This is a genomic window from uncultured Turicibacter sp., assembly GCF_938044715.1.
Lineage (GTDB): Bacteria > Bacillota_I > Bacilli_A > MOL361 > Turicibacteraceae > Turicibacter > Turicibacter sanguinis.
The window spans coordinates 1-85398 of record NZ_CALIOS010000014.1 but is presented as its reverse complement, the minus strand read 5'-3'; the positions used below and the strand labels follow the sequence as shown (position 1 = coordinate 85398).

The window sequence follows — 85398 nt, the reverse complement described above, 5'->3', positions numbered from 1 at the left end:
GGAATTAAATATACAATTGAAGGTAACTTAGAATTAATTAAAACATGTTAAAAAATCTTTCATCATTAGTGGATAGTTAGCAAAACTGATTTACTTTCACCCACACTCATTTTGATTTTACTATCTAATGATGATATTAAAAAAGCTCTAGCATTTATTAAATGCTAGAGCTTTTTATTATTTATTTTTACTCAATTTCAGCCAATTTCGGTATCCATAAATTCCATTAATTAAGTAGGCTGAGAACATGATAATCATCGTTACTGAGCCATCAGGAGTTCCAAGAAGTAGTGTCCACATCATAATAGAGAACACATTGATAATCATCCATAAAATCCATTGTTCTGTGAAGCGTCCAATTTGTAATAAGAAAGCAACAATCGATAGAATTGTTGTTGTTGAGTCAATTAGTTGTAGATTTCCACCAAGAGCGATAAGTACTCTCCAATAAGCTAAAATAGCAATCACTAGACCGATAACGAGTAGAAAAATTTGTTTAGCAGTTAAGCGACGAGCAATAACGGTCCCCTCATCATTTTTTTGTTTACGCCACATATAAAATCCAACAAGATTCATTGGAAGATAGTAAAATCCATTTAACATGACTTCTCCAAAAAGTCGATTTTGATAAGCAATAATCGCATAAAGGCCAACATTTATTGTAGCGAAAGCATAGGTTGAAATTTTTCCCTTTGCACAAAGAACAACTGAAATAATTCCTGTTACACCACTAATTAATGCCATTGGAGTATCACCCCAAACAATACTTAAAATAAGCATCGTTAACGTTGAAATAATTAACCATGAAATTTCAAAAATGCTCCAATCACTAAAATAATTTTTTGTTTTCATCACTAATGCTGACATAAAAAATCCCCCTTATTGAAATATTCTTCTTCAAATTTACTGCTTTGTAAGCTCACGACTTTGGCTGCAACTTTGTTGGCAATCTCACAGCATTGTTTTGTCTCATAACCGAGTGATCTTAGTGCAATGATTGCTCCAAGATGGCTATCACCCGCTCCGATTGTGTTAACAACTGTGGTTTTAGGTGCTTCTATAATCATTTGATTTTCCCCATCAAAATGTAGAACACCGTGTTCCCCGAGTGTGATAAATAATTCGTTATGAGTTAAAGCGTATAGTTTTCTCACAGCAAGATTTAAATCTTGCTCTTTTGTGAAGCTTAAAGCTTCAGACTGATTAATATGTAAAATAGGATGTAGCTTAAATAAACGTTCCATTGTTTCTTGTTCGATAAATGTAATACGTGGACCTGGAGCGAAGTATAGATTTTTTATTTCTTGCGTACTTAGCCATTGACTGATAATAGCCCCACTTAAGCCTTCCATCTCGTATCCAGAAATGTAGATATTATCATACTGTTCCCCACTAAAAGCATCTAACCAACGTCTTTGATAGTTAGCTTCAACACCAGGAACTGTTATAAAGGTCCGTTCTCCGTGATGTTCAACTAAACAAAGGCAATATCCGTTATCCACAGTTTGCTCCTCGATGTGAACGGGATAGCCATGTTTGATTAATTCTTCCTTAATCATTGAGGCGTAAGACCCAGAACCAACGGGAACAGCCAAATCGTGTTCTACATCAAAGTGATTTAAAATCGTTGCAACATTATACGCGCATCCACCAATTGTGACGCTCTGTTTTTGGCAAAAAATATCGTCACCCGTTTTAGGTAAGACGTCGATATTTAAAATAACATCTACAATCGCATTCCCAAGCAGTAAAGTTTTCACATTACGCCCCCCCTTTGTTTTGCTAATGCATCTACATATTCCATTAAATTGACATCATTTGCCTCATTAATAAGTTCAACCCATGATGAATCAAGTGCTGTGTATCCTTGGTAAGCACCACAAATCGCACAAGCCATCGCTCCGATTGTATCAGTGTCTCCCCCGAGATTTGCACAAAGTAAACTACAATGTTTTACATCTTTCGCATAATAAGCAATTGCAAGAGCAGCAGGAACTGATTCACTAATTGTTACACCACATCCGATGATTTGATAGATAGCCTCTAAGAACGATTCATCTTGGTCTTTATAACGTTTAGCAAATTCAATGCCAAGCTTCGTTCTTGCAACAAGAGATGGATTAATAGTATCAGCCCCAAGAGCACGTGCCTCTTGTTCAATACTATAAACAGATTGTAAAATTTCATCAAAGTCTTTGTAGATCATGGCACAACTTACAGCGTGAGCAATCATACAGGCACCAGCTATCGTGATGTCACTACTGTGCGTAACCTTTGTAATATGCGCTACATATTGAATGAGCTCTGATTTTTCATCAGGTAAGAATAAACAGCCAACAGGAGGAATCCTCATTGCAGAACCGTTTGTCCCAGATTGATTCGTAATCGATTCTATATTTTTTCCTTCTTTAAAACTAAGTAAGGCGGCTTTAGATGTGGGCCCTAAAATGTTTTTTTCAAAAGCTTGTTCTTTTTTTGCCCAAGCAAGAAGTCTAGTTGCGATATCAGTTGGCAAAACGTTGAAATGATTGGCTATTAAAGAGTCTAGGATGATTAAAGCTTGTGCAGTATCATCTGTAAATTGTCCTCTTTTATACTGATAAGCCACTTCATTTTCCGAAGGTCCATCTAAGAAATCTGTAATGCCCCTAAAAAACTGTTGGACTTTTTTTCGACTCCAAAGTTCAGAGGGCATTCCCATAGCATCACCGATTGCCATTCCATAAAGAGTTCCAGCAATTTTATTTTTCATACAGCCGCCTCCTAATAAACTTTACAGGTGACAAGACACCTGACAAGGTAATATTCTAGTTTATTTGGATAAAATAGTCAATGTTTTATGAATGATAATCTTTCATATCAATAAAAAGATGTGAATAACCCTATTAGTGGGTTATCCACATCTTTAAAATGCTTAATTACTATTTGAGAAGATGTAGTATTTTGCTTTTTACCTTCATTACACTCGCTATCTAGGCCATGACGTCGGTTAATACTTATTGCACGTTATCTTAAAATCCGATATGATTCAACAAGAGGGGGAGATAATGATGAAAAAAGAGCAAGCATTATTAGTTATTTTAACACTGACCTGTTTTATAATAGGGTGTTCAACAACTGAAACAGAGGATGAGGTTACAATCAATGGAACACCCATTGAAGAGAAAACAACGATCGGAAAAATAACCATTCCACTAGGCCAGACATTTAAGTTAATCCATGACGAAAAAGAGGTGTTAGAAATTGCTGTGACCGATGTGACGTTAACGGATGCACGTAATGAGTTCAATGAGGCGGTGGATAATGTCGCAATTGTAACTATTGAGGCAATTAATATATCAGATGAAGTCGTGTTGTTAAATGAGTCCTATTTTCATTTTTATGATGAAACAGGGAAGAGGTTAGACTTATATCCCATGTCGGGTTATGATTTAGATCTCGAATTCTCAAGTTATGCAGCCATAGCACCTGGTCGTAGACGGACGATTAAAATAAATGTTGGAATTACAACAGGGGATATTTTGAAAATTGATGTGGCTCATAATACAGAGGATGAGCCTTTTGCGACAATTGATACCGAAACAGTTGTTGAGACCATTTTTGAATCATCGCTTGTGACGGCTTCATACTTAGATGAGCTTGAACTAGGGACACCATTTACTGTGTTAGCGCAATTTAGTGAGGAACCATTTGAAATTAACATTAAATCAATCGCGCTAACAGATGAGCGTAATGAGTATATGGAAAGTGAAATGCCTGATCGAGCGGTAGAGACAGTTGCAATTATTACGATTGAAGGTAAAAATATTGGAACAAAAAGAGAAGCTTTATGTGACTCAAACTTTTTAATTTATGATGAAACAGGTAACGGTGTAACTTTATATCCACTCATCACCACAAATAAATCAGTTGAGTGGGTTGAACCTGGTCAGACCGCATTAATTGATATTGTAATTGGTATTAAAACAGGATCAAATTTTGACATAGAAGTTAGAGATAAGGTTACAAATACTAAAACATTTGCAATTTATAAATATAGAAACTAAAGAGCTAAACAGGGACATTCGTTAAGAATGTCGCTTTTTTTAATTGAAATCAATTTTTTAATAGTTATTACTAAGCTTTATTATCCTTTAAAAGGAAAATATCCTAGTATGACTTTAACAATTTTATTAATAGAATTTATTAGTGCTATCTCACAGTTCAAGAAATTAGAAATGAGAACTTACTTCATAATTATTTCTAAGTTTACGGAACATAGTTTGATATATCAGCAAAGTGTCATTTGTCCGATATGAATACATGATGAGGTATCTGAGCTATTGCATGCTTAATCGTCTCGAACCTTAGTTTATATGGGGGTTCCACGTTTTGAATGTCCTATGAAATTTTTAACGTCAAACCTTAACATAGATTTGTCAAAAAAACAAATGGTAAAATCATGCAAAACATAAGGAGATATAGTATAATAGGAGAAATACTAATTTGTTAGGTGACGATTTTAGGGGAAATAAATAATTTAAAATTAAGTTATTTTTTAAAGTCGGTAAACTAGCAAATATTCATAGTAAATTTTTCTTAATAAGGAGAGACATAAGATGAAATTTAATGATTTTAAGTATGAAAGACCAAATTATGAACAATTCAAAAATGAATTTGGTGCTTTAGTTTATAAGTTTGAGGCTGCAACGAATGCAGAGGAACAATTAGAAATTGTGAACAAAATTAATGCCATGCGTTCTCATATAGAAACAATGGCAACCTTATCTTCGATTCGCCATAGTATTGATACACGAGATGAGTTTTATGACTCTGAACAAACGTATTGGGATGAACAGGGTCCTCTTTATGAAGAAGCAACGTCTGCTTTTTATCATGCAATCGTTAAATCACCATTTCGTGCTGAACTTGAAGAGAAGTTAAGCAAACAATTCTTTACGATTGCAGAGTTTAATTTACGTTCATTCTCGCCTGAGATTATTGCGGATTTACAGGAAGAAAATAAATTATCTAGTCTTTATACAAAGTTATTAGCATCAGCTAAAATTCCATTTGATGGTGAAGAGCGTACGTTACCAGGAATGGGTAAATATTTATTAAGTGAAGATCGTCAGGTCCGTGAAGAGGCTTCAGTTGCTAAATACCATTTCTTTGAAGAGAATGAAGCTGAAATCGATCGTATTTATGATGAGTTAGTAAAAGTTCGTACACGTATTGCTAAAAAATTAGGATTTAATAATTTCGTTGAACTTGGATATACTCGTATGATGCGCAGTGATTATAATCCAGAGATGGTTAAAAACTTCCGTAAGCAAGTTTTAGATTATATTGTGCCAGTAGCAAGTTCTTTATATAAAAGACAGGAAGAGCGTTTAGGTTATGGGGAACTTCGTTATTTTGATGAAAAGTTCGAATTTAAAACAGGTAATGCGACACCTAAAGGAAGTCCAGAGTGGATTTTAGAAAATGGTGTGAAAATGTATCATGAACTTTCTCCACAAACAAAAGAATTCTTTGATTTCATGGTAGAAAGTGAGTTATTAGATCTAGTGAATAAACCGGGGAAAGCGGGTGGAGGATATTGTACTTATATTCCTGAATATAAAGCGCCATTTATCTTCTCTAACTTTAATGGAACAGCAGGGGATATTGATGTCTTAACGCATGAAGCGGGACATGCTTTCCAAGTTTATTCTTCACGCTGGATTGAAACACCTGAGTTAAACTTCCCAACGTATGAAAGTTGTGAGATTCATTCAATGAGTATGGAGTTCTTTACATGGCCTTGGATGGAATTATTCTTTAAAGAGGATACGGACAAATATAAATTTACTCACTTAGGATCAGCGATTAAATTTATTCCTTATGGAATTGTTGTGGATGCATTCCAACATTTCGTTTATGAAAATCCAGAAGCAACACCGGCAGAACGTAAAGCGGCTTGGCGTAATCTTGAAAAACAATACTTGCCACACAAAAACTATGAAGGATGTGACTTCCTAGAACGTGGTGGTTGGTGGTTCCAACAAGCACACATTTTCAATAGTCCATTTTATTATATCGACTACACATTAGCTCAAATTTGTGCCCTACAATTTTGGAAACGTATGCACGATAATCGTGAAGATGCATGGAATGACTACGTTCGTTTATGCGAGGTAGGTGGGACAAAATCGTTCCTCGGACTTGTATCATATGCAAATTTAAAATCACCATTTGAAGATGGATGCGTAAGCTCTATTATTTCAGACATTAAAGCGTGGCTAGATTCAGTTGAAGATCAAAAATTATAAAAAAAGAGTATTGCTTAAATAAAGAAAACGCGAAGGATTACCTTCGCGTTTTCTTTATTTCCTTACAGAGATGTAAGGTTAGAAGTGTATTTGTAAGTTGATTATTATGGTATTTTATCTATTATTTTATTAAAATAAGTCGTGTGAAATAAACTTAATTTCCTTAGAAAGTATTTTCTAAATGTTTAATTCATAGTATCATTAGGTAGGTTATATTTTACATTGAAATTTTAATAATTGAAAAGTTGAAACAGGAGGGTTAGTTGTGGGTTTTATTGAATACTTAAAAGTAATTTTCCTTGGATTTGTTGAGGGGATTACGGAATGGTTACCTGTTAGTAGTACAGGTCATATGATTTTAGTTGATGAATTTATTAAGTTAAATATGTCGGCTTCATTTATGGAGATGTTCTTTGTTGTCATTCAACTTGGGGCAATTTTGGCGGTTATCTTTATGTTTTGGAATAAGATCTTCCCATTTGAGTTTAAGGGTGGCTTTAAAATCAAACAAGATACGATGAATCTTTGGTTTAAGATTATTGTGGCATGTTTACCAGCAGCAGTTATTGGTTTAGCATTTGATGATTGGTTAGATGAACATTTTTATAATTATCAAACTGTTGCCTTAATGTTAATTATTTACGGGGTTTTATTTATTGTTATTGAGAATCGTAATAAAGGTCGTAAGCCAGTGGTAACGAATTTATCACAAATTACATATAAATTTGCTTTAATGGTTGGAGTTTTCCAATTACTTGCTTTAGTTCCAGGAACATCTCGTTCAGGAGCAACGATTTTAGGAGCTATTTTAATTGGTGCTTCTCGTTATGTTGCATCAGAGTTTACGTTCTTCTTAGCTATTCCAGTTATGTTTGGAGCAAGTTTATTAAAACTTGTTAAATTCGGATTTGCTTTTACTAGTGCTGAATTAATTACGTTAGCTCTTGGATCATTTGTAGCATTTGTTGTTTCAATTTTTGCAATCAAGTTCTTAATGGGATATATTAAGAAACATGACTTCAAAGTATTTGGATGGTACCGCATTATCCTGGGTATTGTCGTTTTAGCCTATTTCTTCTTCTTTGGAGCATAAAAAAAATCGCTAAGACTTATGTCTTAGCGATTTTTTTTATTGAAGTAAGTTTTTCCACCAGTTTTGGGTTGATAACCATTTATTAAAAAGAATAAAAATTCCATATCCAATGATGCCTCCAAGTGTATTTAGAATTAAATCATCAATGTCTGATGAACGCCCAATAAAGTACTGGAAGCATTCAATGAAGAATGAGAAAGCAAAAGCAAAAAGTGTGGTATTAAAAAAAGAACGAAATTTTTTGAATACAATTGGTAGTAAAAATCCAAGGGGGATAAACATGATTATATTCGAAATGACCTGGCTCATTGTGAAGGTATCAAATAGCCAGCTAAATGGAATTAGGTTAAGGCGATGATAAGGTGGGTTAAAGTTTAATCCACTTCCGATTATGCTTATTAGGATAGTTGCAAATAGGATGATGAATATGATTCCTGCCAGTCCTAAATAGCTAAGTTGTCTAAGAATAGGGATTTGTTTTTTTCGTAGGATAAAGTAGAACGGTAAGTAGATAATACCAACGATAATCAGGAGGATGACTCCTAGGAATATATTATCTAAAATGTTTTGTAACATGAAAAGCACGCTCCTTATTTATAAAAAATCTGTACCATGCATTTAGTATAGCAAACAGAAATGAAGAAAACCGCAAGAAATTCTGAAGATTTAATGAATATTAAAAAACCCCCGACCAACGTACGGGGGTTTTCGCGTGCACAGAGCAAAAGAGGAGACTCCGAGTGGAATCTAGATATATTATTTGATAATTTGTCGATTTTATGCACTAAAGGGCCTATTTTAAAATTTGGCGGCGCGGTTACAAGTATTAATTGGGAGATTAAGTAAAGTAAAATAGGTTTTATTTTTGATAATTTTAGGCACAATAAGAATGATTTTTCGGAAGGAGTGATTTGATGGGTACAAATCTTCATGTACAGTTAACTTATGATGAGAAAGCAAAACGTTTTGATTGCCGTAATCGATTAGATGAGGTTATTGCAAGTTTATTAAATGGTGATGTTTTTACATTAGACCACTTAAATACAACGGTTTTAGGAACAGTTAAATTTTCACCAGAGTGTAAACCATATGGTTTTTATTTTGAATCAAATGATGGACAACTAAAGGTTGAATTAACTGATGGAATGAAGGGATATGTTGAGATTCAGGATCAAGATAAAGTAATGAAATAAAAAACTTAGATTTAAAAAGGAGTCTCTTAACTGATGGAAATTAAAAATTATATTTGTCCAAAATGTCAAAATCGCTCCTATGAAGTGGATGAGTTTGCTGCAACAGGTGGTGGGCTTTCCAAAATGTTTGATGTTCAGAACAAACGCTTTACAACGATTACATGTACTAAGTGTAAGTATACTGAGATGTATAAAGGAACAACGAGTGATTTAGAAAATATTTTTGATTTTTTACTTGGATAAAAAAGAATACCTTCATTCTGTATTCCTTTATATGTGAAAATAAGAAAAAACACCTAAATGAATTGAGATAAATTTGAGATTAATTTATACATTCATAGAGGTGCTTTTTTTGTAGGAAATATAAAATGTTTTTGTTGCAATAAGTGTGAAAAAGTGATAGTTTCGATTATATTCATGATGAGATTATATTATTGTAAATTAATTTAAAAAACAAAAAAGAACTGAAGGAAATCAGCTCTTTTTTTGTTTTTAAAGTGGTTAGTCATAAATATAAGAATCTAATATTGGAAAAATTAGCGGACGTATGTCAATTTGTTATTCTTTTGACTACAGTTCTATTTTATCTTAAAAAAAAATTAAATGTTAAAAGTGTTCGTGAGAGGTGAGAAAAAAGCACTTGAATGGTCATTTTTAAATTAAAGTATTCTGTTAATAAACATTTAATCTATATTTTTAATGGTTTCGATAGGATACGAATGCAGTTATCAATCTAATTTGAAATGTTATTTTTTTGTTTAAAAAATCTTATGTGGCTATTTAGGAGTAAATCAGTTAAAAATAAACATTTTATTAGATATATCTTGTAAAAAACAGAAAAAAGCACATAATTAGACAAAAAATATAGTGATGATAAAATAATATTATGTAGTTTGATTTATAGGATGTGATATTATGATTATTCAATTAGATGATTATTTTATTAGAGTTCTTCAAAAAAGCGGTTATGAGTTAGATTATAATAAATTAGTTAAAATAAATGAAAAAGCAATGAGTGAGAGAAAAAAATCACTAAATGAGTACAATGAATTAGTATTAAAAAAAATTACTTCAAAGCAGAAAAATCAAAATAGACAATAAATATTAGAGTTATCTAACATCTCGTGGAAAAGTTAAAGCTATTAAGAGTGTAGGAAGCACTAAAAACGTAAAATTAGATGTTTGGGATTTTAAAAAATAATAGAAAAAAGCACTAGATTTATCTAGTGCTTTTTTTGAGTTAAAAAATGGCGCTATTAGACGAAAATGTTGTTATTAACTATCTAGTCATTTAAAACAGATAAAATTCTTAAAAATGAAAGCCAATAACTTTTGATACCAAGCGGTTTATTTACCAATAAGATGACTTAAAACAGCCTAAAAAATAAAGAACTACGTTCAGGCATCGTAGGATATAAAATCAAAGCATAAACAGGATTTAATCCACCTTTGATCACTAACCCCTCTATAAAGTCTACTTCCTTCATTCTTTCATAAAACGAAAGGGTAAAGGAAACTTGAACTTTCACGTGCTTTTAACCATGTAATTTTTCGTTTACTAATTCAGTGACTGCTTGTTTGAGCTCATTGCTTGCTTCGATTGCATCTAATTGAGCTTGAATTTCACCATCTTCATCTTCGAAATAATTCAACTCATTACAGTTTTCTGCAATTTCACGAACTTTAGCTAAATCTTCATTGTATTTAGTTGATAATTCTTTTAACTCTTTATCAAAAGTTTTAATTTGTTCAATTGAAGTGAATGATAAAACCATGTCAATTGGCATAATTCCAGAACTTTTTGTTCCGTCAGGATATTTCATTGTGACACTTATTTCTTCTAAGTGACTATCTATCATAAAGCTATATAAATCTGTAAAACTATTAAATTTCTTATGTTTTGTTTTAATTTCCATGCTCAGAGCTCCTTTTTAGGAATTCATATTTTGAATTCGATACTGTTATTATATCCTACAAAGTACTTACTTTAAACAGATGATGAGTTGTTTTCATTAATAGAGTGCAGAGTATTAGGAGTGATATACACTTAAAATAATGAATTTCTGTGAAATGTACAATTGACTATTAAGTATAAAAGAGTAATAACTCAATCATAAAAAATCACGTACAAAGTACGTGGAGTGTAAGATAAAAGCATAAATCAGGCACAGGAATAGCTTGGTACAAGGGATGGAAATCTAGCTTTAGCTCACTGTCTCTTCAGAATAAATGTATAAGATTAACCAAAAAATTCCTTTTGAATTAGTTTGTTTTAAAAAATAGGGAGTGATAAGTGTCTCTAAAAACGAGACACTTATCACTCCCTTACATTTTTTGAACAGCTAAAGTATTAGCTTTAGCCTTTTATTTAATCCAGCTTCGATGAATAACTCCTCTATAAAGTTTTATCCACAATTGTACTTTCAAGAACTTCGGTGGCTAAGCACTTTTATTCGGAGTTATCTGTTCGTCTTAGCTTTTTATTTAATCTAGATTCGAGATGCAACACTCTGGTAAAGTTCGAGAGCCTCTTGTGTCTTACGACACGGCGGACTCTCCTTACTTTCTACGAGTGTTAAGCACATCTCTTAGCCTTTTATTATTCTTCGTCTGGTAATTCTACGTTGTGGTAAACTTGTTGTACATCGTCTAAGTCTTCTAGTACGTCGATTAATTTTTCGAATTTAGCTAATGCATCACCATCTAATTCTACTGTTGATGTTGGTAACATTGTTAATTCTGCAGCTTCGAATTCTGTGATTCCCATTCCATTTAATGCTGTTTGTACGGCATGGAATTGATCTTGGTCTGCGTATACTGTGATTTCTCCATCTTCTTCTTCAACGTCACGAACGTCTACGTCTGCTTCCATTAATCCTTCTAAAATTTCATCAGCTGAGTTTCCGTTGAATCCGAATAATGCTGTTGCTTCGAACATGAATGCTACGGCACCACTTACTCCGATTTTTCCACCGTTTTTGTTAAATGCAGAACGTACTTCAGCTACTGTACGGTTTACGTTGTCAGTTAATGTATCAACGATAACGGCAGCACCATTTGGTCCGTATCCTTCATAGCGGATGAAATCGTAATTTTCGTCTGATCCACCTTTTGCTTTGTTGATAGCGCGGTCGATGATTTCACGGTTAACCCCTGCAACTTTAGCACGGTCAATAACTGATGCTAAGTTACGGTTTAATTCTGGATCTGGATCTCCATTTTTAGCAGCCATGTAAATTTCTTTTCCGAAACGAGCTAAAACTTTTGAACGGGCAGCATCTTTAGCAGCTTTTCCGTATTTAATATTATTCCACTTACGACCCATTGGGTATCACTCCTGTTAATAAGATTTGATTCAAAGACTATTGTTGTTATTTACAATAGCAAAGTAACTATACATTTACTTATTATACTCCTGTAACTCCTAGTTTTTCAAGTTTTTCAGATAGTGTCGAAATCGACATTGTAAAAAATATCTGTTATTTATTGACTTTTATAGGTCAAAGAGCTATAATGCTATTAAATAATTAGACAATCATCTAATTAAAGAATTGAAAACATAATGGAGGAATAGTCTATGTTAATTGTGACAACAGATAGTATCTCAGGGAAAGAAATTATTGAGGTAAAAGGTTTAGTGCGTGGAAGTACGGTTCGTTCAAAAAATATTGGTAAAGATATCGGAGCCTCATTTAAAAATCTAGTTGGGGGGGAATTAACTGGATATAATGAGATGTTAACGGAGGCACGCCAAATTGCGATTGGACGTATGGTTGAAGATGCAGAAGCTCAAGGGGCAAATGCGATTGTTGGAATGCGTTTAATGTCATCATCAGTGATGGCAGGGGCGGCTGAAATGGTCGCTTATGGAACAGCGGTTGTGATTAAATAATGCTTAAATTTATTATTGGTTGGTATTTGCTTAATTTTTTAGTGTTTGGTATTTTTTTAATCTTTAAAATTACAGAACGTTTGAAAGAGAAGAAAATGGAGAGAGAACAATTAGAAAATTATAGAAAATATTAAATAAACAAGTTATAGTTAAAGAACACAGAACTTTTGGTGTTCTTTTTTTTTTTAATGAACTTTTTTTAAACTCGCGTGTCTTATTAGTGAAAGAAGGTGAGAGGGTTGGATGAGGAACAGCTTGTGAAACAGGCGATTTCAGGTGATCGGCACTGCTTAAATATATTGTTTGGGATGCATTATAAGACGGTTTATGGTTATCTCATTAAATTAACTGGGGATATTCAAATGTCGGAGGATTTAGTTCAGGAAACATTACTTAAAGCGACACTAAATATTGAAAAGTTTCGTGGAGAAAGTAAATTTTTGACTTACTTAATTCAAATTGCGACTAACTTATATCGAAACGAGGTAAGAAAGCAAAGTCGCATTGTTTACGATGACGAAATTATTCAATCGGTGTTTAGTGAAGGTGAGTGTGACGCGTTAATACAGGTTCAGTTTAAGGAAGCGATGAATGCCTTACAGGACATGAGTGAAGAACAGCGGATGAGTTTTATTTTAAGACATTATTATGGCTATAGTATTGAAGAGATTTCTAATTTATTTGGAGTTGCAACAGGAACGACAAAGTCGCGAATTTTTAATGCGATTCAAAAGATAAGAAAGAAGTTAGGAGGGTAGATGATGGATGTTTTAAAGGATGAGCAATTAGAGGCTCAAGGTTTGATAACTGAGATTGATACATTAAAGATTATTCGAGTTGCTAATGAGTTGAAGCTTCAAAGGCAAAGAAAACGTCTTAAGATCCTGATGATAGCGGGAGTTTTCTGTGTGCTTGCACAAATGTTGATTTTTAAATTTATAGGATTTAATCGAGAGTTTATAATGCTTGGTGGCATTTATGTGTTGTTTGCCTCGTTGATTTTGTTAATTGTTCGGTATAGAGAGGGTGGAAATATATGATTGTGATGAGTATTTTAATGTCAGTTGTTTTATTTGTAGTCGTTTGTTTTGGAATTGGTCAGGTCGCGTGGATTTATTTAGATGCAAAGGATCGAGGTGATCGTTTGGCAATTGTTTGGGCAATTTTTGCAATTTTTCCGATTGTATATCCGATATTACTTCCGTTGCCATTAATTATTTATTTGTTGATTAGTCGTAGTTTCTCATATCTTTGTCCGACTTGTAATGAGAAGGTGAATAAGGATTTTAGTACATGTCCTCATTGTGGTCAAGCGTTGAAAGAAAAATGTCCAAATTGTGGAAGAACAGTCGAGTCAGAGTGGCACTATTGTCCGAGTTGTTCGGCACATATTAAATAAGGGGGAGTTTAGGATGAAGATTATTTTAAAGCATAAGAAAACTTTTATTGTGATTGTCATTATTTCATTACTGATTAGTATTTTACCGCTAATTGGAATGGCTACATTTATGGGAGTGCGAAGCTCAAATGTCAATATTGCATATGAAAGTCCAGTTGTAGAAAATGTAAATCCGATAGATTATCAACCTTTTGATATCGTTGTACCGTCTGAGCAACTCCCATCACCTGTTTTTAATAGTAATAGGTTTGAAAAAACATTACTTCATCATTCATTTTCAGAGTCAACGACTGAACAAGTCTTTCTGTATCAGGCTTATTTAGAAGAAGGCATGACCGTAACGATTGATTATCGTACCAATATTAAACAAGGAATTTTAGATTTTGGGATGTTTGATGAAGCTGGAATGAAGGCAAGTTTTTCTGGAACAAAAGATAGTCCAAGTTTCCTTATTGATCATTCAGGAAATTACGTGATTGCCTATAACGCAAATGAAGTATTAGGTTCTTTTGATATAGAGATTAGAGTACAAGACGTGAAATAAAAATGAGGAAGCCGTGCTGTGGCTCCCTCATTTTTATTTTTCTTCTAATAATAAGTTAATTGTTTCTTGAACGCGTTTAACACATCCTTTACAAGCTAAACCTGCTTTTGTTTCGGTTTGAATTTCTTGTAATGTTGTTGATCCTGTTTCAATCTCTTCTTTAATATCTCCAACTGTAATATTGAAGCAATAACATAATTTTTTATTTAAATCCATGATTAGACTCTCCTTATTATTAAAAATCAAACTGTGTATAACTTTATTTTAATAGATGAAAGAGGATTAACCAACGAATTTACTTTTAAAGATTAGTTGTGTAGTTAATGTAATCAAATCCCCAATCACACAGATTTTCCATAACGTCAAGGAATTGTCGTCCGATATCGGTGAGGGAGTATTCAACTCTTAGTGGAGTTTCGTTGTATACTGTTCGTTTAATAATTAGGTCGGCTTCAAGTTCTTTAAGTTGTGAAGATAGGTAACTATGGGTGATGTTGGGTTTGAGGTTGATGGGAGAATGAGATGTGTAAAAGCTAGAAGAGTTATCTTACTATAGTTTTTTTACGGTAAGCAGTTGGTGAAGTATTCATGAAGCGTTTAAAGATTTTTGTATAGTAACTTGGACTATCGAATCCGACTTTGTTACAGATTTCGGTAATGGTTGCATCCGTTTGAAGCAATAGGCCTGCTGAAACTGAAATACGGTATTTTAAAAGATATTGCATTGGGGACATTTGGACGTGTTTTTGAAAACATCGTTGACACTCTCTTATACTGATGTTGGCGCTAGCAGCAATTTGTCCTACTTCGACTCCTTTGGAGTAGTTTTCGTGAATAAAGTTTAGCATTTTTTTCAGACGCTTCATTTCTTGGTTTTCGATTTGAGGTTGTTGGAGTGCTTCTTGATGGTGTTTGACAAGAAGATAAAAAAGGTGTGAGAGTTGATTTCTTATAAATAGCTCGTAACCAAACTTCTCCGATTCGTAGGCTTCATAAGCGGTAAGAATACAATCGATTGCAATTCGTTGCCACTTGATATGAGGATAAAGTGGGATACTTGGTAGAGCGTTGCAATTTGCTAAAGGTTGAATATATCTTTGTTTAAAGATGTTTTCATTTGTGTCACAGATTAATTCTTTGTGGAATACGAGTGAATTCAATAAACAAGGTTGATCATTAAAGACATAGACTGAGTGTAAAACATTGGAGTTAATAAATAGTCCTTCACCTGTTTGAAGTAAGTAATCAGTTCCGCTGACGCTAATTTTAATTGGACCTTTCTTAATGACAATGACTTCGAATTCATCGTGCCAGTGCCAGGGAATATCACCTGTTACATTACTTATGATATCTGAAAAATAGGCCCCGCAAGGAAATAACGGTGTCCCGCGAACTTCGAGTTCGCGATTTTTTTTATCAAGATTTAGGTCGTATATTTGAATAGGCATGGAATAATTCCCCTTTGTCGCTTTTGTTATAGGATTGGTCTTTACTGTTATTGTTTGGAAATCACAGTGTCGCTATCATTATAGTATAACGTGAATTAAAAAGTGAGGGGATTTTATGGATAATGTAAATATAGCTTTAATGCTAAAGGGAATTAAAGACAGTGAGGCTTTCTTTGAACTCGTTGACCGTTGCCAGGCACCAGTTAAAATTCAGGTTCCTGGTGGAGATTTGCATGATTTGCGTGGCAATGTCTTACTCCAAAATTATTTAACATGGGAATCACCAATCAGCGCTATTGAATGTGTGGAGGTGTTTTGTCATACTGAAGCAGATCTTGCTTCTATTTTGGAGTTTATCGAAGAATATCAATTATTTTAAATGATAATCTGAAGAGACGTTTCCTGAATAAAGGGAATTTCTCTTTTTTCATTTAGGATGTGACATAAGGCAGTGATTTTCACCATATAATTTAGTAGATAGGAGGGGATTTGTATGTTAATTGTCACAACAGATACGATTGTCGGAAAAGAGATTATTGAAGTAAAGGGATTAGTAAAGGGGAGCACTGTCCGTTCTAAACATATTGGAAAAGATATTGGAGCGGGATTAAAAACTATTGTTGGAGGAGAATTAAAAGGGTACAACGAGATGTTAATTGAAGCGCGTCAAATTGCATTCGGTCGCATGGCTGATGAAGCTGAAAGTCTAGGCGCTAATGCAATTGTTGGTGTCCGTTTAATGTCATCAGCTGTGATGGCAGGGGCTGCAGAAATGGTGGCTTATGGAACAGCAGTGGTGGTGAAATAAAAATGGAAATTCTCGTATGTGTGGTGCTTGGATTTTACTTAGTTTGTATCATTGGGGTGGTAGGATTACTAGCTTATAAAATAGTGGAGCGTCGACGAGAAATAAAAAAAGAGAAAGAAGAATTTAAAAATTATAAGGATTATTAGAAGGGGGGAGGGAGTAGTGGAGAATTACTCTTATATTGAGACTAGAAAAGTTTTTAGTCGTCTTGGATTTGCCCTAACTTTTAGTATTTTATCTGTGAATGTTGTTCAACTCATTGTAGCGGGATTTATGTCAGCTGTTGATCCAAACTTATTAATGACAGATTGGGCTAATTTTTTCTTAATCGCAGTCAGTTTTTACTTAATTGGATTTCCATTAGCTTATTGTATGATGAAAAAAATACCGACAGCTGTTTCGCAAGAAAAGAAACGATTAACACTACGGCAACTCGTTGAATATGGATTAATTTCTTATGCTGTGATGATTCTTTTGAATTTTTTAACGACCTTCTTGCTGAGCTTTATAGAATTGTTTAAGACAGAATCCATTGTAAATCCCGTTCAACAGGTGATTTTAACTGGAAGTCCGTGGCTTAGCTTGTTATGTATTGTCGTTTTATCGCCAATTATTGAAGAACTTTTATTTCGGAAAATACTACTTGATCGGGTACGTATTTATGGAGATAAAGTGGCTATTATCTTTACTGCGATTGCATTCGGTTTTTACCATGGAAATTTATCACAACTATTTTATGCCGTTGGACTCGGTATCATTTTGGCCTACATCGTTTTAAAAACAAATCAACTTAAATATTCAATAGGAATTCATATGTTTGTCAACGCCATGGGTTCACTCATCTTACCCATGTTAATCGGAGATGGAAGCGACTTGTTAAGGGCTCAGATAGCTAGCGTTATTGTTGTTATTTTGATTACGTTTGGAACGATATTAATCATCAAAAATCGTAAAAAAGTTGAGCTTGTGCAAGGAGATTTAACGATTCCAGAAAGTAAGTTAATGCAACTTGTATGGCTTAATCATGGAGTTTTCGCTTACCTACTATTTAGTATCGCATTGATTATTATGGTTACTGTTGTAACTTAAAAAGAACTAACTCGCTTGAGTTAGTTCTTTTTCTATTTTTTGTAAGAATTCATCAGATGGGCGTAAGAAAGTTGATGATGAATTTTCTGATTCAAAATGAATGATTTCAACATTTTGAATCAGTGTAAATAATATATCAGCACTATAATTTAAATCATCGTTTGTAAGTTTAGTATTAGAATAATTGACTGTTAATTCATAAGGCTCTGATGCGGTTTGCAGACTAAATGTATAATCTTGAAGATTTACAGGTAATAAACTTAGAATATTTCCAACCGCTGAGTTATCCCCAATATAAGAATTTTTATAATTTAATAAGCTATCAGACTTTCCACACCCCACTAGAGTTAATAAACAAATGAATAAAATCATTCGTTTCATATTGATCACTTTCCTTTCTTAGTGATTACTGCGCAAAAAAACAGCATTAATCCCTCATATCATTATGATAACATGCATAAGGTCCTTATTTGAAAACTTTTATCGAATTTCCTAGTAGTTGAGGGATGATCTTACTTTTTAAGAGAGCTCTCTTCTAGTGGACGAGTATCATAAATGTTGCCGTAGGAGACCTGCATTAAATGAAAGGATGGAATTTTCAAAGTAGGTGAAACTCTTTCGTAAGGATTAATACGTGGGGTTAAAGAGGAAAATGGCGTCAAAATTCGGATAAAGAGCTTGAGGAGCAGGAAGAATATTTCTTTAAACGTTAAAAGGGATGGAGATTTCTCCACCTCTTTTAGTGTGCTTGTAGTTTTTGAATTAATTCATCTGTCACATTATTACCTTCAAGTTGATAAGCAAGTAAGACAGCCCCAAGACAAGGTTCTAGAAGCGGTGCTTGAATCTTGCAATCTAAGTTTTGTAATTCGTTAGCGAGTGGTACTAAGATAGTATCGCCTGATTTGAAAACTCCACCTGAATATGAGACGGCAAATGAATCCGTTAAATTCAATTGTTTAGCTAATGTTTTGATGTGTAAGGCAAGTTCATGTGCCGCTTGGTGGAATAGATTTTGACAGGCGATGCATCCGCTTTGGGCGGCTTTTGCCCCAATTGCTGAGAATTTTGCAATGTCAGGCCTTGAAAGTTTAAGTCGATTAAAGACGATATCCACAATTTCGTATAAATAGGTAATGTCATAAGCTTCTTCAATGATATCGACTAAACATGTCTTTTCATGGCGCCCGTCTTTTTGTTTCGTATACTCATTAATGACACGAAGTCCAATCCAGTGTGCACTTCCATCATCTCCGATATTTGGACCAAAACCTCCACACCGAAGAGAGAGGCCTTCCTTATTTCGACCATTTGCGATACTACCGGTTCCCGCTACAATGTTGATTCCAGGCTGACACCCGCATCCTGCTGCCCATCCCACAACGCCATCATTATCCACTTGATAGGGAATCTCTTGCATTACTTCTGCTAAGATATCATCAATGACTTCTTTATCTGCTTGACTTTCTCCATAACCTGGAACCCCAATAAAGACAAAGTTTAAATCTGTTGGTTGGATATCAATTTTGCTACAAGCTAGTTTAATATGAGATTCAAGACGATTTCTTAGTTCATCCGCCCCAATTTGATGAATATGTATCGTCTCACTTTCAAAATCCACTAAGACATCCATCTCTTGATTGGCAATCACATATCTTGTTTTTGTTCCACCACCATCAATCCCCATGTAATACATCAGTTACCCCTCCTATAAATCGTTTACAGAACTAGTATAAGAGAGAATGAATTTTTACTATATAGTTTTTCTTTTGATGAATATAGGATATTTTGTGATTATCCACAATTAAAAAAATCCAAAGATAGAAGATCATTTATCTCCTCTCTTTGGATAGTGGTAAGGATTTATGGAGGCAATCGTCATTAGTAAGTTAAAACCATCACATGCTCATGACCAAAGATTTGGCCATTAAATTCAAAACCAAAATTTTTATAAAGGTTAATTGCAACTTCACCGTCACGGTGAGCTCCAACGAAAATATTATGATGAGTCTTATCTTCTTTAATTCGTTCTATGACCTGCTCTAATGCTTGTGTTCCATATCCCATATTTTGATATTTTTCATCAATCATGAAACGGTAAATCCAATACTCATTATCATCCACATCAAGACAATACATCACAAATCCGACCATGATATCATGATGATAAATGGCAAGTGGGATGCATTCTGGTTGCACTTTAGACTGAGCGATGGAAATCGCATTTGAAGTAACGAAATCTTCTTGATCTTTAGAAACTGTTAATTCAATGCAATCCCAAAAATTATCTTTTGTTATCTCCTTCAATGTAATCATAAATATTCCCCCATAAAACGTAATCAGTTGTTAATTCATTATATGGCAGTATTAAAAATTTTATACAGTGAAGCGAATTAAGGCAAAATCTCTAAAAATATGATGGTTAAATGAACTATAAAAATCAATAAAATCCTATAAATAGTTCATTGATAGAAACAGGGGAGGAGAGTATGATAAGGGGGAAACTTGAACTTATAAAAATGTGGGGGATAATCATGGATAATGAATTGAAAATTGTAACATTTAATTTAAGAATTACAGTAGATGATGGACTTAATGTATGGGAAAATCGTGTTTCTCATGTGGTCCATAAAATTAAAAGTGAAGCTCCGGATCTGATTGGATTTCAAGAGTTAACTGAAATTAGTTTGAGGGATTTAAAACGACAGTTAACGGATTATGTTTTTGTTGGATGCGGTCGAGATGAGCAGATGAGTGGGGAAATGGTGATGATTGCTTACAATAAAAATAAACTTGATTTAATGAGTTTAGATATTTTTTGGTTTTCTGATACTCCCTATAAGCCAGGGAGTAAAAAAGAGATGATGATATTGGCAAGACCTTGCAATGTAGCCGTGTTTAAAAATCAACTCACAAATCAGATTTTCCGTGTATATAACACGCATTATGATCACATGCAATCAAGCATAAGAGTACAAAGTAGTGAGCAACTATTAAATGATTTACACTTACGTGAACAAAATATCTCGCTGCCAACCCTAATCATGGGAGATATGAACTCTGAACCACAAGATGAAGAAATTAAAGCTATCGTCAATAATGAGATAATCGAATTGAATGATTTGACTGATAAATTAGATTATACCTTCCATGACTATGGAAAAATAAAGATTAAAATTGACTATATCTTTGCGACTAAAAGTGTAAATGCCTCTAAAGCTGTTGCTTGGGCAGACTGTTTTGATGGTGTTTATTTGTCAGACCATTATCCAGTGATGGTGAGGGTAACATTTAAATAAAGATAATTTTAAGGGGGGGCTATAATGAAATAGCCCCTTTTAACGTCTAGAAATTAATGTTGAGAAGAAAAAAATCCCATGTACATTTTGTACATGGGATTTGGAAGATTAAGTGTAACACTTAGTTTTTTATGCTAATGCTAAATATTCATCGTATGTTGTTTGTTTGTCAACGATTGTTCCGTCTTCTTTGATGTCGATGATGCGGTTAGCGATTGTTTGAATAAATTGGTGGTCATGTGATGCGAATAAGACGTTGCTTGAGAAGTCTTTTAATCCATTATTAACCGCTGTGATTGATTCAAGGTCTAAGTGGTTTGTAGGTTGATCAAGCATTAATAAGTTAGCATTTGTTAACATCATGCGTGATAACATACAGCGTACTTTTTCTCCCCCTGATAATACTGAAGCTTTTTTAAGGGCTTCTTCACCAGAGAATAACATACGTCCTAAGAATCCGCGAACATAGCTTTCTGTTTGGTCATCAGAATATTGACGTAGCCAGTCAACTAATGATAAGTCAGATCCATTAAAGAATTCTGAGTTGTCTTTAGGGAAATAAGCTGTTTTGATTGTCACACCAAATTTGAATTTTCCACTGTCTGGTTCCATTTCACCGTTTAAGATTTTGAATAATGTTGTAACGGCAATTTCATCACCGATAAATGCAATTTTGTCATCTTTATTAACCATGAAGCTTACGTTATCTAAAACTTTAACTCCATCGATTGTTTTTGTTAATCCTTCAACGAATAAAATGTCATTCCCAACTTCACGTTCTGGTTTGAATCCAACGTATGGATAACGACGACTTGATGGTTCAAGGTCATCTAATGTAATCTTATCTAATAATTTTTTACGAGATGTCGCTTGTTTAGATTTAGAAGCATTAGCAGAGAAACGTGCAATGAATTCTTGTAATTCTTTGATTTGTTCTTCTTTTTTCTTATTTTGTTCTTTAGCCATACGATTTAATAATTGGCTTGATTCATACCAGAAATCATAGTTACCAACGAATAATTTGATTTTCCCAAAGTCAACGTCACAAATATGAGTACACACTTTATTTAAGAAGTGACGGTCATGGGATACAACGATAACTGTTCCCTCGAAGTTGATTAAGAATTCTTCTAACCAGTTAATTGATTGAATATCTAAGTGGTTGGTAGGCTCATCGAGTACTAAGATTCCAGGGTTTCCGAATAATGCTTGAGCTAATAATACTTTGACTTTTTCAGCCCCTGTTAATTCTTTCATTAATTTATCATGTAATTCTGTTGGAACACCTAAACCTTGTAATAAAGAGGCAGCATCTGATTCTGCTTCCCACCCGTTTAAGTCAGCAAATTCACCTTCAAGTTCAGCTGCTAAAATTCCATCTTCTTCAGAGAAATCTTCTTTCATATATAACGCATTTTTTTGTTGAGTAATTTCAAATAGGCGTTCATTACCACGAATTACTGTTTCTAAAACTGGTAATTCATCGTATTGATAATGATCCTGTTTTAAAACTGACATACGAATATCTTTTGGGTAACTTACATGACCTGTATTAGGTTCGATTTCACCCGCTAAAATTTTTAAAAACGTAGATTTTCCAGCTCCGTTTGCACCGATTACTCCGTAGCAATTTCCTGGAGTGAATTTTAAGTTAACTTCTTCAAATAATTTTTTATCACCATATCGTAAACCAACGTTTGATACTGTAAGCATGCTAAAACACCTCCGTGTAATTTATCTTGAAACATTATATCACATTTTTGATAGATGTCACATGTGATTAATAAGATACAATCCTTGATAGGAGCATTGTTTTGGAATTATTAAATGGTTAAGATTTTTGTTTTTATTTATGTTCTGATGAAAATAAATCAGGTAATTGGTCCATACTAAATAAGATTGTAGTTACGTTAAAAAAATAAAGAGAGAATAAGCACAGAATATTAGCTAGGAAACGATATCATTCGACGTGTTAGGTTGCAAAGGGGTTTAAAATAGTGTATAATTTATTGACACTTCGTAAACATGACACTATCGTAAGTGATGTTCGTCTGCTCATTTACGTTTTTTTTGTGTTTAAATAGAAAGGAAGCAAAGAATGACAGAAATTACATTTAAAGATCTTGCTTTATCACCATCAACATTAAAAGCAATTGAGGAGATCGGGTACGTTAAACCATCACCAATCCAAGCAGAAGCAATCCCAGTAGTATTAGCTGGAAAAGATATTATCGGACAAGCACAAACAGGAACAGGGAAAACGGCAGCATTTATGTTACCAATCCTTGAAAAAATTGATCCTAAAAATAAAAATGTTCAGGCATTAGTATTATGTCCAACTCGTGAGTTAGCGGTACAGGTTCATGAAGAATCTAAAAAATTCTCACGTAACAACCGTGATGTTCACATTTTATCAATTTATGGAGGACAATCATATGATCCTCAAATCCGCGCACTTAAAAAAGGTGTTCAAATCGTTGTCGGAACTCCAGGACGAGTTATGGACCACATGCGCCGCGGCACTTTAAAACTAGAAAACTTAAAAATGTTAGTTTTAGATGAAGCTGATGAAATGTTAAACATGGGATTCAAAGATGATATCGAAGAAATCTTAGAAAAAACACCTGAATCTCGTCAAACAGTTATGTTCTCAGCGACAATGGCTCGTGAAATCATGAACATTGCTAAAACTTATCAAAAAAATCCTGAAGTGGTTAAAGTCGTTTCAGAAGAATTATCAAACAAAAAAATCGATCAATACTACGTTGAAGTTAAACGCCAAGACCGTGTTCAAGCGATGATTCGTTGTATCGATATGATGGGATTAACTTCTTCTATCGTCTTCACTAATACTAAACGTGAAGTTGATGAATTAGTTTCTAAATTACAAGAAGAAGGTTACGTAACTGAAGGGTTACACGGAGACTTAAAACAAGCTCAACGTGACCGCGTTATGAACAGCTTCCGTCGTAAAAATGTTAATATCTTAGTTGCAACTGATATCGCTGCTCGTGGTATCGACGTAAGTAACGTTGAAGCAGTATTCAACTACGATATCCCATTAAATGAAGAAAACTATGTTCACCGTATCGGACGTACTGGTCGTGCGGGGATGACTGGATTATCAATTACGTTTGTATTCGGAAAAGATATGTTCCGTATCCGTCGTATTGAAGATTACACAAAAACAAAAATGTCTAAAATGCCAATTCCATCAGTAGAAGAAATTCAAGCGAAAAAATCTACTAATGTTATTGACGAAATCGTTGCTAATTTAGAAGGAAAAGATTTCTCTAAAGAAAACGAATTAATCGCTGCAATCTTAGAAAAAGGATTCACAATTGAACAAGTTGCGGCTGGTTTATTACAAATGAAAATTGGTCAAAGCACTAAGAAATATGCTCATATCGAAGAAGTTACAGCAGGTAATCCAAAAGCTAAAGGAATGCGTAAAAACGAAGTTCGTTTATTCGTAAACGTTGGTTCTAAGCAAAAAGTTAAGGCTAAAGACTTCGTTGGAATGTTAACTAAAAAGTCTGATATTCCTGCACGTGCAATCGGAGATATCGACGTTTATAAAAAATTCACATTCATTAATGTTGATAAAGCACACGCTAATAACATTATCCGTAAATTAAACTCAAAATTAATTAATGGTAAACCAATTCGTGCTGAAAAAACAGCTCCTGGTGCGGCAATGCCTAAAGATCGCTAATTAGTAGCGTTGATGTTATATAAAAAAAGCCTTCATAATCTTTATGGAGGCTTTTTCCTGTTTTTAAATTCTATGAAATAGTATTAACAAAATAACTAATTTTTTCCTATCGCTACAAGAGCTGTGGTGTTAAAATAAATATATTGTGCCAGATGTGAGAATTGGAAGGGAGATATTTTTACCGTGTCAACAAGACTAAAACCTAAATTATTATCTGTTATGAAAACTTATAATAAGGAGCAGTTTATTAAAGACGTAATAGCTGGATTAATTGTTGCTATTATTGCTTTACCACTCTCAATTGCATTAGCAATTTCTTCGGGGGTTTCACCTGAACAAGGGTTATATACTGCTATTATTGCTGGTTTTTTTATTTCTTTACTTGGAGGTAGTCGTGTCCAAATCGGGGGACCGAGTGCTACGTTCATGGTGGTGGTTTATGGAGTCGTAGCTACTCATGGAACTGAGGGGTTATTGATTACTACGATTTTAGCTGGAATTATATTGATTTTATTTGGACTCTGTAAATTAGGTAGTATGATTAAGTATATCCCGTATCCAATTACGGTAGGATTTACAAGTGGAATTGCAGTTACCATTTTTAGTTCACAGATTAAAGATTTCTTTGGAATGAATATCGGGACTGTGCCAACAGAATTTATTGAGAAATGGATTTATTATTTTGAGTCATTTGATAAAGCAAGGTTGTTACCATTTATTATAGGTTCGTTAGCTTTAGCTATTTTAATTATTTGGCCTAAAATTAATAAAAAGATTCCAGGGTCTTTAATTGCGATCGTTGTAACAACATTTCTGGTATCTGTCTTAAAGTTAGATGTGCAAACTATCGGAAGTCAGTATGCAAATTTATCTTCTTCATTTCCAATGCCATCAATTCCTCACTTTACATGGGCTAAGATTCAAGTTTTATTAGCACCGGCATTTACGATTGCATTTTTATGTTCGATGGAATCATTATTATCAGCTGTTGTATCGGATGGTATGATTGGGAGTAAACATCGATCAAATATGGAATTAGTAGCAGAAGGGATTGCTAATATTGCATCAGGATTATTTGGTGGAATGCCTGCAACGGGGGCAATCGCACGAACAGTTGCAAACATTAAAAATGGAGGACGTACTCCAATTGCTGGAATTATTCATGCGTTAACATTATTATTTATTTTATTAGTGTTAATGCCGTTAGTAAAGTTAATTCCATTAGCTACGTTAGCTGCAATTTTAATTATGGTTTCTTATAATATGAGTGAGTGGCGTATGTTTAAAAAATTATTGCATGCACCAAAAAGTGATGTCGCAGTTTTATTAACGACCTTCTTTTTAACAGTATTATTTGATTTAACACTTGCTATTAGTGTTGGGATGGTTTTATCATCATTCTTATTCTTAAAACGTATGACAGATGTAACGGATGTTTATGGATTAGATTTAATGGATGATCATGAAGACAGTGAATTGTTAGATGATGAATTAAAAGAGGTATTATCAGATGAAATTTTAGTTTATGAAATTAATGGCCCATTTTTCTTTGGAGCTGCTGATAAATTTTTAGATTCAATTCAGTCGTTACAGGGGCCATCTAAAGTATTAATTATAAGATTGCGAAATGTACCTGTTATTGATGCTACAGCTGTTCATGCATTAGATTTATTATATGATAATTGTGAACGTTCAAATACGGTTTTAGTCTTGTCTGAAGTCGCAGATCGACCATATCAAGTTATCAAACGTGTTGGTTTAGTCAAACACATCGGTCGCGCAAATGTTTGCCGCGGATTTGAAGATGCGATTACAAGAGCAAAACAACTGATTGCTTAGTAAAAAAAGGTCCCTCTCTTTGGGGGCCTTTTTATGTTAAGAAAAACTTAAGGAATATTGTCGTAATTTCTTAAGTTTTTAATGGTATTTTATAAAAGAAATATGTCTCAGTTCATCACAAAATAAAAAAGCTTCCTAGATGGAAGCTTTTTTTTATTACCTAGGAAAAGGTTAATCTTGATCATTCATAAAGAAATAACGGTCATGTTCAAAATGATTTTGAACATTCATTAATGTTTCTCCAAAACGTTGGAAATGAACAACTTCTCGTTCTCTTAAATAACTTAGTACCTGACGAACATCTTCGTCTGTAGCTAAATCAAGTAAATGTTCATAACTTGCTCTTGCTTTTTGTTCAGCCGCCATATCAGCTGTTAAATCTGCTACTGGATCAGCTTTAAGTGCGACATAACCTGCATTCCATGGAACGCCATTTGGATCAGCTAGGAAAATCCCTGTTCCTCGTCCTGCATAGCTAGTATCAAGACCAGCAGCTTTAATTTCCTCAATACTTGCACCATCTGTTAACTGATAAATTAAAGAGGCCACAATTTCAAGATGAGCTAATTCTTCGGTACCAATATCGGTTAAAGTTGCAATTGATTGTCCTGTTGGCATTGTATAACGTTGATGAAGATATTCCATTGAAGCAGTTAATTCTCCATCAGCACCTCCTAGGGCATCATAAATATCTTTAGCCATTTTTAAATCACGTTTTTTTATATCCACTGGAATTTGTAATCTTTTTTCATATACCCACATTTAATATGTCCCCCTTATTTATTTTTCCATGGCCATGGTTCATCTATCCAATTATACTTTCCTGTTAAATCACTGTGACCGAAATTAAGGAGTGGACCATATTCTTTTTCGTATTGATCTTTTAATGATTGATATTGAGCAGTAGCATTTTTGTAATCAGCTAGTGCTTTTTGATTGCCTGGATGTGTATCGAGAAAAAGTCTTAAATCTACTGCAACTAAACTGATTGCTTGGATGTTACGTAGTAGTTCGTTTTTATTCATAGCGGTTACCTCCTCTTACAGGAACTTTTCTAGGAGTGTAAGGCATGTATAAATCTGCAAAGGCAGTTCCTTGTTGAAGTGTATTAGTAGAATCATTTAAATTTTGATAAGATTGCATTTTAACACAACTAGTTGCGAGTGGAATATTATCGCAAGAGATGAGTGGTGATCCATCAGCACGACCATCTCGATAAGATTGTGTTTTAGTATACACAGGTTGATCGGTATCATCACCATAGTATTCTTTTTCTAGCAAGTATAAGTTATAGTCTTGCATAGTTGAACCTTTTGGTTGTTGTTGAACGCTATAAACCATATTACCGGTTAGTGGATATTTCTCAGTTGTCGTTTTGGTTGTTGTTATTTGATTACTTACAGGTTCTTGGTTTGTACATGGTTGCGCATAAGTTTCAACATAAGTTGTTTTTTTATGATGGGTAGTCGTAGATTGATTCTGTGCAACTGGAACTGATTGAGTCGTTTGTGTTGTTACAAGTTGATTAGTTGGCATTCCAACTTGGCTACTATAAATAGAAGCAGTACCGTATGCTGGATAACTAGCAAGAGGCATTGATTGTGTAGAAATCATTGCATTTTGATAGTTAGGTTGAGTCATATTTTGGTCGTAACTAAGGGTATTATCAACCATATTTGGTTGAGTCACAGCTTGTTGAACCGTAGCTTGGGGAGTCATCATAGGCTGTTGCATCATAGCAGGCTGAGACACAACTTGAGAAGTCATCATAGGTTGTTGCATCATAGCGGGTTGAGTCATAGCTTGAGAAGCTATCATAGGTTGTTGCATCATAGCAGGTTGGGTCATAGCTTGAGAAGTCATCATAGGTTGTTGCATCATAACAGGTTGGGCCATAGCTTGAGAAGCCATCATAGGCTGTACCATAGTAGGTTGTACCATAGGCTGAGAAGCCATCATAGGTTGATAAAATGGCATTGCAGCTACGTTAGAACCTCCACAGGCACGTGACTGATTAGAATTCGAATTATAAATCAACGGTTTGCACCTCCATATTAAACAGTAATTAAAACTAATAAAATCCTCCAAATTTATTAGAAATTCATTACTTATTGGCAACATCTTTGCCTAATTCTAGCATATGATAAAAGTTTAATATGGTGAGTGAGAGACGAATGAGTTTGAATAAAATTGTAATTTTAAATAATATTGCTAAATCGTTTTTATGTTTTTGGCACTGTTTTATCTAATTTGTTCCATTTTATTTTTAAGATAATAGCGATAATTATAAAGGCTATAAAATCGGAGATAGGGAAGGCATACCAGACTCCATTAATTCCTAATGGTGTAAATCTAGGAAGAATAAGAATTAATGGAATCAGAATAATGAATTGTCTGAGAATAGATAGGAATAAAGAGGGGATGGCCTGACCAAGAGATTGAAATAAAGTAGAGGTGACCATTTGAAGTCCGATGGTCCAAAAGAAAAATAATTGTAGTTTTAAAACAAATGATGCTTCTTGCATAATTGTAGTATCTTTTAGGAATAAACTAATCGTTGCAAAAGGAAATAGAATTCCAATGACAGAGGCTATAACTCCAATAACAGTTGTATAAATTAAGGATAATTTAACAACTTGTTTAATTCGGTCTGGTTGTTTTGCGCCATAGTTATAGCTAGCAATCGGTTGCATTCCTTGATTGATTCCCATGATAGGAAGAAAGAAAAAGGAGATAATGCGGTTAACAGTACCGAATGCTGTTAAAGAGGCTGTGCCACCATAGGTTCTAAGAGTTGCATTGGTAATGAGCGCAAATAATGAGCTTGCACCATTTCTTGCGAAAGCTGAAAATCCGACACTAATGATGGACTTGATAATTTCTAAATTGGGAATTAGGTATTTCTTTTCAAATTTGACGATACTTCGATGACTCAAAATATAAAATAGTGAAAAAGCTGTTGCAAGCATCTGTGCGATAATCGTTGCTAAAGCAGCACCTTTTATTCCAAGCTTAAAGATAAAAATAAAAAGAGGATCGAGTGCAATATTAACAAGAGCACCAATTAAGACTGTTACCATTGATATTTTAATATTTCCTTCTGCACGGAAAACGGCGCTTGAAATTAAGGCTAGAGCATTGAATGGAATAGCCCAAATAGACATGCGTAAGTAATCTTTAGCAAATGGAGCTAAATCTTGATTGACGCCGAAAAAATATAAAATTTTATCTGTAAAAAGAAAGGTTAAAATCATTAAGATAATGGAAATTATTAAGGTTAACACGTAGGAATTTGTTGTAATTTGATTTGCTCGGGATTCATTTTTTTCACCGAGACTTCGCGAAATAGCAGAAGCTGCTCCAATTGAAATCATCTGAGCAAAGGCTACATAAAGGGTTTGAATTGGATAAACAATTCCAACCCCACCGACAGCCAAAATTCCAACGCCCTTGCTAATGAATATTGTATCAACAATGTTATAGATACCACTGGCAAACATTCCTAAAAAAGCAGGAAGTGAAAAAGAAAAAAGAAGCTTTCCAACTTTCTCACTTCCTAAAAAATCACTTCTAGATGTCATTCTTTTCACCACGTTATAATTTAATCTTTTTAAAATAGTATATGTAAATTTAAAGAAAAATCACTTTACATAAATTGTTAATTATTGATTGTTAGAAGAGAATGAAATAAAAACGTTTAAAAAATTTTTATTTGGATATATTAAAAAATAGTTTTTTATAGAAAAAAACGTTTTAAAACGGATTTTTTTTTACATTTTTTGTTAATTAAAACCATCGTTTACCTAAATCTACCTAATTAATTCCTAAATATTACAATAATTTCTTGTATTAATTGGTAGTTTTTTATCCTATAATCATTTGAAGAAAAAAATATGTATATTTTGTGTATAAAGGAGTGGTACGGGATGGCGAGTCAATTATTTCTTCCGGCAATCGTTATTTTCTTGATTGCATATGGCCTTATTATTTCTGAAAAATTTAATAGAACAGTTATAGCTCTATTAGGAGCAGTTCTGATGTTAGTTTTTCATATCTTAACACAGGAAGAAGCATTAGGCTTTATTGATTTCAATACGGTCGGGCTCTTAATCGGTATGATGATTATTGTTAATATTTTAAAACGAACTGGAATTTTCCAATATGTTGCAATCAAAACAGCACAATTATCTAAAGGTAGTCCATGGAGAATTATGATTTATTTTGCGGTTATTACAGCTATTTCTTCTGCCTTGTTAGATAATGTAACAACTATTTTATTAATTGCACCGGTTACGTTTGTTATTACAGAAACGCTTGGACTTAATGCCATACCATTTTTATTAACCGAGGTATTTAGTGCCAATATCGGTGGATTAGCTACTTCAATTGGAGATCCAACAATCATTATGATTAGTGGAGCGACAGGGCTATCATTTACAGATGTCTTATTTAATTTAGGACCAGTTGTTCTTGTAATTTTTGCAACAGTCTTATTCATCTTAAAATTTGTATTTAGAAAACATTTTGTTATCAGTGATGAGAATAAAGCTAAAATTGCTGAATTCGATGTTTCTAAAACTATTACAAATCCTACGTTGCTAAAAAAAAGCGGGATTATTTTACTACTAACTATCGCAGGGTTTGCAACTCATCATGCACTTGGAATTGAGTCAGCAACTATTGCATTGTTTGGGGCTGGAGTCTTGTTATTAATTAGTAGAATTGATGTTGAAGAAGTTTTATTAGAAGTTGAATGGCCAACGATCTTCTTCTTCATGGGATTATTCGTCATGGTAGGAGCACTAGAAAAAGTAGGGGTACTTGAAGTTTTAGCCAGCGGATTGATTGAGTTAACAGGTGGAAATCTAATGATTACTGCATTACTTATTTTATGGGTTGCAGCTATTGCCTCTGCATTCTTAGATAATATTCCATTCGTTGCAACAATGATTCCTTTAATTATTAATATCGGAACAATGACTGGAATGAATATTGCACCGTTATGGTGGGCGTTAGCCTTAGGAGCTTGTCTAGGTGGTAATGGTAGTATCGTTGGAGCTTCATCAAATGTTATTGTTAGTGGAATGCTTCATAAGAAAGGATATAAATTATCGTTTGGGGATTTTTTAAAGATTGGATTCCCTATTATGATTATTTCTGTTATCATTTCTACTATTTATCTTCTAATCTTTTATGTATAATGTGATTAAATAATTTGATGATAAAGGAGATATATTATGGATAAATTTAATCCGGAATTTACAGGTGCAGGTATTTTTACGAACGCTAGTTATATGCGTATGCAAGCCAATCAACATGAAATGGTTTTACGTCAAATGGGTGGAGAAGTTTTACAACTCCCAAGTAGTTGCTGTTATGTAAGATTCCATATTGGTGATTTCCGCTTATCGTATGTTTACAACATTAACAAATCAAATCGTTACTTCTTAGAACGATTAAAACCATATCCCCTTCCTCTTAAAGAATACGAAAATGAAGAGGATGTTATTGAAACCATTAAAATTGATTTAGAGCAATTTAAAAATGCGGCAAAGAGTAAAAATATTGCCTCATTCATTAAAATCAATCAAGAGTTAAATAAAACCGCAAAGGCTTTTGAAGATTTGTTCTTGTATTACAATGTTGAAAAATTCCATGCAGAATCAATTTTAAATAAAATTCAAGAAATTGAAGATGAAATTAGAAAGACAGCAGAGGAATCGGATTTGATTTATGATAAATCGAATCCAAATTATTTAAGTCATGTCTTTCCTTCTAACGAAGAATAAAGAAAAAGCCATCATACGATGGCTTTTTTTATGGTAATTTTCGCAGGCGCTTTTTCACCTCTGATGCTAAATAGCAAAGAGCAATAATGTTAATGGTTGCAGTTAATCCAACACCGATATCAACTAGTGACCAAATAAGTCCTGCTGAAGCACAGGCAGAGATAATGATGACCACAATCACAATAATTCGTACGAGGAAGAGGACATGATTGGTTTTAAAGAGATATTTGACGTTAGATTCGCCATAAAAATATCCAGTTAAAATCGTACTAAAGGCGAAGAAGAAGATAGCAATTGCTAGAATAATTCCTCCAATTGGACCAAATAAACTTGTTAAAGCATATTGAGTCAGTTCAATCCCATTACTATAGTTATCAGCAACACTGATAGCATCTGTTACCATGATTAAAAAGGCTGTAATAGTACAAATGAATAAGGTTGTAACATAAACACCAAATGCTTGGATATAACCTTGTTCAATTGGAAACTCACTATCTGTTGTTGCAGCCGCGTGAGCACCCGATCCCATTCCCGCTTCATTTGAAAAAACCCCGCGTTTAATTCCTGTAATAATTGTAAACATTACGGTGCCCCCGATTAATGGAGAGGGTTGAAAGGCATCTTCGAGAATTGTAGTGAAGAATGTGGGAATATATGAAAGATGCGTCAGCATAACAAATATCCCAATTCCAATGTAAAATAGCGCCATAATAGGTACGATTTTTGAAGTCATTTTAGCTATGGATGCAGCCCCTCCAAATATAATGCATCCACTTAAAATGGCAAGAAAGATTCCTGTTATAAGCGGAGGGATAGATAATACATCATTAAATGAAGTCGCAATTGTATTAGCCTGAATTGCACTAAAACCAAAAGTATAAGTTAGAATAATAATAATAGCGTAAATGATAGCAAAAGATTTTTTATGTAAGCCATCTTCAATATAGTAGGCCGGTCCTCCAATATACATCTTTCCATCTTTTCGTTTATAAATTTGGGCAAGTGTACTTTCTGCAAACGAAGCGGCAGCTGTAATAAATGCGCTGACCCACATCCAAAAAACACTTCCCGGTCCTCCAATATAAATTCCGAGTGCAACCCCGGCCAAAGAACCTACCCCTACTCGTGCAGCGAGGGCCATAGTAAAGGATTGAAAAGATGAAACACCCTCACTAGTTGGTGTTTTTTTGGTTAAACATTTAATCATTTCCTTAAATCGAAATTGTGCCCCTCTATAATAAAAAGTAAAAATTAAGCTTACGATTAACAAAGTGGGAATTGCTAAGTAAGACCAAATAATGTGTTCTATTTCTTTTATCATATAAGTCCCCCATCTTTTTTTCCATCCTTGTTAACTATCTTATTTATCAACTTAAGAAATTATGTATTAAAAAAACGTAGGAATTCATAAGTAATTCCTACGTTTTAATGATTAAGCTTGTAGTTCTAATAATTTAGCAATGGTACGAACCATAACCCCAGTTCCACCTTTTGGTCCTAAGTCATGAGCTGCCTTTGTATCAGCAGTTCCTGCGATGTCTAAGTGAATCCATGGTGTTTCTTCAACGAATTCTTTTAAGAAAGCAGCCGCCATAATTGCTCCTGGTTTTCCAATTGGTGCATTATTTAAGTCGGCAACATCACTGGAACGTAATGCTTTTTGATCACGTGGATGAAGTGGCATTTGCCAAACGTATTCGTTTGTTAATTCTGCTGCTTTTAAGAATTGATTATAGAAGGTTTGGTTATTTGTGAAGGCACCTGTTGTATCCGTTCCTAAAGCTGCGATAATAGCTCCCGTTAAAGTGGCTAAATCGATAATTTTACTAGCTCCTAAATGTTTAGCAAATGTAATTCCATCTGCTAAGATTAAACGACCTTCAGCATCTGTATTGGTTACCTCAACTGTTTTTCCATTCATCGTTTTAATAACATCACCTGGTTTAATTGCATTACCGCTAATCATGTTATCTGTTGAAGGGATAACTAATAGTAAGTTAACGGGTAGGTTTAAGCGGACAGCTACTTGGAATGCTCCAAATGCTGAAGCAGCTCCCCCCATATCAGATTTCATATTTTCCATTCCAGCGCGTGGTTTTAAACAATATCCCCCTGTATCAAATGTTAAACCTTTACCGACTAAAGCTGTAATGTTTTCAAAACGAGGTGTTCCTTGATATTTAGCAACAATCATTTTTGGAGGTTCAACAGAACCTTGATTTACACCAAGAATTCCTCCCATTCCTAATTGCTCCATTTCTTCTTTTTCAACAATACGAACTTCAAGGTTATGTTCGTTTGCGAACGTTGCAACAGCATTTGCTAAATTAGTTGCTGTTAATTTATTTCCTGGTTCATTTAATAATTGACGAGCACTATTTGTTGCTTCTCCGTAGATAATACCGCGCTTTAAATCTGCTTCAATTGAACATTCACTATGAATGTAGAACTTGACTGGAGTTTTTACTTTTTCTTCTGTTTTATATGTTTCCATCTTATAAGTTGCAAGTGTAATAGCTTCACCACAAATCGTTGCTAACTCATTGATTGAGGTTTGTTTGCTATCAAATGTTTCAAGTAGGATTGTTACATCATCTTTTGCTATTTTTGCAACTTGTCCGATTACTTGGCGGCACTTCTCAGTATTAAAGTCTGTTGATTTTCCTAAACCAACGATATAAACTTTTTTGCTTTCAATTTGTCCAAGTGGATAAATTGGTGTAATCTCTTTGAAAGTAGTAGGAATTAATTTTTCTTCTAAAGAAGCAGATAAACGTTTATTTAACGCCTTATCTAATTGCAAGAATAATGGATGTGTCGTATCGCTAAATACACCAACTACTAAATTTGTTTTTTCATTTTTAAAATTTACTGTTGATTTAAATTGAATCATGTTTCTCACCCTTTCATTTGTCATTATTATAACATAGTTAAAAGTTTCCAGTTTGAAAAAAGCTTATATTTTATACTTTTTCTCATTTTTAGGATAGAATTTTTTTTTACTTTCATTCTAAATCTATTATATTTATTAAAAAATGACTCTCGTTATGAGAGCCATTTGATTCACTATTCAGATACAGGGACAACTGCTCCTTCGTAAGTATCAATAATGAATTGTTGAACTTCTTCAGAGTGTAACACTTTAACTAATGTTTGAATTGCTTCATTATTTTCATTTCCGCTCTTAACTGCAACGATGTTCACATATGGTGACTGTGATCCTTCCATTACGATAGCATCATTCATTGGATTCAATCCACCATCAAGCGCGTAGTTTGTATTAATTAAAACAGCATCACCTTCTTCAGCATTATAAACTTGAACTAATAATCCTGGATCGATATCTGTTTGGAATTTTAAGTTTTTAGGATTTTCAATGATATTTTCTACAGTTGCTTTGCTAACTTCAACAGAATCATCTAATTTGATTAAGCCTTCTGTTTGTAATAATCCTAGCATACGTCCGTGATCAGCAACTGAATTACTCATGATGATTGTTGCTCCTTCTGGCAATTCATCTAATGATGTATATTTTTTAGAATAAACTCCAATAGGTTCGATATGAATTCCACCCGCATTTACAAGGTTTGTTCCATGCTCAACATTGAATTCTTCTAAATAAGGAATGTGTTGGAAGTAGTTTGCATCTAATTCTCCATTTTCCACCGTTGTATTAGGTAAAACATAGTCTTGGAATACTGTAATATCAAGCTCGATTCCTTCTTCTAATAATAATGGAGCAGCAAACTCTAATATTTCAGCATGAGGGACCGCAGATGCTCCAATAGATAACTTTGTCGTTTCTGCAGGTTTTACTTCCTCAGTTTCTGGCGCTTCTGGTGTAGAAGTTTCTGGTTTTGTGTCATTTTGGCAACCAACTAATGTTAGGGCTGCAGCAAAGCTTAATAAACCTAAAGATAATTTTTTCATATTTAATTCTCCTCCTTGGATTTTGTTTTTATCGTGTTCCCCCACGATTCCTATATAAATCTCAATTTCGTGAAAAATTAAGGATTTATCTAATAGTTACTTAACGTCAGATTTCTTTTAACGTTTATCGATTTTTTTAGTAATAAAATCTCCGAGCATTTGGATGGTAAAGACAATAATTAAAATGATGACTGTCGCTACAAATACAACATCCATGCGATTACGCTGGAATCCATCAAGATAGGCCAAATTACCAAGCCCTCCTGCTCCGATTACACCGGCCATTGCTGTGTAACCAACAAGAGAAATCGTTGTGACAGTAATACCAGATACTAATGCAGGTAAGCTTTCAGGAATTAAAACTTTCCAAATAATTGTCCATATTGAAGCTCCCATTGCGACTGAAGCTTCGATAACTCCTTTATCGATTTCGCGAAGAGCGATTTCTACTAATCGACCATAGAATGGTGCTGCTCCAATAATTAGAGCAGGAAGTGCAGCATTCGGACCTAACATACTTCCGACTAACCATTTTGTGAATGGAAGTAACAAAATAATTAAGATAACGAATGGAATTGATCGGAATATATTGACGAAAGCAGATAAAATACGATTAATCCATTTATTTTCAAGTAACTGATTAGGTCCTGTTAAGAATAAGATTAATCCGATGATAAGACCTAATAAGAAAACACAAATACAAGCAATTAGTGACATATATAGTGTTTCAGTTGTGGCATCAAACATTTTATCAAAGCGTACATTCGGTAGTAATGATGAAATCATCGTGCCATCACCTCAATTTCTACTCCTGCCTCTTTTAAATAATTAAGTGCAGAATTAATATCATTTCCTGTTAGTTGAACGTAAAGTGATCCATAACCACCATCTTGTGTTTGAACAACTTTCCCGTGAATAATATTAATATCAACATCATATTGTCGAATAACGTTTGTGATAAATGGTTTTTCAGCATTTCCTTGGAAGTATTTTAATAAAACAATTTTTCCATCAGGGAATTGTTTTGATAGGGTATCTAACGTATTAAGTGATTCGTCTTCATTGACAACTTGCTTTACAAATCGTTTAGTAACGGAGTGACTTGGGGTTCTAAAGACAGTTAAGACATCACCTTGTTCGATGATACGACCATTTTCCATAATGGCAACATGGTGACAGATTTTTTGAATGACATGCATTTCATGTGTAATTAGAACGATAGTTAAATTGTATTTTCTATTAATTGTGACTAATAAGTCTAGGATTTCGTCTGTTGTTTGTGGATCGAGGGCTGATGTAGCCTCATCACACAGTAAAACTTTTGGGTTATTTGCCAACGCTCTAGCGATTCCGACACGTTGCTTTTGACCTCCACTTAATTGGGAAGGGTAGTTATTTTCTTTCCCGCTTAATCCAACTAATTGAATTAATTCTAGTACACGAGGTTTGATTTCATTTTTCTTAACGCCAGCAATTTCAAGAGAAAAGGCGATATTTTCATAAACAGTTCGAGACCAAAGTAGGTTAAAGTGTTGAAATACCATTCCGATTTGTTGACGTGCTAAGCGAAGTTCTTTAGCAGATACCTTAGTTAGATCTTTTCCGTCAATTGTAACGGTCCCGTCGGTTGGTCGTTCGAGTAAGTTTAACATTCTGATTAATGTACTTTTTCCAGCACCACTGTAGCCGATAATTCCGAAGATTTCTCCCTTTTTAATCTCTAGATTAACAGAATCAACTGCTGTTACTTGGCCGGATGAAGTTTGGAATACTTTTTTAACTTGATCAAGGATAATCATATTCTCTCCCCTTTCCTTAGATAAGTCATTTAACATTGATACAAAAAAACCTTCCTACTTAGATAAGTAGAAAGGTGGACTACATTTGCATGTAATGTCACACTTTCTCTCATCTGTCAGATAAAAATCTGCAGGAATTGGCACCGTATCATTAATTGATGGTTGCCGGGCATCACAGGGCCTGTCCCTCCGCCGCTCTTGATAAGAGTTTGTGTATCTGTATAAAATTTTAGTTTGTTGTGACTTAATACTTATTATAAGGCGTTTAGTTTAAAAGTCAATCTATTTTTTCCATTTTTTAACTTATACAGAAATACATATATATAAGGTAAGAAATTAAAAAATATTTTTTTGTTTAGCGTTCCTAATTTTTTATACAATATTTAATAATTCTAGATTAATTTTAAAATAGGTATATTAAATGAGGTAAATAGATAAGATGTAGGAGCAAGGAAGATTAGAGATGGGGGAGATTTTATTGAATGATTACATTATTGTTATTATTACAATGTCAGTAGCGTTGGCAATGGATGCTTTTGCTGTTTCAATAACACTCGGAATGGATGGAGCTACAAGTTCAATAAGACAGCGCTTGAAGGTAGCGACAAGCTTTGGATTTTTTCAAGGATTATTATTTATTTTAGGAATTATCTCGCTGACAATCGTAAGTGGAAATATTACAACTTATAATCAATATATTGCAGGTGTTATTTTAATCATTTTGGGGTCAAGAATGATTAAAGAAACATTTGAAGAAGAACCAGATAATTGTCCGTATCCGATTTGCCAACAAAAAAAGTGTAGTCAGGTTAAGTGTTTACGAACTGGAAAAACAAATAAAATCACGTTTAGATTATTAGTGATGTTTGGTATTGCGACAAGTATCGATGCGTTAGCTGCTGGAATTACGTATGGACTAATTTATGAGCAGATTATGTTAGCTGTCATTTGCATTTCAGGTGTTGCCTTTCTTTTATCTTATATGGGAGCAACCTTTGGTAGAAAATTAGGTCATATAATTGGAAATAAAGCTAATATATTTGGTGGAATATTAATTGTTATATTAGGAATAAAATCTATATTGTCCTAATATAAAACTTCTTTAGGATGTATCTTAAAGAAGTTTTTTTAGGTGGATAAAAATGTCACAATAAAATTTCAAAATATTAGAGCATATAAGTTGATTTTTTCCATTATCGGCAATATAATAGACAATGTAAAAGATATATACGTTATAACGTTTATGGGGATAGTTAAATGTTATGATGCTATGCAAACCCTTTACAAAATGAGGCTATCTGTTATAAAATCAAAGTGCAGTAACAGGTATTCGAAATTTCAGAGAGAGGTTCAAATTGGACCACAAGGAGGAATTATCATGGAAGCTTGGCAAGGCTTTAAAGGTGAAAACTGGAAAGAAAAAATTGATGTGCGTGACTTTATCAATCAAAACATTACTGTTTATGAGGGTGACGATTCATTCTTAGCAGGACCAACAGAAGCAACAACAAAATTATGGGATCAAGTAATGGAATTATCTAAAGCTGAACGTGAGGCTGGTGGAGTTCTTGATTTAGATACTAAAATCGTATCAACTATTACTTCTCATGAACCAGGATACTTAAATAAAGAGTTAGAAACAATCGTTGGTTTCCAAACTGATAAACCATTCAAACGTTCTTTACAACCATTTGGTGGAATTCGTATGGCTGAAAAAGCTGCTGAATCTTATGGATTCCATGTAGATCCAGAAGTATCTCACATTTTCACTGAATACCGTAAAACTCATAACCAAGGTGTATTCGATGCTTATACTCCAGAAATCCGTGCTGCTCGTAAATCAGGTGTTATCACAGGATTACCAGATGCTTATGGACGTGGACGTATTATCGGGGACTACCGTCGTGTAGCTTTATACGGAATCGACCGTTTAATGGCTGAAAAATTAAATGATCATAACAATACATCTCGTATCATGGACGAAGAAACTATTCGTTTACGTGAAGAGATTTCAGAACAATACCGTGCGTTAAAAGAATTAAAAGAAATGGCTGCGAAACATGGTTTCGATATTTCTAAACCAGCTACAACAGCTAAAGAAGCTATCCAATGGTTATACTTCGGATATTTAGCAGCAATCAAAGAACAAAACGGTGCTGCAATGTCTTTAGGACGTACTTCTACATTCTTAGATATCTATATTGAACGTGACTTACAAAATGGAGTAATCACAGAAGAACAAGCACAAGAGATGATGGACCACTTCGTAATGAAATTACGTTTAGTTAAATTCTCTCGTACTCCAGACTACAATGAATTATTCTCAGGAGATCCAACTTGGGTAACTGAATCAATCGCTGGTATGTCAACTGATGGATTCCCATTAGTAACTAAAAACTCATTCCGTGTATTACATACATTAGATAACTTAGGACCAGCTCCAGAACCAAACTTAACAGTATTATGGTCAACTAAATTACCACAAGGATTCAAAGAATACTGTGCAAAAATGTCAATCAAAACTTCAGCTATCCAATATGAAAATGATGACATCATGCGTCCAATCTATGGAGATGACTATGCTATCGCATGTTGCGTATCACCAATGAAAGTTGGTAAACAATTACAATTCTTCGGTGCTCGTGCAAACTTAGCAAAAGCATTATTATATGCAATCAACGGTGGTAAAGATGAAAAATCTAAAGCACAAGTTGGACCACATTGGGCTCCAATTACTGACGAAGTATTAGATTACGATAAAGTAATGGAACGTTATGATGAAGTAATGGAATGGTTAGCAGATTTATATGTTAATACATTAAATATCATCCACTACATGCATGACAAATATAGCTATGAGCGTATCGAAATGGCATTACATGATACAGATGCAGAACGCGTTTCAGCAACTGGTATTGCCGGATTATCAGTAGTAGCTGACTCATTATCAGCTATCAAATATGCTAAAGTTAAACCAGTTCGTGATGAATTTGGAATCGCAGTTGATTTCGAAGTTGAAGGAGATTTCCCTAAATACGGAAACAACGATGATCGCGTAGACCAAATTGCAATTGATGTTATGTCTTCATTCATGACAAAAGTACGTAAACATAAACCATACCGTGCTAAATTACAAACTCAATCAATCTTAACAATCACTTCAAACGTTGTTTACGGTAAGAAAACAGGAACAACTCCATGTGGTCGTAAAGCTGGTGAACCATTCGCTCCAGGTGCTAACCCAATGCACGGACGTGACTCTCACGGAGCTATCGCTTCAATGTCATCTGTAGCTAAATTACCATTCGAGTCTGCACAAGATGGTATTTCAAATACATTCTCATTAGTACCAAAATCATTAGGACGTACAGATGAAGAACGTAACAAAAACTTAGTAGCAATCATGGATGCTTATGTAAACAAAAAAGGACATCACTTAAATATCAATGTATTTAACCGTGATACTTTATTAGATGCTATGGAACATCCAGAGAAATATCCACAATTAACAATTCGTGTATCTGGGTATGCGGTAAACTTCATCAAGTTAACTCGTGCTCAACAATTAGACGTTATTAACCGTACAATGCATGAAAAAATGTAATTGGGAAGAATAGAAGATAAGGTGATTAGTATGAATGGATATGTACACTCAGTAGAATCTTTCGGAACAGTTGATGGTCCTGGACTTAGATTTATCGTCTTTGTCCAAGGATGCGGCTTACGATGTGCTTATTGTCACAACCCAGATTCATGGAAAATGAAAGAAGGGAAAGTAACGGAAGTTTCAGAAATTGTTGACGAATTAATTAAGTATAAAGAGTTTTTTGAGGCTTCAGGTGGAGGAATCACTGTAAGTGGTGGAGAACCTTTATTACAAATGCCATTTGTGACAGAATTATTTAAAGAGTGTAAAAAACATGGCATTCATACTAACATCGATACTTCAGGTGATTTACACTTCAATACTGAAGAACGTAAAGCACAACTTAAAGAATTATTATCAGTAACAGATATGCTAATGTTGGATATCAAAATGTTTGACGCACACAAACATAAACAGTTAACTGGTAAAGATAATGCACACATATTAGAATTTGGTCGACTTGTATCGGATGCTGGTATTCCAATGTGGATTCGCCGTGTTTTAGTACCAGGATTAACTGATGATGAAGAAGATCTTAAACAAACAGCCGAATATATTAAAACTCTGAAAACAGTTGAAAAAATCGAAGTTTTACCTTATCACAGCATGGGTGAGTATAAATGGACTCAAATGGGGTATGATTATCCATTAAAAGGACAAGAGGCTCCAAGTGATGAAGTTGTTAAACATGCTGAAGAAATTTTAGGTAAAGCAATCTAAATTCCTTCTACCGCTAATCCTTCCTTTTTGTAGGATTAGCGGTTTTTATATGTTAAAAAAGGTTCTATCTCATTATGAGATAGAACCTTTTAACTTTATAATGTTCAAATATTAATAGTTTTTAGCTTGTAATTCAAAGTGTGCTTGTGGATAAGTGCATACTGGGCAAGCTTTAGGTGCTTTTTTTCCATAGTGGATATGTCCACATTCTAAACAAACCCATGCTTGTTCTTCTTCACGCTCGAAAACTTTACCTTCTTCAAGATTTTTTAATAATTCTAGGTAGCGTTCTTCATGGTGTTTTTCAATTTTCCCAACCATTTCAAATAATACCGCGATACGATTTAATCCTTCTTCACGAGCAACTTCAGCGAAGCGAGCATACATATCTGTCCACTCACCATTTTCCCCAGCAGCAGCATCTTTTAAGTTAGTCATTGTATCAGCAACTTCTCCGTCATGAAGTAATTTATACCATAATTTTGCATGCTCCATTTCGTTGCGAGCAGTTTCAAGGAATACGTTAGCAATTTGCTCATATCCTTCTTCTTGAGCTTTAGCTGCATAATAAGTATATTTATTACGAGCCATTGATTCCCCAGCAAAAGCCGTCATTAAGTTTTGTTCAGTTTTAGTTCCTTTTAAGTTACTCATTTTTCTTCCTCCATAATGTAAATAAATGGTTACGAATTAAATTATAGCATTTTACTTGACAGTTGTTCAAGGAACTATAAATTTAATGATATTGTTTTTGAAAATTTAAAAGCTATATTCAAAGGAATATAGCTTGATTTATATAGTGGTTACTAATTACTGGACTCAACTTTTTTATTAGTAATTTTTTGCTTCTTGTTGGAAGTATGCTTGTGGATGCGCGCAAACTGGGCAAGCTTTAGGTGCTTTTTTACCATAGTGGATATGTCCGCAGTTTAGGCAAATCCAAGCTTCCTCTCCTTCGTGTTCAAATACTGTTCCTTCTTCGATATTTTGAAGTAGTTTTAAGTAACGTTCTTCGTGATGTTTTTCGATTGTTGCTACTTGTTCAAATAGGTAGGCAATACGAGTGAATCCTTCTTCACGAGCAACTTCGGCAAATTCAGCGTACATATGGGTCCATTCATCGTGTTCACCGGCAGCCGCTGCTTTTAAGTTTTCCATTGTATTTCCGATACCATCATTTAATAATTTATACCACATTTTTGCATGTTCTTTTTCGTTGTTAGCTGTTTCTAAAAAGATATTAGAGATTTGTTCATATCCTTCTTTTTTAGCTTGGGATGCGTAATAGGTATATTTATTACGAGCCATTGATTCCCCAGCAAAGGCTGTTAATAAGTTTGCTTCTGTTTTACTACCTTTTAAATTTGTCATTTGATAATCCCCCCGATAAGATAAGTTAAATCATCTTTACAAGCTTATCTTAGCATATAGAAACTATTTATCAAGGGTGATAGAAGCAACTTTTATATAAAATATCAGTAATAATTCTTAATATTTAAGCATAAGAAAAAGCAAGTATCATATACTGATAATTGCTTTTTAATATTTATTTGTTAAAGATAAATTTTTCAATAACTTGAGCAATTCCATTGTCATTATTTGATGCAGTTACGTAGTTAGCGGCTGCTTTTACCTCATCGACTGCATTCCCCATTGCAACCCCAAGTCCCGCAAATTCGATCATTGGAAGGTCATTGTATCCATCTCCACAAGCAATTAACTGGGATTTATCTAATCCTACGTGATCAAGTAATTTTTGTAAAGAATATGCCTTATTAATATTTTGAGGCATAATTTCTAAGAAGAATGGCATTGATCGCATAACACTTAGACGTTCTCCAAGACGTTCTTTAAATTTCATTTCAACTTCTGCTAGGTATTCGGGTTCGCCTGTACATAAACATTTAACTGAATTAAATGTGATTGCTTCTTTAAATCCTTTAACACGATTAAGAGGCATATTATTAATAGCTCCTTCTTTACGGATATATTGATCATCATCTTCTGTAATAATAGCTTCATCCTCATACGCCATAATATTTACATTCATTTCACGTGCTAAATCATATAATTCATGACAAATTTCAGGTGTTAATGATTTATCATAAATTAGTTCATCAGTTTGAACTGAAATGATGCGTCCCCCATTATAAGATAAGATGTATCCTGGATATTCATCTAATCTTAATTCTTTAGCAGCTTTAATCATTCCATAAGTTGGACGTCCAGAAGCTAAAACAATCATAACTCCATTTTCTTGTGCTTTGAATAAAGCTTGTTTAGTTTCTGGTAAAATTTCATTTTTAGATGACATTAACGTTCCATCTAAATCTAACACGATCATTTTATAACTCATAGTTTTCTCCTTAGTTGAATATTAAATTTATTAGATTTAAAAACTGATTTTTTTGAAGGGGTAATTCATTAATTAAATTTTTAGATGAATTGATATACTTGAAGCAAATGTCGTTTGCTCTTTGGATATGTTCACTATTTTTAATTTGCTCACATAATAAATCAAATTTACTTTTTTCCGTTTCAACATTAAGTGATAAAAGATCGTCTTTTAAAAGGGAATCCTCTAATGCAAAAATCGTTGGCAATGTAATAATACCATTTCTTAAGTCATAGCCAACAGGTTTGCCTATTTTCTTTGATGTACTTGTAAAATCAAGAATATCGTCTTTTAATTGATAAGCGATACCGATTTGACTCCCAATAGTAGAGAGTTGATTGATGATATTGGCATCTAATCCCGCTACTAGTCCACCAACAACTAAACTTAAAGAAATTAAAGCACCTGTTTTTTGATAGCTTTTATTGATGTAATCATCAAAACTTAAGTCAAAATTAAAGTGATTATGCTGTTGATTAAGCTCGCCTAAGCAAAGGTTATTCATAACAACCGCAATTTCTTGATGTAATTTTGGAATTTTAAATTCAGAAAAAAGCTCTAAACTTTTATTTAAAACAAAATTTCCAAGATGTACGCCGACCGTAAGTGAATATTGTTCATGCAGAGTGGTCACATTGTGTCTTGTTGTTGATTCATCGATGATATCATCGTGAATTAATGACGCAACATGCATTAACTCAATTGCAACTGCAGCTGTATAAATCTCTTGTTTATTGACATTCTCTTTTAAATCAGCTGCCAATAACACGAATAAAGGTCTAATTCTTTTACCACCGTTCATAATGATTTGAAGAAGATCGTTCATCATTTTAGGATCAGAAAAAAGTGTTGAATCCGAGCTCACAGCCTTAAGGAGTAGGTCATTAAAGTATTGCTCATCGTACCCAAATTTACATAATAAGCTCATCGTAAGGGACCTCCTCATTAAAGAATTTTATGATTTCAGATGTTAAAGAGGGGAGGCCTTGATTAATTGTGACTAATTCTATTTGTTTAAGCTTCTGTGCTAAATTATATTTTACGAGATGAAAAGCGTTAAGGGAGCAATAATGATAATAAAGGCTGTAGAAATAATCTCCCAATAAAATGAATCTTGAAATCTCCTGATGAGATAAAGTATTGTTAATTTGTTGATGACAATTAATGTATAAGCTTAATAAACCTATTGCCACTAATGTTGATTTATACTCCTTGAAAGTCTTTTTATTCGAAATAAAATATGTCTCAAGATTTGCTAATAAGTCTTCATTCACGGAGATAGTTAATGAAATATCTGGAGCAATTAAAGTTTTAATTTCTGATATAACCTGTTCGTTCATGCATATTTCTCCCTATTATTCAAAGTTTTAACATAATTATTATTTGAAATTAAGGGATAAATATACAGACGAAGATTACAGACTTTTAATAACCTCTTCTTTAAGTGCTGCTAACATTTCAGGCGTATAATTTTCCATATTGTTTGCATAAGAATTTGAAAAACCATCTGTTTCATCATAACGAGGAATTAAATGCACATGATAGTGGAATACCGTTTGTCCAGCTGCCACACCGTTATTATTAACAACATTTAATCCGTTACAATTGAATGTTGTTTTTAATGCATTTGCTAACTTTGGCACAATGCTAAAGACATGACTCATATCTTCTGCAGTCATTGAAAATACATCTTGAGCGTGTTTTTTAGGAATAACTAGAGTGTGACCCTTTGTTGATTGAGAAATATCTAAAAATGCTAATACAAATTCATCTTCATAAACGACATGTCCTGGAATTTCTTTATTAATGATTTTACAAAAAATACATTGGCTCATTGAGTAGCCCTCCTATCTTAACTTTCAATCTTCATGGTCTTAATTTTATCAAATAATTTGTAAACTTTAAAGTGCTAACATTATGTGCAATGTAGGGGTTAAAAAGACGGTATTTGTCGTGATATAATATAGAGGTTCAAAGTCGGGAGGTTTCAATATTGAATCGTAAAAATAATCGTGAGAATTTAGAGAAAATGATGTTAGTCGTCTTAATTGCGGCATTAGCGATTGTCCTAGGAATTGTTGAAGCAATGCTTCCTATTAAATTACCGATTCCAGGGATGAAACTAGGGTTAGCTAATATTATGATAGTAATTGGATTATATTATTTAGATGTTAAAGATATGTTGTTTGTTATTATATTAAAAACCGTATTAACGACCCTATTACTAGGGACATTCTCAATGTTTTTCTATGGCTTTGTGGGGGCAATTTTAAGTTATATTGCTATGATCACAGTCTTTAAATTAGGAAAAAATCAAGTAAGTTTAATAGGTGTTAGTATGATTGGTGGAGTCATGCACAATATTGGACAGATAATTGTAGCCATGATTTTAATTCAAACAAAAGCGATTGCGTATTATATGATGCTTTTATTACCACTAGGACTAGTGACTGGTGTTGCAGTTGGAATCGTTGCTAAATTGACAATGTCACGTTTAAATGAATTTGATTTATTCAAAAAAAACTATAAGTTAACAGCATAATAGTAGGAGAGATAGATGAAAAAATTATGGCTTGGGCGATATATCCCTACATCATCGAGTTATCATAATCTTGATCCACGAGCTAAAATCATCATTATGTTTTTAAATGTATTAATGATTATTATGATTTCATCGTGGACTCAATTGTTAATTGGTTTTTTATTTATGATCTGCTTTTTATTAATGAGTAATATTCCACTCAAATTTTATTTAAAACAGGCGATGTTTTTAAAGTACATGTATCTATTCTTTATTATCTTTTTCACCTTAACAGAAGGTAATCGTCTGTTATTTGAGTTTGGTTTTATTAAATTTTTTTCAGATGGATTTATTCAAGGTCTTTTCTATAGTAGTAAAATGATATTATTTGTATTAATGGGTGCTTTATTGACTTTTACAACAGCGCCAAATGAATTAGTTGCAGGTGCAAGACGATTATTTAATAGTGTTGCAGCTGAAAAATTTGCATTTATGACTAGTCTAGCCATTCGTTTAATTCCAATGATTTTAGATGAAGTCAAAGTTATTTATAGTGCTCAACAATCACGTGGGTTAGATTTTAGTGAACTACCATTTATGGAAAAACTAAATAAACTCATGTCTATCATTATTCCGGCAATTGCTAATACTATTAAACGTTTAACGATGATGATGGACGTCATGGATTGTCGAGGCTATATTGTGGGTGAGCACCGAACTTCTATTTATCAATTAACGTGGAAGAATAAAGATACAGTGATGGTTAGTTTGACTTGTATCGTATTAGCCGGTATAGTTCTTGTTTAAATAGCGGAACCTTGTAATAGGTTCCTTTATTTTTATAGTAAATGATATAAATTTTAAAAGATTAAGTAATGAGGTGAAGCCAGATGATTCTACATAATGATTGGCAGTTAGTGTTATCTAAAGAATTTGAACTGCCGTATATGAAACAATTATTTTCACAATTGAAAGAGGCTTATGAAACAACGACTGTTTATCCTCCTCGTGAAAAAGTTTTTTCCGCTTTTAATTTAACGCCTTATTCAGAAGTGAAGGTGGTCATTTTAGGTCAGGATCCTTATCATGGACCCCATCAAGCAAATGGATTGAGTTTTTCAGTTGAAAAAGGGACAGCATTCCCACCATCACTTCGAAATATTTTTACTGAACTAGTGGACGATATCGGATGCATTTATCCACAGAGTGGAGATTTAAGTCAATGGGCAAAGCAAGGAGTACTATTGCTAAATACAACGTTAACGGTAAAAGAGGGAGAACCAATGTCACACGTTGGCATGGGGTGGGAAACTTTTACAGATCAAGTTTTAAAAGAGTTAAATAAAAAGCAAACTCCAATTGTATTTATTTTATGGGGAAAACATGCAAGAAATAAAGCGAAGTTAATTGATCAATCACGTCACTTTGTGATTGAATCAGCACATCCCTCTCCTTTATCAGCTTACCGTGGTTTTTTTGGTAGTCATCCATTTTCACGTACAAATGAATTTTTGATTTCTCAAGGCTTAAAGCCTATTGATTGGACATTAAGATAAAAAAACAGCACAAATAGTTCTTAATTAGACTATTTGTGCTGTTTTTAATTAGTATTGTTGAGTTAAATCACCTTGAGTCATTTGTTGTTGCTGCTGTTGCTGTTTTAATTGTTGCAATTGTTGTTCTTGTTGTTGTTTTACATAATTGTAAACGGCCGCAAGGTCTGGATATTTTTCTAATAAATCAGGATCGACAATATTGAGTGTATTATCGATTGGATAGTAGTAGTTGATTTCTTCAGGGAATTCGATATAGTCTACGTATACCATTAATAAAATATATCGATGTCCTGTGTTTGGATCACTTAAAATAATGTGATCTTTTCCGGCTGCTTCAACTACCCCTGTGAAGCTTTTGTTCATTGCCGTTTGTCCAGCTTGGAAAGTCATATAAACAGTTGCCATTTTTCCACGATTTAATCGTAAAATATTTTCAATATAAGAGTTAATCCCTCTTGCTAAAGTGTTTCCAAATGGCACGATTGCTGGATTGTAAAGAGGAGGTTGTGGGACTTGGTTTGGTTCATCTGGTGTTTGTGGAGTAATAGGTGCTCCTGCAGGATATGGAGGAATCGTATTTTGATTTGTACCTCCAGGTGTTACAGATTGATATCGCCAATAAGAATCCATTGGATTTGGAACTGGACCATAAGGGTAAGAATAATAATAACTCATAATGTCTCTCCTTTCAGATTACTGCCTTAATCGTAACAATTTTCAGATTCTAGTGGAATATAGAAGCAGTGCTCTCCATATCGACCAGAATTCCATTGTCCCCAGAATTTAATAGGACAATCCTCTTGGAAAGGGTTGTAGAACCAAAGTGCTGTACTTGCAGGTTCGAACCGTTCTCCATTAATCACTCGACGAGCGAGTTGAATTTCATTTTCACGTGCGCGTTGATAAAAGTAACCATATTGTGTTGCTTCAAATCCACCAGGTGATTGAAATATCATTTGTTCAACCGAATTAATGTCTTTGAAGTCGAGACAATCTGCAAGAACACGGTTAACGCCAACGTTTCCAACGCATAGCATTCCCATATTTCCGTCACTCTCAGCTTCGGCACGCATGAGTCTAGCGAGTAGTTCCACATCTTTTTGTGTAGCTTTAATAACCGCCATGACCATCACCTCTCTGTAAATCATATGGTATCGGTTGCCAAAAAATGATAAAAAAAATAAAAAAAATAAAAGGTATTAACCTTTTATTTTTTTAGCAAAAGGAGTAAAATGAAAGTAGACATATAGAACATATATTAAAGGTGGTAAATTCGATGGATATCATGACAAGTTTAAAGAATCAAATTATCGGGAAAAATATTCGTATCGTATTCCCTGAAGGTAATGAACCACGCGTTGTTCAAGCAGCAAGCTTATTAGCACGCGAAAACATGTTAAAACCAATTTTAATTGGTTCAGCTGAAGAAGTTCAAGCAGCAGCAGGAACATATTCATTAGAAGGATGCGAAATTATCGATCCAAAACATTATGACAAATTAGATGAAATGGTTGCTGAATTAGTAGCAGTTCGTAAAGGAAAAGTAACTGAAGAACAAGCTCGTGAATTAGTATTAAATGTAAACTATTTTGGAACAATGTTAGTTCATATGGGATTAGCAGCAGGATTAGTATCAGGAGCAATTCATTCAACAGGAGATACAGTTCGCCCTGCATTACAAATTATCAAAACTAAACCAGGAATTTCAAAAACATTTGGATACTTCGCAATGTTACGTGGAGATGAGCGTTATATCTTTGGTGATTGCGCAATCAATCCAAATCCATCAAGCAGCGATTTAGCTGAATTTGCAATCGAGTCTGCACGTGTTGCACGTATGTTTGATATGGAGCCGAAAGTAGCATTATTAAGCTTCTCAACAAAAGGTTCTGCAAAAACAGAAGAAACTAAAAAAGTAACAGATGCAATGGAAATTTTAAATGGTATGGAACTTGATTTTGACTATGATGGAGAATTACAATTTGATGCCGCCTTCGTTCCATCAGTAGCTGCTACAAAAGTTAAAGATTCAAAAGTTGCAGGGCATGCTAACGTATTCGTATTCCCTGATTTAAATGCTGGAAATATTGGATACAAAATTGCGCAACGTTTAGGTGGATTTGAAGCAGTAGGGCCAATCTTAGCTGGATTAAATAAACCAGTAAATGATTTATCACGTGGATGTTCACCAGAAGATGTGTACAGCACTGCAATCATTACAGCTAACCAAACTTTATTATAATATTTAATATATAGGTCCAGATAAGTTTTTCATACTGGATAAATTCTTACTTTCTTTATTAGAGAAAGGTGACTTTTCGAGGATAGAGACCTAGGACTGAAAATTTCTATATATAAATAATAAGACCTCCTATATTATGAATAGGAGGTTTCTTCATGTCTGTTGAATTAGTGTTATAGTTGACACAATCTTTATTTTTTTATAAACTCTATAGAGATACACTTGAAGCATGAGAGGAAAAGGAAGGTGTAGCAATATGTTTAATTTAGATGATTTATTTGCAGAACCAAATGAGTTCCGCATTTGCGATAAATGTAAGGCAACAAATGTAAATGCATTATTACCACGGTTAAAAGCAATTGACCCAAAAGCAAAGATCTATACTGGATGTCAATCATATTGTGGCCCAGGTCGTGATCGAGCGTTTGTATTTGTTAATAATAAACCGATTTTAGCTACGAATGAAGATGAATTAATTGCAAAAGTTAAAGAATTTTTAGGAAAATAACAAAAAAGACGATAAATGATTATTTATCGTCTTTTTTGTTTGAATTAGAAAAGCTGTGGTCATGATTAGGATAGAAAGTTTATTTTTCTACCTGTTCATAATAATAGCCTCCATTTTTAACATGAATTGAAAATATTTTGTCTGCTAAAAGATCGGCAACATATTTTATGATTTCTTCATGAGTTTTAAATAAATCGGAAGCGTCTGTCTGAGAATGCATTATAAATGAGATGCGCGCCTTTAAAAAGGGGGATAGTTCAGAAAAGAGTTCTACTGTATTTAATGAACTAGGAGAAAAAGATTGTAGCGTATTATAAATTTCAAAAATGAGCATTTCAAATAAATAATGTTTTCTTAAAAAAGATTCTTGCCTCTGCATCAGTTGATTGTAGGTCTTTATACACATGAAATCACATCCTGATAAAAGCGTTATCAGAGATGATTATATCATATTTGAATGTCGAAACCTGTAAAAGCCTTGTATTTATCTTAATTATTGTCAAAGCTTTTGTTGTCTGGCTTTAAGTCGCTATATTATGTGGTATACTAATAATGTAAGAAATGAGTTTATTTACATTGATTAAAATGAAAAAAGTATTTAATTTAATATAGATGGTGATAGTGCAATGAAAATGTTAGAAGAGAAGGTTTTTAGAGACCCTGTATATGGATATGTTCATGTTTATGATAAGTTAATCTGGGATTTAATTCAAACAAAAGAGGTTCAACGCTTACGCCGCATTAAACAATTAGGTGGAACGTATATGGTTTTCCATACTGCAGAACATAGTCGTTTTTCACACTCTCTAGGTGTTTATGAAATGGCAAGACAAATGATTCGTGCTTTATTTCATCGTGAAATTGAGCTAGATGAAGAAGAACGTTTATTAATTTTGTCTGCTGCTCTACTGCATGATTTAGGACATGGACCTTTTTCGCATTCTTTTGAATCAGTGTTTGAAGTTCGACATGAGGTGTTTACTGAGCGTATTATTATGGAAAATACGGAAGTTAATGCAGTTCTTGAAAATTATCAGCCTGGATTTGCGAAAAAAGTTAGAGATGTTATTAATAAGACTTATCCAAATCCACTCGTTATCAATATCATTTCTAGTCAACTTGATGCAGACCGTTTAGATTATTTATTAAGAGATGCTTATTTTACTGGAGCACCTTATGGAGAGATTGATGTTGATCGTATTTTAAGAACAATGCGAGTGATTAATAATAAAATTGTCTATAAAGTTTCAGGAATGCATGCGATTGAAGATTATTTAATGAGTCGTTATCAAATGTATTGGCAAGTCTATTTACATTCAACAGGGCGTAGTTTTGATTTAATTATTCAAAATATGCTTCGTCGTGTTCGAGAATTAATTGAATCAGATTATGAATTTAAAAAACCAATTGATGATTTGAGAAATCTATTTTTACAAGCAGAACCATCGATTGAAACGTATTTAAAATTTGATGATTCAACTATTCAGTATTATGCTGCACAATTTACTGAAGAAGATGATGCTATTTTACGTGATTTCGCCGATCGTTTTATGAGTCGTCGATTATTTAAGGAAGTTCACTATATTCCAAGTGAGCAATCGCACGATAAATTAGAAAATATAAAAAATTATATGATTGAATTAGGAATTGACCCAAATTATTATTTACTAACTGACCATAGTATGAAGACGCCTTATGATTATTATGGACACAAAACAAATTGTTTACCAGATTGCATTGAATTACTGATGCGTGATGGTTCAATTCAAGAAATTTCAGAGGTATCAACGATTATTAAAGGAATTATTGCAGTTAAAGCAAAACAAGAACATAAAATCTATTTTCCATTAGATTTAATCGAAAAGTGTGAGAACTGTGATGCAAAGATTAAAATTCTTGAATTATTATATGAAAATGTTCGAGATGAAGGTAGACAGAGATAGAAGTAGAGGCTAAAATATGTTATTTAAAGAAGTAATTGTAGTAGAAGGGCGCGACGATACACGTCGATTAAAAGAGATTTTTCCCGATATAGAGACAATTGAGACAAATGGCTCAGCGATTGATAAACCTACTTTAGAACGCATTAAAATTTTAAATGAGACGCGAGGAGTTATCGTTTTTACTGATCCTGATTTTCCAGGAAATAAAATTAGACAGGCAGTCACTGAGGTTGTTCCTGAATGTAAACATGCTTATTTAAAAAAACAAGATGCAATCGCTAAAAATGGAAGTGGTGTTGGAGTAGAACACGCCTCTAATGAGGCAATCAAAGCAGCGCTTGAAAATTTATTAACTGCAAGTAAAACAATTGTAGAGGAAATTGAAATGCAGTTTTTAATTGAAAATCAACTCATTGGACATGCTAATAGTTCATCTCTTCGTGAGCACCTAAGTGATGTTTTAGGGATTGGATATGTTAATGGGAAACAACTGCAAAAACGTTTAATGATGTTTGGTATTTCGAAGGAACAAGTCATTGAAGCGTTATCTAAAAAGTAAGAGGAGTATTAAATTATGAGAGATATTGCAACAAAGTCTAATACAAAAGAAATTATTGAAAAACACGGTTTTACCTTTAAAAAAAGCTTTGGACAAAACTTTTTAACAGATACCAATATTTTAAATAAAATTGTGAATGCAGCCGATTTAAATGATGAGGTTGGGGTTATCGAAATTGGTCCTGGTATCGGAGCCTTGACAGAATTTATTGCGCGTAAAGCGAAAAAAGTAGTGGCTTATGAAATTGACCCACGATTAATTCCCATCTTAGCAGAAACATTGGCCCCTTATGATAACGTTAAAGTCATTCACCAAGATATTTTAAAGGCAGATGTTGCGTCAATGATTGAAGAAGAATTTAAAGACGTTAAACATATTGCCGTTGTAGCAAATTTACCATACTATATTACAACACCAATTTTAATGGGCTTAATTGAAAAGAAATTACCGATTGATTGGTATGTTACAATGATGCAAAAGGAAGTAGCAGAGCGTTTATCAGCGAATCCTGGTTCAAAAGATTACAATGCTTTATCAATTGCTGTTCAATATTATACGGAAGCTAAAATTGCTTTAAATGTACCGAAAACAGTCTTCATTCCAGCACCAAATGTAGATAGCTCAGTTGTTAAATTAACAAAGCGTGAGCAACCAGCGGTAGCCGTTGAAAATGAAGATTTCTTCTTAGAAATTGTTCATGCAGCATTTAAACAACGTCGTAAAACAATTCAAAATAACTTAAATCAACACTTTAATGACTTAGCGAAGGAAGATGTGACTAAGTTATTAGAAGAGGCGGGAATTGTACCTAGCCGCCGTGGTGAAACTTTAACGATTGAAGAGTTCGGACATTTATCAAACGTATTTTATAAACACATTCACTCACTATAAAAAAATGAGCATCAGACCATTTTTAGGTTTGATGCTCATTTTCTTTATAAAGATTAGGTTTTTGTACCCAAATCATGACTTAGACATATAATAATGTGAGGTGATGATATGAGTGACGTGGTGAAAGTTGGAGACATTGTGGGAAGACGTTCTTATAATTCAGATACCATGTTTAGGATTGAAGAAATTCATGGAGATATAGCCTATTTGAAGGGAATTTTCTTTCGACTAACTGCTGATGCTCCTATTAGTGATTTAGAGATTATTTCGCGAGAAGAGTATCAACGTGCTGAACAAATAGAATTTGATCAATACCGGACGATTTTACCCCCTGTTATGAGTCAAATGCGGAGCTATGATAATGGGGATTTTTATATCAGTGGTCGTATCTTACACATTGATGGAGATGAAGAATATTTACAAAAAAGTATAAAATTATATAAATATGCAAAAGTTTATGCCCAAGCCTTTGCAATACCGGAAAAAGAAATGGGAGTTCGAGTTCCCGAACTTGTTAAAAAATTAAGACCTAATATCGTTGTGATAACAGGCCATGATGCGTTAGAAGATAAAGAACATGAGGAAGACTTGAATTCTTATCGTAGTTCGAAATACTTTGTTGAAACAGTTAATGCTTTACGTGAAATTGAACCTTCTTTGGATTATCTAATCGTTATTGCAGGAGCTTGTCAATCACATTTTGAAGCATTAATCGGCTCAGGAGCAAATTTTGCTTCTTCACCAAAGCGAATTAATATTCATGCGTTAGACCCTGCTATTATTGCATCAACAGTAGCGTTAACTCCTTATGAAGAAGAAGTGGATTTAAGAGAGGCAATTGAAAAAACAATTGCTAAAATAGCAGGTATCGGGGGCTTGCAAACTAAAGGTACTCTCCGCTATGGGATTAGAAAAGTTTAAAAATATTTTATTTTATCATTCTTAATACATAATTTCAAGTCTTTAGCGCATAATAATATTGAAAAAATTTTCTTTTTATGGTATGCTTTATAATGGAAAGGGCGTGATGTTTTTGGCTAATAATATAGTGAATATTCGTCAAGAGTTAAGTGAACAAGTAGGTAAGGAAGTTAAATTAACTGCCTATGAAAGTCGTAACCGTGTGATTGAACACACAGGTGTTTTATCAAGTACGTATCCTTCTATTTTTGTAATTGATTTAGATAATGACCGCGATTCGGTTGATCGTGTTTCTTATAGCTATATTGATATTTTAACTGGATCGGTAGAATTAAAATTTAATTAATATTAAAAAAAAGTAGTCAACATAGTTTACTACTTTTTTTGTATAATAAAATAAATTCCTGTGATAAAATAAAGTCATAACGATTGGAGGAATGGCTATGGTGACAATTAAAGCTCCAGCAAAAATTAACTTAGCACTAGATACGCTTTATAAACGTGAAGATAACTATCATGAAGTTGAGATGGTTATGACAACTGTTGATTTAGCCGACTATATTACAGTCACTCCCCTTGAAAAAAATGAAATCAAAATCAAATCAAATGAATTCACAATGCCTTTAAATGAAAAGAATTTAGCTTATCAAGCAGCAAAGTTATTTAAAGAACATTTTAATATAGATAAAGGGGTTGAAATCTATATTAAAAAACGTATTCCTGTTGCTGCGGGATTAGCGGGTGGTAGTAGCAATGCTGCGGCAACCTTAAAAGCATTAAAAGAATTGTGGCAAGTAGATTGTACAATTGATGAGTTAGCAGAACTTGGGGCAAAACTTGGATCTGATGTGCCATTTTGTGTGTACGGCGGAACAGCTTTAGCGACAGGACGTGGAGAAAAAATTCAACAAATTCCATCACCACCAAAATGTTGGGTTATTTTAATTAAACCACGTATTGGGGTTTCAACAAAAGAAGTTTATGAAGCATTAGATGCTAAAAATGTTGAGCATTTAGATATTGAGGGAATGTTAGAGTGCATCAATGAAAAAGATTATCAAGGAATTTGCACAAGACTTGGAAACTCATTGGAATCTGTAACATTTGAACGTTATCCAGTTGTTGCGGAAATTAAGAATAAATTGGTTCAATTTGGGGCTGATGCTGTTTTAATGAGTGGAAGTGGACCAACAGTGTTTGCATTAGTGCGTAAAGAATATAAATTAAGACGTATTATAAATAGTATTAATGGATGTTTCCGTGAACATGAGGTTCATGCTGTTAGATTAATTGGATAGTGATAAAAATTCAAAAAAAGACATTTTATGTAAAATAAAATGTCTTTTTTTCGTTAAGGACACGTTTTTTAAGATGTTTAATGTTACAATAAAAGGGTATTTGTAGGCAAAAGATATGGATTTTGATGAACGATGCCATTAAATTGTATAAAACTGTAAAAAATGACGTAGAACACAAAAAGAACATAAAAGTGCTTACAATACATGGTATAGTTATCTCGGAGAAAGTAATGACGATTAGGAGGATGAGAGAAATGAATATTACGGATGTAAGAATTCGCAAAGTAGAAACAGACAACAGAATGAAAGCTATCGCATCAATTACTTTAGACGATTGTTTCGTCATTCATGATTTACGAGTGATCCAAGGGGATGAACACTTGTTTGTGGCGATGCCAAGTCGTAAAACATCAACGGGGGAATTTAAGGATATTGCACATCCAATCAACCACGAAACACGTCAAGAATTAGAGCAATTCGTTATTAAAGCTTATGAAGCTACAGAATAATTTCTGTATAAGTGAAAATTAGGGGAGTTTTATTAAGCAAGATACTACTCAATAATTTATTATTGATGAATATTTATATAATTAAACTTCACGAAAAAGCATCAAAAAGCCCATAAATCTTAACATAGATTTATGGGCTTTTGTCGTCAGTTGGATATAAATTAAAACACGCACAAAACACGAAATATGTTATACTAGGAGTATTGAAAATAAATCATTGGAGGGATCATTTTATGAATAAATATGCGGTTGTTTTAGCAGCAGGAAAAGGGACGCGTATGAAGTCGAGTTTACATAAAGTTTTACATCCTGTATTAGGAAAATCAATGGTCGATCATGCAGTTACTAATTTACAAAAAATTGGTGTTGAAAAAATTGTTACCGTTATTGGTTATGAAGCAGATTCAGTACGTGCTGAATTAAAAGATCGTGTTGAGTATGCGATGCAAACTGAACAATTAGGAACAGGTCATGCTGTAATGATGACAAAAGATCAACTAGAAGGATTAGAAGGTGTAACAATTGTAACGTATGGGGACGTTCCATTGTTAACGGAACAAACGATTGCTAACTTATTTGATTATCATCAACAACAAGAAGCAGCTATTACTATTTTAACTGCTAAAGCTGAAGATCCAACAGGATATGGACGTATTATTCGTGATGAAGCAGGAAATGTTTTACGAATTGTTGAGCAAAAAGATGCAAATGCAGAGGAGTTATTAGTTCAAGAAATTAATACTGGTGTTTGCTGTTATGATAATAAAGTATTATTTGAAGCTTTAACTAAAATTACAAATAATAACTCTCAAGGTGAGTATTATTTAACGGATTTAGTTGGAATTATTCGTGACATGGGATTAAAAGTTGTTGCTTATGTAAATGAAGATTTTGAAGAAACGTTAGGTGTAAATGATCGTGTTCAATTAGCGTATGCAGAAAAAGTACTTCGTAAACGAATCAATGAACAACATATGCGTAACGGTGTTTCAATTATTGATCCAGAAGCGACTTATATTGGCACTGATGTTGTGATTGGACAAGATGTTGTGATTTATCCAGGAACAATTATCTCTGGAAATACAGTAATTGGTGCTAATACAGTAATCGGTGCAAATTCACAAATTATTAATTCAAAAATTGGGGAAAATACAACTGTGAATGCTTCTGTTATTTCAGATTCTGTTATCGGTGATCATACAACAGTAGGACCATTTGCTCACATTCGTATGCATGCTGAGATTGGTAATCAAGCACGTATCGGTAATTTCGTAGAAATTAAGAAATCTGTGTTTAAAGATGGAGCAAAATCGGCACACTTAAGTTATATTGGTGATGCAGAACTTGGTGAGAATGTCAATATGGGTTGCGGATCAATTACTGTAAACTATGATGGTAAAAACAAACATAAAACAGTGATTGGTGCAAATACAATGGTTGGATGTAACGTAAACTTAGTAGCACCTGTTACGATTGAACCAAATGCTTATTTAGCAGCTGGATCAACAATTAATCAGGATGTACCTGCAGATGGATTTGCAATTGCTCGTCCAAAACAAGTAACAAAAGAAGGTTACGCTAACAAAATTCGTCAGAAACTGTAATAAATTTCGTTTTTTTACCAATAAGGCATGAAACATCCGTCGAAATAATTGAAAAAAAACGATAAATTGTGTAAAATACTGTCTGAAGTGTGTTTATTCTAGGAGGTTAAATCATCATGGCAGAAATTAATCGTAAGAAGTTTAAAATTTTTAGTTTGAATGCTAATCGTGAGTTAGCACAAGAAATTGCAGACCGCATCGGTGTTCCATTATCAGACTGTACTTCAAATCGCTTCGCTGATGGAGAGGTTCAAGTCAATATTAATGAAACTGTTCGTGGGCATCATTGTTTTGTTGTTCAGCCAACACATGCGCCTGTTAACGAGAATTTAATGGAACTTTTAGTAATGATTGATGCGTTAAAACGTGCGTCAGCAAAAACTATCAACGTTATCATGCCTTATTACGGATATTCACGACAAGACCGTAAAGCTAAAGCTCGTCAACCAATTACAGCAAAATTAGTTGCTAACTTAATTGAGGCAGCTGGTGCAACTCGCGTTATGACGATGGACTTACATGCAACTCAAATTCAAGGATTCTTCGATATCCCAATTGATGATTTCCGTGCAATGCCAATCATTGCGAAGTATTTTATTGATAAAAAATTAGAAGATATTGTAGTTGTATCACCAGACCATGGTGGAGCAACTCGTGCTCGTACATTAGCTGAATATTTAAATGCACCAATCGCTATCATTGATAAACGTCGTCCAAAACCAAACGTAGCGGAAGTAATGGGCTTAATTGGTGAAGTAGATGGAAAACATGCTATCATCATTGATGACATGATCGATACTGCTGGAACAATCCAAATTGCAGCAAATGCTTTAAAAGAACGTGGAGCGTTATCTGTTTACGCAGCATGTACACACCCAATTCTGTCAGGGCCAGCTGTTGAGCGTATTGAAAACTCAGCTATCAAAGAATTAGTGACGACAAATACTATTAATCTGCCAAAAGAAAAACAAAGTCCTAAAATCACTCAATTATCAGTGGGTGAATTATTAGCCGAAGGTATTTTACATATCTTAAACGATGAGCCGGTATCAGACTTATTCGTTTATAACCGTGATTTATACAATTTCTAGTATTAAAGTAAAAAAGACAGTGTGTGAGCACTGTCTTTTTTATTTTTGAAAAAAGATATATTTTTCTTATAAAGGTTCAAACTATAGGAAGCTTTGATGTTTTATTTGAAATAATTGTAATATATTGAAAGTGATTGAAATACTAGGAAGAAATATTGGTAAATCATATGCGATTACTGTAAAATAGATATGTTATTTAAACTTTAGAGGTGAAGAAAATGAAATTGTTTGTAGGTCTCGGAAATCCGGGTTCAAAATACGAAAGAACGCGTCATAATGCTGGTTTTATGGTAATTGATGCATTAAGTAAAGAGTGGAATATTGAGTTAACTGATGAGAAAAAATTCAAAGGTCAGATTGGACGAGGAGTTGTAAAAGGTGAAAAGGTTATTTTATTAAAACCAACGACTTTTATGAACTTATCTGGAGAATCGGTACGTGCCGTCATGGATTTTTATGATATTGATATCGAAGATTTAGTGGTTATTTATGATGATTTAGATTTACCCCATGGAAAAATCCGCTTACGTTTAAAAGGTAGTGCAGGTGGTCATAACGGAATTAAATCGTTAATTGCTCACGTTAAAACTCAGGAGTTTAAACGTATTCGTGTAGGAATCGATCGCCATCCTAAAATTCCTGTTGTAGATTACGTGCTTGGCAAATTTACTGAAGATGAGTTAGCTCTTGTGAATCAAGCAATCGATTTAGCAGTTGGGGCTTGTACATTAGCATTAACTGATTCATTTAATAAGGTAATGACTGAATACAGTAAGTAATAGTGTTATTGATGGGAAAGTGGGTGTTAAAAATGAATGTTATGAATGATTACTTGTTAAAGTCAAACGAATTAGATTCGCTGATGAAGACACTTGAAGGGGAACAAAGAAATATTTTATTAAGTGGTGTAACATCATCATTTTATGGTCCGTTGTTACAAATGATTTATGAAAAACAACAACGTCCTGTTGTTATTTTAATGCAAAATTTATATCATGCTCAACGATTATATGATCAGTTATCAAATTTGATGGACGAGGGTTCAGTCCGTCTTTTTCCTATGGATGAATTTATTACAGCCGAGATGTTAGCTTCAAGTTCTGAACTTAGAATAGAACGTATGAATACGTTAGCTTCTATTCTTGAGAATGAAGTGAAGATTGTGATTACCCATGTAGCGGGAGCCACGCGCTTTTTAACGCCAAAATCAATATTTGAACAAGCAGAAATTATTCTAGAGTGTGGTCATGAATATGAATTAGATAAATTAAAGCGTAAATTAGTTGAGCTTGGTTATAATTCAGTACGTGCTGTTGAGAGGATGGGAGAGTTCAGTGTTCGTGGCGGAATCATAGATATTTTCCCGATGACTGAGGAAAATCCAATTCGTATTGAATTCTTTGATGATGAAGTGGATTCTATTCGTTATTTTTCAACTGAAACACAGCGTTCAATTCATCAAATTCAAAAAATTTCGATTCCGCCAACATATGAATTGGTATACTCAGATAAACAAGTAGAGGTATTTGAAGCACAGATTAAATCTCGTTTAAGTAAAACATTAAAATTATTAGATATTGAGACGCAAGATCAATTGCGTGAGAAGGTATTTAATGATATTGAGAATATTAAAAATCATAATAATCTCGAAATCATGCACAAATACATTTCATTACTTTATGAAAATCCAGATACCTTATTGTCGTATTTTACGAATCCATTGGTGATTTATATTGATTATAACCGCATTATTGAGAACCAAAATCATATGAATGAAGATGCACTTTCTTGGCAAGAAGGCGCAATTATTAATGGTAAAACAGTTGTTGATTTAAATTTATATCGCCCGATTACAGAAATTGAAGCTTCAACACAGTTATATCTACTTGAGCATACAAGCCAATTACAAGATGTTAAATTGACGGATACAGTCAAGATTTTAACAAAGAGTGTTTCAGAGTTTCATGGACAGTTGGAGTTTTTTGCTAAAGAGTGTAAACGATTAAAAGAGAATAAGAGTACTGTGTTTATTGCGGTATCAAGTGTAGAGAGTCGTAATAAATTGGCTAATTATCTAGAGGAATCAGGAATTATGGTTGCTATTCCAACTCAGCCTGATGAGGTTAGGGAAGGATCGATTCATATTATTTATGAGCCTCTTCCTCTTGGATTTGAATTGATTGACTCTAATATTGTCGTTTATACCGATTATGAAATTAATACTAAGCGTAAAAAGCAACCAACTTATAAAAGTTCATTTAAAGAAGGCAAGAAAATTAAAGATTTTAATGAACTTAAAATCGGTGATTATGTGGTTCATGTTCAACACGGAATCGGACAATATATTGGAATCGAGACGCTTGAAAGTAATGGAGCTAGAAAAGATTTCTTAATGATTGCTTATCGTGGAGATGATAAATTATACGTTCCTATCGATAAAATTCAGATGGTTCAAAAATATGTTGGTTCTGAAGGAGCAAAACCAAAGATTAATAAACTGGGAACATCTGAATGGGAAAAAACGAAAGCTAAAGTTAAGAAAACAGTAAAAGATATTGCAGACAAATTGATTAAAATTTATGCCCAACGTGAGCATTTACCAGGATATGCTTTTTCAAAAGATACTATCGAACAACATGCATTTGAAAATGCATTTCCTTATGTTGAAACAGAAGATCAATTAAAGGCTGTTACTGAAATTAAAGAAGATATGGAGCAACCTCATCCAATGGATAGATTATTAATTGGAGATGTTGGATATGGAAAAACTGAGGTAGCTATGCGTGCTGCATTTAAAGCCGTTATGGATGGGAAACAAGTTGCGTATTTAGCACCAACTACTATTTTAACAAAACAACACTATGAGTCATTTGTTTCTAGATTTAAGGAGTTTCCGGTTAAAATTGGTCTATTAAACCGCTATGTCTCACTAAAAGAACAACAAGAATTGCTAACAAATATAAAAAGTGGTAAAATAGATATCGTTGTCGGAACTCATCGATTATTATCGAAAGATGTAAAATTCAAAGATTTAGGTCTTTTAATTATTGATGAGGAACAACGATTTGGAGTTGAACATAAAGAGAAAATCAAAGAGTTTAAAACTGAAGTTGACGTCTTAACGCTTACTGCAACGCCGATTCCAAGGACATTACAAATGTCGATGATTGGAATTAGAAGTTTATCGCTTATTGAAACCCCACCAATGAATCGCTATCCAGTGCAAACTTATGTACTTGAAGAACATGATGGGGTGATTCGTGATGCAATCGAACGTGAATTAGCTAGGGATGGACAAGTTTTTTATTTATATAACAGGGTTTCAGATATAGAAAAGCGTGCGGCACGAATTAAAAAATTAGTTCCGGATGCAATTGTTGAATATGCTCATGGCCAAATGAGTAAAGAGCAACTCGAACAAACGATGGCTGATTTTGAGGATAAAAAATTCAACGTTCTAGTCTGTACAACAATTATCGAAACAGGGATTGATATACCAAATGCTAATACTCTGATCATATCAGACTCTTATCGACTGGGGTTATCGCAACTTTATCAGTTACGAGGACGAGTGGGCCGAAGCGATCGTATTGCATATGCCTATTGCATGTATCCAAAGAATAAAGTATTAACAGAAAATGCTGAAAAAAGGTTACAAACCATTAAGGAATTTACTGAACTTGGTTCAGGATTTAAAATTGCAATGCGAGATTTAGCAATACGAGGTGCTGGAGATATGCTAGGAGCACAACAATATGGATTCATTGATACAGTTGGGTTAGATTTATACACTCAATTGTTAAGTGAAGCAGTTGTGCACGCAAGAGAAGGTAGCAACTTTGAAGTCGCTTCTTTTGAAATGCCAAAATTAGAATTTGACTTTCCAACGAAAGTTGACGCTTACATACCAGACTTTTACATTAGTGATGAATCAACTAAGATTGAGATTTATCAAAAAATTAAAAATATTAAAACCCAAACTGAATATGATGACATCATCGATGAGTTAATTGATCGCTTTGGTGATTTCCCAGATGATGTGAAATATTTAATTGATTTAACGTTTTTAAAAAATTTAACTGAACCTTATCTTGTGAAAACAAAATCGACTAAAAATACGATAGAATTCATATTAAAGGAAGAAATTACACAAGATATTGATGGACAGAAATTATTTGAGGCTGTTCATCAAATTGGTTCTATGATTCGTTTAGCGTATAAAGAGAATAAAATAAATATTATTTTTGATTTACCAGCTGTAAAAAGACTTCAATGGTTTGAATACGCTTTGCAACTATTTACAAATTTCGAAAGATTCAAAAAAGATGTAAAAAAGGTATAATTTATTAAAAAAAATAAAAACTAATGTTAGATAATTTGAAAGTGAGGTTTTGAGAAAGATGAAAGCAACAGGAGTTGTTCGTCGTATTGACGACTTAGGTCGTGTCGTAATCCCAAAAGAAATCCGTAGAACTATGCGTATTCGCGAAGGGGATTCATTAGAAATTTTCGTTAATCAATCAGGTGAAGTAGTATTAAAAAAATACTCTCCAATTGCTGATATTTCAGCTTTTGCACAACAATATGCAGATGCTATGCAAGCATCAACTAAAAAAGGTATTTTAATTGTAGATCGTGAAGATATTATTGCGGCTGCAGGGGACATCAAAAAACAATACTTAAATCGTCGTGTTAGCCGTCCATTAAGTGATATGATTGAAAATCGTACTTCTAAAATTGCTGAAGGTAAAGAAGTATTAGAAATCGTTGATGGTGAAACAACTGAACGTTCATTTGTTATGATTCCAATCATTTCTAATGGAGATAGCTTAGGAGCTGTTATCTTAGTTGGAACTGAAGAAGATGAATTAGTTAATGAACTAGACATCAATAGCGTTAAAATTGCTACAGCATTCTTAGGTAAATACCTAGAAGGTTAATAGGTTAGGGACTTATCCACAATCATGGATAAGTTCCTTTTTTTATACTAATAACTTTTCAATTTCAATTGATGTCAGACAAAAAAACTTAATTTGAGATAAGATTTTCTTACTTGGAAAAATTTTAATGCTATCCTGGCGAAGGAACATATAATGAATTTTCTGTGTAAAACTTATCCACAATTGAAGAATACAAGATTCATAAAAAAAGAGAACCATCTTTTTTGAAGGTTCTCTTTTTTTATGTTATTTTTGATAGTTTGGAGCTTCTTGAGTAATTTCAACATCGTGTGGATGAGATTCACGTAATCCTGCTCCTGTAATACGAACAAATTTACCATTTGTTTTTAAATCTTCAATCGTTGCTGTTCCGCAATATCCCATTCCGGCACGTAATCCACCACATAATTGGTAAACGACATCTTCAAGTTTTCCCTTGAATGGAACGCGAGCTTCAATTCCTTCTGGAACTAATTTTTTAGCCTCTTGTTGTTTTCCGCCTTGGAAGTAACGATCACTTGAACCGCGTTTCATAGCAGCTAAAGAGCCCATTCCTACATATGTTTTATAACGACGACCGTTATATAAAATCTCTTCACCTGGTGCTTCTTCACATCCTGCGAATAAACCACCAAACATTGCACAGTCAGCTCCTGCTGCAATAGCTTTTACAAAGTCACCACTTAATTTTAAACCACCATCAGCGATAACCGGAACACCAACTGTTTTACAGTATTCGTATACTTCGTTAACAGCTGTAATTTGAGGAACACCAACTCCAGCAACAACGCGAGTTGTACAGATAGAACCAGGTCCAATACCAACTTTAACGGCATCAGCACCCGCATCAATTAAATCTTTTGCGGCTTCTGGAGTTACGATATTTCCACCGATTACTTGTAACTGTGGATAAGTTTCCTTGATTTTACGCACTGTTTCAATAACACCAACTGAATGACCATGAGCAGAGTCCACTGTAATAACATCTACACCCGCATCAACTAAAGCAGCTACGCGATCTAATGTATCAGCTCCAACCCCAACAGCGGCACCACAACGTAAACGTCCTTGAGAATCTTTACAACTATTTGGGTAAGACATTGTTTTATCAATATCTTTGATGGTTACTAATCCGCATAAGATACCCGCATCGTTAATGATTGGTAATTTTTCGATACGATGTTGCATTAATATTTGTTTAGCTTCATCAAGTGTTGTACCAACTGGAGCAGTAATTAAAGCATCGCGTCCTGTCATAACTTCTGATACTTTAACTGTTTGGTCTTCACGGTATTTCATATCACGATTAGTAATAATACCAGTTAAGATTCCATTCTCATTAACAACTGGGAATCCAGAAACTTTATAATGTTTACACTTTTCATTAGCTTCGGCGATTGTAATGTCAGCAGATAATGTTACAGGATCTGAAATCATTCCATTTTGATATAATTTAACGCGACGAACTTCTTCTGCTTGTTCTTCAATTGACATATTTTTATGGATAAATCCAACTCCACCTTGGTGAGCAAGAGCAATTGCTAAACGTGATTCAGTTACTGTATCCATTGCTGAAGAAATAATTGGGATATTTAACTCGATTTCACGTGTTAGTTTTGTTTTTAAAGAAACGTCTTTAGGTAATACTTCACTACGCTGAGGGATTAATAAAACATCATCGAATGTTAATCCTTGATATACTACTTTACCATTTAATGTGCTCATGGTGGGGCCTCCTTATGTTATAATCATGTTCATGTCCTCAAAGAGCTATTTAATGAATAGCCCGTTTTTTAGTTGTAAACATGATAGCATATACTCAAACACTGTGCAATAGAAAATAATTTTTCAAAATTAATAGTTTTATAAAAAATGATTCAAAAAGTGTTCTTCAATTTGGTTAACGATAATAACCTATTAAAGGGGATCTAAAAATGAAAAATGTTTATTTCGTTTTCATATGAAAAATTTGCTAAACGATATTGATATTTATTTTTTATTAGTTTATAATGCAATTGTAAATAAGTTGTAGAATTTGTAGGGGGTTGGAGAAAATGGAGCGAATTCAAATGACAAAACAGATGAATCAATTTACACCAATCGTATGCCTACAATTAAAAATAGTGTATCGAAAAAGTTAAACGTATGGGTTAAGTGTTTTTACTAACGCATATGTTTTTTTTTACAATTAATTTGATACCTACAGTAAATCACATAAAAATCACAGCATTCATATATCATCGATAATATGGTTCGAAAGTTTCTACCCCTTACCGTAAATACAGGGACTATGAAGGTTGTCTAATAATAAAGTGTATCGCAAAGTCATATGTTAGTGAAAGCAAAAATAGTCTCGATGAAGGCTTTATTTAACTTACCTAATATAATTCTTTAGAGTTACATTTAACTATTAGCACCTTTAGTTAAGTCCTAAAGGTGCTTTTTTATTTCTACAAATAAAAAAGTAGCTAAAAAGATTCTTTTGCTTTATTAAAGTAAAGAATATAGATATGTCATTGTACAGAAGTTTCTAAACTTTGAAAAACTTCTGCGTGTCCTAGCAGTTAAGAATAGATTATTTTGGATAATTGCTAAGTGATAAATGCATTGTAGTTAATCTTCGTATTGAAAAGATTTAGATACTGAGTCGGATTAAAACTATTAAAAACATATCTATTTCTAGATAGATGAAATATCTTGGTTAGCTATTAAAACAAAGAGGAGTGGATTTTAAATGAAAAATGATTTACAAATTGCAAAAGAAATTGAATTAAAACCAATTATTGAGATTGCTAAACAATTAGGGATTGAAGATGAAGTTGAATGTTATGGAAAATATAAGGCGAAAATTGACTTAAGTGTCATGAATCAAAATAAAAAAGACGGAAAATTAGTCCTAGTAACAGCTATTAGCCCAACTAAAGCCGGAGAAGGAAAAACAACGATGACAGTAGGTCTTGGGCAAGGTTTTTACCATATTGATAAGAAATCTGTTATCGCCTTACGTGAACCATCACTTGGACCAGTTATGGGACTTAAAGGTGGAGCAACTGGTGGAGGGTACTCACAAGTATTACCGATGGAAGATTTAAATCTTCACTTTACAGGAGATATTCACGCTATTACAACAGCAAACAATGCTATTTGTGCATTACTAGATAATCATATGTATCAAGGTAACGAATGTAATATTGATCCAACTAAAATTGTATTCAAACGCTGTTTAGACTTAAACGATCGTACATTACGTGATATCACGATTGGACAAGGTTCAAAAGTTAATGGAATTGAACGTAAAGATGGATTTAACATTACAGTTGCTTCTGAAATTATGGCAATCCTTTGTTTAGCTACAAGCTTAGAGGATTTAAAAGCTCGTATAGGAAATATCATCGTCGCTTATACTCCGGATGATCACCCAGTTCACGTTAAAGATTTAAAAATTGAAGGTGCAATTGCCATGTTATTAAAAGATGCAATTAAACCGAATCTAGTTCAAACATGCGAGCATACACCAGCTATCGTTCATGGAGGACCATTCGCAAATATTGCTCATGGATGTAACTCTATTATTGCAACTAAAACTGCTTTAAAACTTGGAGACTATGTGATTACTGAGGCCGGATTTGGAGCTGACTTAGGAGCAGAAAAATTCTTAGATATTAAATGTCGTGAAGGAAAACTTACACCAGACTGTGTTGTTATCGTCGCAACAATTCGTGCATTAAAAATGCATGGTGGCGTTGAATATGAAGATTTAAAAGAAGAAAACGTTGAAGCCTTATCAAAAGGAATCGAAAACTTAGCTAAACATATTGATTCAATCACGCAATTTAATTTGCCATACATCGTAGCAGTTAACCAATTCACGCATGATACAGAGGCAGAACTTGAATTCTTAACATCTTGGTGTGAACAAAATAATCATCCATGCGAAATCGCAAATGTTTGGTTAAATGGAGGAGCTGGTGCTAAGCAATTAGCAACTCGAGTTGTCTCACTAATTGAAGAAAACAATCAAACATTTAATCAAATTTATGAGCGTAACCAAACATTAGAGGAGAAAATCTTAACAATCGCTCAAAAAATTTATGGGGCACGCGGAGTAAACTATACAGACGAAGCAAAAGCGCAATTAGAAACAATAAAAAAATTAGGATACGAAGATTACTTAGTATGTATGGCTAAAACACCAGTTTCATTAAGTGATGATCCAAAAGTTCTTGGACGTCCAACTGATTTTGACATTACAATTCGTGAAGTTCGTATCTCAGCAGGAGCTGGATTCATTGTTTGCTTAACAGGTAACGTCTTAACAATGCCAGGATTACCGAAAGAACCAGCTGCTTTAAAAATGGATGTAACACCAGAGGGTGAATGTATCGGGTTATTCTAAAAGCATATATATAAGGATAGAAAAAATAAAATAGGGAGGATTTTTGATGGAGAGAATATACGAAATCTCACCCAAACCATTGGTTGGAATTATCATGGGAAGTAAATCAGATTTCGAAACAATGCAAGAAGCGATGAAAGTTTTAGAGCAATTAGAAATCTCTTATGAAGCTAGTGTCGTTTCAGCGCATCGAACACCAGATAAAATGTTTGAATATGCAGAGGCTGCACGTAATAGGGGAATTAAAGTAATCATTGCAGGAGCAGGAGGTGCTGCGCACCTTCCTGGAATGGTTGCTGCTAAAACAACACTTCCGGTTATTGGAGTACCGGTTCAATCAAGAGCTTTAAATGGACTCGATTCGTTACTATCTATTGTTCAAATGCCAGGAGGAATTCCGGTAGCTACAGTAGCTATTGGAAAAGCTGGAGCCAAAAATGCAGGATTATTAGCAGCTTCCATGTTAAGCACATCATATCAAGAAATTGCAGTTCATTTAGAAAATTATCGTAAAGAGATGACGGATTCAGTACTGGGAGATTGCGATTTAAATGAGTAAGTTAATATTACCCCCATCAACGATTGGAATTATCGGTGGAGGACAACTTGGAAGAATGATGGCAATTGCTGCTAAACAAATGGGATATAAAATTGCCGTTTTAGAACCAGTAGCAAATGGACCACTTGCCCAAGTTGCTGATATCGAAATTAATGCAACTTATGATGATGAATTAGCATTGTTATCCTTATTTAAACAAAGTGACGTCATTACCTATGAGTTTGAAAATGTCTCAAGTGAGATGATTAAGCAACTAGAATCTAAAGGGTATCTCCCCCAAGGAAATCGACCAATTGCGATTACTCAACATCGCTTTTTAGAAAAAATCGCCATTAATGATTGTGGATTTAAAACAGCACCATTCATGAAAGTCGAAAGTGAAGCGGAGTTAAGATATGCCATTAAGCAATTAGGGTACCCAGCTATTTTGAAAACGACGTGTGGTGGATATGATGGCAAAGGACAATGGATGCTAAAAACTGATGAAGATATCTTAGAAGTTATTCCTATTGTCGAAGGAACAGAATGTATCCTCGAAGGATTTGTTCCTTTTGAAAAAGAAATCTCAGTCATCGTAACAAGAGGCACAAATGGTGATGTCGAGACATTCCCGGTAGCGGAGAATATTCATCAAAATCATATCTTACACTTAAGTATCGTACCAGCTGATATTAGTTCAGAGCTTATGATAAAGGCGGAAGAAATAGCAAGAACTTTAATTGAACGTTTAGATTTTGTTGGAACACTTGCGATTGAGATGTTTGTTATAGGTGATGACATTATTATTAATGAATTAGCACCACGTCCTCATAATTCAGGACACTATACAATTGATGCTTGCAACATTTCGCAATTTGAACAACATATTCGAGCAGTATGTGGCTTACCACTAATTAAGCCAACCCTAATAGAGCCAGCTATCATGGTCAACTTGCTAGGCCAACATGTTGACTATGCCTTAAAAATGTGGACAACACCTGAATTTCATCAGGCAAAAGTTCACCTTTATGGAAAAGAAGAATTACGAGCAAATCGTAAAGTTGGACATATGACATTTACAAGTAAGAAGAGAGAAGATTTACATAAAACTGTGGAACTGTTTTTAGAAAACTTTCCAAAGTAAAAAGGGTGAGGATGAGGAAAATGAGTCAGTATCGTATTTTTGTGGAGAAGAAGGATATCTATGCAACAGAAGCTAAAAGTTTACGGCATGATTTGAATGAAAATTTACATTTAAACCTAACTAATACTCGTGTCATTAATATATATGATTTATTTAACGTTAATGAAACGGAACTTGAAACAGCGAAGCAAAATGTTTTATCTGAAATTGTAACAGATATGACGAGTGACTCAATTGAGTTAAGTGATAAAACCTATTTTGCAGTAGAATATTTACCCGGGCAATATGATCAACGTGCCGACTCAGCAATTCAATGTATTCAACTTTTAACAGGAAATGATGAGGTTCGTGTTAAGAGTGGAAAAGTGATTATTTTGGATGGAGTACAGTCAAAAGAAGAATTAGCTAAAATTAAAAACTACTATATCAATCCGATTGAAATGCGTGAAAAAGATTTAACAGCACCACTTCAATTAGATGAATCAATAGAAATTGAAGATGTCAAAACATATGAAGGATTCGTTGACTATAAAGAGGAAGCGTTAGCGGCATTCTTAAAGACACACGGGATGGCCATGTCCCTAGCAGACATCAAATTAATTCAAGATTACTTCTTAAAGGAAGAAAAACGAAATCCAACAGAAACAGAGTTAAAAGTATTAGATACTTACTGGTCAGATCACTGCCGTCACACAACGTTTGAAACATTAATTGAAAATGTAACATTCGAAAGTGGACGATTCCATGAAATTTTACAACAAACTTTCAATGAATACTGCGCAATGCGAGAGCGTGTTCACCATAATAAAAAGCCAATGACATTAATGGATATGGCAACTATTGCAATGAAAGAACAACGCAAATTAGGATTATTAAATGATTTAGAAGTGTCAGACGAAATTAATGCTTGTAGTGTTTATATAGATGTCGATGTTGATGGGGTTAACGAACCATGGTTATTAATGTTTAAAAACGAAACACACAATCATCCAACAGAAATTGAACCATTTGGTGGGGCTTCAACATGTATTGGTGGAGCAATTCGTGATCCACTATCTGGACGTTCATATGTTTACCAAGCGATGCGTATTAGTGGTGGAGCAAATGTTTTAGAATCTATCGAAGATACGATGGAAGGTAAACTTCCTCAAAAAATTATTTCAAAACGTTCAGCAGATGGAAATAGCTCTTACGGAAATCAAATTGGATTACCAACAAGCTTTGTTCGTGAAGTTTATCATGAAGGATACAAAGCAAAGCACATGGAAGTCGGAGCAGTAGTCGGAGCAGTTAAAGCAAGTGATGTTCGCCGTGAAAAACCAGCTCCTGGAGACATCATCATTCTACTTGGTGGGCGTACAGGAAGAGATGGAATTGGTGGGGCAACAGGATCATCCAAAGCTCATAATGAAACATCAATTCAAACAGCTTCATCAGAAGTTCAAAAAGGAAATGCTCCGACTGAAAGAAAAATTCAGCGTTTATTTAGAAATGGAGAAGTAACGCGCTTAATCAAAAAATGTAATGATTTCGGAGCAGGAGGCGTAGCTGTTGCCATTGGGGAACTTGCTGATGGATTAAACATCGACTTAAATGCTGTTCCAGTCAAATACAATGGATTAAATGGAACAGAACTTGCAATTTCAGAATCGCAAGAGCGTATGGCAGTCTTGGTGGCTTCTAAAGATGTAGACACTTTTATTAACTTTGCACATCATGAAAACTTAGAATCAACCGTTGTTGCAGAAGTGACAAATACCAATCGTTTAGTGATGAATTGGAATGGTCGTCCAATCGTCAACTTATCACGTACTTTCTTAGATACAAATGGTGCGCGTCAAACAACAAACGTTACAATTAAAACAGATTTAGAATCTAATCCATTCCAAAGTAAAATACAAGGAAACACAATTAAAGATAAATTCCTAAATAATTTAAAACAACCAAATGTTGCATCACAGCAAGGAATGGTTGAAATGTTTGACTCAACCATTGGGGGAACGACTGTTTTAATGCCTTATGGAGGAAAATATCAATTAACTGAGACGGAAGGATCAGTTCATAAAATTCCACTACGTCATGGTGTGACAAATACAGTTAGTATGTTAACTTATGGATATAATCCAAAAATTACATCCTGGTCACCATTCCATGGAGCAGCTTATGCAGTAGTTGAATCAATGGCAAGAATCATTGCCTTAGGTGGAAGATGGCAAGGAATTCGTTTCTCATTTCAAGAATACTTTCGTCGTTTAGGACAAGACCCACAAAACTGGGGACAACCGTTTGCAGCGCTACTCGGGTCAATTTACGTTCAAAAAGGGTTTAATTTACCTGCAATCGGTGGAAAAGATAGTATGAGTGGATCATTTGAAGAATTACATGTTCCACCGACATTCATTTCATTTGCAGTTCAAACAGAAAAAGCAAACAAAGTTTTATCACCAGAATTCAAGGCACCGGAAAACTATATTTATTTAATTAAACATGAACCAACTAAAGATTTAATGCCAAATATTGAACAGTTAAAAACTAACTTTGACTATATTTATGACATGGTTACAGTCGGATGTATTAAATCAGCTTTCTCGGTTAAACAGGGAGGGATTGCTGAAGCATTAGCAAAAATGAGTTTCGGGAATAAAATTGGTGCAACCATTAAAACAGGTTATGATGTATTCGACTTAGAACTGGGATCGATTATCGTAGAGTCTGATCGACCATTATTATTTGATCATGCGCACTTACTTGGAAAAACAACATCGGAACCTTTAATCGTCATCAATCAAGAGGCCATCACGATTGAAGAAAGCTTAGAAGCATGGCAAGGAACATTTGGCAATTTATATCCAGTTGCCGCTGAAGCTGAAAAAATAGAGGTTCCAATCATTGACTATAAAAATACCATCATTAAAACATCATCAATAAAATCAACACCACAAGTATTCTTGCCAGTATTCCCAGGAACAAACTGCGAATATGATAGTGCAAGAGCCTTCGAACAAGCTGGGGCAAAATCAATCATTGATGTATTTTGTAATCAAAATCATCAAGATATTGAAGCTTCAATTGAACGTATGGTTAAACACATTAATGAATCTCAAATGTTAATGCTATCTGGAGGATTCAGTGCTGGAGATGAGCCAGATGGATCAGGAAAATTTATTACATCAGTTTTAATGAATGAACAGGTACGTGAAAGTATTGAAGGATTATTAGAGCGTGATGGATTAATCTTAGGTATTTGTAATGGATTCCAAGCATTAATTAAATCAGGATTATTACCATATGGACAGTTTGGAATGGTAACTGAAGACTCACCAACTCTAGTTAAAAACAATACGAACCGACATATGTCAAAAATTATACAAACACGTATTGCCTCAAACAAATCACCTTGGTTATCGGGGGCAAACGTTGGAGATATTCACAATATCGCAATTTCGCATGGAGAAGGGAAATTTGTAGCGAATGATGCTGTGATTAAAAAATTAATCAAAAATGGTCAAGTCGCGACTCAATACGTAGACGTAACTGGAAAACCAACAATGGATGGAATCTACAATCCTAATGGATCAATCGCTGCCATTGAAGGAATTACAAGTCCAGATGGACGCATTCTTGGAAAAATGGGGCACTCAGAGCGCATCGGAAGTCAAATTTTCAAAAATGTCCCAGGTAATTACGATCAATTACTGTTCCAAAGCGGAGTAAAATACTTTAAATAAAACGTTGAGTCTCGCAATTAACACGCGTAGGAAGTGAATAAAGTCTGAATTATCGGGAGACAGAAGAGGCTTTAGAACTTTACGAGCGTATTGCGAGAAGAAACTAGATTCAAAAGTTCTATATATAAACTGAAATGTAATCAATCGTTTTATCATCAGGCTTAGTATTTAAACCCTTTTGATACTAAGGTATAACTATAGAACCGCTAAATGTTTAAAAATCCACAAAACTTAGAGGTTCTTATATATCTAATGAGAAAGCACAGCGTCACCCTAACAAGTAAAAAGATAAAAGAGAGACTATACAAAGAGAGAAAAACGGAGGATAAGGCCATGAACCCAACTCGAGTAATGTTATATGAAGGAAAAGCAAAGCAAATTTTTAAAACGGACGATGATCACAAAGTTATTATTCATTATAAAGACGATGCAACAGCATTTAATGGGGTAAAAAAATCAAGCATCGCAAACAAAGGTATTTTAAACAATGCGATTACAACAATCATTTTTGAAATGTTAGAAAAACGTGGAGTGAAAACCCATTTCATTGAAAAATTAAATGATCGTGATCAATTATGTCATAAAGTTGAAATTGTTCCTTTAGAAATTATCGTGCGCAACATTATTGCAGGAAGTATGGCAAAACGTTTAGGAATCGAAGAAGGGACAATTCCATCGAACGTGGTTTATGAATTATGTTATAAAAATGATGCTTATGGGGATCCGTTGATTAATGAAGATCACGCGGTAGCATTAGATTTAGCGACTTATGAAGAGTTAGCAAAAATTAAAGAAATGACATTAGAAATCAACAAAGCATTGATTGAATTCTTCGACGCACAAGACATTCGCTTAATTGATTTCAAAATTGAATTTGGACGTACAAAAAATGGGGAAATTGTGTTAGCCGATGAAATCTCACCAGATACATGCCGTTTATGGGATAAAAAAACAAACGAAAAGTTAGATAAAGATCGTTTCCGTCGCGACTTAGGAAATGTTGAAGAAGCCTATATTGAAATCTTAAATCGCGTAAGTCGCTAAGGTGAATAATATGGCAGAATTAGATTTATTTTTCGAAAATAAAATGAATGAAGAGTGTGGAGTCTTTGGAATCTTCAATCATGAAAATGCAGCTGAATTAACTTATTACGGATTACATGCTCTTCAACATCGTGGTCAAGAAGGCGCTGGAATCGTTACGAGTGATGGCAAAATGCTTCATCAACATAAAGGAGAAGGACTTGTTCGAAATGTTTTTACTCAACAAGATATCGATCGTCTAAAGGGAATCCATGCGATTGGACACGTTCGTTATTCAACAGCAGGCGGAGGCGGAATTATGAACGTTCAACCTTTCCTATTCCGCTCTCAATCAGGACCACTTGGTCTTTGTCATAATGGAAATTTAGTCAATGCAAATCAACTTAAAGTCTATCTTGAAAACGAGGGAAGCATCTTTCAGACTACCTCTGATTCAGAAATTCTCGCTCATTTAATCAAACGCCAACGTGGAGATATGATGACAGCTTTGAAGGAATCCCTACTTTATATCGAGGGAGCTTTCGCCTTCCTACTATTAAAAGAAAATGAAATGTACATCGCTTTAGATAAACTGGGATTACGTCCACTATCTCTTGGTCGAATTGGTGATAAAGGAATTGTCGTTGCATCGGAAACATGTGCTTTTGATGTGATTGGAGCAGAATATTTGCGAGATGTTCATCCAGGAGAAGTCATCAGAATTGACTTAAATGGGATAACGTCAGACCGCTACGCCAAAACTTGTCATCGTAGCATGTGTAGCATGGAGTACGTTTACTTTGCAAGACCAGATAGTGATGTAGAAGGAATTAACGTTCACCAAGCACGTAAAAATTGTGGCCGAGTTCTAGCTAAAGAATCACACGTTGAAGCAGATATCGTTGTAGGAGTACCAGATTCGGGATTAAGTGCAGCTATCGGATATGCAGAAGAAGCTAATATTCCATTTGAAATTGGCATGATTAAAAATAAATACATTGGACGAACCTTTATCCAGCCCTCACAAGAACTTCGTGAACAAGGCGTTAAGATGAAATTATCAGCTGTTCGTTCAATCGTTAAAGATAAACGCGTTATTTTAATTGATGACTCAATTGTTCGTGGGACAACATCACGCCGAATGGTAGATATGTTACGTGATGCAGGGGCTAAAGAAGTTCACGTGCGTATCGCCTCACCAGAAATCAAATTTCCATGTTTTTATGGAGTTGATTTCTCAACATACGATGAATTAATTGCTGCAACCCATACAACAGAAGAAATAAGACACGTAATTGGAGCCGATTCATTAGCCTTTATTTCAGTAGAAGGACTAACAAAAGGTATTGGCCGACCTGTAACTTACGGTAAAAACTGTGGTCAATGTGTCGCATGTTTTAATGGAGACTATCCGACATATCTATATGAAGATGTTATAAATGCAAACAAAGAAGTTAAATAAGGGGTGGAGAAGATGAGTAAAGCGTACGAACAATCAGGTGTAAGTCTAGAAGCAGGTTACGAATCGGTTAATCGAATCAAAAAACATATCGCAAAAACGAATCGTCCAGGAGTATTTTCGGGAATTGGATCATTTGGTGCTATGTTTGATTTATCGTCACTTGATTACCAAAACCCTCTCTTAGTATCGGGGACAGATGGAGTCGGAACTAAGTTAATGGTGGCAATTAAAGCAGATGTTCATGACACAATTGGAATCGATTGCGTCGCAATGTGTGTGAATGATATCGTTGTACAAGGAGCAGAACCCTTATATTTCTTAGATTACGTGGCGGTTGGAAAAAATGAACCTGCTAAAATTGAGGCTATCGTTAAAGGAGTAGCAGATGGATGTGAGCAAGCGGGAGCTGCTTTAATCGGTGGGGAAACAGCCGAAATGCCAGATATGTATGAGCATGGACATTATGATTTAGCTGGATTTGCAGTTGGAGTTGTTGAAAAAGATGAATTAATCACGGGTGAAAAAGTGAGTGAAGGTGATATCATCATCGGACTTTCATCAAGTGGAATTCACTCAAATGGATACTCATTAGTACGTAAAATCTTATTCAAAGACCATAACGTCGATTTAAACCAATACGTTGAATCACTTCAAGCCACAGTAGCAGAGGCCGTCTTAGCACCAACAAAAATCTACGTTAAACCAATCTTGGCTTTACTAAAAGAAGTTGAAGTACATGGGATGGCTCACATTACAGGTGGAGGATTTGATGAGAACATTCCACGTACATTACCAGAGGGGCACGGAGTCGTCATTAATAAAAACTCATATCCAATGCCTCCAATCTTTAATTACTTAAAAGAACTTGGAAACTTAGACGAGCGCGAAATGTATAACGTCTTTAACATGGGAATTGGAATGATTATCATTGTATCAAAAGACTCAGTTCAAAAAACAATGGAGGTCTTAACAGAAGCAGGAGAAACTCCACATATCATCGGTCACGTTGTAGCTGAAGAAGGAGTACAACTAGTATGAAAAAAATAGTTGTCTTTGCTTCAGGGAATGGTAGTAACTTTCAAACTATCGTTGAAAAATTACATAAACAAGCCTGCGAAGTAGCACTGCTTGTTTGTGATAAACCGGGTGCCTATTGCATTGAAAGAGCTCATAAAATGAACATTCCAACCTTCGTTTTTAATCCAAAAGAATATTCTAGTAAAGAAGCCTTCGAACAAGAAATCTGTACTCAGTTAATCCCCCTTAACCCAGATTTAATTGTTTTAGCAGGCTACATGCGCATTGTTGGTCAAACTTTATTAGATGTTTACGAAGGAAAAATCATTAACATCCATCCTGCATTATTACCAGCTTTTCCTGGTCGGGATGGAATCACAGACGCATTAAAATATGGGGTTAAAATTATGGGAGTGACTGTTCATTACGTTGATTCAGGTATTGATACAGGGATGATTATTGACCAAGTTTGTTTTAAACGTACAGGGTTAGAGACAAGAGAAGAAATAGAGCAAAAAATTCATGACTTAGAACATGAGCTATATCCAACTGTCATTAAACAATTGCTAAATATTTAGGAGGATGAAGAGAGATGAAACGTGCATTAGTAAGTGTGTCAGATAAAACAAACTTAGTGCCATTTGTACAAAATTTAATTGAATTAGGATACGATATTATTTCAACAGGTGGAACAAAAAAGTCATTAGAAGAAGCGGGAATGAATATTATTTCCATTGACGAGGTGACAGGGTTCCCGGAAATTTTAGAAGGACGTGTCAAAACGCTTCATCCATTAGTTCATGGTGGTCTATTAGCAAAACGTGGTGATGAATATCACCAACAACAAGTAGCAAAAAACAACATCGAGTACATAGATTTAGTTTGTGTTAACTTATATCCATTTGCAAAAACAATTCAAAATCCTGAATCAACACATGAAGATAAAATTGAAAACATCGATATCGGTGGACCTTCAATGCTACGTTCTGCAGCTAAAAACTTTAATGACGTAACAGTCGTTGTAGATGTTAAAGATTACGATCAAATTATTGATGAAATTCGTGAACATGGAAATACAACCTTAAACACGCGTCAAAAATTAGCTGGAAAAGTATTTAATCATACAGCAGCCTATGATGCAATGATTGCAAACTACTTTAATCAAATCAACGAAATTAAAATTCCAGAAAAACTTACTGTTACATACGACCTAAAACAATCATTACGCTATGGAGAAAATCCACATCAGTCAGCAGCATTTTATCAAACATTAGAAAAACCATCTTACAGTGTAGTGGCGAGTGAACAATTACATGGAAAAGAATTGTCATACAACAATATTGCAGATGCTAATGCGGCACTTGAAATTTTAGCTGAATTTGAAGCACCAGCAGCGGTTGCGGTAAAACATATGAATCCATGTGGTGTTGGAATTGGATCAACAATCGAGGAAGCTTATGCAAAAGCATATGAAGCAGATTCAACGTCAATCTTTGGTGGAATTGTTGCTCTTAACCGTGAAGTTAGCAAAGAAGTAGCAACAGAACTTCATAAAATCTTCTTAGAAATTATTATTGCACCAAGTTTTACAGAAGAAGCATTACAAATTTTAAAACAAAAGAAAAATATCCGCCTATTAACAACAGACATGTCAAATCGTCGTCAACTAGGACATAAATTAACAACAGTTAAAGGTGGATTATTACAACAAGACTTAGACACACTAGAAGTAACACTTGAAGACTTAGAATGTGTAACAGAAGTAAAACCAACACAAGAAGACTTAGAACAATTATTATTTGGATTTAAAGTTGTAAAACATGTGAAGTCGAATGCGATTGCTTTAGTGAAAGATAATATGACTGTAGGAGTTGGTGCAGGCCAAATGAATCGCGTCGGTGCGGCTAAAATTGCACTTGAACAAGCTAATGAATTGGCATCAGGTTCATATTTAGCATCAGATGCTTTCTTCCCGATGTCGGATACAGTTGAATTAGCTGCTAAATATGGAGTTAAAGCAATCATTCAACCAGGTGGATCGATTAAAGATCAAGATTCTATTGATGCTTGTAATAAATTTGGAATTGCGATGGTATTTACAAAAGTAAGACATTTTAAACATTAATTTGGTGAGGATAGGGAGAAATTTATGAAAGTTTTAGTTATTGGGCGTGGGGGACGTGAGCATGCCATCATAAAAAAATTAATGCGCGATAAAAAAGTTTCTCAAATTTTCTGTGCACCAGGAAATGATGGAATGATTGAGGCAACTTTAGTACCAATTGAGGAAACAAACGTAGCGGCACTTACTGACTTTGCGTTGGAAAATCAAATTGATTTAACCATAGTGGGGCCAGAAATGGCTCTTGTAGCGGGAGTTGTTAATAGTTTCAATTCAAAAGGATTAAAAGTGTTTGGCCCAACTAAAGAAGCAGCTTTAATTGAAGGCAGTAAAGCCTTTGCTAAGCAGATGATGTCAAAATATAATATTCCAACGGCAGTATATAAAGAATTTACAGAATTTGAGCCCGCGGTTGAGTATTTAAAAACACAGTCTATGCCAATTGTTATTAAAGCAGATGGACTAGCTGCTGGCAAAGGTGTAGTTATTTGTCAAACATTAGAAGAAGGAATTGAGACTTTAGAATCAATGTTATTATATCGTCAGTTTGATGAGGCCTCTTCGAAAGTAGTGATCGAGGAGTTCTTGGAAGGTGAAGAGTTTTCGTTAATGGCTTTTGTCGCAAATGAACTTTATAACCCAATGCCTATTGCACGTGATTATAAGCGTGCATATGATAATGATGAAGGGTTGAACACAGGAGGAATGGGGAATCACAGTCCACATCCGCTTATTTTGGAATCAGATTATGAGGAAGCGATTAAAATGGTTATTGGACCAATGACGAAGGCAATGATTGCTGAAAATATACCATTTACGGGAATCTTATATGCTGGATTAATGAAAACATCGTCAGGTATTAAAGTTATTGAATTCAATGCTCGCTTTGGAGATCCAGAAACGGAAGTGCTACTTCCTCGTTTAGAGACAGACCTTTCTGAAATCATGTTATCACTGCTTGAGGGGAAAGAAATCGAGTGTGTATGGTCAGATAAACCAACTGTTGGAGTTGTGTTAGCCGCTAAAGGTTATCCAGGAAATTATAATAAAGGCGCAATTATTAAAGGTCTTGATTTACTGGAAGATGTAGACGTTTGTCACATGGGAACTAAATTAGTAGATGGAGACTATACAACAAACGGTGGACGCGTTCTCTTTGTTGTTGGAAGTGGTGAAACTTTAGACAAAGCTCGAACTAATGTTTATCGACAAATAGAAAAAATTACTTGTGATGATTTGTTCTACAGACTAGACATTGCAAAGAAATTTGTCGAGTAAAAATATAAAAAGGGAGATCTTTGTAATCTCCCTTTAAGTCTATTTTTATTACATATTTGCAAAGCATAATGACAAAATTTTTAAAAAGATGTATTTTATAAATGAGCTTGTAATTTTATGAAGTGGGTGAGAAAGTGAGTAAGGTATTATTTACGCCAGGTCCTACGAATATTCCAATGGAAATTCGAGAAGTATTAGGGCAAGATTTAATTCATCATCGTATGGCTGATTATCATCAATTAATTAAAGATGTAAACGAAGGGTTAAAAAGAATATTTGATACTAAAAATGATGTAATTATTTTAACATCTTCAGGAACAGGGTCAATGGAGTCAACAATCGTTAACCTATTCTCTAATGGGGATGAAGTTTTAGTCATTAATACAGGATGGTTTGGTCAAAGATTTATTGAAATTTGTACTGTATATGGATTAAAAGTACATGAGTTAGCTTATGATTGGGGAAAAAGTTATGAGTTAAATGATGTAAAAGAAATTTTAGAAAAATATCCCGAAATTAAAGGTGTATTTGTAACTTATCATGAGACAGCAACAGGTGTTGTAAATAATTTGAAAGCTTTAGGGGATTTAACGAAAGATACAAATCGTTTATTAATTGCGGATTGTATTAGTGGGATGGTTGTACAAGAGTTCCATTTAGATGAATGGGGAGTAGATTGTGCGGTGGCAAGTAGTCAAAAAGGATTCCACTTACCTCCTGGATTGAGTTTTGTAGCCTTAAGTGATAAAGCAAAATTGAGTTTAGAATATTCAAATCTCCCAAAATATTATTTCGATTATAAAAAATATCTTCATTATTATGAAGTAAAATCAGAACAGCCATTTACTCCAGCAATTTCTATCGTTGTAGCATTAAAAACAGCATTAGATGGATTGTTGAATCAAGGTCTTGAAAGCGTGATTGCAAATAAAGTTCAAGTTCGAAAATATGCTGAAGAAAAACTTGCAAATCTCGGCCTTGAATTATTTATTAAAGACGAAAGTATTAGAGGAAATGTGTTAGTTCCCGTATTAGCTCCTGAAAATATCAATGCTAGCAAATTGACTGCTTTAATTGATGAAAGATATAACTTTACTGTAGCAGGTGGAATGGGTTCATATGCAGGTAAAATGTTACGCGTTGGAATTATAGGGGAAATCACAAAACAAGAAATTGATTTGTTAGTGCAATACATAAAAGAAGTTTTACCGGAATGTCAAAAGTAGCTTTAGAGGGGAGAATACATAATGAAGCCACAATTCGAATTAGAACGCAATACTGCAGTTATTAACTTTTCTGCACATTATTGCAATACTGAAGATGAATTATTAAATAGTCAAGGGTTTGAGAAAGTATTAACACGTTTCTTAAATAGATTGAAAAAGAAAGAATCACCAATTTATGAACAATTAGTTTATGTATGTGGTGAAAATCGAGTAGCAACGGAGTTAACATCACTTTTTAAATTATTATTGGTATTAGAGATTGATGAAGTTATGCAAATGAATCGATCATTTATAGTGTTACTTCAACACAAGGATACATTGATAGAATTTATTGAAGCATTATACGATTACTGGCGTCGTCTAGAACGGTACAGTGTCATTTATAACAGTACAGAAGGAACTGGGATTCAAAAAATAAAATTTATCGAGGCAAATAATGACTTTACTAATTTAGTATTAAAGGTTTATCGTACTATTGAAGAGCGTTTAATGGGACATCGTCAAAATGTGTATCGCCAATTAATTGTTGGAGCAAATGCAGGTTTAGTATTAAATGAAATTCAATGGGATTTTCCAATGCAATATAGGGGGCTAAGATATCCGGCGTTTATTGAGTCCATTGTATTAACACCGCCATTTATCACTTATCCTAAACGAACAAAAAGGGATGGAATTTTCGAAGAGGTTTTTATAAATCCACTTGATGGATTATATCTAGATCCAAATAATTGGTTTGTGTATCCTGCAAAAGTAGGAACTGCCCTAGCCTACGTATATTTTCATCGTGATTTTATGGCTCAAGGGGTTACAATGTGTAACTTATTTGAATTAGCAGAGTTGGAAGAATGTAAAGACAGAAAACCTGATTTAATTTATGTTTATGGAAATAAAGATAAAGAAGATCGTGCGGTATTCTATCAAGATAAAGAAAATGACATTATGATTGGATATGCGACCTATAGTGAAAATCACGATTATTTTGGTTATATGAAAAAAATGATTTTAACTTTATATAATGTCAAAATGATTAATGAGAAAAAACTTCCATTACATGGTGCTATGATTGAATTAACATTAAAAAATGGTATTCAAAGTAATATTGTAGTAATTGGAGATAGTGGAGCAGGTAAGTCAGAAACACTAGAAGCAATGCGTTTGATGGCAGAAGATGAAATTAAAGATATGAAAACTATTTTTGATGACATGGGAACGTTGGCAATCGAAAAAGGTGAAATTCGTGCGTACGGTACTGAGATTGGAGCCTTTGTACGCTTAGATGATTTGGATACAGGATATGCATATCGCACAATTGATCGAAGTATTTTTATGAATCCAGATAAAACGAATGCACGTATTGTAATTCCAGTTGCAACTTATAAAGATATTACAACTGGGCGTCCTGTTGACATGGTCTTATATGCTAATAACTATGAAGAAGATGGTGCTGAATTTGAATTTTTTAATAATATAGATGAAGCAAAAGATGTATTTGTAAGAGGAGCACGTAAGGCAAAAGGTACCACAACAGAAACGGGATTAGTTGAATCTTACTTTGCTAATCCATTTGGACCTGTGCAATTAAAAGAACAAACGGATCCATTGATTGATAAATATTTTGAAACATTATTTAAAAAGGGAATTAAAGTTGGACAAATTCGTACGCGATTAGCGGTTGAAGGGCAAGAACATATTGGCCCACGTAAAGCTGCCGAGTTGTTATTAGATTATATTAAAAATCAACAATAAAAAAGGTCTGACAGTACACTGTCAGACCTTTTTTATATATGAATAAAATTAATAATTATAAATGTTATAGTTAAATGTGTATAAATGATTAAGTATAGTATATATTAATGATGTTATAGAAAAATTTAATCAATTGTTACAAAAATATAGTGGAAAAGATTGACGAAAGTTATAATAAATGATAAGATGATCAAGTCGTCGAAAGAAGACAAAAAAAGAAATCGAAAGATTTTAAAAAAACTTC

At 34.0% G+C, this 85398-nt stretch carries 84 protein-coding genes and 2 riboswitches; of the genes, 52 read left to right on the top strand and 32 right to left on the bottom strand.

Annotated elements, in window-relative coordinates:
* Nucleotides 1-177 precede the first annotated feature (177 nt).
* Genes pnuC through QWC74_RS01395 form a run of 3 tightly spaced genes read right to left on the bottom strand, consistent with a single transcriptional unit; the run spans nucleotide 178 to nucleotide 2752 of the window.
* Nucleotides 178-867, bottom strand: coding sequence for a nicotinamide riboside transporter PnuC (gene pnuC, locus QWC74_RS01405; RefSeq protein ID WP_006785969.1), 690 nt, complete (start codon nucleotides 865-867; stop codon nucleotides 178-180).
* The gene (locus tag QWC74_RS01400) at nucleotides 855-1760 is read right to left on the bottom strand and encodes a PfkB family carbohydrate kinase (protein ID WP_006785970.1); all 906 of its coding nucleotides are present in this window, start codon (nucleotides 1758-1760) and stop codon (nucleotides 855-857) included. Before QWC74_RS01400 ends, pnuC begins: the two co-directional genes overlap by 13 nt.
* Nucleotides 1757-2752 (bottom strand): ADP-ribosylglycohydrolase family protein, encoded by a 996-nt coding sequence (locus QWC74_RS01395; RefSeq protein WP_006785971.1) that lies wholly within the window; start codon nucleotides 2750-2752, stop codon nucleotides 1757-1759. The genes QWC74_RS01400 and QWC74_RS01395 overlap by 4 nt, the downstream gene beginning before the upstream one ends.
* Nucleotides 2753-3050: 298 nt before the next feature.
* On the opposite strand from QWC74_RS01395, the gene QWC74_RS01390 reads away from it, so the two are divergent.
* The 3 genes from QWC74_RS01390 to QWC74_RS01380 all read left to right on the top strand — a co-directional run bounded on the left by QWC74_RS01390 (nucleotide 3051) and on the right by QWC74_RS01380 (nucleotide 7386).
* Entirely contained in the window at nucleotides 3051-4046 is a 996-nt protein-coding gene (locus tag QWC74_RS01390) for a hypothetical protein (RefSeq protein ID WP_229098556.1), read from the top strand.
* Nucleotides 4047-4598: 552 nt separating this feature from the next.
* Nucleotides 4599-6293, top strand: coding sequence for a M3 family oligoendopeptidase (locus QWC74_RS01385; protein WP_006785975.1), 1695 nt, complete (start codon nucleotides 4599-4601; stop codon nucleotides 6291-6293).
* A 265-nt stretch (nucleotides 6294-6558) separates the two neighbouring features.
* Nucleotides 6559-7386 carry an undecaprenyl-diphosphate phosphatase gene (locus QWC74_RS01380; protein ID WP_006785976.1) on the top strand — a complete coding sequence of 276 codons (828 nt, stop codon included), beginning with the start codon at nucleotides 6559-6561 and terminating at the stop codon, nucleotides 7384-7386.
* A gap of 36 nt (nucleotides 7387-7422) precedes the next feature.
* Here QWC74_RS01380 and QWC74_RS01375 read toward each other — a convergent pair whose 3' ends face one another.
* Nucleotides 7423-7962: a VanZ family protein gene (locus tag QWC74_RS01375; RefSeq protein ID WP_006784730.1), complete on the bottom strand. Its 540-nt coding sequence runs from the start codon at nucleotides 7960-7962 to the stop codon at nucleotides 7423-7425.
* Nucleotides 7963-8300: 338 nt separating this feature from the next.
* Here QWC74_RS01375 and QWC74_RS01370 point away from each other — a divergent pair, with 338 nt between their 5' ends.
* The 3 genes from QWC74_RS01370 to QWC74_RS01360 all read left to right on the top strand — a co-directional run bounded on the left by QWC74_RS01370 (nucleotide 8301) and on the right by QWC74_RS01360 (nucleotide 9680).
* Nucleotides 8301-8579, top strand: a complete 279-nt coding sequence (locus QWC74_RS01370) for a hypothetical protein (RefSeq protein ID WP_006784731.1) — start codon at nucleotides 8301-8303, stop codon at nucleotides 8577-8579.
* A 33-nt stretch (nucleotides 8580-8612) separates the two neighbouring features.
* Nucleotides 8613-8822: a zinc ribbon domain-containing protein gene (locus tag QWC74_RS01365; protein ID WP_006784732.1), complete on the top strand. Its 210-nt coding sequence runs from the start codon at nucleotides 8613-8615 to the stop codon at nucleotides 8820-8822.
* Between the two features lie 672 nt (nucleotides 8823-9494).
* Nucleotides 9495-9680: a hypothetical protein gene (locus QWC74_RS01360; protein WP_040763972.1), complete on the top strand. Its 186-nt coding sequence runs from the start codon at nucleotides 9495-9497 to the stop codon at nucleotides 9678-9680.
* A gap of 434 nt (nucleotides 9681-10114) precedes the next feature.
* Here QWC74_RS01360 and QWC74_RS01355 read toward each other — a convergent pair whose 3' ends face one another.
* Both QWC74_RS01355 and QWC74_RS01350 read right to left on the bottom strand, forming a co-directional pair.
* Complete coding sequence (locus QWC74_RS01355; protein ID WP_006784733.1) at nucleotides 10115-10495, bottom strand: hypothetical protein; 381 nt, start codon at nucleotides 10493-10495, stop codon at nucleotides 10115-10117.
* A 683-nt stretch (nucleotides 10496-11178) separates the two neighbouring features.
* Nucleotides 11179-11904 (bottom strand): YebC/PmpR family DNA-binding transcriptional regulator, encoded by a 726-nt coding sequence (locus tag QWC74_RS01350; RefSeq protein ID WP_006784734.1) that lies wholly within the window; start codon nucleotides 11902-11904, stop codon nucleotides 11179-11181.
* A 252-nt stretch (nucleotides 11905-12156) separates the two neighbouring features.
* Between QWC74_RS01350 and QWC74_RS01345 the strand changes: the two genes are divergently transcribed.
* The 5 genes from QWC74_RS01345 (at nucleotide 12157) to QWC74_RS01325 (ending at nucleotide 14414) form a co-directional block, all read left to right on the top strand.
* Nucleotides 12157-12471: a heavy metal-binding domain-containing protein gene (locus tag QWC74_RS01345; protein ID WP_006784735.1), complete on the top strand. Its 315-nt coding sequence runs from the start codon at nucleotides 12157-12159 to the stop codon at nucleotides 12469-12471.
* Nucleotides 12472-12710: 239 nt separating this feature from the next.
* Nucleotides 12711-13229, top strand: coding sequence for a sigma-70 family RNA polymerase sigma factor (locus tag QWC74_RS01340; protein WP_006784736.1), 519 nt, complete (start codon nucleotides 12711-12713; stop codon nucleotides 13227-13229).
* Between the two features lie 3 nt (nucleotides 13230-13232).
* The gene (locus QWC74_RS01335) at nucleotides 13233-13511 is read left to right on the top strand and encodes a hypothetical protein (RefSeq protein ID WP_288993834.1); all 279 of its coding nucleotides are present in this window, start codon (nucleotides 13233-13235) and stop codon (nucleotides 13509-13511) included.
* Nucleotides 13508-13870 carry a zinc ribbon domain-containing protein gene (locus QWC74_RS01330; protein ID WP_006784738.1) on the top strand — a complete coding sequence of 121 codons (363 nt, stop codon included), beginning with the start codon at nucleotides 13508-13510 and terminating at the stop codon, nucleotides 13868-13870. Before QWC74_RS01335 ends, QWC74_RS01330 begins: the two co-directional genes overlap by 4 nt.
* Before the next feature lie 13 nt (nucleotides 13871-13883).
* Nucleotides 13884-14414, top strand: coding sequence for a hypothetical protein (locus QWC74_RS01325; protein ID WP_006784739.1), 531 nt, complete (start codon nucleotides 13884-13886; stop codon nucleotides 14412-14414).
* 33 nt (nucleotides 14415-14447) lie between these two features.
* On the opposite strand, the gene QWC74_RS01320 is transcribed toward QWC74_RS01325, so the two are convergent.
* From QWC74_RS01320 to QWC74_RS01315, 3 genes are all read right to left on the bottom strand, one after another.
* Nucleotides 14448-14630: a (2Fe-2S)-binding protein gene (locus QWC74_RS01320; protein WP_006784740.1), complete on the bottom strand. Its 183-nt coding sequence runs from the start codon at nucleotides 14628-14630 to the stop codon at nucleotides 14448-14450.
* Between the two features lie 85 nt (nucleotides 14631-14715).
* The gene (locus QWC74_RS14770; RefSeq protein ID WP_353888891.1) at nucleotides 14716-14907 is read right to left on the bottom strand and encodes a winged helix-turn-helix transcriptional regulator; all 192 of its coding nucleotides are present in this window, start codon (nucleotides 14905-14907) and stop codon (nucleotides 14716-14718) included.
* Between the two features lie 49 nt (nucleotides 14908-14956).
* Nucleotides 14957-15862, bottom strand: a complete 906-nt coding sequence (locus QWC74_RS01315; RefSeq protein ID WP_006784741.1) for an AraC family transcriptional regulator — start codon at nucleotides 15860-15862, stop codon at nucleotides 14957-14959.
* Nucleotides 15863-15977: 115 nt separating this feature from the next.
* On the opposite strand from QWC74_RS01315, the gene QWC74_RS01310 reads away from it, so the two are divergent.
* The 4 genes from QWC74_RS01310 (at nucleotide 15978) to QWC74_RS01295 (ending at nucleotide 17759) form a co-directional block, all read left to right on the top strand.
* Nucleotides 15978-16241, top strand: a complete 264-nt coding sequence (locus QWC74_RS01310; RefSeq protein ID WP_006784742.1) for a hypothetical protein — start codon at nucleotides 15978-15980, stop codon at nucleotides 16239-16241.
* A gap of 114 nt (nucleotides 16242-16355) precedes the next feature.
* The gene (locus tag QWC74_RS01305; RefSeq protein WP_006784743.1) at nucleotides 16356-16670 is read left to right on the top strand and encodes a YbjQ family protein; all 315 of its coding nucleotides are present in this window, start codon (nucleotides 16356-16358) and stop codon (nucleotides 16668-16670) included.
* A 2-nt stretch (nucleotides 16671-16672) separates the two neighbouring features.
* Nucleotides 16673-16816, top strand: a complete 144-nt coding sequence (locus QWC74_RS01300; protein WP_009606408.1) for a hypothetical protein — start codon at nucleotides 16673-16675, stop codon at nucleotides 16814-16816.
* Between the two features lie 16 nt (nucleotides 16817-16832).
* Nucleotides 16833-17759 carry a CPBP family intramembrane glutamic endopeptidase gene (locus QWC74_RS01295; RefSeq protein ID WP_006784744.1) on the top strand — a complete coding sequence of 309 codons (927 nt, stop codon included), beginning with the start codon at nucleotides 16833-16835 and terminating at the stop codon, nucleotides 17757-17759.
* Between the two features lie 6 nt (nucleotides 17760-17765).
* Here QWC74_RS01295 and QWC74_RS01290 read toward each other — a convergent pair whose 3' ends face one another.
* From QWC74_RS01290 to QWC74_RS01280, 3 genes are all read right to left on the bottom strand, one after another.
* Nucleotides 17766-18140: a DUF4825 domain-containing protein gene (locus tag QWC74_RS01290; protein ID WP_006784745.1), complete on the bottom strand. Its 375-nt coding sequence runs from the start codon at nucleotides 18138-18140 to the stop codon at nucleotides 17766-17768.
* A gap of 358 nt (nucleotides 18141-18498) precedes the next feature.
* Entirely contained in the window at nucleotides 18499-19455 is a 957-nt protein-coding gene (locus QWC74_RS01285; RefSeq protein WP_006784746.1) for an N-acetylglucosamine kinase, read from the bottom strand.
* A gap of 185 nt (nucleotides 19456-19640) precedes the next feature.
* The gene (locus QWC74_RS01280; RefSeq protein WP_006784747.1) at nucleotides 19641-20075 is read right to left on the bottom strand and encodes an N-acetyltransferase; all 435 of its coding nucleotides are present in this window, start codon (nucleotides 20073-20075) and stop codon (nucleotides 19641-19643) included.
* Nucleotides 20076-20293: 218 nt separating this feature from the next.
* On the opposite strand from QWC74_RS01280, the gene QWC74_RS01275 reads away from it, so the two are divergent.
* Complete coding sequence (locus tag QWC74_RS01275) at nucleotides 20294-21058, top strand: endonuclease/exonuclease/phosphatase family protein (RefSeq protein ID WP_006784748.1); 765 nt, start codon at nucleotides 20294-20296, stop codon at nucleotides 21056-21058.
* Between the two features lie 129 nt (nucleotides 21059-21187).
* On the opposite strand, the gene QWC74_RS01270 is transcribed toward QWC74_RS01275, so the two are convergent.
* The gene (locus QWC74_RS01270) at nucleotides 21188-22771 is read right to left on the bottom strand and encodes an ABC-F family ATP-binding cassette domain-containing protein (RefSeq protein WP_006784749.1); all 1584 of its coding nucleotides are present in this window, start codon (nucleotides 22769-22771) and stop codon (nucleotides 21188-21190) included.
* A gap of 385 nt (nucleotides 22772-23156) precedes the next feature.
* Here QWC74_RS01270 and QWC74_RS01265 point away from each other — a divergent pair, with 385 nt between their 5' ends.
* Together QWC74_RS01265 and QWC74_RS01260 are read left to right on the top strand one after the other, a co-directional pair.
* Nucleotides 23157-24773 carry a DEAD/DEAH box helicase gene (locus tag QWC74_RS01265; RefSeq protein WP_006784750.1) on the top strand — a complete coding sequence of 539 codons (1617 nt, stop codon included), beginning with the start codon at nucleotides 23157-23159 and terminating at the stop codon, nucleotides 24771-24773.
* A 183-nt stretch (nucleotides 24774-24956) separates the two neighbouring features.
* Nucleotides 24957-26612, top strand: coding sequence for a SulP family inorganic anion transporter (locus QWC74_RS01260; RefSeq protein ID WP_006784751.1), 1656 nt, complete (start codon nucleotides 24957-24959; stop codon nucleotides 26610-26612).
* Between the two features lie 171 nt (nucleotides 26613-26783).
* Here QWC74_RS01260 and QWC74_RS01255 read toward each other — a convergent pair whose 3' ends face one another.
* From QWC74_RS01255 to QWC74_RS01240, 4 genes are all read right to left on the bottom strand, one after another.
* The gene (locus tag QWC74_RS01255; protein WP_006784752.1) at nucleotides 26784-27374 is read right to left on the bottom strand and encodes a manganese catalase family protein; all 591 of its coding nucleotides are present in this window, start codon (nucleotides 27372-27374) and stop codon (nucleotides 26784-26786) included.
* Nucleotides 27375-27388: 14 nt separating this feature from the next.
* Nucleotides 27389-27637 carry a spore coat protein CotJB gene (locus tag QWC74_RS01250; RefSeq protein WP_006784753.1) on the bottom strand — a complete coding sequence of 83 codons (249 nt, stop codon included), beginning with the start codon at nucleotides 27635-27637 and terminating at the stop codon, nucleotides 27389-27391.
* Nucleotides 27630-28649 carry a spore coat associated protein CotJA gene (locus QWC74_RS01245; RefSeq protein ID WP_006784754.1) on the bottom strand — a complete coding sequence of 340 codons (1020 nt, stop codon included), beginning with the start codon at nucleotides 28647-28649 and terminating at the stop codon, nucleotides 27630-27632. Before QWC74_RS01245 ends, QWC74_RS01250 begins: the two co-directional genes overlap by 8 nt.
* Before the next feature lie 185 nt (nucleotides 28650-28834).
* Nucleotides 28835-30193, bottom strand: coding sequence for an MATE family efflux transporter (locus QWC74_RS01240; protein ID WP_006784755.1), 1359 nt, complete (start codon nucleotides 30191-30193; stop codon nucleotides 28835-28837).
* A 345-nt stretch (nucleotides 30194-30538) separates the two neighbouring features.
* Here QWC74_RS01240 and QWC74_RS01235 point away from each other — a divergent pair, with 345 nt between their 5' ends.
* Nucleotides 30539-31813, top strand: a complete 1275-nt coding sequence (locus tag QWC74_RS01235) for an SLC13 family permease (protein WP_006784756.1) — start codon at nucleotides 30539-30541, stop codon at nucleotides 31811-31813.
* A 36-nt stretch (nucleotides 31814-31849) separates the two neighbouring features.
* Complete coding sequence (locus QWC74_RS01230; RefSeq protein ID WP_006784757.1) at nucleotides 31850-32401, top strand: hypothetical protein; 552 nt, start codon at nucleotides 31850-31852, stop codon at nucleotides 32399-32401.
* 28 nt (nucleotides 32402-32429) lie between these two features.
* Here the strand turns inward: QWC74_RS01230 and QWC74_RS01225 are convergent, their stop codons facing one another.
* The 5 genes from QWC74_RS01225 to QWC74_RS01205 form a co-directional block, all read right to left on the bottom strand.
* The gene (locus QWC74_RS01225) at nucleotides 32430-33722 is read right to left on the bottom strand and encodes a sodium:alanine symporter family protein (RefSeq protein ID WP_006784758.1); all 1293 of its coding nucleotides are present in this window, start codon (nucleotides 33720-33722) and stop codon (nucleotides 32430-32432) included.
* A gap of 111 nt (nucleotides 33723-33833) precedes the next feature.
* On the bottom strand, nucleotides 33834-35294 hold the full coding sequence (locus tag QWC74_RS01220; RefSeq protein WP_006784759.1) for a leucyl aminopeptidase: 1461 nt from the start codon (nucleotides 35292-35294) through the stop codon (nucleotides 33834-33836).
* 173 nt (nucleotides 35295-35467) lie between these two features.
* Nucleotides 35468-36331: a MetQ/NlpA family ABC transporter substrate-binding protein gene (locus QWC74_RS01215; RefSeq protein ID WP_006784760.1), complete on the bottom strand. Its 864-nt coding sequence runs from the start codon at nucleotides 36329-36331 to the stop codon at nucleotides 35468-35470.
* A gap of 117 nt (nucleotides 36332-36448) precedes the next feature.
* Nucleotides 36449-37117: a methionine ABC transporter permease gene (locus tag QWC74_RS01210; RefSeq protein ID WP_006784761.1), complete on the bottom strand. Its 669-nt coding sequence runs from the start codon at nucleotides 37115-37117 to the stop codon at nucleotides 36449-36451.
* A complete protein-coding gene (locus QWC74_RS01205) occupies nucleotides 37114-38130 on the bottom strand; it encodes a methionine ABC transporter ATP-binding protein (protein ID WP_006784762.1) in 1017 nt (338 codons plus the stop codon). The genes QWC74_RS01210 and QWC74_RS01205 overlap by 4 nt, the downstream gene beginning before the upstream one ends.
* A gap of 106 nt (nucleotides 38131-38236) precedes the next feature.
* Nucleotides 38237-38338: riboswitch (SAM riboswitch) on the bottom strand.
* A 255-nt stretch (nucleotides 38339-38593) separates the two neighbouring features.
* Here QWC74_RS01205 and QWC74_RS01200 point away from each other — a divergent pair.
* The 3 genes from QWC74_RS01200 to pflA all read left to right on the top strand — a co-directional run bounded on the left by QWC74_RS01200 (nucleotide 38594) and on the right by pflA (nucleotide 42496).
* Entirely contained in the window at nucleotides 38594-39220 is a 627-nt protein-coding gene (locus QWC74_RS01200) for a manganese efflux pump (RefSeq protein WP_006784763.1), read from the top strand.
* Nucleotides 39221-39508: 288 nt separating this feature from the next.
* Complete coding sequence (gene pflB, locus QWC74_RS01195) at nucleotides 39509-41734, top strand: formate C-acetyltransferase (protein WP_006784764.1); 2226 nt, start codon at nucleotides 39509-39511, stop codon at nucleotides 41732-41734.
* A gap of 30 nt (nucleotides 41735-41764) precedes the next feature.
* Nucleotides 41765-42496 carry a pyruvate formate-lyase-activating protein gene (gene pflA, locus QWC74_RS01190; RefSeq protein ID WP_009606323.1) on the top strand — a complete coding sequence of 244 codons (732 nt, stop codon included), beginning with the start codon at nucleotides 41765-41767 and terminating at the stop codon, nucleotides 42494-42496.
* A gap of 111 nt (nucleotides 42497-42607) precedes the next feature.
* Here pflA and rbr (QWC74_RS01185) read toward each other — a convergent pair whose 3' ends face one another.
* The 6 genes from rbr (QWC74_RS01185) to QWC74_RS01160 form a co-directional block, all read right to left on the bottom strand.
* Nucleotides 42608-43150: a rubrerythrin gene (gene rbr, locus QWC74_RS01185; RefSeq protein ID WP_055164419.1), complete on the bottom strand. Its 543-nt coding sequence runs from the start codon at nucleotides 43148-43150 to the stop codon at nucleotides 42608-42610.
* Nucleotides 43151-43327: 177 nt separating this feature from the next.
* The gene (gene rbr / locus QWC74_RS01180) at nucleotides 43328-43867 is read right to left on the bottom strand and encodes a rubrerythrin (RefSeq protein WP_009606327.1); all 540 of its coding nucleotides are present in this window, start codon (nucleotides 43865-43867) and stop codon (nucleotides 43328-43330) included.
* A 175-nt stretch (nucleotides 43868-44042) separates the two neighbouring features.
* Nucleotides 44043-44852, bottom strand: coding sequence for a Cof-type HAD-IIB family hydrolase (locus QWC74_RS01175; protein ID WP_006784930.1), 810 nt, complete (start codon nucleotides 44850-44852; stop codon nucleotides 44043-44045).
* 10 nt (nucleotides 44853-44862) lie between these two features.
* Nucleotides 44863-45819 carry a polyprenyl synthetase family protein gene (locus QWC74_RS01170; RefSeq protein ID WP_006784931.1) on the bottom strand — a complete coding sequence of 319 codons (957 nt, stop codon included), beginning with the start codon at nucleotides 45817-45819 and terminating at the stop codon, nucleotides 44863-44865.
* The gene (locus QWC74_RS01165; protein WP_039930679.1) at nucleotides 45803-46231 is read right to left on the bottom strand and encodes a hypothetical protein; all 429 of its coding nucleotides are present in this window, start codon (nucleotides 46229-46231) and stop codon (nucleotides 45803-45805) included. The genes QWC74_RS01170 and QWC74_RS01165 overlap by 17 nt, the downstream gene beginning before the upstream one ends.
* Nucleotides 46232-46306: 75 nt before the next feature.
* A complete protein-coding gene (locus QWC74_RS01160; protein ID WP_006784932.1) occupies nucleotides 46307-46726 on the bottom strand; it encodes an HIT family protein in 420 nt (139 codons plus the stop codon).
* A 158-nt stretch (nucleotides 46727-46884) separates the two neighbouring features.
* Between QWC74_RS01160 and QWC74_RS01155 the strand changes: the two genes are divergently transcribed.
* The 3 genes from QWC74_RS01155 to QWC74_RS01145 all read left to right on the top strand — a co-directional run bounded on the left by QWC74_RS01155 (nucleotide 46885) and on the right by QWC74_RS01145 (nucleotide 48968).
* A complete protein-coding gene (locus QWC74_RS01155; protein WP_006784933.1) occupies nucleotides 46885-47433 on the top strand; it encodes a Gx transporter family protein in 549 nt (182 codons plus the stop codon).
* A gap of 15 nt (nucleotides 47434-47448) precedes the next feature.
* Entirely contained in the window at nucleotides 47449-48219 is a 771-nt protein-coding gene (locus QWC74_RS01150; protein ID WP_006784934.1) for an energy-coupling factor transporter transmembrane protein EcfT, read from the top strand.
* Nucleotides 48220-48302: 83 nt separating this feature from the next.
* The gene (locus tag QWC74_RS01145) at nucleotides 48303-48968 is read left to right on the top strand and encodes a uracil-DNA glycosylase (protein WP_006784935.1); all 666 of its coding nucleotides are present in this window, start codon (nucleotides 48303-48305) and stop codon (nucleotides 48966-48968) included.
* A gap of 48 nt (nucleotides 48969-49016) precedes the next feature.
* Here the strand turns inward: QWC74_RS01145 and gerQ are convergent, their stop codons facing one another.
* A complete protein-coding gene (gerQ, locus tag QWC74_RS01140; protein WP_006784936.1) occupies nucleotides 49017-49643 on the bottom strand; it encodes a spore coat protein GerQ in 627 nt (208 codons plus the stop codon).
* Nucleotides 49644-49669: 26 nt separating this feature from the next.
* The gene (locus QWC74_RS01135; protein ID WP_006784937.1) at nucleotides 49670-50092 is read right to left on the bottom strand and encodes a cell wall hydrolase; all 423 of its coding nucleotides are present in this window, start codon (nucleotides 50090-50092) and stop codon (nucleotides 49670-49672) included.
* A 152-nt stretch (nucleotides 50093-50244) separates the two neighbouring features.
* On the opposite strand from QWC74_RS01135, the gene pta reads away from it, so the two are divergent.
* Together pta and QWC74_RS01125 are read left to right on the top strand one after the other, a co-directional pair.
* Nucleotides 50245-51210 carry a phosphate acetyltransferase gene (gene pta, locus QWC74_RS01130; protein WP_006784938.1) on the top strand — a complete coding sequence of 322 codons (966 nt, stop codon included), beginning with the start codon at nucleotides 50245-50247 and terminating at the stop codon, nucleotides 51208-51210.
* Between the two features lie 256 nt (nucleotides 51211-51466).
* Nucleotides 51467-51718 carry a DUF1450 domain-containing protein gene (locus tag QWC74_RS01125; protein WP_155222887.1) on the top strand — a complete coding sequence of 84 codons (252 nt, stop codon included), beginning with the start codon at nucleotides 51467-51469 and terminating at the stop codon, nucleotides 51716-51718.
* A gap of 79 nt (nucleotides 51719-51797) precedes the next feature.
* Here QWC74_RS01125 and QWC74_RS01120 read toward each other — a convergent pair whose 3' ends face one another.
* A complete protein-coding gene (locus tag QWC74_RS01120) occupies nucleotides 51798-52124 on the bottom strand; it encodes a hypothetical protein (RefSeq protein ID WP_040764009.1) in 327 nt (108 codons plus the stop codon).
* A 220-nt stretch (nucleotides 52125-52344) separates the two neighbouring features.
* Here QWC74_RS01120 and QWC74_RS01115 point away from each other — a divergent pair, with 220 nt between their 5' ends.
* From QWC74_RS01115 to QWC74_RS01060, 12 genes are all read left to right on the top strand, one after another.
* Entirely contained in the window at nucleotides 52345-53661 is a 1317-nt protein-coding gene (locus QWC74_RS01115) for an HD domain-containing protein (protein WP_006784941.1), read from the top strand.
* Nucleotides 53662-53677: 16 nt separating this feature from the next.
* Entirely contained in the window at nucleotides 53678-54220 is a 543-nt protein-coding gene (rnmV, locus tag QWC74_RS01110; protein WP_006784942.1) for a ribonuclease M5, read from the top strand.
* A gap of 15 nt (nucleotides 54221-54235) precedes the next feature.
* Nucleotides 54236-55111 carry a 16S rRNA (adenine(1518)-N(6)/adenine(1519)-N(6))-dimethyltransferase RsmA gene (rsmA, locus tag QWC74_RS01105; protein WP_006784943.1) on the top strand — a complete coding sequence of 292 codons (876 nt, stop codon included), beginning with the start codon at nucleotides 54236-54238 and terminating at the stop codon, nucleotides 55109-55111.
* A gap of 108 nt (nucleotides 55112-55219) precedes the next feature.
* Nucleotides 55220-56032: a sporulation peptidase YabG gene (gene yabG / locus QWC74_RS01100; RefSeq protein WP_006784944.1), complete on the top strand. Its 813-nt coding sequence runs from the start codon at nucleotides 55220-55222 to the stop codon at nucleotides 56030-56032.
* Nucleotides 56033-56138: 106 nt separating this feature from the next.
* Nucleotides 56139-56378, top strand: a complete 240-nt coding sequence (locus QWC74_RS01095; RefSeq protein WP_370454856.1) for a Veg family protein — start codon at nucleotides 56139-56141, stop codon at nucleotides 56376-56378.
* Nucleotides 56379-56475: 97 nt separating this feature from the next.
* On the top strand, nucleotides 56476-57330 hold the full coding sequence (gene ispE, locus QWC74_RS01090) for a 4-(cytidine 5'-diphospho)-2-C-methyl-D-erythritol kinase (RefSeq protein WP_006784946.1): 855 nt from the start codon (nucleotides 56476-56478) through the stop codon (nucleotides 57328-57330).
* Between the two features lie 254 nt (nucleotides 57331-57584).
* Nucleotides 57585-57839 (top strand): septation regulator SpoVG, encoded by a 255-nt coding sequence (spoVG, locus tag QWC74_RS01085; RefSeq protein WP_006784947.1) that lies wholly within the window; start codon nucleotides 57585-57587, stop codon nucleotides 57837-57839.
* Between the two features lie 233 nt (nucleotides 57840-58072).
* Complete coding sequence (gene glmU, locus QWC74_RS01080; RefSeq protein WP_006784948.1) at nucleotides 58073-59443, top strand: bifunctional UDP-N-acetylglucosamine diphosphorylase/glucosamine-1-phosphate N-acetyltransferase GlmU; 1371 nt, start codon at nucleotides 58073-58075, stop codon at nucleotides 59441-59443.
* A 116-nt stretch (nucleotides 59444-59559) separates the two neighbouring features.
* Nucleotides 59560-60534, top strand: coding sequence for a ribose-phosphate diphosphokinase (locus QWC74_RS01075; RefSeq protein ID WP_006784949.1), 975 nt, complete (start codon nucleotides 59560-59562; stop codon nucleotides 60532-60534).
* A gap of 218 nt (nucleotides 60535-60752) precedes the next feature.
* Nucleotides 60753-61313 (top strand): aminoacyl-tRNA hydrolase, encoded by a 561-nt coding sequence (pth, locus tag QWC74_RS01070; RefSeq protein ID WP_006784950.1) that lies wholly within the window; start codon nucleotides 60753-60755, stop codon nucleotides 61311-61313.
* A 32-nt stretch (nucleotides 61314-61345) separates the two neighbouring features.
* Entirely contained in the window at nucleotides 61346-64876 is a 3531-nt protein-coding gene (gene mfd / locus QWC74_RS01065; RefSeq protein ID WP_006784951.1) for a transcription-repair coupling factor, read from the top strand.
* 58 nt (nucleotides 64877-64934) lie between these two features.
* Entirely contained in the window at nucleotides 64935-65474 is a 540-nt protein-coding gene (locus QWC74_RS01060; RefSeq protein ID WP_006784952.1) for a stage V sporulation T C-terminal domain-containing protein, read from the top strand.
* 246 nt (nucleotides 65475-65720) lie between these two features.
* Here the strand turns inward: QWC74_RS01060 and guaB are convergent, their stop codons facing one another.
* Nucleotides 65721-67199: an IMP dehydrogenase gene (gene guaB / locus QWC74_RS01055; protein WP_006784953.1), complete on the bottom strand. Its 1479-nt coding sequence runs from the start codon at nucleotides 67197-67199 to the stop codon at nucleotides 65721-65723.
* Between the two features lie 485 nt (nucleotides 67200-67684).
* Nucleotides 67685-67785: riboswitch (purine riboswitch) on the top strand.
* 423 nt (nucleotides 67786-68208) lie between these two features.
* Here guaB and QWC74_RS01050 point away from each other — a divergent pair.
* The 12 genes from QWC74_RS01050 to QWC74_RS00995 all read left to right on the top strand — a co-directional run bounded on the left by QWC74_RS01050 (nucleotide 68209) and on the right by QWC74_RS00995 (nucleotide 85154).
* Nucleotides 68209-69870 (top strand): formate--tetrahydrofolate ligase, encoded by a 1662-nt coding sequence (locus QWC74_RS01050; RefSeq protein ID WP_006784954.1) that lies wholly within the window; start codon nucleotides 68209-68211, stop codon nucleotides 69868-69870.
* A gap of 46 nt (nucleotides 69871-69916) precedes the next feature.
* A complete protein-coding gene (gene purE, locus QWC74_RS01045; RefSeq protein WP_006784955.1) occupies nucleotides 69917-70429 on the top strand; it encodes a 5-(carboxyamino)imidazole ribonucleotide mutase in 513 nt (170 codons plus the stop codon).
* Nucleotides 70422-71552, top strand: a complete 1131-nt coding sequence (purK, locus tag QWC74_RS01040) for a 5-(carboxyamino)imidazole ribonucleotide synthase (protein WP_006784956.1) — start codon at nucleotides 70422-70424, stop codon at nucleotides 71550-71552. The genes purE and purK overlap by 8 nt, the downstream gene beginning before the upstream one ends.
* A 20-nt stretch (nucleotides 71553-71572) precedes the next feature.
* On the top strand, nucleotides 71573-75280 hold the full coding sequence (locus QWC74_RS01035) for a phosphoribosylformylglycinamidine synthase (RefSeq protein WP_006784957.1): 3708 nt from the start codon (nucleotides 71573-71575) through the stop codon (nucleotides 75278-75280).
* 333 nt (nucleotides 75281-75613) lie between these two features.
* On the top strand, nucleotides 75614-76324 hold the full coding sequence (purC, locus tag QWC74_RS01030) for a phosphoribosylaminoimidazolesuccinocarboxamide synthase (protein ID WP_006784958.1): 711 nt from the start codon (nucleotides 75614-75616) through the stop codon (nucleotides 76322-76324).
* A gap of 10 nt (nucleotides 76325-76334) precedes the next feature.
* Nucleotides 76335-77765 carry an amidophosphoribosyltransferase gene (purF, locus tag QWC74_RS01025; protein ID WP_006784959.1) on the top strand — a complete coding sequence of 477 codons (1431 nt, stop codon included), beginning with the start codon at nucleotides 76335-76337 and terminating at the stop codon, nucleotides 77763-77765.
* 12 nt (nucleotides 77766-77777) lie between these two features.
* Complete coding sequence (gene purM / locus QWC74_RS01020) at nucleotides 77778-78803, top strand: phosphoribosylformylglycinamidine cyclo-ligase (RefSeq protein WP_006784960.1); 1026 nt, start codon at nucleotides 77778-77780, stop codon at nucleotides 78801-78803.
* On the top strand, nucleotides 78800-79360 hold the full coding sequence (gene purN / locus QWC74_RS01015; protein WP_006784961.1) for a phosphoribosylglycinamide formyltransferase: 561 nt from the start codon (nucleotides 78800-78802) through the stop codon (nucleotides 79358-79360). The genes purM and purN overlap by 4 nt, the downstream gene beginning before the upstream one ends.
* Nucleotides 79361-79374: 14 nt before the next feature.
* The gene (gene purH, locus QWC74_RS01010; RefSeq protein ID WP_006784962.1) at nucleotides 79375-80907 is read left to right on the top strand and encodes a bifunctional phosphoribosylaminoimidazolecarboxamide formyltransferase/IMP cyclohydrolase; all 1533 of its coding nucleotides are present in this window, start codon (nucleotides 79375-79377) and stop codon (nucleotides 80905-80907) included.
* Nucleotides 80908-80931: 24 nt separating this feature from the next.
* A complete protein-coding gene (purD, locus tag QWC74_RS01005) occupies nucleotides 80932-82182 on the top strand; it encodes a phosphoribosylamine--glycine ligase (RefSeq protein ID WP_006784963.1) in 1251 nt (416 codons plus the stop codon).
* Between the two features lie 134 nt (nucleotides 82183-82316).
* Nucleotides 82317-83408, top strand: coding sequence for an alanine--glyoxylate aminotransferase family protein (locus QWC74_RS01000; RefSeq protein ID WP_006784964.1), 1092 nt, complete (start codon nucleotides 82317-82319; stop codon nucleotides 83406-83408).
* Nucleotides 83409-83429: 21 nt separating this feature from the next.
* Nucleotides 83430-85154 carry a hypothetical protein gene (locus tag QWC74_RS00995; RefSeq protein ID WP_055164436.1) on the top strand — a complete coding sequence of 575 codons (1725 nt, stop codon included), beginning with the start codon at nucleotides 83430-83432 and terminating at the stop codon, nucleotides 85152-85154.
* Nucleotides 85155-85398: the final 244 nt, after the last annotated feature.

Coding starts and splice junctions, on each gene's coding strand:
- pnuC (WP_006785969.1), bottom strand. CDS start 867: ATGTCAGCATTAGTGATGAAAACAAAAAATTATTTTAGTGATTGGAGC.
- QWC74_RS01395 (WP_006785971.1), bottom strand. CDS start 2,752: ATGAAAAATAAAATTGCTGGAACTCTTTATGGAATGGCAATCGGTGAT.
- QWC74_RS01390 (WP_229098556.1), top strand. CDS start 3,051: ATGAAAAAAGAGCAAGCATTATTAGTTATTTTAACACTGACCTGTTTT.
- QWC74_RS01385 (WP_006785975.1), top strand. CDS start 4,599: ATGAAATTTAATGATTTTAAGTATGAAAGACCAAATTATGAACAATTC.
- QWC74_RS01375 (WP_006784730.1), bottom strand. CDS start 7,962: ATGTTACAAAACATTTTAGATAATATATTCCTAGGAGTCATCCTCCTG.
- QWC74_RS01370 (WP_006784731.1), top strand. CDS start 8,301: ATGGGTACAAATCTTCATGTACAGTTAACTTATGATGAGAAAGCAAAA.
- QWC74_RS01365 (WP_006784732.1), top strand. CDS start 8,613: ATGGAAATTAAAAATTATATTTGTCCAAAATGTCAAAATCGCTCCTAT.
- QWC74_RS01360 (WP_040763972.1), top strand. CDS start 9,495: ATGATTATTCAATTAGATGATTATTTTATTAGAGTTCTTCAAAAAAGC.
- QWC74_RS01355 (WP_006784733.1), bottom strand. CDS start 10,495: ATGGAAATTAAAACAAAACATAAGAAATTTAATAGTTTTACAGATTTA.
- QWC74_RS01350 (WP_006784734.1), bottom strand. CDS start 11,904: ATGGGTCGTAAGTGGAATAATATTAAATACGGAAAAGCTGCTAAAGAT.
- QWC74_RS01345 (WP_006784735.1), top strand. CDS start 12,157: ATGTTAATTGTGACAACAGATAGTATCTCAGGGAAAGAAATTATTGAG.
- QWC74_RS01335 (WP_288993834.1), top strand. CDS start 13,233: ATGGATGTTTTAAAGGATGAGCAATTAGAGGCTCAAGGTTTGATAACT.
- QWC74_RS01330 (WP_006784738.1), top strand. CDS start 13,508: ATGATTGTGATGAGTATTTTAATGTCAGTTGTTTTATTTGTAGTCGTT.
- QWC74_RS01325 (WP_006784739.1), top strand. CDS start 13,884: ATGAAGATTATTTTAAAGCATAAGAAAACTTTTATTGTGATTGTCATT.
- QWC74_RS01320 (WP_006784740.1), bottom strand. CDS start 14,630: ATGGATTTAAATAAAAAATTATGTTATTGCTTCAATATTACAGTTGGA.
- QWC74_RS01315 (WP_006784741.1), bottom strand. CDS start 15,862: ATGCCTATTCAAATATACGACCTAAATCTTGATAAAAAAAATCGCGAA.
- QWC74_RS01310 (WP_006784742.1), top strand. CDS start 15,978: ATGGATAATGTAAATATAGCTTTAATGCTAAAGGGAATTAAAGACAGT.
- QWC74_RS01305 (WP_006784743.1), top strand. CDS start 16,356: ATGTTAATTGTCACAACAGATACGATTGTCGGAAAAGAGATTATTGAA.
- QWC74_RS01300 (WP_009606408.1), top strand. CDS start 16,673: ATGGAAATTCTCGTATGTGTGGTGCTTGGATTTTACTTAGTTTGTATC.
- QWC74_RS01290 (WP_006784745.1), bottom strand. CDS start 18,140: ATGAAACGAATGATTTTATTCATTTGTTTATTAACTCTAGTGGGGTGT.
- QWC74_RS01285 (WP_006784746.1), bottom strand. CDS start 19,455: ATGTATTACATGGGGATTGATGGTGGTGGAACAAAAACAAGATATGTG.
- QWC74_RS01280 (WP_006784747.1), bottom strand. CDS start 20,075: ATGATTACATTGAAGGAGATAACAAAAGATAATTTTTGGGATTGCATT.
- QWC74_RS01275 (WP_006784748.1), top strand. CDS start 20,294: ATGGATAATGAATTGAAAATTGTAACATTTAATTTAAGAATTACAGTA.
- QWC74_RS01270 (WP_006784749.1), bottom strand. CDS start 22,771: ATGCTTACAGTATCAAACGTTGGTTTACGATATGGTGATAAAAAATTA.
- QWC74_RS01265 (WP_006784750.1), top strand. CDS start 23,157: ATGACAGAAATTACATTTAAAGATCTTGCTTTATCACCATCAACATTA.
- QWC74_RS01255 (WP_006784752.1), bottom strand. CDS start 27,374: ATGTGGGTATATGAAAAAAGATTACAAATTCCAGTGGATATAAAAAAA.
- QWC74_RS01250 (WP_006784753.1), bottom strand. CDS start 27,637: ATGAATAAAAACGAACTACTACGTAACATCCAAGCAATCAGTTTAGTT.
- QWC74_RS01240 (WP_006784755.1), bottom strand. CDS start 30,193: ATGACATCTAGAAGTGATTTTTTAGGAAGTGAGAAAGTTGGAAAGCTT.
- QWC74_RS01235 (WP_006784756.1), top strand. CDS start 30,539: ATGGCGAGTCAATTATTTCTTCCGGCAATCGTTATTTTCTTGATTGCA.
- QWC74_RS01230 (WP_006784757.1), top strand. CDS start 31,850: ATGGATAAATTTAATCCGGAATTTACAGGTGCAGGTATTTTTACGAAC.
- QWC74_RS01225 (WP_006784758.1), bottom strand. CDS start 33,722: ATGATAAAAGAAATAGAACACATTATTTGGTCTTACTTAGCAATTCCC.
- QWC74_RS01220 (WP_006784759.1), bottom strand. CDS start 35,294: ATGATTCAATTTAAATCAACAGTAAATTTTAAAAATGAAAAAACAAAT.
- QWC74_RS01215 (WP_006784760.1), bottom strand. CDS start 36,331: ATGAAAAAATTATCTTTAGGTTTATTAAGCTTTGCTGCAGCCCTAACA.
- QWC74_RS01210 (WP_006784761.1), bottom strand. CDS start 37,117: ATGATTTCATCATTACTACCGAATGTACGCTTTGATAAAATGTTTGAT.
- QWC74_RS01205 (WP_006784762.1), bottom strand. CDS start 38,130: ATGATTATCCTTGATCAAGTTAAAAAAGTATTCCAAACTTCATCCGGC.
- QWC74_RS01200 (WP_006784763.1), top strand. CDS start 38,594: ATGGGGGAGATTTTATTGAATGATTACATTATTGTTATTATTACAATG.
- pflB (WP_006784764.1), top strand. CDS start 39,509: ATGGAAGCTTGGCAAGGCTTTAAAGGTGAAAACTGGAAAGAAAAAATT.
- pflA (WP_009606323.1), top strand. CDS start 41,765: ATGAATGGATATGTACACTCAGTAGAATCTTTCGGAACAGTTGATGGT.
- rbr (WP_055164419.1), bottom strand. CDS start 43,150: ATGAGTAACTTAAAAGGAACTAAAACTGAACAAAACTTAATGACGGCT.
- rbr (WP_009606327.1), bottom strand. CDS start 43,867: ATGACAAATTTAAAAGGTAGTAAAACAGAAGCAAACTTATTAACAGCC.
- QWC74_RS01175 (WP_006784930.1), bottom strand. CDS start 44,852: ATGAGTTATAAAATGATCGTGTTAGATTTAGATGGAACGTTAATGTCA.
- QWC74_RS01170 (WP_006784931.1), bottom strand. CDS start 45,819: ATGAGCTTATTATGTAAATTTGGGTACGATGAGCAATACTTTAATGAC.
- QWC74_RS01165 (WP_039930679.1), bottom strand. CDS start 46,231: ATGAACGAACAGGTTATATCAGAAATTAAAACTTTAATTGCTCCAGAT.
- QWC74_RS01160 (WP_006784932.1), bottom strand. CDS start 46,726: ATGAGCCAATGTATTTTTTGTAAAATCATTAATAAAGAAATTCCAGGA.
- QWC74_RS01150 (WP_006784934.1), top strand. CDS start 47,449: ATGAAAAAATTATGGCTTGGGCGATATATCCCTACATCATCGAGTTAT.
- QWC74_RS01145 (WP_006784935.1), top strand. CDS start 48,303: ATGATTCTACATAATGATTGGCAGTTAGTGTTATCTAAAGAATTTGAA.
- gerQ (WP_006784936.1), bottom strand. CDS start 49,643: ATGAGTTATTATTATTCTTACCCTTATGGTCCAGTTCCAAATCCAATG.
- QWC74_RS01135 (WP_006784937.1), bottom strand. CDS start 50,092: ATGGCGGTTATTAAAGCTACACAAAAAGATGTGGAACTACTCGCTAGA.
- pta (WP_006784938.1), top strand. CDS start 50,245: ATGGATATCATGACAAGTTTAAAGAATCAAATTATCGGGAAAAATATT.
- QWC74_RS01125 (WP_155222887.1), top strand. CDS start 51,467: ATGTTTAATTTAGATGATTTATTTGCAGAACCAAATGAGTTCCGCATT.
- QWC74_RS01120 (WP_040764009.1), bottom strand. CDS start 52,124: ATGTGTATAAAGACCTACAATCAACTGATGCAGAGGCAAGAATCTTTT.
- QWC74_RS01115 (WP_006784941.1), top strand. CDS start 52,345: ATGAAAATGTTAGAAGAGAAGGTTTTTAGAGACCCTGTATATGGATAT.
- rnmV (WP_006784942.1), top strand. CDS start 53,678: ATGTTATTTAAAGAAGTAATTGTAGTAGAAGGGCGCGACGATACACGT.
- rsmA (WP_006784943.1), top strand. CDS start 54,236: ATGAGAGATATTGCAACAAAGTCTAATACAAAAGAAATTATTGAAAAA.
- yabG (WP_006784944.1), top strand. CDS start 55,220: ATGAGTGACGTGGTGAAAGTTGGAGACATTGTGGGAAGACGTTCTTAT.
- QWC74_RS01095 (WP_370454856.1), top strand. CDS start 56,139: ATGTTTTTGGCTAATAATATAGTGAATATTCGTCAAGAGTTAAGTGAA.
- ispE (WP_006784946.1), top strand. CDS start 56,476: ATGGTGACAATTAAAGCTCCAGCAAAAATTAACTTAGCACTAGATACG.
- spoVG (WP_006784947.1), top strand. CDS start 57,585: ATGAATATTACGGATGTAAGAATTCGCAAAGTAGAAACAGACAACAGA.
- glmU (WP_006784948.1), top strand. CDS start 58,073: ATGAATAAATATGCGGTTGTTTTAGCAGCAGGAAAAGGGACGCGTATG.
- QWC74_RS01075 (WP_006784949.1), top strand. CDS start 59,560: ATGGCAGAAATTAATCGTAAGAAGTTTAAAATTTTTAGTTTGAATGCT.
- pth (WP_006784950.1), top strand. CDS start 60,753: ATGAAATTGTTTGTAGGTCTCGGAAATCCGGGTTCAAAATACGAAAGA.
- mfd (WP_006784951.1), top strand. CDS start 61,346: ATGAATGTTATGAATGATTACTTGTTAAAGTCAAACGAATTAGATTCG.
- QWC74_RS01060 (WP_006784952.1), top strand. CDS start 64,935: ATGAAAGCAACAGGAGTTGTTCGTCGTATTGACGACTTAGGTCGTGTC.
- guaB (WP_006784953.1), bottom strand. CDS start 67,199: ATGAGCACATTAAATGGTAAAGTAGTATATCAAGGATTAACATTCGAT.
- QWC74_RS01050 (WP_006784954.1), top strand. CDS start 68,209: ATGAAAAATGATTTACAAATTGCAAAAGAAATTGAATTAAAACCAATT.
- purE (WP_006784955.1), top strand. CDS start 69,917: ATGGAGAGAATATACGAAATCTCACCCAAACCATTGGTTGGAATTATC.
- purK (WP_006784956.1), top strand. CDS start 70,422: ATGAGTAAGTTAATATTACCCCCATCAACGATTGGAATTATCGGTGGA.
- QWC74_RS01035 (WP_006784957.1), top strand. CDS start 71,573: ATGAGTCAGTATCGTATTTTTGTGGAGAAGAAGGATATCTATGCAACA.
- purC (WP_006784958.1), top strand. CDS start 75,614: ATGAACCCAACTCGAGTAATGTTATATGAAGGAAAAGCAAAGCAAATT.
- purF (WP_006784959.1), top strand. CDS start 76,335: ATGGCAGAATTAGATTTATTTTTCGAAAATAAAATGAATGAAGAGTGT.
- purM (WP_006784960.1), top strand. CDS start 77,778: ATGAGTAAAGCGTACGAACAATCAGGTGTAAGTCTAGAAGCAGGTTAC.
- purN (WP_006784961.1), top strand. CDS start 78,800: ATGAAAAAAATAGTTGTCTTTGCTTCAGGGAATGGTAGTAACTTTCAA.
- purH (WP_006784962.1), top strand. CDS start 79,375: ATGAAACGTGCATTAGTAAGTGTGTCAGATAAAACAAACTTAGTGCCA.
- purD (WP_006784963.1), top strand. CDS start 80,932: ATGAAAGTTTTAGTTATTGGGCGTGGGGGACGTGAGCATGCCATCATA.
- QWC74_RS00995 (WP_055164436.1), top strand. CDS start 83,430: ATGAAGCCACAATTCGAATTAGAACGCAATACTGCAGTTATTAACTTT.